Raw genomic sequence first — 115343 nt, 5'->3', positions numbered from 1 at the left:
CTGCACCAGAACAACGATCACCGCCGGCTTGCCGGCCGGGGTAAGTTCGTAGGATTCCGACAGGCTGTAGGAGGTCGGGCAGTTTCTTGAGCCCGGCACGGTCTTGTCCTCGTGCAGGATCTTGAACGGCTTGCCGTCCTGGCCTTGCAGCGTCAGCCGGAAGCCGAGTGCCTTGCCAGATGTGTCGCGCTGCTCCGTCGTTGCGAAACTCGCCGAACAATCGCTCGTGCTGGCTGCCAGGATCTCGTCGAGCTGGATGGTCGAAACGCCCGTTTCGCCATGGAGCGGCGACAGCCATTTCTGCGACACCTGTTCGAGGCGGGAGATGTCGTTGTAGGCAACCATTTCACCCGGAAAGGTGAATTTGTCGGACGCTGTCTGCTCGGCTGGGGATGTGATTGCATAATGGGCGAGAATGGGCGCCGCCTGAGCGGCGGCCTGCGCCCTCGCCTGCTCCAGCGTCAGTGTTGCCTCCTCCGTCTCATCGACGACGAGGATCGGCTTACCGCCAACGAACCGATCCGTACGGGTATCGATGATGTCGATCTCAGACCAGCCGGAGTCCGAGGCGCCGGCGTCGAGCGTTCCATATTGCTCGAAGGCGAAATAAGCGCCATCCGGCGAAAAGCCGATGATGTGCCGTGCCGCGGCATCGCCGGCTTCAGCGGTTCCGGTGGACATAGCAAGTACGGCGCCCATGACCGACGATAGCGAAAAGCGCCCGATGATCCGAACAGCAGCAGACATCACCACCCCAGTCCCGTCTCGCAGTTCATAGCTGCTTGCCCCCAAGCGCCAGGTCGATGCCGTCGTCACAATGGCGTGGATTTGCGGCCAAGGGTAGAGCGCGCTATCTGGAAGGAAGAAAAACATTTCCCGGGGAGGTATGGATGGCTTCACGCTATCACGAGGTCTATGAAGGCTGGAAACGCGATCCGGAACAATTCTGGGCGGATGCGGCCGGCGCCATCGACTGGTATTCGCCTTGGGACAAGGTGTTCGACGCCAATGCCGGTGTCTATGGCCGCTGGTTCACCGGCGCCACCTGCAACACCTGCTACAATGCCATCGACCGCCACGTCGCCGGCGGCCGCGCCGACCAGATCGCGCTGATCCATGACAGTGCGATTGCCGGAACCGTGAAAAAGTTCACTTATGCCGAGCTGAAGCGCGAGGTCGTCGCGCTGACTTCGGTGCTGAAGAACCGCAGCATCGGCAAGGGTGACCGCGTCATCATCTACATGCCGATGGTGGCCGAGGCGGCCATCGCCATGCTCGCCTGCGCCCGCATCGGCGCGGTGCATTCGGTGGTCTTCGGCGGCTTCGCCTCGCATGAGCTTGCCACCCGCATCGACGATGCCAGGCCGAAGCTGATCATTTCGGCATCCTGTGGCCTGGAGCCAGGCCGCGTCGTTGCCTACAAGCCGTTGCTCGACAAGGCGATCGAGATCTCCCGCCACAAGCCGGACGCCTGCCTGATCCTGCAGCGCGACCAGTTGCGCTGCGAGTTGAAGGAGCATTTCGACATCGACTACGCCGATGCCGTCGCCCGCGAACGGGCAGCGGGCGCCAATGTCGATTGCGTTCCGGTGCTTGCCACCGATCCGCTCTACATCATCTACACATCGGGCACGACCGGTCAGCCCAAGGGCATCGTGCGCGACAATGGCGGCCATATGGTCGCGCTGAAATGGACGATGGAAAACGAGTTCGGCGTCAAGCCGGGCGAGGTGTTCTGGGCGGCATCCGATGTCGGCTGGGTGGTCGGCCATTCCTACATCGTCTACGGACCGCTGCTGCATGGCTGCACCAGCATCCTGTTCGAGGGCAAGCCTGTCGGCACGCCCGATGCCGGCACCTACTGGCGGGTGATAGCGGAGCATGGCGTGGTCGCGCTGTTCACCGCGCCGACCGCATTCCGCGCCATCAAGGGGCAGGACCCGAAGGGCGAGTTCATTGCCAAACACGACCTCTCGAAGTTCCGCACGCTGTTTCTTGCCGGCGAGCGCGCCGACCCGGAAACCATCAAATGGGCGGAGCAGAAGCTGAATGTGCCTGTGGTCGACCATTGGTGGCAGACAGAGACCGGCTCGCCGATGACGATCAATCCCGCCGGCCTTGGCCTGCTGCCGGTGAAATACGGCTCGCCCGGCGTGCCGATGCCCGGCTACGACATCCGCGTTCTCGACGATGCCGGCCATGAGGTGCAGCGCGGCACGCTGGGCAATGTGGTGATCAAACTGCCGCTGCCGGCCGGCTGCCTGCCAACGCTGTGGAATGCCGATCAACGGTTCCGCCAGGCCTATCTCGACGAGTTCCCCGGCTTCTACAAGACGGCGGATGCCGGCATGGTCGACGAGGACGGCTATCTCTACGTCATGGCCCGCACCGATGACATCATCAACGTCGCCGGCCACCGGCTGTCGACCGGCGCCATGGAAGAGGTGCTTTCGGCCCATCCCGATGTCGCCGAATGCGCGGTCATCGGCATTGCCGACGCCATGAAGGGCCAGGTTCCGCTGGGCTTCGTGGTGCTGAATGCGGGTGTGACCCGCGATATCGGCTCCATCGAGAACGAGGTGGTCGGCCTGGTGCGCGAACGCATCGGCCCGGTCGCCGCCTTCAAGACGGTGGTGACGATCAAGCGCCTGCCCAAGACGCGATCTGGCAAGATCCTGCGCGGCACCATGCAGAAGATCGCCGACAAGGAGGAATGGGCCATGCCGGCAACCATCGACGATCCGGTCATCCTCGACGAGATCACTGCGGCGCTGAAGGAACGTGGGATCGGCCTTTGAGCCACTGAAGGTGGGCCGCGGACGACCTTTTCGATCGGCAAGCAATACTTTTATTGTGCGACGCAGCAATGCACCCTAAAGTCGTTCGCGGGGGGCCATCGACAAAGGTCGCATGGCTCAGCAGAAGATTACATTTGGCGGCGTCGACATCCTGCGCTTTCTCGCCGCCGTCATGGTCATGGTCTACCACTATGGCTTCTGGGTGTGGGCGTATCCTGACGGTGTTTCGGCGCGCGCCACGGGCGGCGTTCCCCCGCAGCCGGCAATAGGCGCCTGGGTCGAATCTGGCTGGGTCGGCGTCCAGATCTTCTTCGTCATCAGCGGCTTCGTCATCGCCTTCAGCGCCGAAAGGTCGACACCCCTGCGGTTTTTCGAAGCCAGGGTGAAACGGCTGGCGCCGGCCGTGTGGATCTGTGCGCCGGTCACTGCGGCGGTGCTTTTGATCGTCGGCCTCAGCTGGCCGACCGATGCCGTCGTCAGGCTCGTCCGCACCGGCCTGTTCGCCCCTTACGCGCCATGGGTGGACAGCGTCTACTGGACGCTCGGCATCGAGATCGCCTTCTATGCCGTCGTCTGGACCTTGCTGCGGCTCGGCCGCTTCCATCTAATGGAAATTGTGGCCCTCGCCATCGGCCTGGTCAGCGCGCTGTTCTGGTGCCTCTACTACCCGCTCGACTGGGCCGACCTTGCCGAAACACGCACGCTCGACCTGCTTCTGGTGCATCACGGCGTGTTCTTCGCCACCGGCGTCATGCTGTGGCTGATGCGCTTCAAGGCGGTGACAGCCGCCCGCCTAGCCTTCTGCGCCCTGTTCCTGGCCGGTGGCGTGCTGCAGATCGCCAGTTCGGTCGACGTTCATGTCCTGAAGGTCGGGCGGGATATGCCCTTCGCCCCGCCGATCCTCATCTTCCTCATAGGCATTGCGCTGATGGCGTGGTCGCTGCGGCTCGACCTCTCCTGGAGCGGCTGGCGCCGGATCGGGCTGATGACCTATCCGCTCTACCTGCTGCACGATGTCGTCGGCGCGGCCCTGCTCGGCATCCTGGTCCGCGCCGGTCTGCCGCATCTGTTCTCGATGGCGGTCGTCGGCGCGACGATGATCGCGGCAAGCTGGCTAGTGGCGACCGAGGCCGAACCACGCATCCGGCTGCTGCTCGACCATACCGTTTTCCGTTATCGGCTTAAGGCAGCCTGACGACGGTCCGGCAGACCGGCCCAGCCGCCGACCTAAAGCATGTCGCGCCTGAGCGGATTCAGGCCCACTCCAGGCCTTTGTTCCACGGATCGCTCTCCCAAAACGGAGCTCACTTCCGAGCGACATGCATTGGCGGTGCCGACCCGGCGCAGCTACATTTTCCACGATTGCGGAATTCTTCGTTTCGGGCATGATAACAGGCACTTATGCCTTCGGCATGAGAGCTTGCCTCGAGACGCCCGGCACGTGACCCTGTTCCAGCGAAAACCCCGCATCGCGGCGCGTCCGCGCCTCGATATCGATATGCAGGACGCTGTCGTCTATGCGATCGGCGACGTGCATGGCTGCTACAAGGAACTCCGCGCGCTAGAGCAGAAGATCCTGCTCGATTCGCTGCGCTTCCAGAGCCGCAAGATCATCGTCATGCTTGGCGACTACATCGACCGGGGGTTTCAGTCGGCGCGGGTGCTCGATCACCTCCTGGCGCCGCCGCCGAAAGGATTTCAGCGCATTTGTCTTGCGGGCAACCACGAAGTGGCAATGCTGAACTATCTCGACGGAAATCTGTCCCGCGAACCCTGGCTGGCGACGGGCGGCCTGCAAACCCTGTTTTCCTATGGCATCGATCCGGCGCGCCTCACCAGCCTCTACGGGAGCAGCGCGCAGATCGACCGGCGCATAAGGGAGATCATTCCGGACGATCACGTCAGCTTCCTGCGCGGGCTGCCGATCATGGTCCGTTCGCGGAAGTTCGTGTTTGTCCACGCCGGCATCAGGCCCGGCGTCGACCTTGCGGCGCAAACCGACCATGACCTGATCAACATCCGTTCGGACTTCTTCGAGGCAACGCACCTGCTCGACCGCTGGGTGGTGCACGGGCATACGCCGGTGGATGTCCCGAAGCTCGAAGGGCGCCGGCTCGGCATCGACACGGCCGCCTTCCAGAGCGGACGCCTGACCGCCGTCAGGATCGCCGACAAGCAAGGCAGGCTGATCTTCTCCTGACGCGCAACGATATTCAGGTGTGCTGGCCTGAAGATCGATACACTTCAGAGTGGACCCACTCGCGCAACGGTCGACGTCAGACCGGCGCCTTGCCGCGCACTTCCGACTTTTCCAGATAGTAGCTCGAATATTTATCGAAGAATTTTTCCGAACCGCCGAACGAGCCGTATTTGGCCAGTTTCTTCAAATCGACCTTGTTCAGCACCGCGCCGACGATCTTGTTGGCGACATAGGGTTCGGATTCCAGCATCGACCTGACCATCGCGCGCGGGGTGCGCCCCCACTCGGTGACCAGTACAAAACCGTCGACCAATGGCGCGAAGGCCTTGGCGTCGACCACCGGTCCGAGCGGCGGCAGATCGACGACGATGTATTCGAACGTCTCCTTGGCGTTCTCGATGAAGCGCCGCATGCCGGCCGAGGAGAGAAGTTCGCTGGTATGCGAGAAGTGACCGCGCAGCACCGCCGGGATGATCGCCAGCTTCGTCTGCCTGTCGATCTTGCCGACGGACTGCCAGGTCTGGCCGCCGACCACCGCTTCCATCAAGCCCTGCTCGGTTTCCATGCCAAGGCCTCGGCTGAGGCCGGGATTGCGCAAGTCGCCGTCGATCAGCAGCGTCTTGGAGCCATTGGCGGCAAGCAAGCCGGCGAGATTTGCCGCGACCGTCGACTTGCCCTCGCCGGGAAGCACCGAGATGATGCCGATGACGCGGCTGCCTTGCCCTTCCATCACGACATCGAAGGCGATCTTGGCGCTGCGCAGCGTTTCGGAGAACATCGAGGCTGGAGAATCGATGCTGACCCGCATGCGCGCCCGCTTTTCGGCTGAAGACAGCGATTGGGTGGTCTTGGCGTCCACCTGGGTCTCGCCCGGCTTTTCTTCCTTGCCGAGCTTGCCGCCGATCGTCGGCAGGTAGCCGAGGAATTTCAGGTTGACGCGGTCGCGCACGTCCTCGCCGGTCCTGAAGAAGCGTTCGTTGAACTCGTTCAGGCCACCAAAGCCGGCGCCCATCAGCAGGCCAAGCACCAGCGAAAGTCCGAGCACGACGATGGTGCGCGGGCTTGAGGCCGTCATCGGCATCGACGCGTCGGAGATGATGCGGATCTTGCCGACCGGAAAGGACTGCTGCTGCGCGGCTTCCTCGTAACGACCCAGGAATGTCTGATAGAGCGTGGTGAGCGCCGTCGCCTGCTGATCGAGTTCACGCAGCTTGACTTGCGTCTGGTTGTCGACGGAACTCTTGCCTTGCGCGGCCGCGACGTTGGCCCTGAGCGCGGTCTCGCGTGCCTGCGCCACCTCATATTCGTTGCGATAGCTTTCGGTCAGCTGCTTCAGCTCGCCGAAAATCTGCGTCGATATGTCGGCCTTCTCCTTGGAGAGAGCCACCGCCTGCGGGTGCTCGGGGCCGAAATTCGCCTCGACGTCCTGCAGCCGCTTGGCCACCGTGAGGTAGCGGGTCTTGAGCGCCGATATGACCGAGCTGCTTGGCTGGTCGCTCGATATGGCGGCATCCTTGAAAGCGTTTTCGGAGCCGCTGTCGACGATGGCCTTGTACTGCTGGTAGCGGGCGCTGGCGCGTGCGGTGTCGGCCTGCGCCACGATAAGCTGGGCGTTGAGGTCGGAAAGCTGCTTGTCGCTCATCAGCTGGCCATCGCTGTTGGCGGCCAGCCCATGTTCGGCCCTGAATTTCTCAACCGCGAGCGAAGCTGCCTGCGAGCTCTGGCGCAACTCCGTCAACCGGCCCTGCAGCCAGACCGCAGCCCGCTCGGTGGCATCGAAGCTGGCATCGAGCTGATCGGCGAGATAGGCATCGGCATAGGCCTTGGTGATGGCGTTTGCCAAGGCCGGATCCGTCGCCTGATAGCCGAGCGCGATGACGTAGCTTCGGCCGACGCGTTCCGCCCGGATCTCGTTCTGCAGCTTGAGGATCGCGTAGTCGCGGCGCGACGTGGCGATCAGCGCATCGCGGGCGGCCGGGTCGAGCTTGCTGAAGTCAGCGCCACCCGGCATGGAAGAGCTGGGGCGGACATACTGGATCAGGCCGCGGATGAGGCCTATGCCTTGGGCAAGCGCCGACTGGGGCGGATTCATGAACGTGTCGTTCTGGTCGAGCTTCAGCTTGTCGACGACCACGGCGGCAAGCCGCGTCGAGGTCAGGATCTCGATCTGGCTCAGGATGGCGGAATCGGTCTGCATGGTTGTCGACGTCGCCGAAATGTCGTCGACGATTTTGTTCAAGCCCTCGTCGATCAGCACGCTGGCGATCGACTGATATTTGGGCGGCGTTGTCTGCAAATAGAGCAGGCCCAGGAAGAGACCGATGACGGCACACACGGCAACCACCTTGGCCTGCCGTGCGGCCATGCCAAGCAGCCGCTCGATATCGATGAAGTCTTCGCCGTCTCCTGCGTCCGAATTCGGCAATGGCATCCTCTTGTCGAGAGGAAAGTTGGCATAATTCATCTTCGGTCCAATTCTAGAGCCGGTCCTATTCCGATTGATCGCAATTGGCTCTATCTTACTGTTTCAACATGATCTTTTCCGGAAACCGGAACCCACTTTCAGGGATCATGCCTTGGCTTGCAGGCGCCTCGAAGATCGGGAGCATCGCCAGAGCAATGCAAGCGTCGTGCCAGACGGAGAGAACCTGCCGGCCCCTCTTCGCCGGCCATCTGACGATACTCCCGAAAGATGGGCATTATGCGGCTTCTTCCTGGCGTTCATGCGACCGGACGAACTCCTGAAGCATCTCGAAAACCGGACCCTTCATGTCGTCGCGCGCCAGCGCGAAGGCGATGTTGGCCTGGATGAACCCTTCCTTGGAACCACAGTCGAACATGCGGCCGAGGAAAGGCTGGGCGAAGAACGGCTGATCCTTCGACAGACGAACCATGGCATCCGTCAGTTGAATCTCGTTGCCGGCGCCGCGCTGCTGATTGCCCAGGAGCGCGAAAATCTCCGGCTGCAGGATGTAGCGGCCGTTGATGTAGAAGTTCGAAGGCGCATTGGCCGGCGCCGGCTTCTCGACCATGGCCGTCACCTCGAAACCGCCGCCGATCTCGGCGCCACGGCCAACGATGCCATATTTGTTGGTCTCGCTGGGTTCGCAACGCTCGACGGCGATTACGTTGCCGCCCGTGCGCTCATAAAGCTCGACGGTTTCGGCGAGGCATCCGCGACCGCCGAAGGACACCATGTCCGGCAGCAGCAAGGCGAAGGGCTCGTTGCCGATAACCTCGCGCGCGCACCAGACGGCATGGCCGAGGCCTTGCGGGGATTGCTGGCGGATGAAGCTGGTGGCGCCGGCCACAGGCAGCATGCTTTCGAGCGCCTCCAGCTGGGTCTTCTTGCCGGTCTGCTCCAGGGTGCCGATCAATTCCGGATGCAGGTCGAAATAGTCCTCGATCACCGCCTTGTTGCGACCGGTCACGAAGACGATGTGTTCGATGCCCGCCTCGAAGGCCTCGTCCACCGCATATTGGACGACGGGCCTGTCGACGACGGGAAGCATTTCCTTCGGCATCGACTTGGTCGCCGGCAGGAACCGCGTTCCAAGCCCCGCCACCGGTATCACGGCCTTCCTGATTTTCTTCATCGCAAATTCCTTCTGAGGAGATCGACTTCAATCCGTTCACAGGCCACGAAAATTCCCTCCATGTGCCTGCATCTTCACCTCCCCGCCCCGACGGCAAATTGTGCCGCCATTCTTCGCAACCGCACGGCGATCGGCATGCCCATATGCCTGACCGCCGCCGGGTCGCTGAGCGCAGTCCGGATCGCCTTGAGCGGGGACCGCGCCTTGATGTGCTGTACCAGTGACAGAAACGATGCCGCCTTGCGCAGGCTGCGGCCACGCCGCGCGAACGCGGCCTGCGCGGCCTCATCCATCCGATGGGTTTGAGCGAACACGGCATCCGCCCTGCGCATGGCTTCGACGTGGTGAAGCTCGAGCACGCGCGAAATGGAGGCGCTGCGAATATGGTAGGCATAGCCGATATCGGGCTCGACGACGCATTTTCCGCCCTTGGCCAGGGCGGCGGCAAAGAGGATGTAGTCTTCGCCGATCCTCAGCTTCTCGTCATAGCGAAGCCGGTTTTCGTTCAGGAACTCGCGCTGGAAGATCGGCTTGAGGTAGCCGAGGTTGAACTTGGATTCGAAGACGACGTTGCCGGCGATGTAGGTGGCCAGCGAAATCTCGCGCAAGCCTTCCAGATATTGCCGCGGAAACATCGCGTCCTCGATAACGCCGTCCTCGCGAACGACCTGCAGATTGTCGACGGCGATCTGGGCATCCGCGCTTTCGGCACGCGCGATCATCTTGGCGAGCCGGCCGGGAAAGACCGCGTCGTCGGAATCGAGAACCGCGATCCATCTGCCGCGGGCGGCATCGAGGCCGGCATTCCTGGCGCCGCCCGGGCCGCGATTGCTTGGCAGGGCGATGACACGGACGATATTCCCGGGATAGGCCCGCGCAACATCGAGCGTCGCATCGCGCGACTTGTCGTCGACGACGATGATTTCGACGCTGACACCCTTCTGGGCGATGGCGCTGGCGATCGCCCGATCAAGGGTCGTCTCGGCATTGTAGGCGGCAATAACGAAGGAAACATCGGGGATAGATCTGACGTCAGGCTGCACGCTTGCCTCCCTCCTGTGGCGAAGGCTGGCCATAGAGGCGGATTTCGCGGATGCCGACGAGGCCGCTGACGACACCAACATGCATAATGCCGCGCAGCACGCTGCGGTTCCTGCGTACCGGACTGACGACGACCGGAAGTGCCGAGGCGAAGCAATAGATGGCCTTTGCCGAGGCCAGGCCGACCTGCTTGGCCAGGCCGATTCCGCTGGCGCTGCTGCCCAGGAGATGGCCATGCGTCTGGCCGACGCGGAAGCGGCGGCGGCCAAGCCAATCGAATGCCGCCCTGGAGCGCGGCACCACCTCGTCGACCCACGCCTCGGGCGAGAAGGCGATGCGGCCGCCTGCCTTGTGCATCTGGTCGAAGAATTCGGTGTCCTCGCCGCCGGTCTGGCCACGCGCCAGGCTGAAGCGGCGGCCGCGCAGGCTGTCCGAGCCCATCCGCAGCAGAACGTTGCAGGTGTAGCCGGTCTGGATCTCGCCGCGCACCCAGACGGGCAAGGTCGAATGGAAATCGCCGCGCCGCATCCAGTCCGGCGCGTCCGGGCGATAGCGCGCCCTGACCGGGCCGAGCACGGCGGCGGCACCGCTTTGCTGCGCCATCGCGACCAGTTCGGCAAGCCATGGCGTCGTGGCCGTCTCGTCGTCGTCGATGAAGGCGACGAAATCCGCGGTGCTCGCATCGAGGCAGGCGTTGCGGGCGATCGAGATGTTGCGCGCCGGGGCGTGCTGATAGTGGATCGGCACCGTCAATTCCCGCGACAGCGCCGCCACCAGGTCACGGGCCGATGGGGTGTCGTCATTGTCGGCGACGACGATGCGGACATCGAATCCCGCCGGCATCTCCATGGCGTCGAGCGAGCGCAGCGTGTCGGCCAGTTCCGGCCGGCGGAACGTGCAGACGCCGATGTCGATGCTGCGGTCCTTTGCCGACACCGCCATCAGGCCACTCCTCGTCGCGAGCCGAGGCCGAGAAGCTGCAGCCAGAAGCCGACCGACCAGCCAAGATGCATGACCATGGCCGAGACACCGGCCAGCGCAACGTCGGCCTTGCGCTGGCGGATAGCCGTCACCAGCCCGTAGCCCAGGCAAACCGACGCCCACAGCAGCAGCGGCATCGCCGCCAGCCAGTGCACGAAGGAGAAGGCCGCCAGCAGCACCACCGGGAACACCAGCAGCGGCACCATCTGCCTCACCTTCGGGATGACGCGATGCTTCAGTACATTCTTGGCACGCCCGCGACCGTAGCCGAGATACTGGAAATAGAGGCCTGAGAGCGAGGCACGCGGGTAGTAGACCATCTGCGTCTTGCCGCTCATCCAGATCTTGTAGCCGGCCTTGCGCAGGCGATAATCGAGCTCGGCGTCCTCGTTGTGGCTGAACGTTTCGTCATAGCCGCCGACGGCGCCGAACGCCGATATCCGCATCAGTGCATGATGGCCGTGATCGATCCACTGTCCCTGCGAAAGATGCCTGTGCTTCGAGCCGCCGGTGCCGAGCTTGGAGTTCTGCGCCGCGGCCGCCGCCTTCTGCACGGCACCGCTGCCGCTGGTGAGCATCGAAACGACAACCGAATCCGCTGATGTAGCCAGGGCTTCCTCGACCAGCCAGTCGCAATAATCGTCGGGATAACCGCCATGCGCATCGATGCGGATGAGATAGTCGGCACCATCGCCGAAAGTACCGACGGCGAGATTGATCGCCGCGCTCTGGATACGCCGCTTGTTGTGGAGCAGGATAACCCGCGGGTCCCTGGCAATGACGTCGTTTACGATGGAAAGCGTGCCGTCGGTGCTGCCGCCGTCGGCGACGATGATCCGGGCGCCAAGCCGGGCGGCCGCGGGCCGCAATTGATCGAGCAGCGCACCGATATGGGCGGCTTCGTTCAGGCATGGGATGACGATCAGGCTGGATGAGGGTTTTTCCGTCTGCGTCATCAACCTCTGTCCATCTTGCCTTTGTCCATCCCCTGCCATCCTATGCCAATGCCTCGGCGGCAAACGAACCGGGCACGGCCGTCAGGCTGCGCAGCCGCTCGACAAGCGCACGGCAATCGCTGCGATCGTAGCTCCAGGTCCTCGGGTTGCGCGCCAGAACACGCCCCTTCAGCCTGGCGAAGCGATGCTCCTCCATCTTGCCTAGCGCGGCTTCGAGCGCTTCGGGCGACGCTTGCGGCAACAGCACGCCGATATCCTGCTGCTTGAGGAACCGCCCGGTCTCGGTATTGCCCATCGAGATCGGCACCGCGCCGAAACGGCAACCCTCATAGAGCCGGTTGGGCAGAAGCCATTCGGAGTTCTGCCCCGCTTCGAAGAAATCGATCGCCCAGGAAAAATGGACATCGTTGTAGATCGCCGCCATGTCTTCCGGATTGCGGTAGGGCCCGAGAAACGACAGCCATGGCTCGGCCTCGACAAAGCCGTGAAAGTCAGGGAATTCCGACAAAGCCGGACGGCCGCGCAGCACGATCTCGAAGCGGCCCTCCGTGCGGCGGGAGAAATCAGCCAGCAGCTCGAGCGAGCGGCGGCAGCGCAGCGCGCCGAACCAGCCGATCCGCCATGGCGGGCCGACCGGGCTCTCTTCAGCCTCCGGAGCGCCGGGCACAATCGTCGCGGCCTCGAAATATTTGTTTTCGACCAGCTCGATGGGTGCCGCGACCTGGCCGAACGGCTTGAAGTAATTGGCGATGAAAGCAGGCGAACTGGTCACCAGCAGCTTCACATCCCTGGCCAGAAATCGTTCGGTGGCACGCAGCGCCTTGCCCAGGACATCGTTGCGCAGCACAAGCCGATGAATGTCGAGGCACTCGTATACGATCGGAACCGATGCACCGAAGGCTGACCTGGCGCGGCGGGCAAGCGCCAGCATTTCCAGGTTGCGCGCGACGATGACATCCGGCTTTGGCATTCCGCCCAGCTTCGAGCCTATCGAAACGGCTGCTTTGGCTACGGCCGCGAGGCGTTGGCCGAATCGCCCGTCACGCGTCCCGCCGAGGTCGATCGGGCGCAGTCCCTCGATATCCGCAATCGGATTCGCGGTGCGACGGAAGCCGGCCAAGGTGACCTGGGCCCCACCTGCCCTGAGCATCGTGATCCGCCGGCGCACCGCCGGGTCGGAAACGTCGTGCACTAGGTACAAGACATGCAGCATAAAAACTCGACCGCTGTTGGCCCACCCAAGGGAATGCTAGTACAGCTCTTGCTGCATCGCAACATTTTTGCTGCACCAATCCACGTTTTCTGTTGCACTGCAAAATTATTGCCGTAGTTTGTGGTCGGCGGCGGTCGTGGATTTTCGGGCTCGAAAATCCACGTAAAAAATCAGGAATCCTGAATTTGGAAGCCAATGCATTCGATCCGCCAGAAGGCTCCTTGCGCAAATCGGTTGGGCGCGGCGCGGTTGTCACGGCCATGGCGCAATCGGTGCGGGTCGCGACACAGATTCTGTCGGTTGTCGTGCTGTCGCGGTTGTTGTCGCCACAGGATTTCGGTGTCGTGGCGATGTGCGCGCCGGTGCTTGCCTTTATCGCACTGTTCCAGGATTTCGGCCTGACCCAGGCAACGATCCAGAAATCAGGCATCCGGCATGAGGAGGTGAACTACCTCTTCTGGATCAATGTCGCCGTCAGCGCGATCCTGGCTTGCGTGCTTGCGGGTGCGGCGCCGCTGGTTGCTGCCTTCTACGGCGAGCCGCGCGTGACAGGTCTGGTGGCTGCGTTCGGGCTGCAGATCATGGCCTATGGGCTTGGCGCCCAGCATCTGGCGCTCTTGACGCGCCGTATGCAGTTCGGCCGGCTGGCCGTCATCGACGTCGCCAGCGCCATCGCCGGGCTTGCCGTGTCGATCGCCTGGACCTTCATCGATCGCTCCTATTGGGCCCTGTTTGCCGGCACGCTGACCGGTGCCGTGCTGCCGACGCTCTGCTACTGGGCGAGTTCGCGCTGGCGTCCGGGCCTGCCGCGCAAGGTCGCCGGCATCGGCGAGCTGATCAATTTCGGCGCCGGCATCACCGGCTTCAACTTCGCCAATTTCTTTGCCCGCAACCTCGACAACGTGCTGATCGGCAAATATTGGGGCGAGGCGCAGCTCGGCCTCTATGACCGCGCCTACAAGCTGCTTCTGTTTCCGCTGAGCCAGATCACCAATCCCTTGTCGAAGGTGATGGTTCCAGCACTTTCCAGGCTGAAGGACGAGCCGGATCGCTACCGCAGCGCCTATCTGCGCGTGATGCCGCTGATCCTGCTGGTGGCGCTTCCCGGTGTCGCCTTCGCCACCGCGATGTCGGATGTGCTGATCCCCTTCGTGCTCGGCGAGCAATGGCGCGCAAGCGCCTCGATTTTCCTGGCGCTCGGCTTTGCCGGGCTGCTGCAGCCGCTCAACAATCCGGCGGGGTGGCTTTTCGTCAGCCAGGGCCGCTCCGGCGATTTCATGCGCTGGGGCATCATAACGGCCGTGACGTCGGTGCTGGCTTTCATGCTCGGCCTGCCCTATGGCGCGCTGGGCGTGGCGATCGCCTATGCGATCAGCGAATATCTGCGGACGCCTTTCCTATGGCTCTATGTCGGCAAGAGCGGACCGCTGCAGGCGCATCATGTGCTGCGCGCGGCAACGCCGTTCGTGCTTGGCGCCCATCTGGCGCTGGCCGCGATCTGGTTCGTCAAGCCACTGCTGCCGCAGCAGCATGTCGTCGCCCTGGCCAGCAGCGCCGTGTTCGCCTACCTCATCACAATCATCATCGCACTGGCATTCGCCTCCGGCCGCGAAGCCTTGCGCGAGGCACTCAGGATGCTGCCGGCAAGGCTGCCTGCGGCAGCGCCGCGCGAAGCGCAATAATTTGGGCGTCTTCGACTGCTACGGACATCTCCTCCAGGACCAGGTCTGAACCATGCACTACCGATCGATCTCCGATATGAACGACGCCATCGTCAGGGGCCTGCACCGGCTGCCGCGCGACATCGACCTGGTCGTCGGTGTGCCGAGAAGCGGCGTTTTGGCAGCGACGCTGGTCAGCCTTGCCGCGAACATCCCGATGACCGATCTCGACAGCTTCCTGGCTGGGCGAATCTACACATCAGGCGTCACCAAGCGCCGGGCCGCTCTCGACCGCAAGGTTTCCGAGATGCGCAAGGTGCTGGTGATCGACGACAGCGTCGCCGGCGGCAATGCCATGCGCGACGCACGCGCCCGCATCCAGGCTGCGGGCATCGAGGCGGACTTCACCTTTGCCGCCGTGTTCGGCCTTGAGCCCCTGCACCAGGAAACCGACCTCGTCTTCGAGGTCGTGCCGCATCCGCGCATGTTCCAGTGGAACTTCATGCATCACAAATTCCTGGCGCAATGCTGCGTCGACATTGACGGCGTGCTGTGCCTCGACCCGACAGAGGCGGAAAACGACGACGGCCCGGCCTATGAGAAATTCCTCAGCGAAGCGCGGCCGCTCCATGTCGCGACCCACAGGATCGGCTGGCTGGTCACCAGCCGGCTGGAGAAATACCGCGCGCTCACCGAGGCATGGCTCGCCAAGCATGAGATCAAATACGACCAGCTGATCATGCTCGATCTGCCGAGCAAGGCGGAACGGCAACGACTCGGCGCGCATGGCAGTTTCAAGGCCGATTTCTACCGCAAGTCCGATGCCATCCTGTTCATCGAGAGCGAGCACGAACAGGCGCTGAAGATCACCGAACTGTCAGGCAAGCCGGTGCTGTGCGTCGAAACGCATATGGTCAGCTTCCCCGACGCGCTGTCGCTGTCGGCACTTGGCCAGGCGGCCCGCAACCTGCCGGCAAGGCTGCGGCAGATCAAGTCGCAAGAGGGCCGCAAGAGCGCCGCCAAGACCATTGCCCGCGCACTGCTTGGCGCCCGCGGCTACGAGACGCTGAAAAGCCGGGTCAAGCGTCCGGCCTGACCTGCTCAGGCGGCGTCGTCAGGCCGCCTGTCGCGCGCGCTGCTGCATGACCCTGTCCAGTATCGAGAAGAAGGTGATGAACTGGCGATCGGGATCGAGTTCCGGGCGCCCGGCGAAGCTGCGAGCGAGACCGGAAAGCCGGTCATATTCCTGGTTGTCGTTCCACAGCCGCCTGACGGCCGCGACCCAATCGGCCAGCGGAGCATCGTAATCCAGCACCACGCCACCGGAGCCGACAGCCTCGGGCAGACCGCCGCGCCGCGAACCGATAACGGGGATTCCGCTGCAATGGGCCTCCGAAGCGACACGGCCCCACGCCTCTTCCCACTTGCTGGGAGCAAGCAGGATCTTCGTGCGACCATAGACCGTCTTCATGTCGCTGGTGCGGCTCTCCAGGACGACATTGCCCAAGGGAGCGATCGTCTGTTCGATCCGCGCCCGGTGATCGTCGTCGAGCTTCCAGCTTTCGACGAACAGGAATGGAATTTCGCGGCAGGCGCCGGCAATCCGCACCGCGAGCTCAAATCCCTTTTCCTCATAGGGGTTGATCAGCGTGACGAACTGGCCCGTCGTCGGCGTCGAGTAATGCGCCGGGTTGATGGTTGGCGGGATCACTGCTGCCTCGATGCCGAATTCTTTTTTGTAGGTTCGCGCGGTGAAATCCGAATTGGCAATGTAAAGCGCCGAATGCAATTCGCGCAGATCGCCGCCCAGTTCATGGAACTCGACATTGCGGAGATAAACGACCAGAGGCACGCCCTCCGCCTGCAGCGCCTTGCCGATCGGAACCGATTTGTGACACTGGACCACGGCGACATCGGGCTTCAGCCTGTCGACGGCATAACCCGCCGCTTCCCAGGGAAACCAGGCCCGCACCACCGGATAGCCGGGATAGCTGTCGACAACCGCCGGCTGCCGCAACAGCTTCATCTTGGCGCGCGCCTTGAAGCCGAAGACACCGTCACCGAACAGGGCGGCGAGCACAGCGGCTTCATGACCGTGCTCGATCAGCTGTTCGGCCAGATGATGCGTGCTCGACTGAACGCCGCCACTGAACTCGGGCGGGTAGCCGTTGCCGCCTGCAAAGAGAACTTTCATGATCGGGCTCCTTGTCGCATCTCGTATTCCTTGCTCGGAGACAACAGGCAAAGGCCGCCGCCTCGCTTTCGACGTCAGGCAAGTTTCGGCGGCTCCAGATTGGCGAAGGGATTGGTACAGGATTGCCAGCCGGTAAACCGGATCGGGTCGTTGGGCGAACTGCGCCAGGCGTAGTCCGTCAGCATATGGAATTCGGCGACGACCCAGCGGTCGAAATGCAGCAGATCTTCCCGCTTCCGCCGGGGCAGCAAGCGACGCGCGGCGCCCAGTTTGAGCTCCTCCACCAGGGTGACGGCGTCACTCAGTTTTTCGCTTGGGAAATTCCATGGATTCCTGTCGCGGAACGCCAGCACGAACTGCTGCAGATGCTCGATGCGGATGTTCAACTTGCCAAGATATTTTTCCAGCGTGACGCGCACCAGATCCTCGTCCGAGAAGGAGGAAACGGTGGCGTAGGCGACCCCCGTCGAAACCACTCCGCCAGCCAAGACGGCCAGGGCCGAGCGTCTGGAAATCTCGATCATGCGATACCTCCTTTCACGCGATCCGGCTCGCCGCCCGCAAGGACAGCGCTGCCGCGGTCAGGCTCGGGTTGGCGCAGGAGCAGCTCGGATAGGTGCTGGTGCCGACGACGACCAGGTTTCTGAGCTGATGGTGGATCATGCCGCTGTCGACCACAGAATCGGCCGGGCCGGTGCCCATCCTCAGCGTGCCCTGGACGTGCGATTCGGTCGGCCGAATGCCGCGGTCGAAGAGCTTTTCGACCGGCAGCGGCGAAATAGACCAGAGCCGCCGCATGCTCCGATCGGTGAGGACCATCATAGAGGCCGAAATTCAGGCCTGTTGTGATGGTGCTGCCGTCGAAATTGTCGACACCGTCGAGATAGACCTCGAAATTCCAGCCGTAGGATTCATGCAGGCCGCTGCCGACAAATTCGCCGCCCAGGCCGGATCGCAGCATGATCGCCGCACTCTGGATGGCATTGGCGCCGAGAATGAAGAGATCGCCGCTGACCTGGTATTCCTTGCCGTCATGGCTGAACGTGACCGAACGGACAGCACCGCCGACGTGATCGAGCCGGCGCACTTCCGCACCGAGGCAGACCGAGATGTCGGGATGCTCGAAGACGTGCATCAACCCGTTGTTGACGGTGAATTTGGCGTCGACCGGGCACAGCCAGCAACGCAGATTGGCACAGCACGAGCTGCGCTGCGCGGTCGGCACGCGAGCCCGCGCGGTTGGCATGACGAAGTGCTGGTCGGGCTGCGCCGCCTTCATCATCCTGTCCGGTGTCGACATGCGATGCGGCGGTTGCGGAAACGGCTTCGAGCGGGGCAGCATCGCCGCCATGTCGGGGTCGCCGGAGATCGACATGATGTCTTCCGCGTCGCAGTAGAACGGCTCGACGTCGTCATAACTGATCGGCCAGTCATTGCCGATGCCGTAGGTGCTTTTCAGCCGGAAATCATTGGGATGAAATCTTGGCGTCTGCGCGAACCAGCAGTTCGTCCCGCCACCCAGTCCGATCGTGTAGTTCCACGGCTTGTCGGAATTGGTCTTGTAGGTCGTCTCGTCTTCGATGTCGGTGTTGACGTTCTGTTCGAGCTGCCATTCATGGGTGTTGTGGCGTCCCCACTCCAGCACCAGAATGCGCGCCTTTCGGCGCCTGGCGAACTCATGCAGGAAGAAGGCCGAACCGAAGCCGGAACCGATCGCGACGAGATCGAAATGATCCTTGGTGATTTGCTCCGGCTTTACGTCCAGCACCATCAGCTACAACTCCACACAGAAATACGCGCTCAACCCCAGCGTCCGCAGGCCGTGTGCGGACCGGTCTTGCATCCGTCTGCCAGGGCCCGGTCTCATGCCGCCATTCTGCCGATCGAGTGATATTCGATGCCATGGCGGGCGATGACCTTGGGGTCATAGAGGTTGCGGCCGTCGAAGATGACCGGCGTGGTCAGCGCGTCCTTCACCGCGTCGAAGGACGGCGCGCGAAAGCTCTTCCATTCTGTGGCGATCAGCAACGCATCGGCGCCGCGCAGCGCCGCCTCCTTGGTGCCGCACAGAAGCAGGTCGTCGCGCAGCCCGTAGATGGCCTGGCATTCCTGCATCGCCTCGGGATCATAGGCCTGCACATTGGCGCCGGCCTTCCAGAGCGCCTCCATCAGGACGCGCGCCGGCGCCTCACGCATGTCGTCGGTGTTGGGCTTGAAGGCCAGACCCCAGAGCGCAAAGGTCCTGCCTTTGAGGTTGCCCTTGAAATAGCGGTCCACCTTGTCGAAGAGAACCGATTTCTGTGCGTTGTTGCGCTCCTCAACGGCGCGCAGCAGCTTGGCGTCGAACTTGACGCCTTCGGCGGTCTTGATCAGCGCCCGCACATCCTTCGGGAAGCACGAGCCGCCATAGCCGAGGCCCGGATAGATGAAATGGTAGCCGATGCGCGGATCGCTGCCGATGCCCTTGCGGACCTCCTCGATGTCGGCGCCGAGTTGTTCGGCCAGATTGGCCATCTCGTTCATGAAGCTGATCTTGGTCGCCAGCATGCAGTTGGCGGCATATTTGGTGAATTCTGCGCTGCGCACGTCCATCACGATCATCTTCTCGTGATTGCGATTGAACGGCGCGTAGAGTTCGCGCATCACAGCTTCGGTGTCCTCGCTGTCGGTGCCGACGATGATGCGGTCCGGCTTCATGCAGTCGGCGACCGCGGACCCTTCCTTGAGGAATTCCGGATTTGAAGCGACATCGAAAGCCAGGTCCTCGCGGCCTCTTTTCTTCAGCGTGTCGGCGATCCTGGCCTTCACCTTTTCGCAGGTGCCGACCGGCACCGTCGACTTGCCGACGACGATCTTGGGTTTGTCCATTTCGCGGCCGATGGTCTCGGCGACTGCCAGCACATATTTGAGGTCGGCCGAGCCGTCCTCGCCCGGCGGCGTGCCGACCGCGATCATCTGGATCTCGCCGTGCCTGACAGCGGCGGCGGCATCCGTTGTGAACTTGATGCGGCCGGCGGCATGGTTCTCCTTAACGAGGTTTTCCAAACCGGGTTCGAAAATGGGAACCAGGCCCTGGTTGAGCCGCTCGACCTTGGCGGCGTCGATGTCGACGCACACCACCTGGTGCCCGACTTCGGCAAGCACCGCCGCCTGCACGAGGCCGACATAGCCAATTCCAAACACCGTCAAATTCATTCGGTTTCATTCCCATGCAAGGCAGCGGACCGTTTTCGGCCCCGCCGGTTCAAATCGACTTTCCCAACTACTTTACACTGCATGCCAGCGATTCCGGAAATTGACAGGGTTCGCCGAGCGCCGTGAAGGCGACCCGCTCGACCTGCAGGGAAAGCTTGCGGCCCGGATCCGCGAACGCTCCCATCCAGCCCTTCATCGTATCGCTACCCCAAAAGCTGAAGAATATCTTCTGTGCATGGCTGGGCAGCTTCGCCGGGTCGGTAATCGTGTTCACCAGTTGGCCGTTGACGTACCATCGCAAGCTGTCCTTCTGCCAGACGAAGGCGTAGTCGTTGAAGGCCTTCTCCGTGCCGCCCGGTACGTCGACCAGTTTCTCGTTCTTGCCCTTGCCCGCGATATAGGCGTTGACCTGCACCTTGGAGGTGTCCTTGGTCAGGACCTCGAAGTCGATCTCGTCCCAGGGCTGCTTGTCGCTTGGACCGATATAGGTGAAGAACGCGGCGTTGAGGCCGGAGCCGGTATCGGTCTTCAGCCGTGCCTCATAGGTGCCATAGCCGAAGCGCTGCTTGGTCTGGATCTCGCCGCAGACGTAGTCGCGATCCTTCAGCGTCTGCTTTTCGAAGCCGAGCGACAGCACACCATTCGACAGTTCGACCATATTTTTCGACCAGGTGCAATTCTGATGGCTGCCGTTGTTCCAGCCGTCGGAAACATACCAGCGCGTGCGGTCGAAGCTTTTGAAATCATCGACAAAGGACGGCGATGTCGGAATGTCCTGGGCATGGGAAGGGGTTGCCAGGAAACCGCCAAGAGCAGCCAGCAGCAACGCACCGAGCGACCCCAGCCGCCGGGCGGCTTGTCCGGTCCGATATGCGAGAGGCGGTGCGTCAATTGCCGTCGTAGGTTTCGGATTCCAATTCATACCAAACTCACCTTTGCGCTGTGTGTCCCCAACCCAAAGTCGACGTTCGAACCGCTCCTGCACGGGCCAACCTTGACCTTCCTTGTGACCCTCTCGATTGCTTCTGCTTCCCGCCTTGCATCAAATCTGTTGCAACAGTTCCGAGCCTTCACGTTCAATCTCTGCCGGCGCCTGCCGGCCAGGCGAATTCCGCCGCGGCGGCCGAGGAGGCATCCTCGTCAAAGACCGTATCCAGCGAATGACGGAGCTCTTTCATCATGCCGTCCTGGCGCGACAGCGCCGCGATGCGGCGCTCGCAATTCAGGATCGACTGTGTCAGTGCGCTGACTTCCGAAGACCGCTTGTCGGAAGCAGAGCCGTTTTCCATCGCTTCGACCAGAAAGGCGGCGTTGGTCGACGTCGTCCGGTAGCGATTCTCAAGCCCGGTTCTCTCGGCCTCGATCTCGGCCGCAATCTGCTCGAACAGCTTTGCCAGACGATCGAGACGTGAAACATCGGCCTGACGGTCGCGGGCCGGATCCCTTGATCTGAAACCGAATATCGAGGCCATGAACTCAGGTTCCCGTCATCGCCGGCTTGTGGGCCGGGCTTCTGGCCGATCCCCGCAGCCGGGGCTCAAAAACTCGTGTTGCGTTGTCGTGCTCCTTTTGAGGGAGAGACATCAGACCAATCCGATCGGGGGCCAAGTTCGGCTGGTCGTCCACTATGCTGCACCGCAACATAGACTGCCATCGTCGGAGCCGCGAGGCAACCACCCAATTCGTAAACTCATAAATCCGGCCGAAATGGTTTGCGTGATGACATGCCGCGAGTGGACAAATCGCTGCATCGGGACCGCTCTCAGCGTTCCTTGCCCGTGCTGGTTCCGGCCATCAGAAAGCGCAGCGGCGGCACAGGCTTTTGGCTGGACACAAGGCCGACACGACGAAACAGCGCCTCGAGCTTGTCGGAAGCCACGCCCTGGACGATGGGGACGAGGTTGGACAGGCTGGCGAAGGCGTAAGCCGCAGCCGAGCCCAGCCCCCGCTCGGCCTTGACGTCAAGGAAATTACGCAGCCGATATTTGTCGCGCACGTGCCGTTCATGCCGCCGCAGCACCGCCTTCGAGCCTTCCGGCAGGCTGTCGATCGCCAGCAGCGCCAGATCCGCATCGGCCAGACGCTTCAGGTCCTGGGTCTTGTGGCGGCCGCTCAGGGAATCGGCGCGGACGATGGCGCCGTAGCCGCAGGAGCGAATGACCTTGAACCGCGCCCCGCATGCGACCGCGCGGGCGTAGAGTTCATAGTCCTCGCCCAGCCGCAGGCTCTCGTCGTAGCTCAACCCATGGCGGTCGAGGAAGGCACGGCTGATCACCGGCTTCAAAAAGCCCAGTTCGCCCCTCTGCACGCGGCGCCTGGAGATGTTGCCTTCGACGAAACGCTCGAAATCGAGGAATTCCGGATCGGCGGCAAATTGCGGCGCGACGATTTTCGTCGCGTCGCCTGTCGCATCATCCCTGATCAGCATGATGTTGTCGGCGGCGAAATCCCAATCGGCGCCGGCAAACAAGTTGCGAAACCGGCCTTCGAGGAAGAAATCGTCGGCATCGAGAATGCTGATGAACGGCGATTTCGAGCCGGCGATGGCTGCGTTGCGGGCAAAGGAGGGGCCGCGATTGACATCGAGGCGCATCACGGAGAGCCGCCCGCTGCCATCATCGGCGGATCGTGCGACACCGGCGGTGTCGTCGGTGGAGGCATCGTCGACGACCACGACCTCCGCCACTTCCGGTTCGCGCAATGCGGATGCGATGGCGACGGCGATTGTCGCTGCGGCGTTTTTTGCCGCGATGATCACGCAGACCTCGGATTTCGTCATCGACATGGATTTGCCTCTCGTACAGGTAATATCGATTTGCCCTCGCCCCGTACTCGTTCGATGCACTACAGAATTGCCATCAGCATCCAACTTACCTTCAGCGACTCGCCGGCCGCTCGAAGATGCGGCGGCTGATATCGGCGGACGCCGCCCAGCCTGCTTCGGCCAGATAGCGGACCGGAGCGCGGCCGCACAGTTCCCAAAGCACCGTTCGCCGCTGCGGCCACCGCAGCGACGGCAGCCACGGCGCGATGACCATGCTGAGCAGATCCTCATTGCCGATGCGCGGCAGGATCCTGGTCGCGCGCTGCGACAGCAGCGTGCCGGCACCGCCGAGTAGCACGTCGGCGGCGCGCAGGCCAAGCAGCAGCGTGTCGTCCAGACCTTGCGCGGTAGCGGCATCGAGCAAACGCTGCTGATCCGCCTCGTCGAGGCGGCCGGCGCTGGCGCCGATATCACAGACGTATCCGGCGCAGGGTTCCCGGTTGAAAAGTGCCTTGGCGACGCTGATGCAGGACAAAAGCAATGTATCGGCCACCGAGGTGAACGGCACCGTCGCACCGGCGATTTCGACCTGTCGCTTGCGCCGCAGGAACCCGTCCGCGTCGCGCGGGCTTGGCGAGCCGGGCTGCTGGAGGCGGTAGTGGAGATCGACGGTGGACGACCTCGGCCCGTCGTCCCGGGTCATGTGCTGTTCGCCGAGGAAGCGGACCCACCAGACGGAGCTCGACTTGCCTGATACCTCATAGCCGATCTTGCGAAGCGCATCACGCGCCCTGAAAAATCCGAGCGGCGAAACCAGGATGTCGACATCGCCCGAGGGCTTCATAAAATGGTCGTCGTAGAGAAGTTGCTGCTGGAACGGACCCTTCAGAAAAACGAAATCGATCTCGCTGGCGCGCAGCACGTCCTGGATCGCCATCGAATCCATGATGCAGGACGCGTTCATCGAAACCGTTTTCCTGCGGTAGGTGTCGAGCCATTGGAAAAGCTTAGTTGGCCTCTGAAGCGCGGGTGCGCGCGAAAGCGCCTTGAGGACAAAGACGGCGACCTTGTTCAGCCTGGCAATCTCGGCAATTTTTTCACCGTCAAGATGGCGCATCGAAACGTCGCCCGCGCCCGGGCCGGCGAAAAACAATCGCAGGCAAGCCTGCACATAGGCCACCTCGCCGGCACAGCCGGCGGCGCGCAATCGTTCGTATGAGCCATCCGGCAAGGCCATTTAGCGCACAGTCTCCCAAGAAAGCGTTTCGCGCCGACACTTATGCTGCAAGTGCGAAGCAAGCATCACCAAAAACCTCGATGCCGTAAAGCCTTTCCTTCTGCGGTGCGAATTTTTGCCACCAAAGCGTCTATCGAGGTGGCATCGGAAAGCAATGAAAACCGCGGTTGAAATGTCCCTTGCCACGTCGGCTTAGGCAATCTCCGGACGATTTCTCAAATGGAAATTCTTTTCATTAGAGAGGCCTAAACATAGGCACAACGCAAACGGCTTATGCAAGCAAAATCAAATGCTTAAAGAATCAGCACAGGCGCGATCGTCGTGCACAAGGAATCGGCTAAAAAATGACAAGTTTTAGGCATGCCGCTCATGTGACGACGCCAGCAACCGTAATTGATTAACAGAAAGTAAAACAGTCTTGACTCATAAATGCTGCCGTGCAGCTATTGCATTGCAGCATAAAAGTGCTGACGGCACTCGACAGGCCGTTTCCAGTCCTAAATCGGAGAGTAAAATGGAACAGAATGTTGAAAAGCATGAATATGAAACGCCAAGCCTGACGGTCCATGGTTCGATTGAGACCATCACCCAGGGCGGCGGCGGCAGCACGGCGATCGACGCATCGTTCCCCGCGCATACGCCGATTGGCGACCTGACGTTCTCCTGAGACTTACAGCCGATTCCAGAGTGACATGTTGGGACTCTGGATTCAAAAGCAGACGTAAGAGGGGTCGGGGGGCCAGCCTCCCGATTTCTCCTGCGCCACCTGGAGATGTCGCAGCGTTTTGTCAGCGAGGTTTGGGGATGAACGGGGAGCTATCCGACCGTGATCTGGGCGACCACGATAGCGTGTGCGCGACCAAGGATGCCGTGGCTTGCGAGTTCGGAGATGGCTTGGCGCTGCTCAATCTCAAATCCAATGTCTACTACAGCCTGAATGGCGTCGGCGCCTTCATCTGGGATTTGATCCAGGAACCCCGGTCGATCGGCGATATCCGCAGCGCCGTGCTTGCGCGCTACAATGTCGACCCGGCGCGCTGCCAGGCCGATGTCGACGCATTGCTGAAGGGCCTGGCCGATAATGGGCTTGCGAGACGGCATCATGAGGCACTTGTCTAAGCCGGTCCAGCACAAGTCCCTGGTTTCACGGGCCCTGGTTTCACGGGCCCTGGTTTCGCGGGCCTTGTCTTCGCGGGCCACGGCTTTACGGCAGGAACCGGCGAGAGAAACAAACGTCAAGCAGACGAAGCGCGGGGGAAGCCGGCGCGGGCTGGTCAGGATTTTCTCCCTGAGTGGCTCGGAAATGATCTTCCTTGGCTATTGCCTGCTGGTGGTGGCGACAGTTCGGCTGGGGCTGACGCTGTTGTTCTACAATCGTGTACGCAGCCTGGTGACGCGCCTCGACGCGCGGCAGTGCGCCTCAATGGGCGAACTGCGGCGTGTCGCCTGGGGCGTTGCCGCCGCGGCCCGTTTCGTCCCTTACGCCACGTGCCTGACCCAGGCGCTCTCCGGCCAGTATATTCTCGCCCGCCAAGGCAATGAATCGACGATACGCATCGGCATCGAACGTGGCACAGGCGAGCAGTTGAAAGCACATGCCTGGCTGGTCAGCGACAACCATATCGTGCTTGGCGGATCGATCGACGGCTTCGCCCATCTCGTCGACCACGGCAGCCGATGAGCGGCGTCGCCGGAATCCTGTTGCGCGGAGCAAACGCACCGGCGGTCGCGGCGGCCGACATTCAGCAAATGCTGGCGCGCATGCGCCATCGTGGTCCTGACGGCAGTTCTTGGTGGCTGGACACCAGCATCGCCCTTGGCCACGCCTGGCTCAACACATCGGATGAAGTCGGTCCGGGCCCTTTGACGATGGCTGGGGGCCGGCTCGCCATCACCGCCGATTGCCGGCTGGACAACCGTGACGAGTTGCTGGCCAGGCTCGGTATCCGCGACCAGTCGGTAGCCGACGCGATCGTGCTGATGCGGGCCTACCTGCGCTGGGGCGAAGCCTGCCCGGAGCATCTGCAAGGCGATTTCGCCTTCGCCATCTGGGATGACGAGCGGCAATCGCTGTTTTGCGCGCGCGATCATTTTGGCGTCAAGCCGTTCTACTACCACGCGGCGGACCGGCGCTTTGCCTTTGCGTCGGAGATCGGTCCGATCCTGGGCGTCGAGGGTATCCGCGCACGTGTCAGCGAGCGCCAGATCTCCGGCTTCCTGGCCGGGCTTCCCGACGACCCGCAGTCGACCCCCTACAGCGATATATTCAGCCTGCCGGCCCGGCACAGCCTAACCGTCACCGCGCAACAAGTGATGCTGCGCCGATACTGGCAGATCGAGCCGTCGGCGCGGCCCTTGCGGTCGGATGCATCGGAGGAATTCGCCCATCTGTTCTCGCAATCGGTGCGCAACCGCATGCGAGGGACCTCGGCAGTCGGAGCAATGCTGAGCGGCGGCCTCGATTCCTCGTCTATCGCCTGTGTCGCCGGCCTGCAGAATGCCGCCGCGCGCAAGCCTCGGCTGCCAACGTTCTCGCTGATTTTCGAGAAGGGCTCGCCGATGGACGAGCGGCCCTTCATCGATGCCGTTCTCGACCAGCAGAAGGTCGACGCGACGCTGATCCCGGTCGGCAACTATGCCCCATTCGCCGAATTCGAGCGCGTGCTGGAAGAACAGGAAGGAACGTTCCTGGCGCCGGGCCTGACGCTCACCCGCGGCATCTACCGGACTGCCGGCGCCAAGGGCATCAAGGTGCTGCTGGACGGCCACGGCGGCGACGAGGTCGTTTCACAAGGCCACGGCCACCTGCACGAGCTTGCGAATGGCGGCCGATGGATGGATCTGTGGCGCGAGGTCCGCAGCGCCTCCAACACCTATGGCGACAGCACGCTTGGCCTTTATCTCCAGTTCCTGACCCTCTACGGGCCGGCCTGGCGCATCGCCAGGGTGAGGCATATGGCCAACCGTGCCCTGAACAAGATTCGCAAGCCCGCGCAAGTGTCGCGCGCACGAAGCTGGCGCGACCTGATCAATCCGGACCTGGCCAAGCGCACCGAGCTTGTCGACCGGTTTCACCGGGCCGGCTACATGCCGCCTGGCGTCCAGGCCAGCGATGCCTTGAGCCATCGCTGGATCCTGTCGAACGGCTATGTCCCGCATGCTTTCGAGGTTCTCGACAAAGCCGCCGCCAATTTCGGGGTCGAGCCGCGCTACCCCTTCTGGGACAAGCCGCTGGTCGAGTTCTGCCTGGCGCTGCCGGGCGAGGAGAAGCTGAGCCACGGTTTTGGCCGCTATGTGCTGCGCCGCGCCATGCAAGGCGTATTGCCGGAGGCGGTGCAGTGGCGGCGCGACAAGATCGACTTCACTGCCAATCTCGTCAATGGCATGCTGCGCAACCATCGCGACCTCCTGGAACAGCTGCTGGTCTCGGATGCGAACCGCATCGCGCCTTACGTCAATCTGCCGCAAGTGAGTGCTGCCTATGCGCGGCTGCTGCGCCAGCCCGATCAGGCAGCCCCCCTGGATGTCCAGTATGTCTGGCGCTCGGCCTCGCTGTCGCTCTGGCTGCGGCAGCTCCAGCATGGCGGGAGCCCCGCATGATGCCGCGCAACGAGCCGCTCGCTCTATGCAATGATGATGCCTTTTCGCATGGCCGGGCCAAGCGAGAACGCCGCTTCTACCGGGCCTACGGCCTGACCATCGCGTCGGAGGTGACGTTGCCCGAACTGCAGCCGGCGGCGCCGGGGGCGGCGGATGTCGTGATTGCCATCGGCGCGATCGACCTGCCAAAGCCCTCGCCCGAAGCCGCGACCGACTTTCGCTTCGAGCCGGACCGGCAATATCTGGCGTGGCATGCCGTGGGCGCGTTCCTGATCACCGATTCCAGCCGTATCGACATCGAACCGGCATCCGGCGTCGACGACGCGCTGCTCGCGTTTCCGCTGCTTGGTCCGGTCATGGCGCTGCTCTTGCACCGGCGCGGCCTGCTTGTCCTGCATGCCAGTGCCATCGCCGCCGCCGGCACGAGCGCCATCTTCATGGGTGACAAGGGAGCCGGCAAGTCGACGACCGCAAGTGCGATGATCCGGGCCGGGCATCGACTGCTTACCGATGACGTGGTGGCGCTGGACCTCGCCAATCCGAGTGAGCCAATGACCGTTCCGGGCTTTCCGCAGATCAAGCTGGCGGCCGACGCCGCGGCGGCGATCTCGCTTGGGGAAGCGGAAGTGCGGCCGCAAGTGCATCCGGCGATCGACAAGATGCAGCATCGCCTGAACGGTGGCTTTTCGGGCGACGAGGTGCCGGCGACCAGGATCTATATCCTCGAGCGCGGCGAAAGGGCTGACATCACGCCCTTGCCCGCCATTGCCGCCCTGCCGGCCATCATCAAATTCTCCTATGTGACGCGCTTCGGCCGCGCGGCCCTGCCCGGCGACTTCGCGACGGCGCATCTTCGGCAATGTTCATGGATTGCCAACCATATCGGCGTGTACCGGCTGGAAGTCCCGACGGGCCTGGACAGGATCGGCGAAGCCGTGGAACTGATCGAAAAGGATCTGTCGGCTGGCAGCCGGCCGTTGTGAGCGCAACCATGTCGAAGCCCCCAATCCTTCGCCTGTCGCTGTTTCGAGAAATTGCCGCCTTCGGCGCCACCATTGCCCGGATCGGCGGCCGGCGAACGTGGACGGCGCTGTTCTTCCTCATCCTCGGTAGCCTGACCGAGGGCATTTCGATCCTGCTGCTCGTCCCGCTGCTGCATCTGGTCGGACGTGCCGACCAGGATTTCGCTGTTCGGCTGCCCAATGATGATTTCGTGCGCTGGCTGGTGCCTGATGGCACGCTGCAACTGACGACCGTGCTTTGCGCGCTGGTCGGGCTTGTTGCGGCGCAGGCGGCGTTCAATCGCTTCAAGTCGGTCTACATGGCCAAATTGCTGTTCGATTTCATCAATCGCGTTCGCATGAACCTGTTCGAAAGCATCGGCAAGGCGCGCTGGGGCGTTTTTACACGCATGCGCAGTTCCGACCTCGATCATGCCCTGACCGGCGACATCGACCGCGTCCAGGGCGCGGCTTTCTCACTGCTGATGCTGGTGCAGATCGCCGTTCTTCTGGCCGGCTATCTCCTGGTTTCCGTGTTTATCTCGCCGGTCATGACGCTGTTTGCCGTGGTCATCGGCATCCTGATGTTCGTGGCGCTGCGGCCCTTCCGGGCACGGGCCACTGCCTTCGGCCGTGTGCTGACCGCCAATCGCCAGGACCAGTACCGGACAGTCTCGGAATTTCTCGGCGGCATCAAGGTGGCCAAGAGCCTGAACGTCGAGGACAGCTATTTCGCGCAGCTGCGGTCGACGCTTGAGAGGATGAAGGCCGACAACATCGACTATGTGCGCAACAGCACCATCGGCACTGCTGTATTCCAGGTGGCGAGCGTCGTGGGCCTGAGCCTGTTCATCTATGTGGCTTTGGTCCGCTTCAACCTGTCGCTGGCCGAGATCATCGTCCTGCTCCTGGTCTTCATGCGTATCGCGCCGCGCTTCATGGACATGCAGACGCAGGCCCAGCAAGTGCTGATCAACCTGCCCGCCTTTACGGCAATGCGCAGCCTGCAGGCACGTTTCGACGCCGAACGCGAACCCGGCCATACCGAGTTCGCAGACGCCGGGACACTCTCCCTCAATACGGGATTGAATATTCGCGGCGTGTCCTTCGCCTACGGAGATACTGTCGACAAGGCGGTGGTGAGCGGCATCACCTTCGGCCTGCCGGCCGGCAAGGTTACCGCCCTGATCGGCCCGTCCGGATCGGGCAAGAGCACGATCGCCGACATGTTGCTTGGCCTGCTGGAGCCCACCACCGGCAAGATGCTTGTCGATGGCGTCGAGATCGATGCCAGCAATCGCCGTCGCTGGCGCGACCAGGTGGCCTACGTGCCGCAGGACGTGTTCCTCCTGCACGACACGATCGCGGCTAACCTGCGCCTCGCCGCGCCCCGGGCCAGCGATGGCGATCTGTGGGCAGCGCTGCGTCAGGCGCACGCCGGCGAGTTTGTCGAACGGCTCGACCTCAGGCTCGATACGGTGGTCGGCGATCGCGGCGTGCGGCTCTCGGGCGGCGAACGCCAGCGCATCGCGCTCGCGCGCGCGCTGCTGCGCAAGCCGTCGCTGCTCATCCTCGACGAGGCGACCAGCGCGCTCGACTGGCAGAACCAGTCGCTGATCGCCAGGTCAATCGATGGATTACGCGGTACGATGACGATCCTGACCATCGCGCACCGGCCGTCGATGATCGCCTTCGCCGACTGGGTGGTGGCGATGGAAAACGGCCGTATCGTCGAGGTCGGCCAATATCAGCGGCTGAAGGAAAAAACCGGCAGCCGGTTGTCGAGGATGCTGTTGGGGGAACAGTCGGAGAGCGAACCCGCTGATGTGGCGTGAGCCGGCGGCCAGGACGCGTCGCGCCGAGACGGATTCACGCGGCGCTTTGGTCCCTTTGTCTCGAAGCATGTCGTTGCCGCCAAACCGGCCACGTTTGAGCAGTCTGCATCAATGCAGGCCGCGCCTGGCACCGCCCAGCTTCTCGCTTTCGGCGACCTCGGGTGCGTTCAGTTTGCGCTCGGCGTCACGAGCTATGTCGGCAGGCGTCGGCGCGCTCCTGGCGATCATGGTGTAGATGAGCACGAAATAGCCGGCCTGAATGGTCACGGCGCAGATGATGACACGCACCAATATCGTGCCTATCGGCGCACCGCCCAGCCAGGACCAGCCGACGACGATCGCCAGAGCGAAAATCATCCCGAGGATGAATTTTGGAAGTGCCATACCCAACAGCCCATAAACCGGCTCGGGTATTATCGCGATTGCCCCACCCGAGCGCCGTCCCTTGTCATGTGGGCTTGTTAAGGTCGCCCACTCTCGACCGGTTGCTTCCGGCCTTTTCCACCTGTCGTCACCGTGACAGGTATAATTTGCAATTCTATTAAGGCGAGCAATAGGCGGCAAGGGCAACTTCGGTTATTTTTGATCGAGCTTTTGCGATCGACTCTGCCATGTTGCAATGCACGCAACGGGAGCTAGGCCGATATCCTCTCGTCGATATTTTTCAGTAAAATTGCCAATATTAAGTAGTATTTTATATGGTTTTGACCAAGCATCAGGGTATGATAAAGCACTAGTTTGTACCTCGCCTTGGCAAATAGGTAGGTCCGCCTAAAAACCGCCCCACAAAGGCCTCTATTTTTTCGGCTGTGCCCATTTATTGTCACAAATGTGCTAAATATGCCGAAATTTGTGCATGGCAAGCTTATTATTTAGTCATTTCATGACGTGACTATTTCAACGGGGTGGTAAATTGTGTGTTGCGCTGCAACATTTTTTTGGTATCGTGTGGTGAACCATTCGTTCAACGCATGGAGTTTACGGCATGAGGGACGTTGCCAAGTCAGCCACCGCGAGCTTTTCGCAGGCTGACATCGATTTTCCGCCGCCGATCGGCGGCCTGCTCAAACGCAGCTTCGATATCACCGGTTCACTGATTGGCTTGATCGCCCTCAGCCCGCTATTTGTCATGATAGCGCTGCTCGTCAAGTTTTCCGACGGCGGCTCGATTTTCTACGGCCACAGGCGAATCGGGCGGGGCGGACGGATTTTTCCGTGCCTGAAGTTCCGCACCATGGTTCCGGACGGCGACAAGGTGCTGGCAGCCTATCTCGCCACCAACCCGGACGCCAACGCGGAATGGATCGCGACCCGCAAGCTGAAGAACGACCCGCGCGTCACCCGCGTTGGAGCAGTGCTGAGGAAACTCAGCCTCGATGAGTTGCCGCAGATCATCAACATCCTGCAGGGCGATATGAGCCTTGTCGGTCCGCGTCCGGTTGTGCGCGACGAGCTGGAGATCTATGGCACATCCGCCGTCTACTATCTGAAATCGCGTCCGGGCCTGACCGGCCTGTGGCAGGTCAGCGGCCGCAACGATGTGTCCTATGACAGCCGCGTCGCCTTCGACCGTCACTATGTCGAGAACTGGTCGCTGTTCGAGGACGTTCGCATCATCATCAAGACCGTCCCGGCCGTCTGGATGTCGCGCGGTTCTTACTGACCGGCCGGTGGCCAATGCCAGACATTGGCGTCGGCCATTCGACGCAAGCTCATCGGGCGATGGGGCTATAGCGGATCGGAACGTTGAGTTGAAAACAGATTTGTTCGAGACCTTTCGCAGCGGCCCGGATTCCGGCCGGCTGCGGCGGGCGCGTTTGCTGGCCACATGCCTTGCCATGGCCCTCGTCGTCCCGCACATCGCCGCCGCCGGCGACTATCGCCTCGGCTCGCAGGACAAGCTCACCATCCGCGTCGCCGAATGGCAGACCGTGGAAGGCACATTCCGTGACTGGTCGGCGGTGAATGGCGAGTACACGGTCGGTCCATCCGGCACGCTGTCGGTGCCGTTCGCCGGCGAACTGCCGGCCTCCGGCAAGACCACGTCCGAAATCGCAACGGCGATCGGCGAGGCTTTGCAGAAAAAACTCGCTTTGTCAGACAGACCGGAAGCCTCGGTCGAGATGGCGCAGTTCCGGCCATTCTACATTTCGGGCGAAGTCCAGAACCCCGGCCAGTTTCCTTATGTGCCCGACCTGACGGTGTTGAAGGCCATCAGCGTCGCCGGAGGCATCCGGCGAAACGCCGACTACGGCCCCCAGCTCGGCAAGGACCTGGTCACCGCCAAGGGCATGTTCGACATCTCCGACGACCAGCGCATCCGACTGATCGTCAGGCGCGCCCGCATCGATGCGGATATGGCCGGAAAGGCGAGTTTCGACGTGCCGAAGGAGGTCGAGGGCGATCCGAGACTGCCAGCCATCGTGGCGGACGAGATGACGATCCTGACAGCGGACCAAAAGGCGCTGAAGCTGAAGCTTGAAGCGCTCGACGATCTCAAAGGGGTTTTGGAATCCGAGATCGAATCGCTGCAGAAGAAGATCGTCAACCAGCAGCAGCAGGTCGACTTGGCGCAGCAGCAGCTCGCCAGCATCGGCCCGCTGGCGCAGAAAGGCCTGATCGCCAACGCCCGACTGCTGGATTCGCGCCAGTCGGTTGCCGACCTGCAGGGCAAGATCCTGGACTACGAAACCGCCATCCTCACCGCCAAGCAGGCGATCAGCAAGGCGAAGCAGGATGCTATCGATGCCCAGAACACCTTGAGTTCAAGTCTCGCCACTGACCGGCAGCAGACCGAAGCCGACCTGAACGAGGCCGCGTTGAAGGTGAACATGCAGAAAGGCCTGATAGCCCAGGCCAGCGATCCCGCGATGGCGGCCGCTATGACAAATGATCAGCAGCCGACCCTGCTCTATTCACTGGTGCGCAATGTCGACGGCAAGACCACCGAAATAGCCGCCAAGGAAGAAACCCCGGTGCTGCCCGGCGATGTGATCAAGATCAAGCTGGCGCCGCTGGCCAGCCAGTAGACCGACTTCCAACACGATCCAGTGTTTCGAGCCAGAGCCTCACCCGACAAACCGGGATGAGGCTCTGGCTCAGTTGTTTGAACCCCTGCGGAAACTATAATAGCCGTCTCGGGATCGAGGCTTCCCGTCCGAGCACATGCTTGCTCAAAAAGGAAGACCGCCCCCTTCAGCCCGCGAGATGATAATTTATGAGGGACCGGCGCCCGCCGGATGGCCGGCATACCGAGGCCAGTCAGTCTCGCCCCCGGCCGCGTCAGCCGGCTCCAGAGCCGGCGACCGCCGCCTGCGGGTAACAGGCAGCCGCGCCAGCTTGAAGAAGCTGAAATACATCAGGAAAGAACCCATGATGTAGGGGTTGAGTATCTCGACCTCGACGAAGGAGCGGATCAGCAGCAGGACCATCACGCCGAAAAGGATCACCGAGTCCGCCTGCCATGCCTTGAAGATCACCGCCGAGACGTGGCCGTAGAGCGTGCGCAGCATGATCAGCGACACCAGCGTCGCTCCGACGAAGCCGAGTTCGACGAGGGCCTCGATATAGGTGTTGTGGAAGTGGAAGCCGGTGCGGGTGGTGATGTAGAATTCGTTCCACAGCCGCTCGGCTTCAGCGAAACCCTGCACCCAATAGGCGGCATAGCCGACGCCGAGAATCGGCGATTTCTGGACCGTGTTCCAGCCTTGCTCCCACAGATAGGTTCGCCCGGTGAGCGTCGAATCCTTGCCGAAGAGGCCGAGGACGAAGTCCATCAACCCGAGATTCAAGGCGACGAAGGCCGTCACGACCAGCAGGCCGGCGCCGATCAGGAAGATGACCCGGCGATAGCGTCGTGACAGAAGTTTGCTCATCGCAAGAAGCGCCACCAGCGCCAGAACCGCGGGTATCGAGGCCATCGAGGTGGCGGAATGCGAGGCGACCAGGACATAGGCCGACAGCAGCACGACGGGCACCGCCAGGATGAAGCTCAGCCGGCCGCGCCTGTAGAACGCAAGGAAGACGACGCAGAAATAGATGCCGAGCGAGCCGACAAAGCCGATCTGGTTCTTGGAGGCGAAGGCGCCGACGAAGTTGACGGTGCCGTCGAGGACATCCTCGGAATAGTTCCCGACCTTCAGCGAATAGATGAGGACGACAAATATCCCGATCAGCGCCCCTATGGTCAGCGTGCGCACGCTGACGGTGCGCGCAGCTACGTAGGCGCAGGCAATATGGGAAAAATACTGGACCGACGTCCTTGCGGTGACGCCGGGAGCCTGCGACCAGAAAACCGAGAAGCAGACATAGGCAGCAAACAGCAGCGGCAGCCAGGCGCTGGACAGATGCCTCACAAACCGCCGGTAGTCGACCAGGATGAGCGGGAGCCAGACCGCATAGTAGGCCAGGATCAATATCTGGCCGAAGATGACCGAATAAGAAAACGCCCAGATCGAAACGGCTACGGCAAAGGCGCCATAGACCGAATTCTTCTCGGGATCGATCAGCAGGGACTTTGGAATCTTCATCTCAGAGTCCCGCCGACACGACCCAGGGCCGGCAAGCCATGAGCCGGCCGGAATCTTCGCAGACATGGGCGTGCAATAAACGGCGTCTCCATTGTGCAGTGCAATATAACCTATTGCGCCCGGCGCTCAATGGCAAATCCGGTCACCTTGTCTTACAGCGAGGCATCTGCGGAGAGATCAGCCGGTTGCGTGTCCGAGACGCTACCAAAGCGCTCCGCCGGTGATCTGGATGTTTTCCATGGTGATGCCCTTGGCGAGATCCGAGCACAGGAAGACGGCCAGAGCGGCAATCTCCTGCGGCTGCAGCAGGCGCTGCTGCGGGTTGCCCCTGGCGATCTCGGCCATCGCTTCCTCTGGCGTGCGCCCCTTGCCTTCGCGCTCGACGACCTGCGCCACATTGCGGCGCATCAGTTCGGTCTCGACCCAGGTCGGGCTGATCATAACGCAGGTGACGCCATGCGCCGCCCCTTCCAGCGCCACGCAGCGGGTGAGACCCAGCAGGCCGGCCTTGGACGCGCAGTAGGCCGGGTTGTCCTTCCACCCGACCAAGGCGGCCGTCGAGCCAATGTTGACGATGCGGCCCCAGCCGCGCTCGATCATACCCGGCAGCACGGCACGCGTGACGCGGAAGGCGCCGGTCAGGTTGGTGTCGACGATCTTGTCCCAAAGCGCGTCGGAATGGCCGCAGACCGGCTGCTCGGCGGTGGTGCCGGCGGCGTTGACCAGAATGTCGGCGGGGCCGATGGCCGTCTCGGCGTCACCCGCGAAACGGTTGGTGACGTCGCTGTCGCGAACGTCAAGGTGTGCGGCGTGAACTTTCGTTCCATGAGCGGCAAGGGCCGAGCGCACGCGCTCGATCTCGTCGGCGGCCGGATAGTAGGCGGCATCGGATCTGTCGGCGCCGGCAGGCGCGATGTAGGAGCCGACGGCGACATTGGCCCCAGCCTCGGCCAAAGCCGTGGCAATGGCGAAGCCCATGCCCGAGAAACCGCCGGTCACGATGGCGCTACGGCCGGAAAGGTTGTTCATGGCGCACGGTCTCCGCTTCGTTTGGGCAGGCAATCAGTCCTGACCGGATTTGGCAATCACAGCGGCGCAGCCTCCATCGACGAGCGTTCAGGACCCCTGAAGCGGTCTGCCCAGCCATTCGCGATAAAAGCCTTCGAGGTCAGGTTCGAAATCATGCACGATGGGATAACCGGGTGCCGCCGCCTCGACCTCATGCAGCGTCCCGCACTCCGGGCAGATGAACTCCCGGATTTCCATCCATTCGGGATCAGGGAGATCGCTGCTGGGATAGATCTCGCGCAAAGCCTCCTCGGTGTTGCGCACGTTAATCACGGCGTTGAGCTTCCAGTTCTTCCGATAGTCGCCGAAGGAGTGGCCGCATTCGCAGCGGGTAATGCGCTCATCGCCACTCTGGCAGATGAACAGATGGTCCGAGACCGGCAGCAGGATCGGGTCCTTCCAGGCGACACGATCCTGATAGACGGCAACCATCTTGAAGAAACGGTCGTCATCCTTGTAGGCACTCATGATGCGCCTTGTCTGCGGCCAGGGCAGCTTGCCGGCGGCCAGATCGCCCAGAACTTCCTTGCTGTATGAGGTCATGGCTTGGCTCCCGGCGTGAAGATCGATTTGGCGTCGACGTTCCAGAAATCGCTGAATTCCTTGGTGAAGCGCGACGACAGCTTGATCGCGCTGGCGTACATTTTCTTCACTTCGGGCGCGAAGTCGGCCTTTCCGACGCGGCCACGCTCCTTGGCGATCCAATCCGTCACCGGGATCGCCTTAGCCAGGCGCTCTTTGCGCATGGCGGCGCGGCGTTCGACCGTGGCGTCGATATCGGCGACGGGATAACCGTCTTCATCGTCCTTCAGCACAATTCCGAAAACCTGGTCCGCCGCTTCACGGGTGAGAAAGCCGTTCTCGACATCCCATGCCGTCTTTATCGGATCGCGCTCCAGCACGTCGCCATAGCCGCCGCCGCCATTGTAGGAATGGCTGAAGATGTCGCCGGATTTGTGCGGCGAGGTGATGTAGGGGCCTTCGACCACGACATGGTCGCCGCCGATGTTCTTCTCGTAGTCGGAGACGTCAGGGTCGATGCCGGGCGAATGCGCCAGCGGTTCGCCCTTTGCCGCCAGTTCGTGAATGTCTGAGTTGCGCACCGCGCGATGCTTCTGGCAGGTCGGCGCCGGATAACCACCGCACATGCCGCCATTGTCGAACACGCGCGAGGAGTGCTCGGAGGTGTGGAGCCGCAGATGTGAGGTCTTGTTGATCAGCCAGGTCGAGACGAAGGAACAGCCACCGCGATATTTGCCGGCGCCGCCGGAATTCGGCACGATCGAACGGCCGATATAGACCATCGGCATCGACTGTTCCCAGACCTCGATGTTGCCCATGTCGGATTCCGGGTTCCAGCCGACATAGGCGGTGTCGAGACCGTCCTTGATGGCGAGCGCCCCGGACCCGGCGGCAGCGCACTCGAAATGCGCCATGCCGAACGGCGTGCCGTATTGGCTTTCGCCGCCCATCTCGATCATCGGGCTGTTGACCTGGCCGACAAAGGCCTCCTCGACGAAGCCGCGCGCGACAAAACTGCGCGACAAAAGCCGCTGGAAAACGCCGTAGGCCGGCAGCAGCAGCGCCCAAGAGGTGGCGGTGGCCACCATCTCGTTGTCGGGGTTGGTCCAGGTGCCGTGCGGCAGTTTCAGTTCGGTCGCCATCCAGGCACCGTCATTGACCAGGCCTTCGAAATTCATGTGCTGGGTCAGCGTCACGAACATGCCGCCATCCATGCCGGCCGGCGTGCAGTTCATCGAATGGTAGCCCCAGGGCTGCGTGCCCTCGAAGTCCATGGTGATCTTGCCGTCTGACGTGATCTCCATCTCGATCGGGATGTTGTAGAGCCAGTCGGGATCGCCGAGCAGCTGGAAGCCGGGCTTTCCCGCCGTGACATGGCCGTAGAACGTGTGGCCGCGGTAGATGCCGGGCACGGTGAGCTGGCGGGTGCGGGCGAGCTGGGCGCGGCGACCTTCCTCGATGAATTCCTTCGACACCTTCATCCAGTAGTCCAGACCGATCTCCGAGATGAGCTGCTTGACGCTTTCGCGCATGTCGATGCAGGAGGCGACCTTGGCCTTCTCGTCGAGCACCCAGTAGATCGGCATGCGCAGATTGCGCTCGCAGCGTATGACGTAGTCGCGCCGGATCTCGTCATTCTCGCCGATCTTCTCGGCGCAGACGAACAGGCCTTCGGTGAAGCGCTCCTGCGCCAGGCAGACATCGCCGCCCGGCGTGATGCCGCCGGCTTCCAGTTCGTGGCAGACGGCACCGGCCCAGCCGACCAGCGTGCCTTCATGGAAGATCGGCACCACATCCATGACATCAGGCACCTGCACGGTGCCGATGAAGGCGTCGTTGTTGGCGAAGATATCGCCTTCACGGATTTTCGGGTTTTCCTCGTAATTGTTCTTGATCATCCATTTGATGAAGCGGCTCATCGTATGGACATGCACCATGATGCCGTTGGAGAGCGCGATGGCGTCGCCTTCGGGCGTATAGATGGCGACCACCATCTCGCCGACTTCGCGCACGCCGGGCGAGGCCGAGATGCGGCGGGCCATTTCGCGAGCCGAGACGCAATAGGCGCGCAGCTTGGTGTGCAGCGTCTCGAACTTCAGCGGATCCTGGTTGCGCAGCGTGAGTTCCGTGATGCCGTCATAGCAGCCGGTCTCTTCCATCAGCCGCTCGGAATCGAGCAGTCTTTCGCGAAGGCGCAGGGCCGAAGCAGGTTTGTCCAACATGGCGGTGCCCTCTCAAGCGTGGGTGTAGTGCAGCAGCGTCCATTCATCGACATGGACGCGGTCCTGCGGATGAACGACGAGCGTGGTGGCGGGGTGTTCGATGATGGCCGGACCGATGACTTCGTGACCGGGCTGCAGCAGGTCCATCTCGTAGAGATTGGCCTTGTGCCAGCGTCCGCCGATATAGGCCTCGCGCACGCCCTTGTGCGCGGAAGCCGGATCCGATTTGCCGAGCGGACGCTTGAGCAGCACCGGTTTGACCTTGTCGGCGGTGGCGATCAGCCCGAGTTCGGTGATGGTGAAGCCGGCCTCGCCATAGCGCGACACGCGATGATTGACCTTGGCGTAGACCGCCTCGAACTCGTCGATAACCCTGCGCATGTCGTCGGCCGAGTTGACCTCAGCCAGCGGCGCCATGACTTCGACATCCTCGAGCTGGCCGGTGTAGCGCATCATCAGGAACGGCACGGTCCTGATCTTCTCGCGCGCATGGCCGTCGGCGATCATCTCGTCGACCGCGGCCTTGGTCAGGTCGTTCCAGACCGTGGTGACCTTGACGCCGAAGGCGGCCAGCGTCGCCTCATCGGCGCGTGACGGGATGTCGTGCTGCGTCGACACCGAATGCCGGCGCATGAAATCAGCCGTGGTGCAGCCGAAGGCGGAGAAGGCGGCCGCAAACTGGAAGGTGATGATGTCCTTGAAGCCGATGCCCCTGGAACAGCCGGCCAGGTGCAGCGGACCGGAGCCGCCATAGGACAGCAGCGTGAACTCGGAGGGATGGATGCCCTGGCCCGAAATGACGCGGCGCAGCGCGTTGTTGGCGTCGGCCTCCAGCATGTCGATCATGCCCTCTGCCGCCTCCTCAACACCGACACCGAGCACGTTGGCGCATTTTTCCTCGAAGGCACGGCGGGCCTTTTCGACCTGCAGCACGACCTTGCCGCCGAGGAAATAGTGCGGGTTGAGCCGGCCGAGAATCGCATCGCAATCGGCAATCGTCGGTTCGGTGCCGCCCCTGGCGAAGCAAATCGGACCTGGATCGGAGCCCGCGCTTTCCGGCCCGAGCGAAACTTTCTTGGTCAGCGGGTCGACCTTGAGGATCATGCCGGCGCCGGCACCGATCGTATCGAGGTGCAGCGTCGGCACGTTGAGCTTGAAACGATCCATCAGCGGCTCGTTCTCGATCCGCGTCTGGCCGCGCGTGATGACGCCCATGTCGAAGGAGGTGCCGCCCATGTCCGAGCAGATCAGCGAATCATTGCCGATCAGCTTGCCGACATAGGCAGCACCGAGGATGCCGCCGATCGGGCCGGAGATCATGGTTTCATGCAGGCGCGGATGGTTGATCGAGGTCAGGCCGCCGAAGGAGAGCAGCGTCTGCACGCCATATTTGAAGCCGTATTTCTTCGAGACGTCCTCGATACCCCTAAGCTGCTTGCGGCCGCGCGAGGTCGCGTAGGCCTCGATCAGGACCGAGTTCAGCCGCGACTGCTCGCGGATGACCGGGCGGACCTCGTGGCTGGTGTAGACGATGATGTCGGCGCCGGCCTTGTCGACCTCTTCGCGGCAGATTTCCGCGATGCGCTTCTCGTGCACCGGATTGACGTGCGAGAAGATGGTCATGATGCAGATCGCTTCGACCTTGTCGGCGATCAATTCTTTTGCGGCTGCAGAAACCTCGTGCTCATAGAGCGGCAGCACGACGTCGCCGAACTGGTCGATGCGCTCGGTGACGCCATGGGTGCGGCGGCGCGGCACCAGCGGATCGGGATGATGGTGGGTGACCGCATGCAGCCGGTCGGCATAGGAATAGTCGGCCCAGGCCTGCAGACCGCGGCCCATCAGGATCATGTCCTCGAGGCCCTTGGTGGTAATCAGGCCGAGCCGGCGACCGGTGCGCGACAACAGCGTGTTCAGCATGCCGGTGCCGGAATAGAGCACGACGTTGACGCCTGAAAACAATGATTCCAGCGAGATGCCCCAGGCATCCGCCGCGTCCTCGGCCGAGGCCAGAAAACCCTCGGCTTCGTTCTTCGGCGTGGTCGCCGACTTGCCGATCTTGAAGTGGCCGTCCTGATCGACAAGGATCGTGTCGGTCATGGTGCCGCCGGCGTCGATGCCAATCACGATTGGGTTGCCGACGATGGGGGCGGTGAGATTGGGTTGGGTCACGGTCGCCTCGGGATCTGGTCTAGGTTGACGCTAGGCTAGATTCGATGGGCGGCTTCGCGCCATATGCCTAAAGACACAATGACGGTTGGGCTGACATCGCCGAGAAAAGGGCATGCGCATGGGCAATATCTGGGCGCCGCTCGCCAAAGCGATCGCCGCCATCGGCACGGACAGGCATGTCGACTGCCTGATCGACCTGATCGGCGCCGACATCGACCACGACCTCGTCACGGTGACGCGCTATTCGGCGACGCAGACACCCGAATTCATCAAGCACCGGCGCTTCTCGGATGAGATGGTCCGGCGCTATCTCCACAATTACTACGTGTTCGACCCGTTCTATGCCTCGTGGCGGCGCGAGCGCAGGCTGGGCATCATGCCGCTGAAACGGCTCGCCGACGACGAGGCCAAGCGCGGCCAGTACATTGCCGGCTTCCTGGCGCAGTCGGAGATCTGCGACGAGGTCGGCATCATGCTGGCGGATGGCGGCGACTGGTGCCTCGGCATCTTCCTCGACCGCTCGACCACGTCGTTCAAGGAGAGCGAGATCGCTTTGCTGGACGAGCGGTTGCCTGTATTCGAGGCGCTGCATGCGCTCGACATCAAGGCGCACGGAACCAAGTTCTCCCGCACGTCGGCGCCGACAGGCCCCGGCGCCTCGCCCCGGCAGGAGCCGACGATCCCGGCCAGTCTGTGGCCGGAGCTGTCGCTGCGCGAGCGGGAATTGGTTCAGCTAATCCTCGCCGGCCACCCGACAGCCAACATCGCCGAGCGCCTCGGCATCACCGTCGGCACGGTCAAGAACCATCGCCGGCGCATCTACGAGAAGCTCGACATCACCACGGAGCGGGAATTGTTTTTGCAGTTTTTTCAGCATCAGGCCGATCGCTAGCCGCTCGCTTACCCAGCCGATCCGCCAGCCGAATGCCTGATTTGCAGAGCCGCTCCCTCCGTGAATTGGTGCAGGGGGCTTGTCGCCGGAATGGCTCGAAAACTGGCTTCAAAATTCCTCTTGCGGAACGCCGCCGTCCCGGCTTAGTCTCGGCTTCGCAAAGAAAATGAAATTTAATTCCATTGTGCAATGCCCGCAAGCCAGTGCAGTGCCCAGGAAAAATGCCCACTGCAATCGACTGAGAAAATATTTGATATATCATCTACCAGAACGGAAATAGCTGACATGGTCCAGCAGACATCGATCCAGCCATCGGCGCCCTGGTTGCGGCTCGACGTCGACAATTCGGACTGGAACGACGCCGAGGTTTCGAGCCTGGTGCGCTGGTATCAGCAGATGCTGCTCATCCGCCGTTTCGAGGAAAAAGTGCTCGATCTCGCCAATGCCGGGCTGGTGCATGGTCCGGCGCATGCCAGCATCGGACAAGAGGCGACGGCGGTCGGCGCCATGTCCGTGCTCGGTACGGGCGACCGCATCAACGGCACCCACCGCGCCCATCACCAGGTCTTGGCCAAGCTTGTCAACGCGCAGACGCCCGGCGGATTCGACCCGTTGCATGACGCTTTCAACCCGGACATGCAGGGCTCGGTGCGCGGCTTGATGGCCGAGATCATGGGCCTCAAGTCAGGCTATTGCGGCGGCCGTGGCGGCTCGATGCATATGCGCGACGATGCCTCCGGCATCCCTGGCACCAGCGCGATCATTGGCGGCAACCTGCCGCATGCGGCCGGCTATGCGCTGGCCGACAAGCTGCTCGGTACCGGCAACATCTCGGTCGCCTTTTTCGGCGACGGCACGATGATGGCGGGGCCGGCCTATGAGGCGATGAACATCGCCGCGCTCTACCGGCTGCCGGTGATCTTTTTCGCCGAAAACAATCTCTATGCCGTCTCGACGCACATCAACGAACAGACGCGCGAGACGCGGCTGGCCTCGCGCGGACCTATGCTCGGCTTTCGCGGCATCGAATGCGACGGCATGGATGTGGTGGCGGTCCACCATGCCATGCGCGAGGCGCGCCGGGTGATCGAGGAAGACGGCGGCCCGGTGCTGGTCGAGGCGCTTTGCTACCGCTTCCTGCATCAGAGCGGCGCGCGCCCGGGTAGCGAATTCGGCTACCGCACGCGGGCCGAGGAAGACGCCTGGAAAGCGCGCGATCCGCTGGTCACGATGGCGGCTCGCCTGAAGACGATGGGCATTTTGAACGCTTCCGACCTCGGCACACTCGACCAGCGCGTCATGGAGGTGGTCAACACCGCTGCCGATTCGCTCACCGAAATGAGTGGCAACGCGCTGCGCATTCCCGACCATCTGTGGCCGGACCCAGGCGGCGTCGACAACCAGATACGCGGTGATCTTTCCGAACTGAAGGGCGAGCGTTTCCTCGAGATCGAGGATATGCCGCCAGCCGACACCAGGCCGGTCAAGTTCATGGTTGCCGCGTCCGAGGTGATTGCGCGCGCCATGGAAAAGGATTCGCGCATCATTATCATGGGCGAGGATGTGCACCGGCTGCGCGGCGGCGTTTCGGGCGCCACAAAGGGTGCGCTGGAACGCTGGCCGGAGCGTGTACTGGCAATGCCCATCGCCGAGAACGGTTTTGTCGGCGTGGCGCTGGGTGCAGCGCTTTGCGGCCTGCGGCCGATCGTCGAGATCATGTTCGGCGATTTCTGCCTGGTTGCCGCCGACCAGCTGTTCAACGCGGTCAGCAAGGTGCGCCACATGTTCGGCGGCGGCTTCCCGGTGCCGATCGTGGTCCGGGTCCGCGTCTCGCCGCACACCGGCTACGGCTCGCAGCATTCGGGCGATCCGTCCGGCCTGTTCGCGCTGTTTCCCGGCTGGCGCATCGTCGCCCCGACGACGCCCTTCGACTATATCGGCCTGATGAATTCGGCGCTGAAATGCGACGATCCGGTCGTCGTCATCGAGCATGTCGAACTGTTCCCGAGCGAAGGGCCTGTGCCTGCGGATGACCGCGATTATTGCGTGCGACTCGGCAAGGCGAAAACCGTCAGGCCGGGCAGTGCCTGCACCTTGCTCACCAGTGCCAGCATGGTCGCCGTCGCCAAGCAGGTGGTCGAGGAGACCGGCGTCGATGCCGAGATCATCGACCTGCGCAGCCTCGACCCGACCGGGCTCGACTGGCCGATGGTGGAGGCCTCGATCCGCAAGACCAACCGGGTGGCCGTCGTCGAGCAGGTGCAGCGTGGACTGTCGCTTGGCGGACGGCTGACACAAGAGATTCAGGATCGCGTGTTCGACTATCTCGATCACGAGATCCTGCATGTGACGGGAAGCCTCTCGGCTCCCGTCGTATCGGCCCCGCTCAACCGCGCCGCACTGGGCGGCGCTGATAAGCTCAAGGCCGCGCTTCAATCCCTCATTGCCGTGGGTGGATAGAGCAACGCATTGCCACAAAGATCTGACAAGAAAATGGGAGAATGAAATGGACATGACGATCCTACCAAGAGCCAAGACCAGGGCGACGATGCTGGCGGCCGTGCTGCTGGCCACCAGCGCCTTCTGGGCGCCTGCCACCTTCGCGCAGGACAGCAAGCCGCTGGTCATCGCGCGTAACATCGACCTCAATTCGCTCGATCCGCACCGCGCCTTCTGCGACACCTGCCAGATCTACAATTCCAGCGTCTACGAATCGCTGCTGACGCTGGACAAGGACAACAAGCTGATCCCGCTGCTCGCCTCGAAGTGGGAAGGCAATGCCGACCAGAGCAGCTTCACCTTCACGCTCGACCCGGCCGCCAAATTCTCGGACGGTTCGCCTGTCGAAGCCAAGGACGTCAAATGGTCCTGGGAGCGGCTGAAGAACCTCAAGGGCAGCGCCTCGTTCCTGATGGACAATGTCGCCTCGATCGAGACTCCGGACGCGCATACGGTCGTCGTCAAGATGGTCGCGCCGAGCTCCGAATTCCTCAACATCGCGGCGGCGCCCTACGCAGCGGTCGTCAACAGCAAGGTTGCTTCCGAAGCCGGCGCCAAGGCCGATGCGGACGCCTCGACGACAGACAATGCCGAGGCCTGGTTCCTGGCCCATTCGGCCGGCAGCGCGCCGTTCGTGCTGAAATCCTATGAGCCCAATTCGGAACTGCGGCTGGCGCGCAACGACAAGTACTGGCGCACGGCGCCGGCGCTGAGCGAAGTCGTCATACGCCAGACCAAGGATGCGGTGGCGCAGGCGCAGATGCTGCAGAGCGGCACCGCCGATATCGCCATGCAGATCGACCCGGACACGGCCAAGACGATGACCGGCAGCGACGTCAAGATCGAGACCGTGCCGTCCTACAACTTCATCTATGTGGCGCTGTCGCCCGGCGCCAAGGCCAACAAGGTGCCGCTGACGCCCGAAGTGCGCGAGGCCATTTCGCTCGGTCTCGACCGTCCTGCTATCCTCGACTTCACCATCGGCTCCGAGGGTCAGCTGATCAGCGCGCCGATCCCGCTCGGCTTCCCCGGCGGTTCGGGCTTCGAGGCGCAGCCCTATGACGTTGCCAAGGCAAAGGAACTTCTGGCCAAGGCCGGACACGCCGACGGCTTCGAGATGGAGGCGGCGTTCCCCGGCATGAACGTCTACGGCGTCGATCTCTCGCTCTTGATGCAGAAGGTCCAGCAGGATCTGGCCAAGATCAACATCAAGCTCGACCTGCAGCCGATCCCCTTCGCCAATTGGCGCGAGCGCGTCAATGGCGACGGCATCCCGATGACGGCGGTGTTCTACGCGCCGGACTATTACGGCACCTCGCAATACATCGACTATTTCGCCATGACGAAGGGCAGCCCTTGGTCGCGCCGTGCCGGCGCGGAGCGCGACCCGTCGGTGCTCAACCCGAAGGAAGCGGATATCTACAAGGCAGCCCTTGCGGCAAGCGGCGACGAGGCCGCCAAGCTGTGGCACCAGGCCGGCGAGGAGATGATCAAGGACAGGATCATCCTGCCGCTGATCAGCCCGAACCTGATCCTGGCCTACAAGTCGGACGTCAAGGGCGTGCGCTACAGCGCCTGCTGCAACCTGCCGCTGGCAGAACTCAGCCACTGAGCAAAACAATACGGGGAGGCGACAGTCGCCTCCCTGTTCTCCATCCCGGAAGGCCAGCAAATCCTGTTCTTCCAACATCACATTCAATATATGATATATCAATGAGCGGAGACCTCGTCATGCCTTCCCTGATCAACTCCAAGGACCAGTTGCTGCGCGAGCGTGCGGCCTCGGTGATTCCGGGCGGCATGTGGGGACACATGGCGACGCGCTATCTCGGCTCCGCCTATCCACAATTCTTCGAACGCGCCGACGGCTGCCGGGTCTGGGACGTCGACGGGCACGAATACATCGACCTGATGTGCAGTTGGGGGCCCAACATTCTCGGCCACCATCATCAGGCGGTCGAAGAGGCGGCCGAGCGGCAGCGTCGCCTCGGCGATGCGATGAACGGCCCCGGCGAGGTGCTGGTCGAACTGGCGGAACTGCTGGTCAAGACGGTCGCGCATGCCGACTGGGCAATGCTGCAGAAGAACGGCACCGACGCCACCACGGCCTGCGTGACGATCGCGCGCGCCGGCACCGGCCGACGCAAGGTGCTGGTCGCGCGCGGCTCCTACCACGGTGCCGTGCCGTGGTGCACGCCATCGCTGGCCGGCGTCACCGCCGAGGACCGCGCCCATCTGATCCATTTCGACTACAATGACGTCGCCAGCCTCGAAGCGGCCGTCGAGCAGGCCGGCAACGATCTCGCTGCTGTCGTCGTCACTGCCTTCCGGCACGACATCGCCCGCGACCAGGAACTGCCGACCGCCGCCTTCGCCAAACGGGCGCGCGAACTCACCACCGCTGCCGATGCGGCATTGATCGTCGACGATGTGCGCGCCGGCTTCCGCATCGACCTCGCCGGTAGCTGGGAGCCGCTCGGCGTACGGCCGGACCTGTCCGCCTTCTCGAAGGCGATCGCCAATGGCTATCCGCTGGCCGCCATCACAGGCACCGACCGGTTTCGCGAAGCCGCGACAAAGGTCTATGTGACGGGTTCTTTCTGGTACGGCGCCGTCGCAATGGCCGCGGCGATCGCCACCATCAGCACGCTGCGCGATACCGACGCCGTCACCCACATGACACAGGCCGGCGACAGGCTGCGCTCAGGCCTCGATGCTGCAGCGAAGAAGCATGGTCTTTCGCTGCGACAGACAGGTCCGGTGTCGATGCCGATGGTGCTGTTCGACGGCGATACCGAATTCAAGCTGGCCAACGCCTTCTGCTCGGCCGCCTTGCGCGAAGGCGCCTATTTCCATCCCCGGCACAACATGTTCCTGAGTGCTGCGCACACCGCAAAAGATATAGATCTCGCCCTGCAGGCTGCCGATGCGGGCATGGCCGCCGCGGCGCAGGTGGCGTGACCGGCGCCAATGCGGTGGAAAGGAACAAACTGTTCAGCCGGTGGCCGACACCAGTCGGCCGTTCTGCGCAGCGCGGCGCAGTTCCTCCGGCGTGACCGCGCCGTCGTTCAGCCGTTCGAGAACCTTGACCAGCAGGCGGCCGCCTTCGATCATGTCCTGCTGAATGCCCTTGCGCACACCGTTCTCGTCGCGCGCCCGCAGCGCTTCAAGAATGTCGAGATGCCGGTGGCGGCCGTCATAGGTCGGCCGGGCGTGCGGGTACTGGTAGTTCACCAGCGGTCCGTTGCGCAGCCAGATTCCCTCAATGATGGCCAGCAGCTCCGGCATTTGCGCCGCCTGGTAGATGGAGTGATGGAATTCCCAATTGTCGCGGACGGCTTCGAACCAGCGGCCATTGTCCTCGTTGGCAATGAGTTTCTCATGCACCGCCGCCAGACGGTCGATCTCGCGCGGCTCGATGCGCGTCGTTGCCGCGGCACCCGCCATGCCTTCGAGATGCAGCCTGATGCTGCGCAGTTCCAGATACTGAGCCAGCGACAGCTGGGCGACGGTGATCGAACGGCCGGCCTCCATCTCCAGGCCTTTTTCGCGCACCAACTGCATCAGCGCCTCGCGCACCGGCGTCTCGGACACCTGAAGGCTGGCGGCAAGGTCGCGGATCTTGAAGCGATGGCCCGGCCAGAAACGGCCTTCCATCATGGCACGGCGAAGCTCCTCATAGACACGCGTCGTCAGATTGTCGCGCGCGATCGGCGCGATAGAAGCAGTCACATCCGCTCTCCGTTCTTGCAACAGCGCAGGCGTCGCCTGCGTCGCGTGGCTTGTGTATATGATACCACGAATGGCCTGACCACCGACATGAGACAAGCCGCCCCGAAACCGGCAGACATGAGACGGGCCGCATGACCGCGTCGATGCCTTCCTTGCTGTTCGGCGCCATTGCCGACGATCTGACCGGCGGCACCGAGCTGGCGTCGATGCTGGTCGCGCGCGGCATTCCGACGGGATGCACGGTCGGGCTGGACGCGCCGATCCCATCAGGCAATCTTGCCCATGTGATCCTGCTGAAGACCCGCGTCATCGCAGCCAGCGATGCGGTGCGCCAGGTGCTGGAGGCCGCGGACCGGCTGGTCGAAGCTGGCGCGCGGCAGATCTTCTTCAAATATTGCGCCACCTTCGATTCGACGCCCGCGGGCAATATCGGTCCTTGCGCCGAAGCGCTGCTCGAGCGCCTTGGCGGCGGCGTCACACTGTTCGCCCCCGCGCTGTGTGAGACTGGGCGCACCGTCTATCAGGGGCATATGTTCGGCGGTCCCCAGCTGCTTGCTGAGTCGCCCAAGCGCTTCGATCCGCTGACGCCGATGACCGATTCCAATCTGGTTCGCGTGCTGCAGGCGCAGAGCAGGGGCAAGGTCGGGCTGGTGCCCTATCTCGTCGTCGATGCCGGCGCTGGAGCCATCCGAAGCGCTATACGAGCACACAGCGCGCGTGGCGAGACGCTGCTGGTCACCGACACCATCCGCGAGCGCGATCTGGCGGCGATCGCGGAAGCCACCTTCGACCTGCCGCTGATGACCGGTAATTCCTCAGTCGCCGCGCATCTGCCACCGGCCTGGCTCACGCATGGGCTGCTGGATTCAGGCGATCTCGTTGCCGCCAGCCTGCCGGCCGTCGAAGGGCCGGCAGCGGTGCTGGCCGGCAGCGTCGCCGACCGCACCATCGAACAGCTCGAGCGTTTTGCGCAAGACAATCCACTGCTGACGATTGACCTTGCCAGCGCCTTTGCCGGCGCCGATGTCATGGCCGAAGCGCGTACCTTCGCCCAACGGCATTTGCCCGGCGCGATGATCGCCATCGCTACGACAGCGCCGCAAGCGACCGTCGAAGCGCTGCAGCAGGCGCACGGCCGCGATATGGTGGCGGCAAGGGCGGAAGAGATCCTGGCCGGGATTGCCCAGATTCTGGTGCGCGAACTCGGCGTCCGCCGGCTCGTCGTCGCCGGCGGCGAGACCGCCGGTTCGGTTGTGAAGGCGCTCGGCATCGACCGGATCGCCATGGGCGCCTATGAGGGCCCCGGACTGTCGCGCGCCATCGCTCACCTCCCCGGCCGGCCTTCCGATCCGCTGGCGCTGATGCTGAAATCGGGAAAGCTCGGCGGCCCGGATATTTTCGCCGACGTCCTGCAAGACATGACACGGCCGAGCACTATTGCGCCGGCGATCGACACATGGCCACCGGCAAGGAGAGCATCGTGATGGAACTCGAAATCGAACGCACGAGCCTGATCACCGCGACGCAGACGCTGGACGCCAGCGGGATGAATGTCGGCACCACCGGAAACATCAGCGTTCGCACGACAGGCGGCATGCTGATCACGCCGACGGGAATAGCCACAAGCGCCTTGCGGCCGGAGCAGATGGTGGGGATGCAGCTCGATGGATCCTGGGACGCCGCGTTCCGGCCGTCGAGCGAATGGGAGATGCACGCCGAAATCTACAAGGCGTTTCCCGAGGCCGGCGCCGTCGTGCATGCCCATCCCGACCATTGCGTGGCGCTGTCGTGCCTGCGTGAACCGCTGCCACTGTTCCACTACATGGTGGCGGGCTTCGGCGGCGATGATGTGCGCTGCTCGGACTATGCGCTTTTCGCGTCAAGCGAACTGGCCAAGGTTGCCGTCGTCGCGCTCAAGGACCGCACGGCTTGCCTGCTCGCCAATCATGGCATGATCGCCTTCGGCGGCGATCTCGACACGGCGCTCATCCGCACCATCAAGTTGGAAACCCTGGCGCGGCAGTACCTTTTGGCGCGCAGCGCCGGCACGCCGGTGCTCATCGAGGGCAGCGAGATCCCCGCCATTCGCGGGCGCTACAAGAATTACGGCCAGCAGAAGTAGCCGGCCGAGCAATTCCAGAAAAGGTGAAGCGGTTTCCCGGGAAAAGCGCATAGCGCTTTCTCCAGGGGATTGCGCCAAAACAAGGAACGGCTCTTCGCCCTCTTGAAGAACCATTCAGTCGACCTGCAAATGCGAGACGAAGGCCCGTCAGGCTCGATGAAGATCAGGCGGGGATCGGTTCGGCGGCCGGCGTATAGACGCCGATGGCGCCGGTGCCGATCAGCTGCTCGATGATCTCGGCGCTATAGCCGAGCACGTCGGCCAGCACGGCAGCTGTGTCCTGGCCCAGCATCGGCGGCGCGGTGAAGTCCGCGGTCAGCTGCGCGGCAAGTCCCTGCGCCGGGCGCACCATGGCGACGGAGCCGAGATGCGGATGCGGCAAGGTCTGGACGAGGCCACGCTCGCGCACATTGGAACTGTCGAAGACTTCCGGTATCGATTTTACCGTGCCGGCCGGCACGCTGGCGGCGGCACAGGTGGCCATCCAGTGGTCACGTGGCTTGGTCTTGAAGACGGCGGCTAGTTGCGGGATCAGCGCCTCACGGTTGGTGGCGCGCGCCCCTGCTTTGATGAAGCGCGCATCCCCAGCCAGATGTGGCAGATCAACGACCTTCTCGCACAGCGCCGCGAACTGGCGGTCATTGCCGACCGCCAGCGCAAAGCTGCCATCGGAGGCTTCGAATATCTGATAGGGAACGACCGTCGGATGGGCATTGCCGTAGCGGGCGACCTCTTGGCCGGTGTTAAGGTAACCGCTGCCGACATTGATCAGCAGGCTGAGCGCGCAGTCGATCAGCGACAGGTCGAGGAACTGGCCCTTGCCGGTCGTCGCGCGCTCGTAAAGCGCCGCCAGGATCGACTGCGTGGCGACCATGCCGCAGACGATATCGGTGATGGCGACGCCGACACGCATCGGTTCGCCATTGCTCTCGCCGGTGATGGCCATCAGGCCGCTTTCGGCCTGCATGACGAAATCATAGCCGGGCCGTCCGGCATCGGGTCCGGTCTGGCCGTAACCGGAGATCGAACAGTAGATCAGGCGCGGGTTTGACGCGCTCAGCTCCTTGAACCCGACGCCGAGGCGGTCGGCGGTGCCGGAGCGGAAATTCTCGACGACGATGTCGGCCTTGGCCGCCAGCTCGCGCACGATGGCCAGCCCCTGCGGGCTTTTCATGTCGAGCGCGATGCTCTGCTTGCCGCGATTGGCGCAGAGATAGTAGGTCGAGACACCCTTGTAGCTCGGCACCGACCACGCCCTGGTGTCGTCGCCGCCGTCGATGTTCTCGATCTTCCAGATCTCGGCGCCGAGATCGGCAAGGCTCATCGTTGCCCACGGCCCGGCCAGCACACGCGAGAGATCGAGAACCTTGATGCCTTCGAGCGGCAAGCGCGCGGGTTCTGCCGTACCGGCATTCGCGGAATGGTCCTCAGTCACGATCAAAATTCCTTCGGGTGAATTCGGCAAGCCACTCAGACAGCCCTGAAAGTGTTGACCGGCTCCGGGAAATGGCAGGCGACGCGATGCGAACCACCGGCCGGATCGAGCGGCGGTTCGACGGCAGCGCAGATCGCCTGCGCCTTGAAGCAGCGCGTGCGGAAGCGGCAGCCGGATGGCGGGTTGAGCGGGCTCGGCACATCGCCGCTCAGCACGATGCGCTCGCGCTTGCGCTCCTTCTCGGGATTGGCGAGCGGCACCGCCGACAGCAGCGCCTGGGTGTAGGGATGCAGCGCCCTCGAATAGAGTTCGGCCGCCGGCGCGATCTCGACGATCTTGCCGAGATACATCACCGCCACCTGATGCGAGATGTGGCGCACGACGGACAGATCATGCGCGATGAACAGATAGGAGGTGCCGAAGGATTGCTGGATGTCCTTGAGCAAATTGAGCACGCCGGCCTGCACCGAAACGTCGAGGGCCGAAACCGGCTCGTCGAGGATCACCACTTGCGGATTGAGTGCCAGCGCGCGGGCGATGACGACACGCTGGCGCTGGCCGCCGGACAGTTCGTGCGGATAGCGCTTGCCATGCTCGGGATTGAGCCGCACCAGTTCGAGCAATTCGGCGACGCGCGCGCGGCGGTCGGCCGCCGACATGTCGCTCATGCGCAGCGGCTCGGCGATGTTGTCGGCAATGCGCATGCGCGGATGCAGCGACCCGTAGGGATCCTGGAAGACGAGCTGGATGTAGCGCCGCATCAGGCGCATGTCTTCGTGATTGAGCGCGAGCAGGTTCTGGCCACGGAACCAGCTTTCGCCGCTGGTCGGCTCGATCAGCCGCATCAGGCAGCGCCCGAGGGTCGACTTGCCGCAACCGGATTCACCGACCAGACCCAGCGTTTCGCCTGGTGCTACGTCGAACGAGACATCGGCGACCGCACGGACATGGGCAACGGCACGGTCGAAGACGAGGCCGCCGCGAACCGGAAAGTCCTTGACGAGATGGCGAACAGAAAGCGCAGCCGCCGGTTTGGTTTCCGCCTGGAGTTGCTCCGCTGCGCTCATGAGGCCACGTCTCCACTGTCCAGGCTCGCCGCCGCCAGCACAGCACTGTGGAAGGGCGGCAAGGTCGTCGCGAAATGACAGGCCGAGAACCGGCCGCCGACATCGTGCAAAGGCGGGTCCTCGGTCCGGCAGCGTGCCGCGGCATAAATGCAGCGCGGATGGAAGGCGCAGCCGCCCGGCAAGCGCCCAAGTGCGGGCGGCGAACCGTCGATCGAGAACAGCCGCTCGCGGCTTTCCTCGAGGTTGGGGATCGAGGCGATCAGGCCACGCGTGTAAGGATGGCGCGGATCGGCGAACAGCTCGGATACGCCTGCCTGTTCGACGACACGGCCGGAATAGACGACCGCGACGCGGTCGGCATGGCCGGCGACGACGCCGAGATCATGGGTGATCAGCACCAGGCCGAGGCCGAGCCGTTCCTGCAGCGAGCGCAGCACGGCCAGGATCTGTGCCTGCACCGTGACATCGAGCGCCGTGGTCGGTTCGTCGGCAATCAACAGGTCAGGATCGTTGGCGACGGCCATGGCGATAACCGCGCGTTGGCGCATGCCGCCGGAGAATTCATGCGGATACTGGTTGACCCGGCGCTCCGGCTGCGGGATCGCCACCAGATGGAGCAATTCGACCGCGCGCGCCATCGCCTGTTTGCGTGTCACGCGCTGATGCAGCCTGACCGCCTCGGCAATCTGGGCGCCGACGGTCATCACCGGATTGAGCGAGGACAGCGGGTCCTGAAAAATCATGGCGATGCGCGCGCCCCTGATCTTGCGCATCTCGCGCGCCGGTTTGCCGACCAGTTCGTCGCCGTTGAAGCGGACCGAGCCGGTGACCACCGCGTTCTTTGACGTGAGGCCGAGCGCGGCGAGCATGCCGACGGACTTGCCCGAGCCGGACTCACCGACAATGCCGACCACTTCGCCCTTGGCGACGTCGAGGTCGATCCCGCGAACCGCTTCGAACTGACTGCCGGCCTTGCGGAACCCGACCCGCAGACCGCGTATGGACAGCAGCGGCTCGCGCTCGCCCACCTTGTCGACTGCGCCCGGTGGCGCTGAGGAAATCTGTGCGCTCATCGCCTAGTCCGACCTTGGATCGAGAATGTCGCGCAAGCCGTCGCCTATGAAGTTAAAGCCGAGCACGATGGTGAGGATGGCGACGCCGGGACCGAAGGCGATCCACCATTGATAGAAATGAACGGCGCCATCGGAGATCATCGAGCCCCATTCGGGTGTCGGCGGCGTGGCGCCGAGGCCGATGAAGCTGAGCGACGCGGCAAGCAGCACGACCTGGCCGAGATCCATGGTTGCGCTGATCAGCACCGGGGTCCAGCAAAGCGGCAATATGTGCGTGAACAGCACGCGCCGCGGCCTGGCGCCGGCGGCGATTGCCGCCTCGACATGCTCGCGCTCCTTCACCTCCAATACCTGCGCCCGCATCAGCCGGGCGTAGACGGGCCACCAGACGAGCACCATGGCTATGGCGGCATTGCCGAGGCCTGGTCCGAGCGACGCCGCGACGGCCATGGCCAGCAGCATCGGCGGAAAGGACAGAGTGACGTCGACAAGCCGCATGATCGCCGCGCCGGTCAATCCGCCGACGAAGCCGGAAATGGCGCCGAGCAGCGAGCCTATGATCACTGCAGAGACGACGACCAGAACCGCGATCGGCAGCGAATGCGCGGCCCCGTGCAGAGTGCGGGCCAGCACATCGCGGCCGAGTGCGTCGGTACCCAGCCAATGCGCCCAGCTTGGCGCCTGAAGCCGGCGTGCGACCATTTCGAGCGGATCGAACTGCACGACCAGGTTGGCGAATACGGTCATGAACAGCCAGAACAGGATGACGACCGTGCCGATGACCAATGGCGCGGTCAGCCATTCGGGAACCGTCGAGGAGCGGGACTTGGTGACGACGACCGCCATCAGCTCAACCTCACGCGCGGATTGGCCACGACATAGAGTATGTCGGTGATAAGGTTGGTGACCAGGAAGGCAAGGCCGCCGACGATGGTGACGCCGATGATCGCCGGGAAGTCGAGCGCACGCGCTGCCTCCACGGCATAGGATCCCATGCCCGGCCAGGAGAAGATGGTTTCGGTCAGCACCGCGCCGGTGATCAGATAGGCGAAGGAATAGCCGATGACGGTCAGGGTCGGCACCATGGTGTTGCGCAGCGCATGGACGATGACGACGCGGAACTCGCTCGCCCCCTTGGCGCGCGCGGTGAGCACGAACTCGCGGCTCATCACATCAAGCATGTTGGCGCGCACCAGCCGCGATATGGTGCCCGAAACCGTCCAGCCGAGGACGAAGGCCGGCAGAAGCAGGTGCCAGAGCGCGTCCTTGAAGACGGTCCAGTCGCCAGCCAGAAGCGAATCGATGGTCAGGAAGCCGGTGATGCCGGGCGGCAATGCCAAGCGGGCATCGACCCTGCCCGGCCCCGGCAGCCAGTTCAGCATGACGGAGAAGATGAACAACAGGCCGAGCCCCGACCAGAACACCGGCAGCGAAGAGCCGAACAAGGCGAACAGCCGCGCGCCATGGTCGATCAGGCTGTTGCGGAAATAGGCGGCCAGCACACCAAGCACGATGCCGAGCGTGGTGCCGAAGATCATCGCGGCGAAAACCAGTTCGAGCGTTGCCGGCAAGCGGTAGAGAATGTCGGTGCCGACATTGCGCTTGGTGATGAACGAGGTGCCAAGATCGCCGCTCAGCAGATTACCAAGATATATCATATAGCGTTCCGGCAAAGGACGATCGAGACCCCAACGCGTCTTGGCGGCGGCCACCACTTCGGGGTTGCTCATCTGCTGTTCGGCGACAATCGCGGTCAGCGGATCCCCCTTGGTCACCGTAGTGATCAGGAAGGCGATGGTGACGATGCCGAGCACCAGAAACGGCATTGCGATAAGCCGGCGCAAAATATAGCGAGACACGTGGCTACCTTCACAAGGAGGGGCTTCGTAAGATGGCACAAGGCGCTGGGACATGCCATCGACGGAAACATATTGACAGCCCGCGAAAGCCGCTGTCAATATAAATGGAATTTAATTTCATTTTTGATCGACAGTGCCGACGTCACCGGCCCGACAGGCGGACGACGACGCCAGAAAGACCTCAGCGTGCGCAAGCGAGCCACCAGGGACGAGACGGAGCTTGAAGGCGAAGGCGCACAGCTTTCGTCGTCGCTGGTGCGCGGGCTCGGCATCCTGCGCGCCTTCCGGCCGGGCGACGCCTCGCTCGGCAACCAGGACATCATTGCCCGCACCGGCCTGCCCAAAGCCACGGTGTCGCGCATCACCTATACGCTGAGCGCGCTCGGCTACCTCCTGTACGACAAGGATCTCGGCCGCTACAGCCTGGGGTCGGCTACCGTGGCGCTCGGCTATTCGGCGCTCAGTTCAAGCGCCGTCGTGCACGTCGCCCGGCCGCTGATGCAGCCGCTGGCCGATTTGACGGGGGCGGCGGTGGCGCTCGGCACGCGCGACAGCCTCAACATGGTGTATCTCGCCAATTGCCGGTCGGAGAGCCTTGTCACGCTGCGGCTCAACCCGGGCTCCTATCTGCCGATCTGGAAGACATCGATGGGGCTGGCCTATGCGGCGGCCCTTTCACCCGAGGAGCGCGTCAGACTTGTACGGGCTTTGCAGGAGGCGGAGCCGGACAAGGCAGCGATGATCGCGGCGGCGATCGACGATGCGATCGCCCAATATGCACGCCAGGGCTATGTGACGTCGTTCGGCGCCTGGCACAGCTACATCCATGCAGTCGGCGTGCCGTTCCGCCCGCGTGACGGCTCGCCGCTGGTTGCCATCACCTGCGGCGGCATCGGCGAGATCATCACCGAGGACCGCGCGCATGCCGAGATCGGACCGGCGCTGGTGGCGATGGTGAAAGCACTGGGCGACCAGCTCGAGGGAATTCCCGTGTAATCCCGGCACGGGATTGGCCCAGACGATCGGGCTGCATGCCGGCTTGAACTTGCCTGGTGGTGGCAGCACAGTCGCCGCCGATGGCATGGCGCTCGCGTTGTCAGTCCATCGGGTTCGGGTGACGGGGGGAGATCGGATGCCGATGAATTTTGCAGGACGGTTCAGCGACCGGGTGGCGGTCATCACCGGTGGCGCATCGGGCATTGGTCTGGCGGTGGCGCAGAGGATTGTCGAAGAAGGCGGACGGGTTTCGGTCTGGGATCGCGATCCCGCCCAGATCGAACAGGCCAAGGCCGTCATCCCCAGTCTTCACGGCATCGCTATCGACGTTGCCGATGCCGCAGGCGTGGAGCGCGCTGCCCGGTCAACGCTCGAAGCGCTTGGCGGTGTCGATATCCTGGTCACCAGCGCGGCGATCACCGGGCCGAACATGACGACCTGGAACTATTCGGCGGAAGATTGGCAGAAGGTCATCGACATCAACATCAACGGCGTCTTCTACTGCAACAAGGCGCTCGTGCCGCACATGCTCGAGCGCAACTATGGCCGCATCGTCAACATCGCCTCGATCGCCGGCAAGGAAGGCAATCCCAACGCCTCCGCCTACAGCACGTCCAAGGCCGCGGTAATCGGCCTGACCAAGTCGCTCGGCAAGGAACTGGCCAAGACCGGGGTGACGGTCAATTGCGTCACGCCGGCGGCCGTGCGCACCGCGATCTTCAAGCAGATGAGCCAGGAGCACATCGACTTCATGCTGTCCAAGATACCGATGGCGCGCTTTGGCGAGGTCGACGAGGTGGCGGCGCTGATCTGCTGGATCGCCTCGGAAGAGTGTTCGTTCACGACGGCCGCCGTGTTCGACGTTTCCGGCGGCCGCGCCACCTACTGAGGCAGAACGAATCTCAATTCCACGTGACGGTGCAACGGATGGAGCATGCGGGCGTATAGTTGGACGCCTCGAATCGACAAGTCGCGACAAGGTAGCGGGAACCATGACACGGAATGCAGCCGTCAGGCGGGAGTTTGCTACTTTTGCTTAGAGCCGAATCTGCCGCACTGTCCGACGATGAGCTTCTGGACCGCTATCAGCGCGCCGCCTTCGATTACTTCCTCGATAACGTGAACCCCGAAAACGGACTGGTCGCCGACACATCGCGGCCAAATTCGCCGGCCAGCATCGCTGTCGTCGGCTTCGCGCTGTCCAGCTATCCGATCGGCGTCGAGCGCGGTTGGATGACGCGCGATGCCGCCGCGAAGCTGACGCTGGCCGCGCTGCGTTTCTTCTCGACCAGCCGGCAAGGCAATAGCGACGACGTCACCGGCCATAAGGGTTTTTACTACCACTTCCTCGATATGCGGACCGGCCTGCGCGTCTGGCGCTGCGAACTGTCGATGGTGGATACGGCGTTGCTGATATCAGGCATGCTGGTGGCGAGCGCTTATTTCTCCGGTGACGATGACGAGGAAGCCGAAATCCGCCAACTGGCCGAGGCGCTCTACCGGCGCGTCGACTGGCGGTGGGCACAAGGTTCAAGCCCGACCCTGCGGCAAGGCTGGAAGCCAAAGAGCGGCTTTCTGCACTATGGCTGGGAGGGCTACAACGAAGCGACGATCCTCTACGTGCTGTCGATGGCCTCGCCTGACAGTCCAACCTCGGATAACAGCTACGAGGGCTGGACGGCGACCTATCAGTGGGAAAACATCTACGGCTACGACGTGCTGTATGGCGGCCCATTGTTCATGCACCAGTTCTCGCATGCCTGGATCGATTTCGCCGGCATCCGCGACGCCTTCATGCGCGAGAAGAACTCGGACTATTTCGAAAACAGCCGCCGCTCGACCTATCTGCATCGCGACTATGCGCGCCACAACCCTTACGGCTATGACGGCTATGAAGAGAACCTTTGGGGACTTTCGGCGGGCGACGGGCCGGGCGGCTTCCGCACCAGCGTGGAGCGACAGCGCCGGCGGTTTTCCGGCTATGCCGCGCGCGGCGCTCCGTTCGGGCCCGATGACGGGACGATCGCCCCTTGGTCCTATCCGGCATCACTGCCTTTCGCGCCGGAGATCTGCCTGGCGGCGCTGCGCCATCTCGGTGATCGCTACCCCGAGGTGATCGACAATTTCCGGCTGCCGAGCGGCTTCAATCCGACATTGGCGAACCGGCGTAAATTCGGGAGGCACGGCTGGGTGTCGGAAGGCCACTATGGGCTGGATCAGGGTATCGTGGTGATGATGATCGAGAACCATCGGTCAGGGCTGATCTGGAAGCTGATGCGGTCCAATCAGCATATCCGTCGCGGCCTGCACAAGGCCGGATTCAATGGCGGCTGGCTGTCTCAGCCGGCAAGCCCGGCGTCAGGTGGCGGCAATGTCGCGTGACCGGACCAGGATCACCGCCTTCCCCGTCGACAGCAACGACATCAGTCTGGTCGCGAGCGCCCATCCGCCGCACTGGAAGAACCCGCAGCCGGACGGTCCCTACAACCTCGTCGTCATCGGTGCCGGGCCGGCTGGGCTGACTGCCGCCTACGAAGCGGCCGGCCTCGGCGCAAAGGTCGCGCTCATCGAGCGCAATCTGATCGGCGGAACTTGCGTCAATGTCGGTTGCATCCCGTCCAAGTCGATCATCCGCACCGCAAGGCTTTATGCCGACATGCGCGATGCCGAGAATTTCGGCGGCGACATGCCGGACCGTCTTCACGTCGACTTTCCGCGCGCCATGACGCGGATGCGGCAGATCCGGCAGCGGATCAGCCGCGCGGATGCCGCCGATAGGCTTGTTTCCGAAGGCATCGACCTTTATTTCGGCGAAGCGCTGTTTTCCGGACCGGACGCTGTCACGGTCGCCGGACAAACCTTGCGTTTCAGGAAGGCGCTGATCGCGACAGGCGCGCGCCCGAGGCTGCCGACGATTCCAGGCCTTGCCGAGGCCGGCTATCTCAGCAACGAGACCATGTTCGAGCTCACGGAGTGCCCGAAGCGGCTTCTGGTCATTGGCGGCGGACCGCTCGGCTGCGAGGCGGCGCAGGCCTTCTGCCTGCTCGGTGCCAAGGTCATCCTGGCGCAACGGGAACCGATGTTCCTGCCCGGCGAGGAACGCGACGCCGCCCAGATCCTTTCGGACGCGCTGGCGCGCGAAGGTGTCGAGGTTCGCCTCAACACCGAGGTGGTAGCGGTGCGAACGGAAGGCGGCAAGAAGCTCGCCGATCTGGTGTGCGACGACATCACGACAACGATTTCCGTCGACGAGATCATCACCGGCATCGGCCGATCGCCCAATGTCGACGGCCTCGACCTGGAAAACGCCGGGGTGGCATACGATGCCGACGGTATCAAGGTGGACGATTATCTCCGCACCACAAATCCGCACATCTATGCGGCGGGCGATGTCTGCCTCGCCTACAAATTCACCCACACCGCCGAGGCCACAGCTCGCATGGTCGTGCGCAATGCCCTGTTTCTCGGACGCAGGAAACTGAGCGAGCTGGTCATTCCGTGGTGCACCTACACCGATCCGGAGATCGCCCATGTCGGCCTCTATCCGGCGGAGGCGCGCCAGAACGGCATCCCGGTCAAGACTTATACGGTGCTGATGCACGATGTCGCCCGGGCGGTCATGGACGGCGAGGAGGAGGGTTTCGTCAAAATCCACGTCAGGGAAGGGTCCGACCGCATCCTGGGCGCCACGGTCGTCGCCAGCCATGCCGGTGAGATGATCAATGCGGTGTCGCTGGCCATCAAATCGGGCATGGGATTGCGTGCGCTGGCCGACGTCATCCATCCCTTCCCGACGCAGGCGCTAGGCATAAAGATGGCCGGCGACGCCTATCGGCGGACAAGGCTCACCTCATCATGGAAGCATCTGGCTGGCCGCTGGTTGGCGTGGTCCAGGCGATGGTGACATTCCGGCAGCCTGCCGCAGCTGGTGCATGGGACATTCGGCGACGATGCGGCGCTTGACGAAAGCCTCGTCGACCATATCGGATATCCGCCAAACGTCGGTGCCATCCAGAGGTTAGCCGGCTCTATATTTCCGCGGATCCTGCGGGCCCTGCCGACCGCGACTCCAATTTCGTGGCTGCCCTGTCAGGATGCGTGCAGAAGTTCTTGCCGAATGGGCTCGAGATAGGTTTGCGGATGCAAGCGTCTCCAAACATGGTCGCGCTCGGTCAGATGCTTAACCTGCTCTATCCAGCGCCTTGGCGCATCGGGGTCCCTGACCTCATGCCAGTCGTCGACGATAATGACCGGCAGACCCTGATAGAGCGGGTCGAGCGGCGAGGTCTTGGTGACGACGATGCAGCCGAGATAGAACAGCTCCCATGTCCTATGGCAGTCCAGGCCGTTGCCTTCGGTGGACAGCACAAGCGGGTATTGCGAGTACAGTTGCCAGATCGAGCGCTGCGAGACGCGTTTCGCCAGGAAATCGACATGCGGACATCCGCGCAGGGCATCAAGCAGTTCCCGGCGCTGTCTCGAGCCATTGCTGATGCTGAAATCAGAGAACAGTCTGGGCGGGCGGCGGTCCACATGATCCTGCCGGGCGCGTATGATTTCCAGTTGCTTCACAAGCCCTTCCGGCGTGGCGAAGGACCGAGGCGTGTGAAGATCGAGCCCGATCGGGAAAGGCTTGACCCTGGGGTGAGTGCCGTCACAATTCTGGCTGTACCAGGAGACCAGGAAGGGGTTGGCGAGAAGCTGGTCGACGGTGTCCTTCGCCAGATCAGACGGCACCGAAGCATCGCCATCGGTCGTCAGCAGCGTGAACGGTGCCGTGATCGTCGGCAACACGATCCTGACGAACGTGTCGAGATCACAGGTTTGCGCATCCCTGGACAAGGTGCTCAGACGCAGCCAGACGATGCCATGTGCGCCGCTGTAATGCTGGCGGAAAAATGCCTCGCTCTGTGTCGATGCGGTTGACGCGTTGCGATACCAGCGCGGCCCGGCGAAATCGCAGAAATGTCCGATGCCCTGCGACCACAGCACGGGCGGAACGCCAAGAAATCTCAGCGCCCTGGAATAGACGGCTCTTTTGACTGCCCTTCGCAACCTGCCCATGGGCAACTCCTAGCGCGGATGCCAATACCGTTGCAACGTGCTGCCCGACATATTCGCCTTGAGCGGAACAAAGGCCAAAAGTTTCCCCGCAATACCCCCTCCGGCTCCGGAGAACCCAACTTACGACAGGCGCAGCCGCCGGCGAGGCTCGATCTACAGACTTGATTATGACAAAGGTCGAAGGGCTTGCGGTCGGCGCAAGGCCGCACGTCTCAATCGTGCAATTCCCGCGATATCGGCGGCCCCACCGAAAAGCCGGAGAATGTGACCTCGAAGCCCTCGCGTTGCGGCGAACAGCACATCATGCCGACATCGACCGTCCTGGAGATCGGAAAGTAGGCAAGCCGCACAGGCTTCCAGTGGCCGTCGGAAGCATCGAGATACTGGACACGGATCGTTTCGGCGTGACGGGTCAGCCGGATCCTGACGCCGCCCGGACCGGCATGAATGGCGACCAGCGACCAGTCTGACGTGTCGTTGGTGACCACGACGGAGAAATAGGCAAGGCCGTCGGTGTACTCGATACCGGCCTTGATCCAATGGGTTTCGCTGAGCCGGACCATCAGCCCCGCCTGATCATAAAGCACCTCGTAGTCGCCTTTGACGGTGACCTCGGCGGTGAAATCGCCTTCGACGGGCCGGTGCAGGAAGTGGCCATTGTCGCGCCAGAAACCGTAGAAGGTCTCGCGCCAGAAATCGGTCTCCTTGCCGGTGCGCACACGAACGCTGTCGCCGTCGATAGAATGGTGCGGCGGCGGGTTAAGCCAGGTCAGGTCCTGCACTGTCATCCTTCGCGCCGCTCCAATCCAGATGTGCATGGCGGGGTTGCCGGCGTGGTCAGACGTGACCGAGCAGCCCGGCTGATCGGTCGACGGCCGATCAGCCTGCGAATGTATAGGCCGTCTTCACCGTGGTGTAGAACTCCGCCGCATAGTGGCCCTGCTCGCGCGGCCCATAGCTCGAACCCTTGCGGCCGCCGAAGGGAACATGGAAATCGACACCCGCCGTCGGCAGGTTGACCATCACCATGCCGGCCTCCGAATTGCGCTTGAAGTGCGTGGCATGCTTGAGGCTCGAGGTGCAGATGCCGGAGGTCAAGCCGAAGGGCGTGTCGTTGGCAACGGAAAGCGCCTCGTCATAGTCCTTGACGCGAATGACGCTGGCGACAGGCCCGAAAATCTCCTCGCGCGAACTGCGCATGGCGTTGGTCGCCTCGGTCAGCAACGCCGGCTGCAGGTAGAAGCCCGGCGTCTTGCGGTCGAGCCGCTCGCCACCGAAGGCGAGCGTGGCACCTTCCCTGACACCGATGGCGATATAGTCCTCGTCTTGCTTCAGCTGCGTCGCGTCGACGACAGGACCGATCTGGGTCTGCGCGTCGAGCGCATCGCCGATGACCAGTTTGCTCATGCGATCCTTGAGGGCGTCGACGAAGCGGTCGTGAATGCCGTCAGCCACAATCAGCCTGGACGAGGCGGTGCAGCGCTGGCCGGTCGAGAAGAAGGCACCATTGAGCGCGCAATCGACGGCGATCGCGAGGTCGGCATCGTCGAGCACGACCAGCGGGTTCTTGCCGCCCATTTCAAGCTGGAACTTGCGCATGTGTTCGATGCTTGCCGCAGCGACGCGCTTGCCGGTGCCGACCGAGCCGGTGAAGCTGATGGCGTTGACATCGGGACTGTCGAGCATCGCCTGACCGACGACCGAGCCCTTGCCCATGACGAGATTGAGCACGCCCTTCGGCAGGCCGGCGCGATGCAGGATGTCGACGATGGTCCAGGCGCTCTCGGGAACCAGTTCCGCCGGCTTGAAGACGACGGTGTTGCCGTGTGTCAGCGCCGGGGCGATCTTCCAGGCCGGAATAGCGATCGGAAAATTCCACGGCGTGATGATGCCGACCACGCCGACCGCCTCGCGCGTCATCTCGACGCCGACGCCCGGCCGCACGCTCGGCACGACCTCTCCGGTCAAACGCAACGTTTCGCCGGCAAAGAAGTCGAATATCTGGGCGGCGCGAATTGTTTCGCCGATGCCTTCGGCCAGCGTCTTGCCTTCCTCTCGCGCCAGGTTGCGGCCGATCTCGTCCTTGCGCGCCAGAATCTCGTCGGAGGCCTTTTTCAACACCGCGTGACGCGCCAGCGGACCGGAGCGGGACCAAGCCGGGAACGCTGCCTTGGCCGCGGCGATCGCCTGCTGGGCCTGTTCGACACCCGCCGAGGCATAGTCGCCGACGACGTCGCCGGTATCCGAGGGGTTGATGTTGCGCGAACCGGCATCGCCGACCCACTCGCCATCGATGAGGTTCTTTCGAAACAGCGTCATATCGTGTGTTCCTGCTTGTTGGCCGCGCGGGCATCTGTCTGAACTGGTATTTGCCAGACAATTGCCTCGCGGGAAAGCAAACAGTGAACCGCCAGCCGCGACAAAAATCCCCGTGCCTGCGCCGCGCGGATGGCGGGCGACGACGATTCCCCATCGAGCCTCGATGCAGCCAACCTCCATCGTGCATCAATCGGCTTGGGCCGATTCATCCTGTACAATTATGTCCATAGCCTTGATTTGCCTGAGGCAGCATGTCATGCGTCGTGTCGATGGCAGCTCTCGAAACGACGATTCAGCGCGCCGGCGCCACCGGCAACATCAAGGCCACTCGCGAAGACTGGCTGAAGCTTGCGCTTGAAACGTTGATCTCTGACGGAGTCGAACGCGTCCGCGTGCTGACGCTTGGCCAGAAGCTCGATGTGTCGCGCTCCAGCTTCTACTGGTATTTCAAGAGCCGGCAGGATCTGCTCGATCAGTTGCTGGACTACTGGCGGCAGACGAATACCAAATTCATCGTGGAACGCGCCAGGCGGCCTTCCGCCACCGTCATACGTGGGGTGATGAGCATTTTCGAATGCTGGGTGGACGAAAGGCTGTTCGACCCCCAGCTGGATTTCGCGATCAGGGCCTGGGCCCGTCGCTCGCCCGCCATCAGGCGCGCGTTAGACGAGGCCGACGAGGAGCGTGTCAACGCCATACGCGACATGTTCATGCGTCACGGCTACGACGAGGAGGATGCCTTCGTGCGGGCCCGCGTGCTGTATTTCATGCAGATCGGCTATTACTCGCTTGAGCTCAACGAGCCGATGAGCAGCCGCCTCCCTCACGTCGCCGGTTATCTGCGCAGCTTCACCGGCCAGGAGCCTCCGGCGGAGGATGTCGAGGACTTCTCGCGCTATGTCGAGAAGACGCTTTCGCGCAACCGATAGTACGGCCCGCCCGGTCGCCGCGGCCTGACGATTTCGCTTCGCGCATCGGCCCAATAGCAAGCACGGTTGCTGCCGACAGCAGCAGAGGAGCCCTCTGCCGTATGGGCGCAGAGCGGCGTCACGGGCGCTCATTCCGCTGCTCGCCAAGCTCTAGACACATATGTACAATACCGATAGGGTACGCCACACTGGCTGGGTGGAGTGCGACAGGATGAAATCCCAATATCGGGTGATCGTCATCGGCGGCGGAGTGGTTGGAGCCTCGGTGCTCTATCACCTGGCGAAGTTCGGCTGGAGCGACGTCGCGCTGATCGAACGCGAGGTGCTGACCGCAGGGTCGAGTTGGCATGCGGCCGGCGGGTTCCATGCGCTGAACGCCGATCCCAATATCGCCGCCCTGCAGGCCTACACGATCGACCTGCTCTCCGAGGTCGAGAAGGAATCGGGCCAGAGCATCGGCATGCACATGACCGGCGGTATTTCGGTCGCCTCCGCGCCGGAGCGCTGGGAATGGCTCAAGGCTTCCTACCGCATCTTCCAGACCATGGGCATCGACGATGTCCACCTGGTCGGAGTCGATGAGATCAAGCAGCGCTGCCCGATCCTCAACACCGACGGCATGCTGGGTGGACTCTATGCTGCGCGCGAAGGCCATATCGATCCCTCGGGCGTCGTGCACGCCTATGCCAAGGCAGCCAGGCTGCGCGGCGCCGATATCATCGAGCACAACCGCGTGCTGGCACTCAACCGCCGCGCGGACGGCGGCTGGGACGTAGTCACCGAGAAGGGCACGGTCATTGCCGAACACGTCGTCAATGCCGGCGGGCTGTGGGCCAAGCAGGTCGGCCGGATGGCCGGCATCGACCTGCCGGTGTCGCCGATGGAGCACCATTATCTCGTCACCGAGGCGCTGCCCGAAATCCAGGCGCTGGAAAAGGAATTGCCGCTGATCGTCGATCTCGAAGGCTTCACCTACATGCGCCAGGAACAGAAGGGCCTGCTGCTCGGCATCTACGAGATCAACCACAAGCACTGGAACATGGATGGGGCGCCGTGGGATTACGGCATTGAACTGATCCAGGAAGACACCGACCGCATCGCCGACGAGTTGGCCCTCGGCTTCAGCCGATACCCCTGCCTGGAGAATGCCGGCATCAAGCGCTGGGTGAACGGCGCCTTCACCTTCTCGCCGGACGGCAATCCGCTGGTCGGCCCGGTGCGCGGGGTTCCCAACTACTGGGTGGCGTGCGGCGTCATGGCCGGTTTCCTGCAAGGCGGCGGGGTCGGCAAGTCGCTTGCCGAATGGATGATCCATGGCGAGCCGGAAGCCGATGTCTACGGCATGGACATCGCCCGCTATGGCGATTTCGCCTCCAACCGCGAATACATCAGGCAGACCACCGGGCAGTTCTATTCGCGCCGCTTTGTCATGAGCTATCCCAACGAGCAGTTGCCGGCGGGGCGGCCCTTGAAGACAGCCGGCGCGCATGACGCGATGGATGCCGCCGGCGCGCGCTGGGGCAACTCATGGGGCATGGAAGTGCCGCTCTATTTCGCGCCGCATGGCTTCGTCGAGACACCGACGCTGAAGCGCTCCAACGCCTTCGACATCGTCGCACAGGAATGCCGCAAGGTGCGCGAGGGCGTCGGTCTGCTCGATATCACTGCCTTCTCGCGCTACGAAATCGCCGGGCCGCAGGCGGAAGCTTGGCTCGACCGGCTGCTTGCCTGTGCGCTGCCCAAGCCGGGTCGCGCCAAGCTCGCGCCTATGCTCGGCGAAAACGGCAAGCTCAAGGGCGACCTCACCGTCTTCAACTGGGGCGATGGCTCCTGGTGGATCATGGGATCCTACTATCTGCGCCAGTGGCATATGCGCTGGTTCGAGCAGCATATGAGCGACGGCGTCACCGTCCGCGACATTTCAGACGCGGTCGTCGGTTTCTCGCTGGCTGGTCCCAATGCGCGAATGTTGCTTGAGCGCCTCACACATCAGGACGTTTCGCACGAGGCCTTTGGCTTTCTAGCCTGCAAGACATTGGATGTCGGGCTGGTGCGGGCCAAGGTCGGGCGGCTCTCGGTCATCGGCGAACTCGGCTACGAGATCCATTGCCAGGCCAATGAGCACGCGGGCCTGCGCCGCGCTCTGCTGACGGCAGGCAAGTATCTGGGCGTCACCGAATACGGCTTCGGCGCGGTCAATTCGCTGCGGCTCGAAAAGAGCTTTGGTATCTGGTCGCGCGAGTTCACGCAGGACTATACGCCCGATGAGACCGGGATGGACCGCTGGATCGCTTTCGACAAGGGCGATTTCATCGGCCGCGAGGCGGCCCGGAAGGAGCTGAAGGCTTCATCGAGGCGCACGCTGGTGACGCTCGAAATCGACGCGGCGGACGCCGATGCCAGCGGTTACGAGCCGGTCTGGTATAGAGGCAAGCTTGCTGGCTTCGTCACCTCGGGCGGCTACGGCCATACGGTCGGCAAGAGCCTCGCCATGGCGCTGGTCGAGCGCGAGGTGGCTGATATCGATACGCAGTTGACAACCCACATCGTCGGCGTCGAAAGAGGTGCGCGCGTCATCGCCTCGTCGCCATACGATCCACTGGGCAAGGCGATGCGGGCATGACCGATCGAACCGGTGACGTCGGTGCGGAAGACCATGCGATGATCCACGTTTCTTTCCGAACATCAGGCCTGTCCGGCACGTCATGACCACACGCTATTCCGCCTTTTCGCTGTTCAAGGAGGGCCTGGCCGGCCAAACCGGCTGGCAACCGGCGTGGCGCTCGCCCAAGCCGAAACTGTCCTATGATGTGATCGTCATCGGTGGCGGCGGCCATGGGCTGGCAACGGCCTATTACCTGGCCAAGAACCACAACATCACCAGCGTAGCGGTGCTGGAAAAAGGCTGGATCGGCGGCGGCAACACCGGCCGCAACACCACCGTGGTGCGCTCCAACTACTATTATCCGGAGAGCGTCGAGCTATACGGGCTGGCGCACCGGCTCTATGAGGGATTGTCGAAAGAGCTCAACTACAACGTCATGCTGTCGCAACGCGGCATGGTCAATCTCTGCCACTCGACCGGCGAGATGGAGATCGGCGCCCGCACCGTCAACGCCATGCAGATCAACGGCATCGATGCAGAGCTGTTTTCGCCTGACGATGTGCGCCGGGTGGCGCCGATCTACAATTTTTCACCGGACGCACGCTTCCCGGTGTTCGGCGGTATCTGGCAAGGCAGGGCCGGAACGGCACGCCATGATGCGGTCGCCTGGGGCTATGCGCGGGCCGCAAGCCGACTCGGCGTCGACATCATCCAGAACTGCGAGATCACCGATTTCATCATCGAGGGCGGCCGCTGCCGTGGCGTCCAGACCTCGCGTGGCGCGATCCGTGCCGAGCGTATCGGCATGGCGGTGGCCGGGCATTCTTCGGTGCTGGCGGCCAAGGCCGGCTTCCGCCTGCCGATCAATTCCTATGCGCTGCAGGCCTGCGTGTCCGAACCGGTCAAGCCGATCCTCGACACGGTGGTGCTGTCGCCCGGCTGCGGCGTCTATGTCAGCCAGTCGGACAAGGGCGAGATCGTCATCGGCGGCGGGCTCGACCGCATCCCCTCCTACGTGCAGCGCGGCAATCTGCCGACGCTGGAGGGGGTGATTGCCGGCCTGCTGGAGATGTTCCCGATCTTCGGCCAGCTCAAGCTGATGCGGCAATGGGCTGGGATCGTCGATGTCGTGCCGGACTCCTCGCCGATCATCGGCCCCTCGCCGCTGCCCGGCCTGTTCCTCAATTGCGGCTGGGGCACGGGCGGCTTCAAGGCCATTCCCGCAGGCGGCACGCTGCTGGCGAACCTGCTGGCGACTGGCGAACACAACCACATCAGCCGTCCATTCGACCTTGATCGCTTCGCCAGCGGGCGGCTGATCGACGAAGCGGCCGGCTCCGGCATCGCGCACTGATGCATGTCGCCCAAAAGTGCGCAGCGGTTTTGGGAGAACGACATGCATAAAGACGAAGATTGAGGATCCTATGCAGCTCTTTCCTTGCCCATTCTGTGGTCCGCGCGACGAAACCGAATTCCACTATGGCGGCGATGCCGGCAACATCAGGCCGGATGGCGCCGATGTGCCGATCGATCGCTGGGCAAACTATCTCTATCTGCGCACCAATCCGAAAGGAGCGGCGCGCGAGATCTGGGTTCACATGAACTGCGGCGAGTTCTTCGTCATGGTGCGCGACACCGTCACCCACAAGGTGCTGTCCTCGGCCGCACTCGGCGGGGAGCACGTCGCGTGACCGCCTCACGTCTTGCCACCGGCGGCAGCGCCATCGACCGCTCGCGCCCGATCCGCTTCAGCTTCGACGGAACCATCGTGCAAGGCTTTGCCGGTGACACCATCGCCTCGGCGCTGCTGGCGGGTGACGTCGCGGTCGTCGGCCGCAGCTTCAAATACCACCGGCCGCGCGGCATATGGGGCGCCGGCGTCGAGGAGCCAAATGCGCTGGTCGATCTCGGCGGCACGCGGGCAACGCCGAACACCCGCGCCACGACCGAGCCGGCGCGGGACGGACTGGTGGCGAAAAGCGTCAACGCCACGCCCAGCGCGCTGGCCGACCGCAACGCCTTCCTCGACCGTTTCGCGCGCTTCATTCCAGCGGCGTTCTACTACAAGACCTTCATGTGGCCGGACTGGCACAGGTTCGAGCCGCGCATCCGCGCCATGGCGGGATTGGGCACAGTCGACGCCGACTGGACCTCGCCCGGCAAGGCTGACCAGATCAACCATCATTGCGATGTGCTGGTTGTAGGCGCGGGACCGGCCGGGCTGGCGGCGGCAGGGCTGGCGTCCGGTGCTGGCCTGACCGTCGCACTGGTCGACGACCAGCAGAGTCCCGGCGGATCGCTCGGCCATCGTGCCGCGGAGATCGACGGCAAGCCGGCGGCCGTATGGGTCAAGGAGACGATTGCCGAGCTTGCCGCTGGCGGTCACCTCATCCTGCCTTCGACCACCGCCTTCGGCATTTACGACCACAATCTGGTCGGGCTGAACCAACGTCATCTCGACGGCCGGCCGGATACGCTGTGGCGGGTCAGGCCGCGCCAGATCGTGCTGGCGACCGGCGCCATCGAACGGCCGCTGCCTTTCGCCAACAACGATCTGCCGGGCATCATGTCGGCGGATGCGGCGTTCGCCTATCTCCGGCGCCACGCTGTGCTGGTCGGCCGCCGCATCATCGTCGCCACCAACAATGACAGCGCCTATGAGGTGGCGGGGGCGCTTGCCGAGGTCGGCGCCGAAGTCAGGCTTGTCGATATCCGGCGTGACGGCACGCCTGCCGCGCCGGCCAATGTGCGCCTGATCAAAGGCCGTGCGCTGGCTTCCGCCAGCGGCAAGCTGCGCGTCGACGGCGTGACGCTCGACGACGGCACGAGGTTCGATGCCGATTGCGTTGTGGTCTCGGGCGGCTGGACGCCGACCATTCATCTCTTCGGCCAGGCCAAGGGCAAGCTCGCCTGGAGCGATGCGCGCGCGGCCTTCCTGCCGGGCGAACCGGTCGGCGGTATCGCCGTGGTCGGCGCCGCAGCCGGCGCGGTCTCCTTATCGGAGGTGTTTGCCGGCGTGGAAAAGGCATTCGCCGGCAAGGAGAACGCGGCAACACCACGCAGCACCGGGCCGGAGGCGACGGACGGCATTCTCCCGGCCTGGCCGATGCCGGGCTCGAAAGGTCGCATCTGGATCGACTACCAGAACGACGTGACGGTGAAGGACGTCGAGCTGGCCGCACGCGAAAACTTCGTCTCGGTCGAACATCTGAAGCGCTACACCACGCTCGGCATGGCGACCGACCAGGGCAAGACCTCCAACCTGCCCGGGCTGGCGCTGATGGCAGGGATTGCCGGCCGCACGGTGCCGGAGGTCGGCACCACCACCTACCGGCCGCCGTTCACGCCGGTGCCGCTGGCAAGCTTTGCCGGCGCGCGCGTCGGTGAATTGATGGCGCCGGTACGGCGACTGCCGCTCGAAAACGTCCATCGCGCCAGCGGCGCTGTTTTCCAGGAATATGGCGGCTGGCTGCGGCCTGCCCACTATGGCGGCAACGCGGACGCGGAACGTTCGATCGCGGACGAGGCGCGACGTGCGCGCCAGTCGGTCGCGCTGTTCGATGGTTCGACGCTCGGCAAGATCGAGGTGATCGGGCCGCAGGCGACGGCGTTCGTCGATTTCCTCTACTACAACACCATGTCAACACTGAAACCGGGCCGCTGCCGCTATGGCTTCATGCTGTCTGAGAACGGCGTGGTCTTCGACGACGGCGTGCTGGTGCGGCTGGACGAGCATCGCTTCATCGTGTCGTGCTCGTCCTCGCATGTCGCCGCCGTCCATGCGCGGCTGGAGGAATGGCGCCAGGACCGTTTTGGCCGCAGCGCCGTTTACATCCACAACGCCACACCGGACATGGCGACACTGACCGTTTCGGGGCCAAATGCCCGCAAGCTGCTGGAAAAGCTGCATCTTGGCCTCTCGCTCGACGATGCCGACCTGCCGCATATGGCGATCGGTCATGGCACTTATGCCGGCGACGAAGTCCGCATCGCCCGCGTCAGTTTCACCGGCGACAGGAGCTACGAGATTTCGATCCGGGCCGACCACGCCGAGCCGCTATGGGCGCATCTGCGCGAGGCCGGCCAGGCGCTCGACGCCATCGTCATCGGCCTGGAGGCGCTGATGATCCTGCGTGCCGAAAAGGGTTTTATCGTCATCGGCAAGGACACCGACGGCACCACATTGCCGCATGATCTCGGCGTCCACGGTCCGCGGGCCAAACGCAAGACCGAGTTCGTCGGCCGCCGCTCATTGTTCACCGAGGAGGCGTCGCGTGACAATCGCATGCAGCTTGTCGGGCTGGCAGTGCCGCAAGGCGAAGCACCGCTGCCGACCGGCGCGCATGGCATCAAACGGATCGACGGCAGATTGCACAGCCAGGGCTTTGTCACCTCGAGCTACCAGAGCCCGACGCTTGGCCGCCCGGTTGCGCTTGGGCTGATAGAGCGCGGCGCGACGCGGCACGGCGAGACGATCGACATCCAGCATCTCGGCAAGATCAGCAAGGCGACGATTACCGCCCCTTGCGTCTTCGACCCGGCAGGAGACCGGCTGCATGCGTGATCTCGCGGAAAAATGGTCCGTTGCACCGGATTGGCAATCGGCGGTGATCAAGGTGCCCGGCCTTGTGGTACGCGCGGTCTGCGGCCTCAACCAGTTGCTGGTCAGCGGCGACCTCGACGCGTGGGCGCGGGCTTCGAGCGCCGACGGGAACGGAGTCGGAGCCTTTGGCACCGCACAAGGTGACCGCTATGCGGCGCGGCTGGCGCGCGACCGGTTGCTCGTCGTCTCGAACAGCGTCCTCGCCATCGCCTCGGGCTGGCACACAGACGGGTTCGCGGTGACGGCGATCAGCGCCGGGCTGCAAATGTTCGAGGCCGAGGGCACGGCGCTCGATGCTTTCATCGCGCGTGGAACGACGCTCGATCCCAGCCAAGCGAGCGCCAGTGCAGCGCTCTCATTCGCAGGCATCAGCGCCGTCGTCTATCGCCATGACGCCAAGCTGCGCATCCATGTCGATCGCGGTCTTGCCGCCTATCTCTGGACATGGATGGAAATTGCCGCCGGCAACATCGCCGCAGGATCAGCGAAGTAGCCGGTTACGGCTGGTCAGAGTGTGAACGACCAGAACAGGCAGGCCAGCGTCGCGGCGGCAAAGACGACGAAGAACAGGCTGCGCAGCAGCACGTTGCGGCGCAGCTCGTTCATGACAAAGTGACAACCGACGATCGCCGCGGCAAACAGGAACCGCCAGTTCAGCAATGTCCACACGGCGCTGCCCTGCCCGAACGCCCATCTGGCGACCAGACAGCCGACGATGGTCGCAAACAGTGCGATCACGGTCCAGAAAAGGGCATCGGCGGCATGGGTCAGGACGATACCGGCCGCCCTTATCGGCAGGATCATCATCAGCATCGCGCTGAAGAAATAGACGGCGGCAATCGGGATGAACACGCCGGCGTCGGCAATGCCGTCAAGGCGCCTGACGCCGATCGCGCCATAGGGATAGCCGTGCCTGGCGACAGCCAGGCTCAACGCCATGAGCAAGGCGGTCAGCACGGCGACCAATGCGAAGGATGTGAGGGCTTTGCTCATGACGTTCCTGTCCCAGACGAATCAGACAGGAACGGTTTTAGCGGTCGGTCGTAAATTGCGCGTAAGCGGGGGCGCTGCCCTCACGGATTTCGTTCAGTTCAATCTGGCTGACGACAGGCTATTCAGCGGCGATCCGGCCTGCCGAACGATTGGCCAGCACAAAGCCGACCTCGTCGACCGCCTGCGCCGCACGCTTAAGGATCGCCTCGGAGCGCAGCACGCCGTCGGTGAAATCCTTGTCGGTGGCGTAGACGGCGGTGGGCAGCGCAAAGGCCTCGAAGAAGCCGAACAGCGGCCGCAGCTGATGCTCGACGATCAAGGCATGGCGCTCGCCACCGCCGGTCGCCGTCAGCACGATGGGCTTTCCCCGCAATGCCGCCGGATCGATCAGATCGAAGAAATGCTTGAACAGGCCGGTATAGCTGCCCTTGTAGGTCGGCGAGCCCACGACAAGCACGTCGGCGGCGAGGATTTGTTCCAGGATCGCGTGCGCCTGGCCGTCGAGATCGCGGGCCCATTTCGCCGTTCCCAGCGACGGCCCGAGATCCTCGATATCATAGGTGCTCGCCGATAGGCCGTGGCTGGCGGCGATGTCCCTGGCGACCAGATCGACGAAGGCGCGCGTCTTTGACGGCCTGGTGATGTTGCCGGAAAAGCCGACGACTGTTGGATTTGACATGGCAGTGGGCCTCTTGGATGGTCGAAAGTTTGACGTGGCGGGCCGCCCGCCCGCCGGTGGAAAATCAGCTCCAGGCGTGCAGCGGCGGATTTTCGCCGTTGAGGAAATATTTGCCGAGGATCGAGTACTTCCAGCGCACCGGATCGTGCAGCGTGTGCGTGCGAGCGTTGCGCCAATGCCGGTCGAGATTGTGCTCGGCCAGGGTTGAGCGGGTCCCTGCCAGTTCGAACAGCTTGTTGGTGGCGGCGATGGCGATCTCTGTCGACAGGATTTTTGCCTCGGCAGTGACGATCTGGGCGTGCGCCACCGTCTCGGCTGTCGGCTCGGCCACTGCCCGGTCGATTGCATGACCGGCCTTTTCGAGCAGCGCCTGCGCCGCGTGCAGGCGCAGCGTCAGGTCGCCGATGGCCTGAATGGTGTAGGGATCGTCCCAGGCGTTGTCGACGCCGCTGTCGATCCAGGCGCGGCTTTTGGTCCTGACGAAATCGACCGTCTCGTCGATCGCCGCCTGGGCGATGCCGGTGTCCACGGCCACCTGGATGATCTGGAAGATGGCGCCGTCGGCGGTCGGTTTGTCGTAGCCCTTGTAGCCGGGTACCAGATGCGTCTTCGGCACCTTGACGTTGTCGATGATGACGGTGCCGGACAGGGTCGTGCGCTGGCCGAAGCTCGACCAGTCGTCGATGACGGTCAGGCCGGGTGCGCCGCGGTCGGCGATCGCATACCAGGCGCGGCCCTCGTCATCGAGCGCCACGATCGGCACCAGATGGGCGAGCAGCGCGCCGGACGAATAGAATTTCCGGCCGTTGACGACCACATGATCGCCGGCATCGGTGAAGCGGGTCTCAAAATCGGCGGCGCGCTTGGAGCCGAACTCGGAAAAGGCGTTGCCGAACCGGGTGCCCTTCAGCGCTTCGGCGAACAGCAGCTTCTGCTGGTCCGCGTCGGAGACGGTGCGGATGGCAGCGACGACGCCGAGATGGTTCTGCGCAACCTGGCCGATCGAGGAATCCGCCGCCGAGATGATCTCGATCACCTTCGCCAGCGTCGCATAGGACACCTCCGGCCCACCGAATGCCTTGGGTACATTGATCGACCACAGGCCGCTTTGCGAAAAGGCATCGAGTTCGGCGACCGGCCAGATCCGTTCACGGTCGCGCCGGGAGGAGTCCTTGACGAATTCGGCGGCGAGCGCATGGGCAACCGCAATCGCCTCGGCGTCGTCCTTGATGATGTGCGCCGGGGCGGTCGGCCTTGCGACTGGCGGCACGGCGGCGGAAGCCTTGTCGGTCTTGACGGTCGAAACGGTCATTTCACTGCTCCTTGGGATTTCGATTCAGGCAACGGCGTGGAGATGGGCGGGTTTGGTGGCGGGTGACGCCTGTTGCCCGGGGTTCGATTGACCGAGATAGAAGGCCCTGATGTCCTCGCGCTGGCGAAGCTCGGGGGCCGCGCCGGCGAGAACGGAAACGCCGTTCTCCAGCACCGTGGCATGATCGGCATATCGCAGCGCCACTGCGGAGTTCTGCTCGGCGACCAGGATGGATAGGCCAGTCTCGCGGTTGAGTTTTTTCAAGCTCTGGAAGATGTCCTGGACGATGATTGGCGCGAGCCCCATCGACGGTTCGTCCAGGACGAGCAGCCGCGGCCGCGACATCAGCGCCCTGCCGATGGCGGTCATCTGCTGTTCGCCGCCGGAGGTCAGGCCGGACAATGTCCGGCGTTTTTCCCGAAGCCTCGGGAAATAGCCGTAGATCCGTTCGAGATCCCCGTTGATCTCGGCGCGGCTGCCGCTGCGGCCGATGCCGCCGGCGATCAGATTCTCCTCGACGGTGAGGCTTTTGAAGCAGTGGCGGCCTTCCAGCACCTGAACCAGCCCGGCGCGCACCAGATCACCCGGTTTGCGGCGCGAGACATCCGAGCCGTCATAGCGGATGGTGCCGGCATTGACCTGGCCGCGTTCGGCCGGCAGCAGGTTGGAGACGGCCTTCAGCGTCGTGGTCTTGCCGGCACCATTGGCACCGAGCAATGCCAGTATCTGGCCGCGCCTGAGCTCGAAACTGACACCATGCAGCGCCGTGATGGCGTGGTTGTAGGTGGCATGGACCGTGTCCACAGCAAGAATGACGTCATCGTTCGGCATAGGCTGTTCTTTCGCGGTTCGAAAACCGAACAGGTCGGGCGCCACGGAAACTTGGTCCGCGACGCCCGGCACTGACTGATCAGTTGGTGGTCACAGCATTGGCATCGTCGGCGGTGCGCAGCTTGATGCCCTTCTCGGCGGCGTAGGCCTCGGCGGACTTCTCGATGATTGGCCGCAGAAGCGCCCAGTCCGGCGCGATCCAGTCGGAGACGACGTTCCACTTCTTGCCGTCCCACTGCTGGAAGGTCACGTAGCCTTCGCCTTCATGGTTGTCCCAGCTGACATTGATCGAGTGGAACAGGTCCTTGGCGCCGAGCGCCTCGACCTTGGCCGGATCAAGCTTGAGATGCTCGAAGCCCCAGCGGACCTCGTCGCCGGTCAGCGTGCGGTGGCCGAACTTCTCCTGCGCGACCCGGATCGCCTCGACATTGAGGATGCCGTTGACGATGCCGAGATTGTGGTAGACCGAGCCGATGCGCGCCTTGTCTTCAAGGTTACCCTTGCCGGCGCCGTAGACCGTCTTCACGATCTCCTGAACCACCGGGTAGGAGTTGCCGGAAGCCTGCGTGGTGATGGCGGTGTAACCCTTGGCGGCGTCGCCGGCAGGGATGACATCCTCTTCAGAATTCGACCAGACATTGCCGACGATGTGATCGACGGGATAGCCGACCTTGACCGCCGTCTTCAGCGCCACCGGGTTCATCACACCCCAGCCGCGCAGGACGACGAAATCCGGCTTGGCGCGGCGGATGGTCAGCCACTGCGACTGCTGCTCGTTGCCGGGATGCGGCACCTCGATCTGCTGCACGGTGAAGCCGTATTTCTGCGCCAGCAGCTCATAGATCGGGATGGTCTCCTTGCCGTAGGGCGAGCCGTGATAGAGCACGACGATCTTCTTTCCCTTCAGCTTGTCGATGCCGCCTTCCTTGGAGGCGATGTAGTTCACGATGCCTGATGTCTCGCTGTAGGGATTGAGCAGCAGCGGGAAGACGTAGGGGAAGACACGCCCGTCGGTGGAATCGGTGCGGCCGTGGTTGACGGTGATCAGCGGCACCTTGTCGGCGGTGATGCGGTCAATCATGGCATAGGCGATGCCGACCGAGAGCGGGTTCCAGGCGGCGGCGCCGGCATGGCTCTTCTGCCGCTCGTAGCATTCGACGCCGCGCTCGACCTCGTACTGGGTCTCGCATTCGTCCCAGGTCAGCTTGACGCCGTTGACGCCGCCGTCGCGGATGTTGATGAGGTTGAGATAGTCGATGAAGCCGCCGAAGAAGCCGGTGCCGCCGGCCGCGTAAGGCCCGACGCGATAGCTTTGCAGCGGGAAATATTGTTCGTCGGCGTGCGCGGCGGGCAAGGCCACCGACACGATCATCGCCGCGGACAACGCCGCCGCCTTGATTGTGCTGAGGAAAGTCATGGTCGAGGTACTCCCGGTATGGGCCGTCTTGTTCGGCCCCTTGTTCATTTTCGGATGCGTCAGCTCAGGTCGACTGCCAGGCGAACAGGAGCCGTCTTCGGACCCTGTCCCACAGCGCCACCAGCCCGTCGGGTTCAAGGATCAGAAACAGGATGATGAGCGCGCCCAGAACGATGCGCTGGCTCATATCGAGCACGCCCGAATCGAAGAGATCGCCGAGCAGGAAGCCGCCGAGACGCGACAGAGCGAGTGGAAAGACCACGATGAGGGCGGCGCCGAAAAACGCGCCGCGGATCGAAGCCAGGCCGCCGATGATGATGATGAACAGTATCTGGAACGACCGGTCGAGATCGAAGCCGTCCGGCTCGACGGTCCTCAGGTAGGCGAAGGCCCAGATGACGCCTGCGACGCCGATGATGAAGGACGAGATGGCGAAGGCCAGCAGCTTGGTCTTCAGCACCGGGATGCCGATGATGCGGGCGGCGGTTTCATTGTCGCGGATGGCGATGAAGTTGCGCCCGGTCTGCGACGAGACCAGCCGATGGGCGAGGAAGGTCAGGACGGTGACGATTGTCAGCGCGAAGAGATAGCGACCGATGGCGCTATCGAGCGCGAAACCTGAGATCGACAGTCTCGGCGCGTCGATGACGCCTGACGCCGAGTTGTTGGAGAACCAGCTGAACTTGGTCAGCGCCCATTGCACGAAGAACTGCGCGGCAAGCGTCGATACTGCGAGATAAAAACCCCTCAGCCGCAGGCTGGGCAGGCCGAAAACGATGCCGATCGCGGCGGCGACGATGCCGGCCAGGAAGATGCTGCCGATCAGCGGCAGGCCCTCGACGCGCAGGTTGAAATTATAGGCGGCGAAGGCGCCCGCCGCCATGAAGGCGGCACTGCCCAGCGAGACCTGGCCGGCATAGCCGGTGAGAATGTTCAAGCCCACGCCGGCGAGGCTGAGCGCCAGGAACGGCAGCAGGATGGCCTCTAACAGATAGCTTGAGCCGATCAGCGGCACGACACCATAGGCGAAGGCGAGCAGCAGGACCGGTACGACCCATTTCGGCAGCACCGGCGCGGCGACGAAATCGCTTGTTATCGCGGTCATCGTTCAGATCCTCTCAACGAGCTTCTGGCCGAACAGGCCGGAAGGGCGGATCAGCAGGAAGACGAGCGCGACGACATAGGCAAACCAGCTCTCGATGCCGCCGCCGAAATAATCGCCGATATAGACCTCGGCGAGCTTCTCACTGGCGCCGATCAGAAGCCCGCCGACGATGGCGCCGAGGATGGAATCGAAGCCGCCGAGCACCAGCACCGGCAGCGCCTTGAGCACCACCAGCGACAGCGAGAACTGCACGCCGAGGCGTGCGCCCCAGAGCAGTCCCGCCACCAGGGCGACAAGGCCGGCGGCAGCCCACACGGTGGCCCAGATCAGCGGCAGCCTGAGGCCGACCGCGAGGGCCGCGAACTGGTCGTCGGCAACGGCGCGGAAGGAGAGGCCGATGCGGGTGTAGCGGAAGAACAGCGACAGCAGGAGGACCATGCCGGCGGCAACCACCGCGGCAAAAATGTCGAACTGGCTGATCAGCACGCCGCCGATTTCCAGCGGCACGTCCTCGATGCCGAGATCGAGGCCATGGACCTGCGTGCCCCAGATCAGCTGGGCGGCGCCCTCGATGATGTAGGACAGGCCGAGCGTCGCCATGAACAGTGTGATCGGCGGCTTGTTGGTCAGTGGCCGCAGCACCGTGCGCTCGATGGCGACACCCATCGCCACCATGATGGCGAAGGTGACCGCCAGCGCCAGCGCGAACGGAATACCGCGCTCGACGAGGCTGACGAAGGTGAGTGCCGCAAACAGCAGCATCGCGCCTTGCGCGAAATTGAGCACGCCCGAGGTCTTGTAGATGAGCACGAAGCCGATCGCGACAAGCGAATACATGACGCCTGAGAGCAGGCCGCCGACGAGCACTTCGATGAAGAATTGGTAGTCGAAATCGGCGATCATATGCCTGCCCCGTCCTCATTGTCCGAGGCGACGCCGAGATAGGCATCGATGACGCGTTGGTCGTTCCTGACTTCATCGGGCGTGGCGTCGGCGATCTTGCGGCCGTAGTCGAGAACGGCGATGCGATCGGACAGACCCATGACGACGCCGACATCGTGCTCGATCAACACCGCGGTGGTGGCGAAACGATCGCGCGCGGCACGGACGAAAGACGCCATCTCGCTCTTTTCGCTCGCTGTCATGCCGGCCATCGGCTCGTCGAGCAAAAGCAGGCGCGGCTCGGCCACCAGCGCGCGGGCCAGTTCGACACGCTTCTGCAGCCCGTAAGGCAAGGTGCCGACAAGACGGTCGCGAATGGCGGTGAGATGGAGGAATTCAAGGATCTGTTCGGCACGGCTGCGTGAATCGCGCTGCTCGCCACGCGAGCGGCCGATGCCGAGCACCTGGCCGGCAAAGTTGGAGCGAACCTTGTAGGCAAGGCCAGAGGCGACATTGTCGAGGACGCTTAGGCCCTTGAACAGTGCGAGATTCTGGAAGGTTCTGGCGACGCCGAGATGGGCCAGCCGCTGCGTCGGGACCTGGGCATAGGAGGTACCGTCGAGCTGGACATGGCCGCGATCCGGCCGGTAGACGCCGCTGATGACGTTGATCAGCGAACTCTTGCCGGCGCCGTTCGGGCCGATGATGGCACGGATCTCGCCTTGGCGGACCGATAGGTCGATATCGGCCAGTGCCACGACGCCGCCAAAGGACAGGCTGATGCCCTGAAGCGAAAGCAACGCTGAGGCATCGCCGGCAACGGCCCCTGCCGACTTGGCGACATCTTCGAACGACTGCTCCGGCCGTGGACCTGACGGCAGGCCGCGCGCAAAGACCTCCGGTGCATAGGCGGAAGCCTCCATCACTCCGAGCGTATAACTGGGCAACGGCATTCCAATCGTCCTCGATTAGGCGCGCAAAGACCTATTGCCGCCCGACGGATCAGCGCGCCGGGCAAGCTCCATGTGTGCAGGCCGGCGCGTGTCCGGCGTGCCTATGGGGTGACTATTCCGCCGCCAGCGACGCCGCCGCCTCGGCGTCTTCCAGTTCGCGAACGAGCGGGATGACATGCTTGCCGAAATACTCGACCTCTTCCTGGAAGTGCAGGAAACCGAGCAGGATGAGATCCGCACCCGCGCGCTTCAGGTCGACGACGCGTTGAGCGACCTGCCTGGGGGTGCCGATCAGGTTCGAGCGGAAACCGTCATTGTACTGGACCAGATCGTCGAAGGACGATTTCGCCCAATTGCCCTCACCTTCCGGCGAGGCCTTGCCGGCATTCTTGACCTCATGGCCAAAAGCATTGACCGCGTCGGGATTGGCCTCGGCGATGATTTCGGCGAGCACCGCCCTGGCCTCGTCCTCGGTCTCGCGAACGACCGCGAAGGCGTTGACGCCAACTTTGACGGAATGGTTATTGGCCTTCGCCTTGACTCTGATATCATCGACCTGCTTGGCGATCTCGGCCGGCGTGTTGCCGTTGGTGAAGTACCAGTCCGAGACGCGCGATGCCATGTCGCGCGCGGCGCGCGACGAGCCGCCCTGGAAGATTTCGGGTACTTGCGGCGGTTTCGGCTTCAGAGAATACTCATTGAAGCGGTAGAAATCGCCACGGAAGGTGAAGCTGTCTTCAGTCCATATTCCGCGCAGCGCACGGATGAATTCCTCCGAGCGGCGATAGCGCTCGTCATGATCGAGCCAATGCTCGCCGATGGCATGGAACTCGCCACGGAACCAGCCGGAGACGAGGTTGATCGCGACGCGGCCGTTGGTCAGGTAGCTGATGGTGGCGATCTGCTTGGCCGCCAGCGCCGGGTTCCATGGTCCTGGCAGGATCGCCGCGATGACCTTGAGCGTCGTGGTCGCCGCCAGCAGATCATGGCTGAACGCCACCGATTCATGCTGTTCGTCGGCGCCGTAGCCGGCGGTGAAACGTATCTGGCTGAGCGCGTAATCGAAGCCGGCCTTCTCGGCGATCTGCGCCAGCTTGCGATTGTACTCGGCAGAATGGTTGGTGCGCTGCTCGATGTTGGAAATCACCAGGCCGCCCGAAACATTCGGCACCCAGTAGGCGAATTTGATCGGATCGGCTTCTGCATGTGCCATGAACTGTCTCCCATTCAGGCCGTGTCGTTGATCGCTCCGGTCGCGCCGGCTCCGATATTTATTATGTTTATAGAATATATATACAAAGAAGGATTTCCCCTTTTTGGGGCGCTCTTGAGACGGAAATACCAATTTTCGCTGCCGACCCGGCCCGCAGGCGTCAGCTCACGCGTGGACGGTGCGCGGCATTGACGCCAATGGCCTGCGCTGACGGCAGGGTTACCAGCAGCCTGGCAATTTCAACCGCGACCGCCTGGGCATGGCGGGCGACTTCCGGCAGACCCATGAGCTCGCCGAAAGTCCCTCGTGCCAGCGGGCCGGCGACCAGGAGTGTCGCGACCGCCGCGCCGTCCCGGCCGATCGCGCGGCTGTCGAGACCTGTCTCGATGCCAAGCCCATATTGGTCCGTCCTGATCAAGCCGGCTTCCGCCAGCGAGCTTAGCGCCGGGTTCAGCTGCAGCGCCTGCCCATGGGCCGGACCGGTGGTGTTGATGACGGCAGCGAAGCGCATCGTCTCGATCCGGGTCTGCCCGCGCCGTTGAAAGCTGACAGCCAGGCTGCCGTCCTCGTCGTTCGACGCGACAAGCCTGGCGGCAATGGTGTCGACTGTACCGGCGGCATGACGCCGGTCGAGCACGGCGGCGACCTGCGGCGCGATCCTGAAACGATGCACGTCCCAGAACACGCGCAGCTGGCGCACCAGCCTTGCCCGCTCCGGCGGCGCAAGTGCAGCCCACAGCACCGGCCCCTGGAGGCGCAGCTGATCGAAGACCGACTGCCAGTTGACATTGGCGGCGCGCGCGGCCGCCAGCGTCGCGCGAATGGTCTTGAGCATGCCGAGCGCCGTCGTGGCCGGCGCGGATGCAAAGTCGCCAAAAGGCTCGCCCCTGATATCCGGGTGGCCGCGCGAGCGCAGGCCGCGGCGCGACAGCGCGAGGATACGGCCGCGATGGCCACGGCGGTCGAGTTCGGCGACCATGTCGGCCGAGGTCAACCCGGAGCCGACGATCAGCACCGACGCCTCCGGCCCGATCCCTGAAAGCGCGGCGGAAGCGTACGGATCGGCGACGAAACCTGGCGCTTCCGTCAGCGAGGCCAGCGCGTTGGGAATTCCGGGCCGCGGATGCGTCGCTGCCAGGACGAGGATATCGGCGACGACCGGTCCGGCAGAGGTGTGCACGGTCCAGCCCGCGCCACTGGCATCGCGTGTCACGCGTGTGGCGGAACCTTCGACATGATGGACAAGGCCGGAACCGAGATACGGCGCCAGATGCTCGGCGACGTAGCGGCCGAACACGCGACGGCGCGGAAAAGCGTCGCCGTTCTTCCAGATGGCATCCGGGTCGTGTTCGAGTTCTCCGCTGCCGGCCAACCAGCGTGCAAAATGCTGCGGATCATCGGGAGCCATGCTCATCCTGACTGCGGGGACATTGACCCGGTGCGACGGTTCCTCGCTGGAATAGGCCAGGCCGCCGCCGAGCGCTGGTCGCGGCTCGATGACGGAAATCGACAGGCGCTCCGATTGAGGTGCCCGCGCCAGATGCCAGGCCACCGCCGCGCCGGAAAAGCCGCCGCCAAGGATGGCGACGCGCAACCGGCGGGCCGGAGGGAGCGCGTTCACGAGGCGCTGGCGAGCGATTTCGGCCGGTGGTCGCCGGCGATGGTCTCGCCGAACGGACCGGTGTTGACGGACGAGCCAGCGGCTTTGACCGGATGGTCGGTCGGCAGTTTCGGCAGCACCAGTTCGCCGAAGCGATAGGCTTCTTCCAGATGCGGATAGCCGGACAGGATAAAGGTATCGATGCCGAGGCGCCGGTACTCGTCGATACGCTCGGCGATCGTGTCGGGGTCGCCGACAAGGGCAGTACCGGCACCGCCGCGCACCAGGCCGACGCCGGCCCACAAATTGGGCGCGATCTCGAGCTTGGCACGATCGCCGCCATGCAATGCGCTCATCCGCGCCTGCCCGACCGAATCCATGCGCGCAAAGACCTTTTGGGCCGAGGCAATCGTCGCGTCGTCGAGGCGGCTGATCAGCCTGTCGGCAGCGGCCCAGGCCTCCTCGGTGGTTTCGCGGGCGATGACATGCAGCCTAATGCCGAAGGAGAGCTTGCGGCCGGCCTTCTGCGCCAGTTCACGCACGCCGTCCAGCTTGCGGTCGACATCGGCAGGCGGCTCGCCCCAGGTCAAATATTTGTCGATCTCCTGCGCCGCCACCGTCGACCCGGCATCGGACGAACCGCCGAAATACAGCGGCGGGTAAGGCGTCTGCACCGGCGGAAACAGCAGCCTTCCGTCCTCGATGTGGAAATGCTTGCCGTCATGCTCGACCGTCTCGCCGCTCAGCACCCGCTTGTATATGCGCAGGAACTCCTGCGTCACCTCATAGCGTTCGGCATGCGACAGGAAAATGCCGTCGCCCTTGTTCTCCAGCGGATCGCCGCCGGTGACGACGTTGATCAGCAGGCGGCCATTTGAGATGCGGTCCAGCGTCGCAGTCATGCGCGCGGCCAGCGTCGGCGACTGCAAACCGGGCCGCACGGCGACAAGGAAACGCAAGCGTTCGGTCATCGGCACAAGAGCCGATGCGATCACCCAGGAATCCTCGCACGAGCGGCCGGTCGGCAACAGCACGCCATAGTAGCCGAGCGTGTCGGCCGCCTTCGCCACTTGCGTCAGATAGGGCAGATCGACCGATCTGCCGCCCTCGGCCGTGCCGAGATAGCGGCTGTCGCCATGCGTCGGCAGAAACCAGAGCACCTTGATACGGTCTGGAATGTGCTTGCTCATGGCCTGTCTCCCGTCGCCTGACGGAGGCGGCCGGAGATGCCTGCTTTGGTTGACGGCGAGCGCAAAAAGGTAGGCATGGCGTGGTCCTGTCCGGGTGGAAACCAGATCGCCAGTGCAGATTGCTTATTCCATAAACTCTGTAGAGTTAGTTTATTCCAATTCCGTTGCCGCTATTAGAATTTCTCTCCCCAAGAAATCGGCGGCGAGGCCGACCCGAGTGCAGCGGGCCGGCCTTCCTGCATCAGAACGCTGGTTCGACCGCGTTGACGTTGTCCTTGGTGACAACTGTCAGCGGGATCGGCAGCCGGTCCTTGACCTCCTTGCCCTCGATGATCTCGGCCATCGTGTTGATCGCCAGGCGGCCATCCTCGACGGGCGACTGGACGATGGTCGAGTACATCTCATTGGTGCGGATCGATTCGAACGCATCCTTCTGGCCATTGATGCCGACGATCGGCGGTGCGGCCTTGGAGGGGTTCGCCTCTTTCCATGCGTCGATGAAGCCGCGGGCCATCGTGTCGTCATTGGCGTAGACACCGCTGATCTGGTCGCCGAAGCGTGTGATCAGATCGCGGCTCACCACCAGCGCCTTTTGCTGGTCGAAGTCGGCGTTGACCGTGTCGAGCACGTTGATCTCGGCATTGGTTTCCTTGAGACGGTCGGTAAATCCGCTGACGCGGCCGATCGTGGTGCCGTTGCCGGCCTGGCCGGCGATGATGACGACGGAGCCCTTGCCGCCCAGCGCCTTGCTCAGCGAGTCCGCCGCCAGCTTGCCTTCCTCATAGACATCAGGCCCGGTGAACGACTTGATGAACGGCTTGGCATCGTCGCTCATCGGCGAATTGATGAGGATCGCCGGAATGTTCGCCTGCTGCGCGCGCGCCAGCCCCGGTATGTATGCCTGCGGGTCGAGCGGCCACAGGATGATGCCATCGACCTTGCGCGCAACGCAGGTGTTGAGCTGCTCGGTGCCTTTCTGGACATCAAAATCCTGGCTGAGGCTCAGGATCTCGATGCCGAGTTCCGCAGCGCGCGCCTGAAGCGCCTTGTTGGCCGGCGTCGCGTAGGCATGCGAATCCGCTGCCGTCACGTAGCAGACCGTCTTGGCGCTGGCCCAGCCCGTCGATGCCAGCACAGCCGCCATGGCGGCGACGTGAAGCATGCTTTTCTTGCCAATCATGTGTTTCCTCCCAATCATGTGGTTCCTCCTTGAGTGATTGGATTGTCGCGAACGAGCGCCGGGCGCGTGCCCGGAGCCCTCCCCTTGGTGGTAACGGCCCGATCGAGCACGACGAGCAGGATCAGGATAAGCCCGGACACGACCTGCTGGACGTATGCGGGAACGGACTGGAACTCCATCGCGATGGTCAGCGAGCCGATCGTCAGCACGCCGCCGAGCGTGCCGAGCGCGGATCCCTTGCCGCCTTCGAGACGAGTCCCGCCGACAACGACCGCGGCAATGACGGCGACCGTCAGTTCCGAGCCGAAGACAGGCGAGCCGGTGTTGGTGACGAGGCTCTGGAGAACCCCCGCCAGGCCGGCAAGCGTGCCGGCAAAGACAAAGCCGAGAAAGACGATACGGTCCGAGGCGATACCGCTTTCCTTGGCAGCCGCCGGGTTGGACCCCACCGCAAAGACGTTGCGCCCAGGTATGGTGCGCGTCAGCCAGAAATGCAGCAGCACGATCAGGGCGATGAACAGCACGCTGCGGAGGGTGAAGACATCGAGATAGATCTTGGCCAGCGCCAGGGAGAGCATGATGTCGGTTCCGGTCACCGGCTGGCTGTTGGTGATCCAGTGCGCGAGTGAGCGGAAGATCAGCATCGTCGCGAGCGTCAGCACGAGCGAATTCACCTTCAGGCCGACGACCAGCATGCCGTTGATGGCGCCTGCCAGGGTACCGACCAGGATGCCGGCGATCGCGGCGGGCAGGATGCCGATCTCTCGCTGCAGGATGACCGATACGATGCCGGCCAGGGCAAACACGGCGCCACCGGAGAGGTCGATCTGGCCCGATATCAAAAGCACCGTCAAGCCGACCGCGATCAGGCCGATCGTCGCCGCCCGGTCGAGACCGAGGCCGAGCGTCGATGCCGAGAGGTAGCCGGGGACCAACAGCGCGGAAATGACGAGCGTCAGGCCGAGAATGATGACGACGCGATGCTGCGAGACAAGCGAAAGAAAACGCATCACGCCACGCCCCGCTTGCGCAGCGCCGCATCCATGCCGACGGCACCGACGATCAGGATGCCGAGCACGAAACCCTGGATTGGCGTGCGCACACCGTCGAGCACCATGACGTTGGTCAGCAGTTGCACGAAGATGAGGCCGGCAATGGCCCGCGGCACCGATCCGAAGCCGCCGACGATCGACACGCCGCCGACCACCACCGCCGTGATGGCGCTGAATTCGTAGCCGCCGCCGATGAGCGGCCGCGCGCTCTGCAGCGTCAGCCCGAGCAGGCCGCCGCTGATGCCGGAAGCCAGTGCGGTGATCACGAAGGCGCCAGCCTTCACGGCCCGCACCGGAACCGCACTAGCCTCGGCGGCGCTGTAATTGCCGCCGGTGGCGAGCGTCCATCTGCCCCAGAAGGAGCGGGACAGGACGAAATGGCCGACAAGGGCGATGACCAGGAAGATCAACACCACGACCGGAATGCCGAACAGCCGGCCCTTGGCGAATTCGGCTGAGGCGGGATTGCTGCCATAGACGATGACCCCGCCGACAGCCGCCTGGACGATGCCCAGTCCGATCGTGCCAACGCCGAGCGTGGCAATGATGGGATTGATGCCGACATATCCGACCAGGCCCCCGTTGAGCAGGCCTATGAGGCCCGCGAGACCCACCGCCAGCAGGAACGCCGGCAGCGGCCCGATCATCGGCTGCAGCCCGAGCGACAGGATGGCGCCACAGGCGATGGTGGCCGGCACCGACAGGTCGGCCAGGCCGCCGACCACGAGCACGAAGGTCATGCCGACGACGACGATGCCAACGATAGACATCGAGGTCAGGACGTTGAGCAAATTGCCTGACGTGAAGAAGGCGGGGCTGACGAGGGAGCCGTAGAGCATCACGACGACGATGGCGAAGGCGAGCCCCGCCTTCGACAGGACATCGACAAGCCTGCTGCCACGCGTAAAGCGGTCTTTGCGGTTCACGCCACCGATCTCCATGGCCGCTTCGCTCAAGCCATCTCCTCCCCGGTGGCCAGCGCCATGATGCGCTCCTCGCTCAATTCGCTGCGCAAGAGAGGCTCGGAGGCATAGCCATCGCGCATCACCACCACGCGGTCGCAGACTCCGAGGATTTCGGGCAGTTCCGACGAGATCATCACGACCGCCATGCCGCCGGCGACGAGTTGGCCGATGATGTGGTGGATCTCGGCCTTGGCGCCGACGTCGACGCCCCGCGTCGGCTCGTCGAGGATCAAGGCCGAAGGTTTGGCGGCAAGCCATTTGGCGATGACCGCCTTCTGCTGGTTGCCGCCCGACAGAAGGCTGATGCGCCGTTCGCCGTCGGGCGGTGAAATCGAAAACTGCTTGACCGAATCCCGGGCAAGCGCGCGATCGGCGCTGCGGCTGATGCGTCCGAAACGGGTCAGGCGGCGCAGGATGGGCAGGCTGATGTTTTCCCGGACCGACATTCCAGGCACGACGCCATCGCCCTTGCGATCTTCCGGAACATAGGCAATGCCTGCCCTGACCGCCTGGGATGGCGAGTTGATCGAGACCTCGCGTCCGTTGACGCTGACCGTGCCCTCGACAAGCCGCGACAGGCCGAAGATTGCGCGGGCAACCTCGGTGCGGCCAGCGCCCACCAAGCCGGTCAAGCCCAGTATCTCGCCGGCGCGCACTTCGAAGCTGACATCGCGGAAGCGCTGTCCGTCGCTGATATGCTCCACGCGCAACACGGACTTGCCGATCGCGGCCGGACTTTTCGGGAAGACATTGCTAACTTCGCGACCGACCATCAGCCTGATCATATCGGCAGCCTTTATGCCCTTGATCGGACGCGTCTCGATCATTGAGCCATCGCGCAGCACCGTCACCTCATCGGCGATTTCGAGCACCTCCTTCAGCCGATGGCTGATGTAGACGATGGCGATGCCGTCATCGCGCATCTTGCGCAGGATCCGGAACAGCGCCGCCGTCTCATGCTCGCTGAGGCTGGATGTCGGCTCGTCCAGCACGATGATCCTCAGCTGCGCCGCATAGGCCTTGGCGATCTCGACGAGCTGCTGCTGGCTGATAGAAAGGTTGCCGAGCCGTTCACGCGGATTAATGGCCGCTCCGAGCTCGTCGAGGACGGCAGCCGCCGCCCTGACCATCTCGCGCTTGCGCAGAAAGGTCCATTTGCCGGGCATGCGGCCGAGATAGACGTTCTCGGCGACGGTCAGGTCGGGGACAAGATTGATTTCCTGGTGCACCATGCGGATGCCGAGCGCCTGGGCGTCGGCGGGCCGGCGCATGCGCACCTCGGCGTCACCGACTTTGATCGTGCCGCTGGTGGGCGCGTAGGATCCGTTGAGGATCTTCATGAGCGTCGATTTGCCGGCGCCGTTCTCACCCACGACCGCATGAACGGTGCCGAATTTCACGGCAAAATTGACGTTGGACAGAGCCTTCACGCCTGGAAAGTTCTTGCTGATGCCTCGCATATCCAAGGCGCAATCGGCGGCGACGGTCATATCTGGCTAGGTTCCTCCTGGCGGCCGGCCGGTGCGCTACATCGGCCTTCGATATGTTAGTATAATAGCACTGCAAACGCAGTTCGGGCCTCTTCGAACAAGCTTGAATGGCCTGCGCTGTTGAAGATCCAAGCCTCAGTCCCGGACTGAATTTTCCATCGTTCATCCTCACTATTGCACTAATATAACAGTTCTGGCAAGCTGGATTCCGGCGGGTCGTCATGACGTCGTGCGTCCCCGACCCCCGACGCTTGTATTGGATGCGTTCCAATTGACATTCTAGTATTATCTGGCCATTTCTGGTGAACGAAGACACGGATTTGCAATGGACCTGGATCCTTCGACGCTCAATCGGGCTCTTCCGCTCCGCGATCAGATCTACCACAAGATCCGCAACCTGATCGTCGTCGGGCAGTTGAAGCCGGGAGAGGTCATCAACGAGGTCGCCATCGCGGAGGCCCTGGGGGTGTCTCGCACCCCCGTTCGCGAAGCGGTCAAGCGCATCAGCGACGAGGGCCTGGTCAAGATCCTGGCGCAGACCGGCACCTATGTTGCTCCGATCAGCCGGGCCGACCTGGAAGAAGCCTATGTCATCCGGCGGGCACTGGAGATGGAAAGCGCCCGACGCGCGGCCGCCAAGTTCACAGCGGCAGCCAGCGAATTGCTGGAAGACAACATGGCGGCGCACCGGCTTGCCATATCCCGCGGCAGATATGCCACCGCGATACAACTCGACGATGTCTTCCACCGCACCATAGCCGAGATCTGCGGCCTGCCGATGATCTGGAGAGCCGTCGACATCTCGAAGGCACAGATGGATCGCGGGCGCTATCTCGCTATCCCAAGACCGGGTTATGGCGAACAGACGATCGAGCAGCACGAGGCCATTTTCGACGCGCTGAAGCGCCACGACGCCGAGGGTGCGGCACGGGCCATGGAACATCATCTCGAGACGTCGTTCCGCAACACGCTCGAAGTCGCCGCCGACCTTCTCGGCTGAAGCCCCGCGAGCAACCAGCATGCAAAGAATGGGACTTTGTATCGGCGTGAAAGCCGAGGCGATCGCGGACTATAAGCGCGTCCACGCCGCCGTCTGGCCCGAAGTGCTCGACGTCATCAGCCGCGCCAACATCCGCAACTATTCGATCTTCCTGCGCGAACCGGAGAACCTTCTGTTCGCCTGCTGGGAGTATCACGGCAGCGACTTCGCCAAGGATGCAGCGCGGATGAGCGAGTCGCCGGCCATGCGCAAATGGTGGGAACGGTGCGACCCCATGCAGACGCCGCTGCCGACGCGCGCCGACGGCGAATGGTGGGCGGCCATGGAAGAGGTCTTCCATCTCGATTGACCAGAACGTTGTCGGGCAGTCGCTTTCTCTCCCGGATATGCCCCAACGACGTGGCGACCGGTCCGTCTTTCACGACGACCTCATGCAGTCTCCGGCCTTGACCTCTGACATTCTATTATATTAGTATTCCAAATCATTTCTTGTCTCTCGACCTCCTGTCGCGGGGAACTTTTTCAGAGTTTGGGTCATGGCGCGGTTCATCAAGCTTTCGGGGGCCGACAACATTCTTCTGGCGGTCGATCCGTTGAAGATCGGCGAAAAAGCCGGTGACGTGGCTGCCAGGGCACGCATACCGCGCGGGCACAAAATGGCCTTGCGCGACATCGGCTCGGACGAGCCGATCGTGAAATACGGCCAGACCATCGGTTTTGCGCGGGAACCAATCGTCGCCGGCGACTGGGTTCACGAGCACAATGTGTATCTGCGAAATTTCGAACGCGACTACGTCTTCGGCACGAATACCAGGCAAACCGAGATCGTTGCCGAGGCCGAGCGCGCTACTTTCATGGGTTACCGCCGGCCGAGCGGCAAGGTGGGCACGCGCAACTTCATTGCCGTCCTGACCTCGGTGAACTGCTCTGCCAGCGTCGCCCGGTTCATCACCGACGAGGTCAACCGGTCTGGCATCCTGCGCGACTATCCCAATGTCGACGGGATCATCGCACTCGTCCACGGCACTGGCTGCGGCATCGACACCAAGGGTCCCGCTTACGACCTGTTGAAAAGGACGCAATGGGGCTTTGCCACGAACCCCAATATCGGCGGCGTGCTGATGGTCGGACTCGGCTGCGAAGCGTTCCAGATCCCACGCTGGATGCAGTCGTACAACATCGAGGAGAGCACGATTTTCCGCACGATGACCATCCAGGAAACCGGCGGTACGCGAAAGACGGTCGAGGCTGGCGTGAAGGCGATCGTCGACATGCTGCCTACGGTGAACGCCGCCGAAAGGACGCCGCAACCAGCCTCCGAACTGGTGCTTGCGCTGCAATGCGGCGGATCGGACGGTTACTCCGGCATCAGCGCCAATCCGGCACTAGGTGCTGCGGTGGACCTGCTTGTCGGGCAAGGCGGTACGGCGGTGCTCTCGGAGACGCCCGAGATCTATGGCGCCGAACATCTCCTCGCCTTGCGCGCCGAGAGCCGCGCGGTGGGCGAAAAGCTGATCGAACGCATCCGCTGGTGGGAGGATTATACCGCCAGGCACGACATGGAGATGAACAACAACCCTTCGCCCGGCAACAAGCTGGGTGGGTTGACGACCATCCTGGAGAAATCGCTCGGCGCTTCCGCCAAGGGCGGCACCACCAATCTGCGGGCGGTGCTGGAATATGCCGAGCCGATCAACGAGCGCGGCCTCGTCTTCATGGATACGCCCGGCTACGACCCGGTCTCGGCCACCGGGCAGGTCGCCGGCGGCGCCAACATATTGTGCTTCACCACCGGCCGCGGTTCGGCCTTCGGCTGCAAGCCGACGCCCTCGATCAAGCTTGCCTCCAACACCTTCATCTTCGAGCAGATGCGCGAGGACATGGATATCAATTGCGGAGACATACTGGACGGCGTCTCGCTGGCCGAGAAGGGCGAGGAGATCTTTGCCGAGATCCTGCGCGTCGCTTCCGGCGGGCGCACCAGGTCGGAAGCGCTCGGCTATGGCGACAACGAGTTCGTGCCATGGAGCCTTGGCGCGACCATGTAGCGATCGCCGGCCTGCACAGGCCGGCCTTTATCCCGGAAGTAGCTCAAACGGAAAGAACCGCTCGACATGAACAGGATCGATCTTGACGGCCAGCACGCTGTGGTCACCGGTGGCGCCCAAGGCCTCGGCTTTGCGATGGCCAGGCGTTTCGTCGCTTCCGGCGCGACGGTCAGCTTGTGGGATCTCGATGAGGCCCGCCTCGAAACCGCCAAGAAGGAACTCGGCAACGCTGCCACGACAGAGATCGTGGACGTCGCCGATTGGACGTCGGTGGACGCGGCGCGCGCCAGGACCGAAGATCTGGCCGGCAAGATTTCCATTCTGGTCAATTCCGCCGGAATTGCCGGCCCTGCCGCCCCGCTCGACGTCTACGACATCGAGACGTGGAAGAAGGTCATCGACGTCAACGTAAACGGTACGTTCTACGTCAATCGCGCCGTGGTTCCCGGAATGAAGGAGCGCAATTACGGACGGATCGTCAACATCGCTTCGGTCGCCGGCAAGGAGGGCAACCCCAACGCCTCCGCCTATTCAGCCTCGAAGGCGGCGGTCATCGGCTTGACCAAGTCGCTCGGCAAGGAACTGGCGCAGTACGACATCGCCGTGAACTGCATCTCGCCGGCCACGGCACAGACGCGCATCCTCGAACAGCTGACGCCGGAGCACATCGAATATATGCGCTCGCGCATTCCGCGCGGCCGCCTGCTGGAGGTCGACGAAGCCGCGGCGATGGTCGCCTGGCTCGTCTCCAAGGAGAACAGTTTCACGACCGCCTCCACGTTCGACCTGTCGGGTGGGCGGACGACCTATTGAAGGGCAGTTGCCGTTCAGCCAGGTAACCGACCGGGGCCAGCCGCAAAGCGCGCCACCATCGCCACGCCGGTCTCGTTGGGCCGCATCGCCGGAGCCCGGTCGTGTATCGGGATGCCGGCACGGGCGCCGAACAACCGCTTGCCGTAGCAGATCAGGTTCTCGATGCCCTGCATGACGAAGACCGCTGCCGGCAGCATTCTTGCATACTCGGCCTCGGCCGTCGCTTCGTCACCGATCCGAAACGCATTGTAGGCGCGCACGGCGAGGTCGATGCCATCAGGCGCCAGGATCATGCCGCGGCAACCGATGCGGAAATTGTCGATCAGTTCAAGGCCGCCGCGTCCGTTGAAAACGGGTATCCGGCCTTCGGTGCGTTCGATCAATCCGGCAATGTCGGTGACAGGGCCTTCGCCCTTGATCAGCCTTATGTTGGGATGAAGCGTGACAAGTTCGCGGATCTCGTCCGATGACAGGCCGCGCCCGAAAAACGCCGGCGCGTTCTGGATCGCCACCGGCAGGTCGGTTGCCTCGGCGACGCGGCCGAAGAACCTGGTGTATTCCAGCGCACCATAGGATCCGACCGGCGGCGGCTGCAGGATCACCCAATCCGCTCCCACGCTTTCAGCATGGCGCAGCTGTGCCACCTGCTCAGCCACCGAAGCGCCGAAGATGGTGAAGGCAAGCGGCACTTTTCCAGCCGTATCTTCCGCCGTCCAGTCCATGATCGTCCGGCGCTCGGCCTCGGTCAGCTTGGCGACTTCCGTCGCCAGGCCGAGCGCCGCCATGCCGTGCACGCCCGTCGCCAGGCAGATCTCGACCTGCCGACGCATCGCCGCGCGGTCCAGTTGTTCGTTCGCGTCAAAGAGCGCGTAGAGAATGGCGTGAATGCCGTGGAAATCGTCAGGCCGGAAATTGGGCATGCTGGTCGGCCTCAATGGCTTTCGCGTGGAATGGCGTGGCCACGGCATCCGACGAGAAAGTCGAGATCGGCGCCGCGGTCCGCCTGCAGGACACGGTCGACGTAGAGGCCCTGATAGCCGCCGCGCATCGCCGGGACGGGCGGTAGCCAGGATTCACGACGCCGCGCCAACTCCTGTGCCGACACGTCGAGATGCAGCTTCCTTGCTTCGACGTCGAGCTCGATGAAGTCCCCGCTCCTGACCAGCGCCAGCGGGCCGCCGATGGCGGCTTCGGGTGCGGCATGCAGCACGACGGTGCCGAAGGCGGTGCCGGACATGCGGGCATCGGAGATGCGGATCATGTCGCGGACACCCTGCTTCAACAGCTTCCGGGGCAGCGCCATGTTGCCGACCTCGGCCATCCCCGGATAGCCCTTGGGGCCGCAATTCTTCAGCACCATGATCGACGCTTCGTCGACGTCGAGCGCGGGATCGTCGACGCGCGCCTTGTAGTCGTCGATGTCCTCGAAGACGACGGCGCGGCCGCGATGCTTCATCAGGGCCGGTGACGCGGCTGACGGCTTGATGATGGCGCCGTCGGGCGCCAGATTGCCACGCAGCACCGCGATACCGCCATTGGGAGTAAGCGCCTTGTCGCGCGGGCGGATCACCTCGGGATTGTAGTTTTCAGCGTCACGGATGTTGTCGCGCACGGTCTTGCCGGTGACGGTCAGCACGTCGAGATCGAGCAGATCGCCGATCTCCTTGATGACCGCCGGAATGCCGCCTGCGTAGCAGAAGTCCTCCATCAGGAAGCGGCCTGACGGCATCAGGTCGAGGATGGTCGGTACATCGCGGCCATACCGATCCCAATCGTCCAGTGTCAGTTCGGTGCCGACGCGGCCGGCAATCGCCAGCAGATGCACGACCGCATTGGTCGAGCCGCCGATGGCACCATTGACACGGATGGCGTTGGCGAAAGCTTCTTTCTTGAGGATGGCGGACGGGCGGAGATTCTCATTGACCATCTCGACGATGCGCCGCCCCGTCATGCGGGCGATGCGGCTGCGGCGCGCGTCGACCGCCGGATAGGCAGCGTTGCCCGGCAGCGCCAGGCCGAGCGCTTCGACCATTGAGGCCATGGTCGAGGCCGTGCCCATGGTCATGCAATGACCCGGCGAGCGTGACATGGCACTCTCGGCATTAGCGAAATCCTGCTCGCTCATCACGCCGGCGCGGACATCCTCGGAGAATTTCCAGACATCGGTGCCGGAACCTATCTCGCGGCCCTGGAAACGGCCATTGAGCATCGGCCCGCCGGAAATGACGATCGACGGCAGGTCGCAGGAGGCCGCGCCCATGACCAGCGACGGGGTGGTCTTGTCGCAGCCTGCCATCAGCACGACACCGTCCATCGGATTGCCGCGGATCGCTTCCTCGACATCCATCGAGGCGAGATTGCGGAACAGCATCGCCGTCGGGCGCAGATTGGATTCGCCGCAGGAGAAGACCGGGAATTCCAGCGGCAGGCCGCCGGCTTCCAGCACGCCCGCCTTGATGTGCTCGATCAGGCCACGGAAATGCACGTGGCAAGGCGTGAATTCGGAGAAGGTGTTGCAGATGCCGATCACCGGGCGGCCGTCGAAGGCATCGTCGGGCAGGCCGTTGTTCTTCATCCAGCTGCGGTGAATGAAGGCGTCCTTGCCCTGCCCGCCGAACCAGTGCTGCGATCGTCTCTTGGTCATGGTTTTCCCGGAATTCAGGCTGGATGCTGGAGCTGGCTCAGCCCACCATCTACGACGAGCGTGGCCGCATTCATGAACGGGCACTCGTCGGAAATCATGAACACCGCAGCCAGCGCAATCTCGCGCGCCGTGGCGATGCGGCCGCCAGGATGTAGCGCCATGGTGTTGGCGCGTGCTGTGGCCGGATCGGCAAAGCTGTTCCAGTAGTCGATCGCCTTCTGGGTTTCGACATAGCCGGGCGCCAGCGCGTTCACGCGCACGCCTTGCACCGCATATTCGAGCGCCAGCGATTTGGTCAGGCCGAGCAGCGCGTGCTTGGCGACCGGATAGGGAAAGGTGTGTGGGATGATGGTGAAGCTGTGCGTCGAGGCGATGTTGAGGATGGCGCCGCCGCCGCTCGCGATCATGCCCGGCAACACCGCCTTGCTGCAATTCCAGGCGCCCTTGACGTTGACGTCGAAGTTGCGGTTCCATTCCTCCTCGGTCGCCTCGAGCGGCGTCGAGAACACATTGACCCCGGCATTGTTGATCAGCGCGTTGATGGGGCCGATCTCGGCGGCCGCTTGGCTGACGACAGCGGCAATCGCGGCACCGTCGCTGATGTCGGCTGCCGCATGCCCGACATGGCCGCGCGGCACGGCGAGGCCCGCGACGGTCTTGTCCAGCAGTGCGCCGTCGCGGTCGACCAGGAACAGTCTTGCGCCTTCGGCAAGGCAGGCCTCGGCGATCGCCAGCCCGATGCCTTGCGCGGCGCCGGTCAGGAAGATGCGTTTGCCGGAAAGGCGCTCAGCCATGGTTGTCGCTCCAGTCGAAGACGGTCATTGCGAATCTTGCTCTGAGAACCTCGCCGGGGGAAAGTACCTTGATCCCCATTGGGTCGGCATCGAAATGCTTCAACGCATTTGGGGTATGGCTCATCGGCTCCAGGCAGAAGAAGCTTCGGTCCGTGTCCGGCGCAAAGAGCATGTAGCGGTCGAGCTCCGCGTCCGCCTCGATGTCGATCCCCAGACAATGCTCCGGCCAGATGATGCGCGCGATGCCGCTCCACCCTTCGAAGCCATTGTTCAGCCAACGGTCGGGCAAATGGCGCGGCGTTGAGAAATCGACATCGTCGGCAATGGCGCTCCTGGACGCTGGAAGGTGCCCGTCGCGCTCTGTCCACCAGGTTTCGGCCGGCGCAAACAAGGTCGTCCGCGGCGTGCGCGGAAAGAATGGATGGAAACCGAGGCCGAATGGCAGTGGAATGACGCCGGTATTTTCGACGGCAAGCCGGAGTTCCAGCCGCGCGCCGGCGAGCCGGAACGACTGTCGCGCATGGTAGACATAGGGCGAGTCGACGCGGCGCGGATGATCGAAGGCCAAATCGAGGCGGTCGACGCGATGCTCCTCGACCTTCCAGTTCGCCTGCCAGCCGTCACCGTGAATATAGAAAGGATCAGTCGTGTTGGGCGCCAGCGTAAAGTTTTGACCGCCGCAGGAAAACGCATTGCCCTCGACGCGATTGCCGATCGGCACCATCGGAAAGCAAGCGCAGTGCACAACGTCGAACTCGGCCTCGCCTTGGTAGGGACGCAGGAATGGCACCCCGTCGGCCGTATGGCCGTTGACGATTGCGCTGCCAGAGGGGCTGATCTCGACGCACAGCCGATTGCTTTCCAGTAGTATTCCAGCCGACATGCCCTGCCCCGACTCAACGCCGGCCCAAAGCCGACGAGCGCAGATTGTCGAGCAGCACGGCCAGGAGCAAAATAACGCCGCGCACGATGTACTGGTAAAAGGCCGGGATGTTGAGCAGGTTCATGGCGTTCTCGGCGATGCCCATGATCAGCACGCCGACGATGACGCCCGACATGGTGGCGCGGCCGCCGGCAAGCGAGACGCCGCCGAGCACGCAGGCCGAGATGACCGAGAGTTCCAGTCCGACCGCCGCGTTGGGCTGGCCCGAGGTGATGCGCGACGCCAGCAGGATGCCGGCGATGCCGCAGACGACGCCTTGCAGCGCAAAAATCCAGATGCGCGTCCGGTCGACATTGACGCCGGCAAGGCGCGAAGCCTCCGGATTGCCGCCGATGGCCAATGTGTTCTTGCCGAAGACGGTGCGGTTGAGGACGAAGCCGAAGATGCAAAACAGGATGGCGAGCACCCAGACCGGCGTCGGAATGCCGAGCAGTTTGGACAGCGCGAGCTGGTAGAAATCCGGGCTGTTGATGCCGACGGCGCGGCCGTCGGACGCAATCAGCGCAAACCCGCGCACGATCTGCATGGTGGCCAGCGTCGTGATCAGCGCGTTGATGCGGAATTTGGCGATGACGATGCCGTTGATGAAGCCGACGAAGGCGCCGCTGGCAATTGCCGCCAAGAGGCCAAGCAGGATCGAGCCGGTGTAATTCGACGCCATCACAGCGACCATGCCGGCAAAGGCGACGATGGAGCCGACCGACAGGTCGAAGTCGCGTGCGGCAAGGCAGAACATCATGGTGCAGGCGACGATACCGACGGTGACCACCGACTGCAGCAGGCCGAGCATGTTGCGGTCGGTGAGGAAATTCGGCACCAGAGCCGAGACCAGCGCGAAGGCGACGACAAAGATGACGACGAGGCCCTGTTCGCCGAGCAGGATTTTTTTCAACTGGTCGGTCATGCCAAAAGTCCTCAAGATGCGATCGCGTCGGGGGTTTTCTGATCGGGGAGAGCGGCGGCCAGGATCGCCCTTTCGGCGAACTGGTCGCGGGTGAGCTCGGCGCTGACGCGGCCGCCGCACATCACCAGAATGCGATCGCAGATGCCCATCACCTCCGGCAGTTCGGACGAGACGACAACGATCGCCATGCCGTCCTGCGCAAGCTGGTAGAGCAGTTCATAGATTTCCGATTTGGCACCGACGTCGATGCCGCGCGTCGGCTCGTCGACAATGAGAACCCGCACCCCTTGTTCGGACAGCCAGCGGCCAAGAATGACCTTCTGCTGGTTGCCGCCGGAGAGGTTGATGATGTCCTGCTTGCGCGACGGCGTGCGCACCTTGAGCTTCTTGATGAAGGTTTCGGCGGTGGCGATCTCGCTGGCGCGGTTCAAAACACCGAAGCGCGTGTGATGGCGCCGCGACGAGATGTTGATGTTCTCCTCGACCGAGCGGCCCTGGATGATGCCGTCATGCTTGCGATCCTCCGAACACAGCACGATGCCGGCCCGGATCGTACCACGCGGATCGGTGGCAGGGACCAGCTTGCCGTCGACGGTGATGGTGCCGCCCGAGCGCGGATCGGCGCCATAGACCAGCCGCATCAGTTCCGAGCGCCCGGCGCCGATCAGGCCGAAGAAGCCGACGATCTCACCTGCCTTCGCCTCGAAACTGGCCGGCGTCTCCAGTTTGGGGCCGCTGAGAGCGTCGACCTTCAGGCGGACATCGCCCGTTTTTCGTGCGCGAAAACCCCAGATGTCGGAGATTTCGCGGCCGACCATTTCGGCGACGACCTGGTCGCGGGTGACACTTTTCAGCGACGCATGGTGCGCCGCCAGCTTGCCGTCGCGCAGCACGGTCAGGCTGTCGCAGAGCCGGAACACTTCGTCGAGCCTGTGCGAGACGTAGATGATGACCTTGCCCTCGCCGCGCAGGCGGTCGATCAGGGCAAACAGGATTTCGCTTTCGCGCGAGGACAGCGACGAGGTCGGTTCGTCCAGCGCGATAACGCGTGCGTCGAGCATGATCGCCTTGGCGATCTCGACCATCTGGCGTTCGCCGATGGACAGCGTCTTGACCTTGCGGCGCATGTCGATGTCGATGCCGGCCGATTTCAGCTTGGCGCCGACGTCGTCCAGCATCCGGCGGCCGGCGATGATGCCGGCGTTGGCAGGGAAACGACCGAGGCTGAGATTTTCGGCAACGGTGAGTTCAGGAACCAGCTGCAGTTCCTGATGAATGACGATGACGCCATTGTCGAAGGCATCCCGGGTCGACGTATAGGCCTGAACCCTGCCGTCGATGCGGATCTCGCCCTGATCGGCATGCTGGTCGCCGGACAGTATCTTGATCAGGGTGGATTTGCCGGCGCCGTTCTCGCCCATCAGGCCGTGCACGGCGCCTTTGTCGACGCCGAACGAGATGTCCGACAGCGCCTTGACGCCCGGATAGGTCTTGGTGATGTGCGAGAAGTCGAGAAAGGACACGGGCAGCGATCCTCTTGTGGAATGGCAAACAGGCGGCGGGATGAGCCGCCGCCTGTTTGTACAGGGAGGATTATTCGATGCCGAGGCCCTGGCGGACCTTCTGGTAGTCGTCGCGCTTGGCGAGTGCACCGGAAGTCAGGATCAGCTTCTCCGGCTCCTTGTTGCTGGCAACCCAGTCATACATGTTGAGCGCCGTTTCGTAGCCATGACGCTTCGGCGAGATGATCACGGTGCCGACGAAGCCGGTGGCCGTCGGCTTCTTGAACTCGTTGATCGCCGAATCCGCGCCGCCAATGCCAACGCCGATCACGCTATCAGCGGGGATGCCGACGCTTTCGGAAGCACGCACCGCACCCAGCACCGCTTCGTCGTTGAGGCCGAAAGAAACCCACTTCTTGATCTCGGCATGGGCGTTGAGCACGACGGTCGCCGCATTGAGGGCAGCTTCCGTATCAGTCTTGGCCTGAGGGGCGTCAAAAATGTTCTCGGCCTTGAAGCCGTTTGCCTTGAGCACCGAGATGGCGCCTTCGACGCGGTCGACGGCGGTCGGCAGTTGGTCATAGGAGACGCGGATGGCGCCGACCTCGTCGGCCTTCCAGCCGCGCGCCTTCATCTCGTCGACGATCGCCTGGCCGACCGCCTCGCCGATCTTGGTTGCCGAGATGCCCATATGCGGCACGTCTTCCAGCGCCTTGCCGTCGGCGCCGACCAGGCGGTCATCGACAGTCATCAGCTTGAGATTGTTGGCGGCGGCCTTGGCGACGATGCCGGGGCCGAGCTTCACGTCGGGCGTGCAGACGATGAAACCCTGCGCGCCCTGGGCGCCGAGATTGTCGATGGCCGACATCAGCTTCTCACCGTCTTCGGCGCCGATCTTGACCAGGGTAAAGCCCTTTTCCTTGGCGGCCTGGTCAGCGAACTTCCATTCGTCCTGGAACCACGGCTCCTCGGGCTGTTTGACGATGAAGCCGATCTTGGTGTCCTGAGCATATGCAGCGATGGTCGTGACGGACAGCACGGCAAGCGCGCCCGCGACGAGCGCGGTCTTCAAAAGTCGCATGATTACCTCCCAGCGATAGACCGGGCGCTCAGCCCGGATGCCGGAGTCTCTAATCGCTTTTATCATACTCGTCAATTGATCTGGTATGATAATTAATGTACATGCTCTGACCAGCGATCGCTGGCGCAATTGATCCGCATCCGTTAAGGCCGGACCGATTGTGCGAAACCAGCGGTTCGCCGCCTTGGAGGAGGGCTGAGGTGACCGGGACTTTGAAGAAACCGCAAGGCGACACAACCACTCGCCGCCCGCGCGTCATGCCCGACGTGACCAAGGCGATTGCCTCGGACATCTTTTCCGGGCGCTATCCGGCCGGCTCCTCACTGCCGACCGAAAACGAGCTCGGCGTCGAATACAGCGTCAGCCGCACCGTCATCCGTGAGGCCCTGAAAGTGTTGGCGGCAAAAGGGCTGGTGCTGTCGCGGCCACGCGTCGGCACGATCGTCTGCAACGAGGACGACTGGAACATCATCGACCCGCAGGTGCTGGCCTGGCACGCGCCGCATGCACTGGACGACAAGCTCTTCGACGCCATTCTTGAGACTCGCCGGGCCATCGAGCCGCTGGTTGCCGAACTCGCCGCCACGCGCGCGACGCTGCAGGAGATCGCCGATCTCGAAGCCACCTGGCGCGGCATGGCCGGCGCCGGCGAGGATCTCGCCGCCTTCTCGCGCAGCGACATCGCTTTCCACCAGATCGTCTATGCCGCGAGCCACAACCCGATCTTTCGCCAGATCGGTAATCTCATCGACACCGGGCTGAAATTTTCGCTGGAGGCGACGGCGGTGATTTCGCTCGACCGGCGCATGGAGGCCGTGGCGGCGCACCGCGAGGTGGTCGAGGCGCTGCGTATGCGCAATGCCGATGCCGCGCGTGGGGCGGCAAACAAGATCCTCGACCTCGCGGCGCGCGACCTCGTCAGCGCCAAGAAACTCAAAAGCAACTGAGACTGCGCATGAAAATCATCTCGCTCACCACCTACATCGTTCCGCCGCGCTGGCTGTTCCTGAAGATCGAAACCGATGCCGGCGTCACCGGCTGGGGCGAGCCGGTCGTCGAAGGCCGGGCGCTGACCGTCGAGGCGGCGGTCAAGGAGCTTGGCGATTATCTCATCGGCAAGGATCCCCGGCTGATCGAGGATCACTGGACGGTGATGCACCGCGGCGGTTTCTACCGCGGCGGCCCGATCCTGATGAGCGCCATTGCCGGGATCGACCAGGCACTGTGGGACATCAAGGGCAAGGCGCTCGGCGTGCCCGTGCACGAACTGCTCGGCGGCAAGCTGCGCGACTCGATCAAGCTCTATTCCTGGATCGGCGGCGACCGCCCGGCGGAGGTCGCGGCCGGCGCCAGGGAAATGGTTGCGCGCGGTTTCCTGGCGCTCAAGATGAACGGTACCGAAGAACTGCAGATCGTCGACAGCCATGACAAGATCGACGCCGCTGTCGAACGCGTCGCCATGGTGCGCGAGGCCGTCGGGCCCAACATCGGCATCGCTGTCGATTTTCATGGCCGCGTGCACCGGCCGATGGCGCGTGCGCTCGTCAAGGAACTCGAACCCTATAGGCTGATGTTCATCGAAGAGCCGGTGCTCAGCGAAAACCGCGAGGCGCTGAAGGAGATCGCCGCGCTTGGCTCGACACCGATCGCGCTCGGCGAGCGGCTCTATAGCCGCTGGGACTTCAAGTCCGTGTTCGAGGAAGGCGTCGTCGACATCATCCAGCCCGACCTGTCGCATGCCGGCGGCATCACAGAATGCCGCAAGATCGCGGCGATGGCGGAAGCCTATGATGTCGCGGTCGCGCCGCATTGCCCGCTCGGGCCGATCGCGCTTGCCGCGTGCCTGCAGCTCGACGCGGTCAGCTACAACTGCTTCATCCAGGAGCAGAGCCTCGGCATCCACTACAACGCCGCCAACGACCTGCTCGACTATGCCGCCAACAAGGATGTCTTCCGCTACGAGGATGGTTATGTCGCCATTCCCGACGGCCCGGGCCTGGGTGTCGAGATCGACGAGGATTATGTCAAGGAACGCGCCAGGGAAGGCCACCGCTGGCGCAACCCGATCTGGCGCCACAAGGACGGTTCCTTCGCCGAGTGGTGATCCGGGCTGGCTTTCAGACTCCAAGCACTCCAGGAATAGTGAAGACTTTGTCCGGCGAGCAGTTCTCGAGAAATGGCTCGTTCGTTCCGTTTGATCGAGGGGCTTTCAGCGGCATTGCCTGAATTGACCATCAAACGCAGATGACCGCAGTGCGGCACATTCATCGGCTGCGAATTGCAGAGGGACTGTTTGGTGGAGCCAATCGGGATCGAACCGACGACCTCTTGAATGCCATTCAAGCGCTCTCCCAACTGAGCTATGGCCCCACTTCCGGCAGTCAACCGGCGCCGTTTCCGGCGAAGAGATCCGGCGCGGGTTGGAGACCGCGCCGTTAGTGCAGGCGGCTTCTAACCCCGCCCTTCTCAGATATCAAGCCTTCGAGAGTCGCTTTTTCTTCACAGACCTCGAAAGCCCGCAAACGCCCGCTTTCAAGGCCGATCAGACCTCGTCGTCGTCGTCGCCAACGCCGATCATGTCGGCAACGTCGTCATCTTCTTCCTCTTCGTCGGCGAGGAAGGTGTCGTCCTCGTCGTCGCCGAGATCGACGTCGTCCTCATCGTCGCCAAGATCCGGCAGGTCGTCGCCCTTGACGTCCTCATCGGCCTCTTCGAGCGAGACGACCTCAACGCCTTCTTCTTCCTCGGCGTCCACTTCCTTCTCGGCCACTTCCTCTTCCTCCTCGAGAGCGGCAATCTTGCCTTCCTCGAAATAGGAACGCGGATAGGTCTTGCCGGTGTAGGGCGAGACGATCGGGTCCTTGTTCAGGTCGTAGAATTTTCGGCCCGTCTCCGGGTCGATACGTTTTGTGCCAAGTTCGGTTTTTGCCACGGCAAGCCTCGTCAATAAAAGAGTGGTCCCCTTAACCACAGTTTGCAGCGCTGTCAAAGCGAAAAGCCGGCGTCACAAAACCATGCATTGAAAGGCCTCGCGTGAAGTGACGACCATGGGGATGACCATTTCGGCCCACCGTGGTACGAGACCGCCGCAACAAATGAAAAGCGCCGGCCCGCCGGCATTCCGTCCAGGGAAATTCCATGTCTCACGCCGCCGCCCCCAAGCCGGCCACCGCCCGCCAATCCCCAGCCCTTTCCGGCATCGCGCGCGTGCCGGGCGACAAGTCGATCTCGCACCGTTCCTTCATGTTCGGCGGCCTCGCCTCCGGCGAGACCCGCATCACCGGCCTGCTCGAAGGCGAGGACGTGATGCGCACGGGCGCGGCCATGAAGGCAATGGGCGCGCATATCGAGAAGAACGGCGACGAGTGGGTGATCCGCGGCACCGGCAACGGCGCGCTGCTGCAGCCGGAAGGCCCGCTCGATTTCGGCAATGCCGGCACCGGCTCGCGGCTGACCATGGGCCTTGTCGGCACCTATGACATGGAGACGACCTTCATCGGCGATGCCTCGCTGTCGGGCCGGCCGATGGGCCGTGTGCTGGAACCCTTGCGCCAGATGGGCGTGCAGGTGCTGAAGGCGACGCCGGGCGACCGCATGCCGATCACACTGCATGGACCCAAGCATGCCGCACCGATCACCTATCGCGTGCCGATGGCCTCGGCGCAGGTGAAGTCCGCAGTGCTGCTCGCCGGCCTCAACACGCCCGGCATCACCACGGTGATCGAGCCGGTGATGACACGCGACCACACCGAAAAGATGCTGAAGGGGTTTGGCGCCAATCTGTCGGTCGAAACCGACGAGCGTGGCGTGCGCCACATTTTCATCGAAGGCCAGGGCAAGCTGACCGGCCAGACCATCGCCGTGCCGGGCGACCCGTCCTCGGCCGGTTTCCCGCTGGTGGCCGCCCTGATCGTGCCGGGTTCGGACATCACGATCGAAAACGTACTGATGAACCCGACCCGCACCGGCCTGCTTTTGACGCTGCAGGAGATGGGCGGCAACATCGACATCCTCAACCCGCGCAATGCCGGCGGCGAGGATGTCGCCGACCTGCGGGTACGTTACTCCGAGCTCAAGGGCGTCATCGTGCCGCCCGAGCGGGCGCCGTCGATGATCGACGAGTATCCGGTGCTGGCGGTCGCTGCGAGCTTCGCCGAGGGCGAAACGCTGATGCAGGGGCTGGAGGAGTTGCGGGTGAAGGAATCCGACCGGCTGTCGGCCGTCGCCAACGGGCTGACGCTCAACGGCGTCGACTGCACCGAGGGCGAAGCTTCGCTTGCCGTGCGCGGCAAACCGGGCGGCAAAGGCCTTGGCGGCCATCCCAATGGCAAGGACACCACCGTGCAGACCCACCTCGATCACCGCATCGCCATGAGCTTTCTGGTCATGGGGCTGGCGACGGAAAAGCCGGTGACCATTGACGACGCCGCCATGATCGCGACCAGCTTTCCGGAGTTCATGGGGCTGATGACGGCGCTGGGCGCGGAGATCGGGTGACGGTCGTGGCAACCAATAGCCTTGGTACGTTGGCAGGCCAGCGCCCAACCCTTTCGGCGGTCTGCCAATGACACACGTCTTCACCATCGCCATCGACGGCCCCGCCGGCGCCGGCAAGGGCACCCTCGCCCGCCGGCTGGCCGACCACTACCGCCTCAACCTGCTCGACACCGGCCTCACCTACCGTGCCGTGGCCTATGCGCTCATCCAGCACGCGCTGCCGCTCGACAATGTCTCGGCGGCTGAAACCGCTGCCCGCCAGGTCGATTTGGCAAAGCTCGACCGGACGGTCTTGTCGGCGCATGCGGTCGGCGAGGCGGCCTCCAAGGTCGCGGTGTACCCGACCGTGCGGCGCATCCTCGTCGAAAAGCAGCGCGACTTCGCCAAGACGCCGCCGGGTGCGGTGCTCGATGGGCGCGACATCGGCACCGTGGTGTGCCCCGACGCCGACATCAAACTCTATGTGACGGCGAGCGCCGAGGTGCGGGCACAGCGCCGGCTGGCCGAGATCGAGAGCATCGGCGGGACCGCCGATTTCACCGAGATCCTCGCCGATATCATGCGCCGCGACGAGCGCGACATGGGCCGTGCCGACTCACCTTTGAAGCCGGCCGCCGACGCGCACTTGCTTGATACCAGCGAAATGGCTATAGAAGCCGCGTTTCTTGCAGCCATGGCGATCATCGATGACGTCTTGGCCAAGAGAGACTAGGCCTGATCCGGGTTTTTCCCTCGTCTTTCCGTTGTCGGAGGCGAAGAAAATACCCATATCGGGCACGAACCAGCCTGCCAGCATTCTTCATGCGCCGGAATTGCCGCTTAAAGAGCGGCCCAGGGCTTTTGTAGCCCGGAACGCCGGCAGGCCAACGCAACGCTAACCCACGGCGCCCGTCCCGCTTCCAGATGCGGGGCACTCCAGGAGAAACAATGTCAGCTGCAAATCCCACTCGCGATGATTTCGCGAGCCTGCTCGAAGAATCATTCACCACCGGTCACTCCGGCGAAGGCCAGGTCGTCAAGGGCACGATCACGGCGATCGAAAAGGACATGGCCATCATCGACGTCGGCCTCAAGGTCGAAGGCCGCGTGCCGCTGAAGGAATTCGGCGTCAAGGGCAAGGACACTACCCTCAAGGTTGGTGACACCGTCGAGGTCTATGTCGAGCGCATTGAAAACGCGCTTGGCGAAGCAATGCTTTCCCGTGAGAAGGCCCGTCGCGAAGAGAGCTGGGTCCGCCTCGAAGAGAAGTTCACCAAGGGTGAGCGCGTCGAAGGTGTTATCTTCAACCAGGTCAAGGGCGGCTTCACGGTCGACCTCGACGGCGCCGTGGCCTTCCTGCCGCGCAGCCAGGTCGATATCCGCCCGATCCGCGACGTCTCCCCGCTGATGCACAACCCGCAGCCCTTCGAGATCCTCAAGATGGATCGCCGCCGCGGCAACATCGTGGTGTCTCGCCGTACCGTGCTCGAAGAGAGCCGCGCCGAACAGCGTTCGGAAATCGTGCAGAACCTCGAAGAAGGCCAGGTTGTCGAAGGCGTCGTCAAGAACATCACCGATTACGGTGCGTTCGTCGACCTCGGCGGCATCGACGGCCTGCTGCATGTCACCGACATGGCATGGCGCCGCGTCAACCATCCGACCGAAATCCTCAACATCGGTCAGACGGTCAAGGTGCAGATCATCCGCATCAACCAGGAAACCCACCGTATCTCGCTCGGCATGAAGCAGCTCGAGAGCGATCCGTGGTCCGAGATCGGCACCAAGTTCCCGATCGGCAAGAAGATCAAGGGCACCGTCACCAACATCACCGACTACGGCGCGTTCGTCGAGCTGGAGCCGGGCATCGAGGGTCTCATCCACGTTTCGGAAATGTCGTGGACGAAGAAGAACGTGCATCCCGGCAAGATCCTGTCGACGACCCAGGAAGTCGACGTGGTGGTGCTCGAAGTCGATCCGGCCAAGCGCCGCATCTCGCTCGGCCTCAAGCAGACGCTCGAGAATCCGTGGCAGGCTTTCGCCTCTAGCCATCCGGTCGGCAGCCAGGTCGAGGGCGAGGTCAAGAACAAGACCGAGTTCGGCCTGTTCATCGGCCTCGAAGGCGACGTGGACGGCATGGTGCACCTTTCCGACCTCGACTGGACCCGTCCGGGCGAGCAGGTCATCGAAGAGTACAATCGCGGCGACATGGTCAAGGCGCAGGTGCTCGACGTCGACATCGACAAGGAGCGCATCTCGCTCGGCATCAAGCAGCTGGCCAAGGATACGGTCGGCGAAGCGGCGACTTCAGGCGAACTGCGCAAGAACGCGGTCGTTACCTGCGAAGTCATCGGCGTCAAGGATGGCGGTCTGGAAGTGCGGCTGGTCGACAGCGGCATCGAAACCTTCATCAAGCGCTCCGACCTGAGCCGTGACCGCGACGAGCAGCGCCCCGAGCGCTTCACCGTCGGCCAGAAAGTCGATGCCCGCGTCATCGCCTTCGACAAGAAGACCCGCAAGCTGCAGGTCTCGATCAAGGCGCTGGAAATCGCCGAAGAGAAGGAAGCGGTCGCTCAGTACGGCTCGACCGACTCCGGCGCTTCGCTGGGCGACATCCTGGGTGCCGCGCTGAAGAAGCAGGGCAGCTAAGTCTTCGCACCGCGAAGCCTTCGCACAGGCTCCAAAACAAAACCCCGCCGGAGCGATCCGGCGGGGTTTTTCTTTGACCTAGGTAAAGGTTGGAAAGTTACGCCCTGCCGTAAAGCGGCACCAGCGTGCCGCTCATCGCCTGATTGGCCGGCGAGGCGAGATAGGCGATGGCCTCGGCGGCGGCTTCGAGGCTGACCCATCTTGTGACATCGGCATCCGGCATATCGGCGCGGTTTGCCGGCGTATCTAGCGTCGACGGCGCCACGGCATTGACCAGGATGCCCTTGTGCTTCAGCTCTTCGGCCATCGCCACCGTCATGGCTGCCACCGCCGCCTTGCTGGCGGCGTAAGCGACCATGCCGGCGCCGCGCCGCGGATCGAGCCCGGCGCGCGCGGTGACGTTGACGATGCGGCCCGCCGTGTCCGACGACAGCATCGAGCGGATCGCGGCGCGGCAGCACAGGAAGGCGGTGCGCGCATTGGTGTCCATCATCTCGGCAAAGGACGCCGACTCGATCTTTTCAACAGGCGCCGAGGTGAAGCCGCCAGCCAGATGGATCGAGCCCCAAAGGCCCGGAACCTGGCTATAGAACGCTTCGACCTTCGCGGTATCCGAGAGATCGACGTTGTGCACCAGCTGGACACGGTCATGCGAGGTAAAGGGGAAATGCGTAGGGGCGGCGGCATGAGCATTGGGCACATGGCAGATCGCGCCGTCGCTCAGCAGTTTGCCGACAACCGCACCGCCGAGCGCACCGGTCCCACCAGTCACGACGATATGCTTGCCTTCAAGTGTTTCCGTCATCTTGGACGCTCCTGTCATTTTTTTGTCGTTAGGTCGTTTCTGTGCCGCCGACGCGAAGCGTCGCGCCTTTTGCGCCATCACTCAATTGACATCTCGACATGGCAGTTGTCGCGTCTTTGCATGCGTCCGACACTTCAGCCGTGGCCCGCCAAGACGGGAAACCCGCGCTTCAGTCAACTGTGATTTCGATGACGCGCGGCAGTCCGGTGGCCCGGGCGCGCTTCAGCGCGTCCGCGAGAGCGTCGATATCGGCAAGCCGTTCGGCGCCGATGCCATAAGCCTCGGCCAGCTTGCAGAAATCCGGCGGCGCCGGCGATACGCCAACCGGCTCGACGCCGACATCGAGCATCGAGGTTTCGATCTCGCGGTAGCCTCTGTTGTTCCAGACGACGAAGATGACCGGTACCCGCGCGTCGAGCGCGGCGCCCAGTTCCGGCAGCGTGAACTGGAAACCGCCGTCACCCGTGAGGCAGACGACCGGCGCATCGGGTATCGCAAGGGCCGCGCCAATTGCAGCCGGCGGGCCGTAGCCAAGCGCGCCGAAGCCGGTGGCGGCATTGAACCAACCGCCTGGCCGATCATGGTCGTAATAGAGGTTGGCCGCATAGATCGGCTGCGTCGAATCGCCGACGATGAGCGCGCCCGGCAAAGCGTCGCGGATCATCTCGACGGCGCGCACCTGCCCCTGCAGTGTCGGATTGAGCTCGGCAAAGGCTGCTTTGCGTGTAGTAGCGGCGCGCGACGAACCGCCCTCGCTTGCCCGGACATGGCGGGTTTCCAGAAGTAGTGTTTCGAGCGCCTCGGCGCAATCGGCCTGGATCGAAACCGTCGCCGGGCGGCGGGCAAGCTGGTCCGCTCCGATATCGATGCGGATCAGGTTGGCGGGCAGGACGAAGCCGCCATCGCTGTAGCCGTCATAGTCGGTCGGGCCGAACTCGGTGCCGGCGGCAATGACCAGGTCGGCGTCGGCCATCAGCGCCCGTACTGTCTTCAGGCTGGGACTGGCCGGCACGCAAAGCGGATGACCATGCAGCAGGCCGCGCGCATTGGTGGTCTGGACGACCGGCGCCCCCAGCCGTTCGGCCAGACGCCGCAGTGGCGCTTCGGCGCGTTTGGCGCCGCCGCCGACCAGGATCAGCGGGCGGCGCGCGGCACTGATGAGTTTTGCCGCGTTGGCAATTGCGACACCTTCCGGCAAGGGCGGCGTCACATTGCTCAGCATGGCAGCGATGCCATCCGCCGGCTTGACCATGACGTCGGTCGGGATCTCGATATGTACCGGGCCGGGCCGGGCCGATGAAAACAGGGCGAAGGCCTGCGCCAGCGCGCCGGGCAATTCGCCAGCCTCGGTAACGCGCTGCGAAAACAGCGCCACCTTCTCCATCATGCCGCGCTGATCCGGCAATTCGTGCAGATGGCCCAGCCCCTTGCCCAGCGTCGGCGTGGCGTTGACGCCTGAGATCACCAGCATCGGCACCGAATCGGCGCGTGCCTGCCCCATGGCGGTGATGGTGTTGGTCAGCCCCGGTCCGGTGATGACGAAGGCGACGCCCGGCCTGCCGCTGGCGCGCGCATAGCCATCGGCCATGAAGCCGGCGCCCTGTTCGTGACGCGGCGTGACGTGGCGGATCTTGGAGCGCGCTAGCCCGCGGTAGAGTTCTACCGTGTGGACGCCGGGAATCCCGAAGACCGTGTCGACGCCATGGGCTTCGAGCAGCGAAATGAGCGCTTCGCCGAGTGTCGTCATTGGTTTTCCTCCCCTTCCGGCGCGAGGCCTAGTTCGGCCTCGACGGCCTTGATGCCGATCGCCGCCAATTCGCCGGGCGAGAACATCTCGCCGGCCAGGCAGCCTTCGATCCAGAGTCCGTCGATGATCGCATTAATCGCGATGGCATGGTGGCGCAATTGGCTTGCGTCCGATTTGCGCCGTTCGGCGGCGAGCACCTCGGCCACAACCGCTTCCACCTCATTGCGAAAACCAAGGTAGCCTTCGCGGTGGGCGTGGGCCAGGGTCGGATCCGCTCTGGCGCGGCCGATGAAGGTTGCCCAGAGCGAAAACACCCGCGCGTCGATAATCGGCGCATTGAGGTTGGCGGTGACGAAAGCCGCAAGGCGCTGGCGAGGCGAGGCATTCTCCATGACCAAAGCCGCTTTCGCCTGCTCGGTCATGCGGCCCATCAGCGCTGCATAGGCTTCCTGCAGCAATTCTTCCTTGCCGGGAAAATAGTGCCGGATCAGCCCGGCGGTGACGCCGGCACGCAATGCGATGGTGCGCAAGGTGGCGCCCTGCAGGCCATGTTCCGCCACGCTGTCCAGAGTGGCCTCGATCAGATCCTGCCGCCGCCGCTCCTCGCCCTCGCGACGGAACCTGCGGCGGGATGGCATATTCATTGGCGCAGGATCGGTCGCGTCAGGCATGTCGGCCCGCCCTCGCAGGCGATGCAGAGCGCATCCGCCTCGAAGATTTCGACCGTGCAGCCGGCGGCTTCCATCGCGGCTTTGGTCTTTGGAAAGCCCGCGACGGCAATGATCTTGTGTGGGCTGGTCGGCAGCACGTTCAGGCTAAGGCCGTTGGAAGCCGCGAACTCTTCGGCGTCGCCTTCGACCAGCCGGATGTTACGCGCCTTCAGCATCTGATAGAATGGGGCCGGCAAAAGCGGTGAATGGACCAATGCGAGGTCGTCGGCCAGCGGGCTGATCACCGACATCAGATGCAGGCACGCTTCTTCGCCTTGCCACAGCGGAAGATCAAAGCCGTAGACGGAAACGCCCAGCGGCGTCAGCAGGTTGGAAACCTGCTGGATGCCTTCCTGGTTGGAGCGGACACCGCGCCCGATCACCAGCGTACGGGCATCGAGCCATACGCAATCACCGCCTTCGACCTGGCCAGGAACCTCGACGCGGCCCAGGATTGGAATGCCCAGCCTTCGGTAGGTTTCCTCATGCAGCGAGGGCTCCCTGGCGCGCAACGGCTTGCCCATGGACAGAATCAGCGCGCCGCGATCGGTCATCAGCGACGGGTCGTGCGTGAACACCGAGTCCGAAAGTCCATCCGCCGTGTCCTCGATCCATTCGATTTCGGCACCGGAAGCCGCCACCAGTTCAGCAAGGAGCGCGTGCTGCGATGCCGCTTTCGCCGGATTGAATCCCGGGCCATAGTGCCAGGCAACCCTGTCGGCATTGCGCATGGCGTTGGCCGCCGACCGCATCAGCACGCGGCGCAGCGGCGCCGCCATGGACTGTGATCCGAAAGCGCTCATCGAAGTCCTTTTTCGCTGAAAAAAATCGAGAAAATTTCATGGAAGGCTATTTATACACTTGCACAACAAGCTCGCAAGTGCCGTAATATGCAGGATTGACGGGCTCTCTCCGTTGGGTCCATGCTGAAGTCTGGAGCGGGGCAGTACAGCGTATATGTTGATTAGCCGGATACACGTTCGACGAACCGCAGCCGACCCGATAGAGGTCACCCGGTGAGCGTGGTGGAAGCTGCCGCAGTCCGATCCGGCAAGGCGCAGGACGGCGCCGCCGAAGCCATCCATGTCGAGAACCTGCACAAGAAGTTCGGTGAGCTGCATGTGCTGAAGGGCGTCTCGCTGTCAGCGCGCGACGGCGAGGTCATCGCCATCATCGGTGGCTCGGGCTCCGGCAAGTCGACCCTGCTGCGCTGCATCAACTGCCTGGAAAACCCGACCAGCGGCATCATTCGCGTCAATGGCGAGGAGATCAAGCTCAAGGCCGACAGCCACGGCCACACCATTCCGGCCGACCGCAAGCAGATCGAGCGCATCCGCTCCAAGCTCGGCATGGTGTTCCAAAACTTCAACCTGTGGAGCCACATGACGCTGATCGAAAACGTCATCGAGGTTCCGGTGCATGTGCTTGGCGTCAAGCGCGATGTGGCGATCGGCGAGGCCGAGAAGCTGCTCGCCCGTGTCGGTCTGGCTGAAAAGCGCGACGTCTATCCGGCCTATCTGTCGGGCGGCCAGCAGCAGCGCGCCGCGATCGCCCGGGCGCTGGCCATCAATCCGCGCGTCATGCTGTTCGACGAGCCCACCTCCGCGCTCGATCCCGAACTGGTCGGCGAGGTGCTGAAGGTGATCGGCGACCTGGCGCGCGAAGGCCGCACCATGGTGCTGGTCACCCACGAGATGAAGTTCGCCCGCGAGGTCGCGACCCATGTCGTCTACCTCTACAACGGGCTGGTCGAGGAAGAAGGGCCGCCGGAGCAGATCTTCGGCGCACCGAAATCCGAAAGGCTGAAGCAGTTCATCCGCAACATCGGCTAGGCAAGCCGGGACGGAAGAAAACCGGGAACCAACAACAAACTGGGAGTCATGAAATGAAGACCGTTCTGAAGACATTTGCCGCAGCGCTGCTGCTCGGCGTCGCCGCCATGGGCGTGGCCAAGGCCGATCCGGTCAAGATCGGCGTCGCCGCCGAGCCTTATCCGCCCTTCACCTCGCCCGATGCTTCGGGCAAATGGATCGGCTGGGAGATCGACTTCATCGACGCCGTCTGCGCCGAGGAGAAGCTCGATTGCGTCATCACCCCGGTTGCCTGGGACGGCATCATCCCGGCTCTGACGACCAAGAAGATCGACCTCATCGTCTCCTCGATGTCGATCACCGCCGAACGCGCGAAGACGATCGATTTCTCGGACAAGTACTATAACACGCCGACCGCGATCATCGGCCCGAAGGACCAGAAATTCGGCTCCGCTCCGGACGACCTCAAGGGCAAGATCGTCGGCGTGCAAGTGTCGACGGTGCACGCTGTCTACGCCAAGAAGCACTTTGGCAGCACAGCCTCCGAGATCAAGGAATACCAGACCCAGGACGAGGCCAACAACGATCTGGCCGCCGGCCGTCTCGACGCGGTGCAGGCCGATTCCATCGCGCTTGGCGAATTCCTCAAATCCGACCAGGGCAAAGCCTGCTGCGACCTGAAGGGCATGGTCGCTCCCGATGACGAAGTGCTCGGACCGGGCGTCGGCGCCGGCGTGCGCAAGGAAGACACCGAACTGAAGGGCAAAATCAACGCCGGCATCAAGGCGATCCGCGCCAACGGCAAATATGACGAGATCTCGAAGAAATACTTCGATTTCGACATTTACGGCGGCGGCGGCGCGCAGTCGAACTGACGATCCTCGTATGAGCTGTGGGGTGTGGCGTCGCGCCATGCCCCACCTGCTCGATCTTTCCCAGGCATGTTTGCCGCCGACGCAACCGTCGGCGGTTAGTCAGCACTTCGGGGGCGACGCTGATCGACGCACTTCTTTCGGCCTCCGCGGCCGGCATCACCGAGCTTCTCTCGCCCTACCCGCCAGGCTGGGGCGGGGCGCTTCTGGTTGGGCTGCTGCATTCGATCGAGATCGCGCTGGGCGCCACGTGCCTCGGCCTTCTGATCGGCACCGGCGGCGCCTATGGCAAGCTTTATGGCGGGCCGGTGGTGCGCGATCTCCTGGCGGTTTACACCACCATCGTGCGCGCCGTGCCCGAACTGGTGCTGATCCTGCTGCTCTATTACGCCGGCACCGACCTGATCAATCAGGCGCTGACGGCCATGGGTTATCAGCGCGTCGACGTGAGCGGCCTTGCCGCCGGCATCGCCGTGCTCGGCTTCGTCCAGGGCGCCTATTCGACAGAGGTGATACGCGGCGCGATCCTGGCCATTCCGCAGGGCCAGATCGAAGCCGCCCGCGCCTATGGAATGTCTCCGGGCCTGATGTTGCGGCGCATCACCTTGCCGTCAATGCTGCCCTTCGCTATTCCGGGCCTCGCCAATCTCTGGCTGATCGCCACCAAGGACACAGCGCTATTGGCTGTTGTCGGCTTCTATGAGCTGGCGCTGGCAACGCGGCAGGCAGCGGGCGTCACCAAGGCCTATTTCACCTTCTTTTTCGCGGCGGGCGTGCTCTATCTGCTTTTGTCGCTGTTCTCCAACCTTGTCATCGGCCGTGTCGAGACCTGGTCGCGGCGCGGCATGCCTTCGCTCAAGGAGGCGCGCTGATGGCCAACGAGGCGACCATCATCGACGTCGTCGCGCGAACGTCGCTGTGGCTGCAGCCGCACCGCATCGTGCTGATCCTGATCGCACTCGGCCTGGTTCTGTCGGCCGCCTTTTTCATGCGCTGGGACTGGCTGCCGCAATATTATGAAATGGGCTTGATCGGCCTCTGGCGCTCGCTGTGGATCCTGGCCGTCACCTGCGTGCTGGGCTTCCTGCTGGCCGTCCCGCTTGGCCTGGCGCAGGCTGCCGGCTCGTTCTGGTTCGCCGCACCCGCCAAGGTGTTCTGCACGGTGATCCGGGGCACGCCGCTGCTGATCCAGCTCTGGCTGCTCTATTACGGCCTGGGTTCGCTGTTCCCGCAATATCCGTGGATCCGCGAATCCTGGATGTGGCCATATCTGCGGCAAGCCTGGCCCTATGGCGTGCTGGCGCTGACCCTGTCGTTCGCCGGTTATGAGGGCGAGGTGATGCGCGGCGCCTTCGCCGGCGTGCCCAAGGGGCAACTCGAAGCCGCCCGCGCCTTCGGCATGAGCCGCTGGAAGGCGTTCCGGCGGATCTGGCTGCCGCAAGCCATCTACCGGGCGCTGCCGACGCTGACCGGCGAGACCGTGCTGCAATTGAAGTCGACGCCGCTGGTGGCGACGATCAGCGTCATCGACATCTTCGCCGTTTCGTCCAAAGTACGGCAGGACACCTACCTCACCTACGAGCCCTTGCTGCTGCTGGCGCTGATCTACATGACGATAACCGGCATTCTGGTCTTCGCCTTCAGCAGGATAGAGGCCAGGATCCCGAACAAGATTGGTTAGAGGGGAGTAGGGGAGTAGGGGAGT

At 63.3% G+C, this 115343-nt stretch carries 100 protein-coding genes and 1 tRNA gene (1 of these 101 running past the window's edge); 43 read left to right on the top strand and 58 right to left on the bottom strand.

Annotated features, from left to right (window positions below; genetic code table 11):
• On the bottom strand, positions 1-747 hold the 5' portion of the coding sequence (locus tag LB559_RS07755; protein WP_224673703.1) for a DUF2259 domain-containing protein. It extends 66 nt beyond the left edge of the window; only the first 747 of its 813 coding nucleotides appear in the window; the start codon lies at positions 745-747; its stop codon lies beyond the left edge, outside the window.
• 143 nt (positions 748-890) lie between these two features.
• On the opposite strand from LB559_RS07755, the gene LB559_RS07750 reads away from it, so the two are divergent.
• From LB559_RS07750 to LB559_RS07740, 3 genes are all read left to right on the top strand, one after another.
• Entirely contained in the window at positions 891-2798 is a 1908-nt protein-coding gene (locus tag LB559_RS07750) for a propionyl-CoA synthetase (RefSeq protein WP_127368594.1), read from the top strand.
• Positions 2799-2910: 112 nt separating this feature from the next.
• Entirely contained in the window at positions 2911-3993 is a 1083-nt protein-coding gene (locus tag LB559_RS07745; protein WP_224673701.1) for an acyltransferase family protein, read from the top strand.
• Positions 3994-4239: 246 nt separating this feature from the next.
• Complete coding sequence (locus tag LB559_RS07740) at positions 4240-4998, top strand: metallophosphoesterase family protein (RefSeq protein WP_013528097.1); 759 nt, start codon at positions 4240-4242, stop codon at positions 4996-4998.
• A gap of 76 nt (positions 4999-5074) precedes the next feature.
• Here the strand turns inward: LB559_RS07740 and LB559_RS07735 are convergent, their stop codons facing one another.
• The 6 genes from LB559_RS07735 to LB559_RS07710 all read right to left on the bottom strand — a co-directional run bounded on the left by LB559_RS07735 (position 5075) and on the right by LB559_RS07710 (position 12785).
• Positions 5075-7462: a polysaccharide biosynthesis tyrosine autokinase gene (locus LB559_RS07735; protein ID WP_024501825.1), complete on the bottom strand. Its 2388-nt coding sequence runs from the start codon at positions 7460-7462 to the stop codon at positions 5075-5077.
• 235 nt (positions 7463-7697) lie between these two features.
• Positions 7698-8594: a UTP--glucose-1-phosphate uridylyltransferase gene (locus LB559_RS07730; protein ID WP_013528099.1), complete on the bottom strand. Its 897-nt coding sequence runs from the start codon at positions 8592-8594 to the stop codon at positions 7698-7700.
• A 74-nt stretch (positions 8595-8668) separates the two neighbouring features.
• The gene (locus LB559_RS07725) at positions 8669-9637 is read right to left on the bottom strand and encodes a glycosyltransferase family 2 protein (protein WP_224673699.1); all 969 of its coding nucleotides are present in this window, start codon (positions 9635-9637) and stop codon (positions 8669-8671) included.
• The gene (locus LB559_RS07720; RefSeq protein ID WP_224673698.1) at positions 9627-10577 is read right to left on the bottom strand and encodes a glycosyltransferase; all 951 of its coding nucleotides are present in this window, start codon (positions 10575-10577) and stop codon (positions 9627-9629) included. The genes LB559_RS07725 and LB559_RS07720 overlap by 11 nt, the downstream gene beginning before the upstream one ends.
• Positions 10577-11572: a glycosyltransferase family 2 protein gene (locus tag LB559_RS07715; RefSeq protein ID WP_127367192.1), complete on the bottom strand. Its 996-nt coding sequence runs from the start codon at positions 11570-11572 to the stop codon at positions 10577-10579. Before LB559_RS07715 ends, LB559_RS07720 begins: the two co-directional genes overlap by 1 nt.
• Positions 11573-11612: 40 nt before the next feature.
• Positions 11613-12785, bottom strand: coding sequence for a glycosyltransferase (locus tag LB559_RS07710; RefSeq protein WP_127367193.1), 1173 nt, complete (start codon positions 12783-12785; stop codon positions 11613-11615).
• Between the two features lie 185 nt (positions 12786-12970).
• On the opposite strand from LB559_RS07710, the gene LB559_RS07705 reads away from it, so the two are divergent.
• Positions 12971-14467 carry a lipopolysaccharide biosynthesis protein gene (locus LB559_RS07705; protein WP_127370854.1) on the top strand — a complete coding sequence of 499 codons (1497 nt, stop codon included), beginning with the start codon at positions 12971-12973 and terminating at the stop codon, positions 14465-14467.
• A 52-nt stretch (positions 14468-14519) separates the two neighbouring features.
• Positions 14520-15542, top strand: coding sequence for a phosphoribosyltransferase family protein (locus LB559_RS07700; protein ID WP_224673696.1), 1023 nt, complete (start codon positions 14520-14522; stop codon positions 15540-15542).
• An 18-nt stretch (positions 15543-15560) separates the two neighbouring features.
• Here the strand turns inward: LB559_RS07700 and LB559_RS07695 are convergent, their stop codons facing one another.
• The 3 genes from LB559_RS07695 to LB559_RS33100 form a co-directional block, all read right to left on the bottom strand.
• Positions 15561-16640: a glycosyltransferase gene (locus LB559_RS07695; RefSeq protein WP_127367771.1), complete on the bottom strand. Its 1080-nt coding sequence runs from the start codon at positions 16638-16640 to the stop codon at positions 15561-15563.
• A 74-nt stretch (positions 16641-16714) separates the two neighbouring features.
• On the bottom strand, positions 16715-17164 hold the full coding sequence (locus LB559_RS07690; protein WP_013528107.1) for a hypothetical protein: 450 nt from the start codon (positions 17162-17164) through the stop codon (positions 16715-16717).
• Positions 17165-17177: 13 nt separating this feature from the next.
• Positions 17178-17438: a GMC oxidoreductase gene (locus LB559_RS33100; protein ID WP_224673694.1), complete on the bottom strand. Its 261-nt coding sequence runs from the start codon at positions 17436-17438 to the stop codon at positions 17178-17180.
• On the opposite strand from LB559_RS33100, the gene LB559_RS07680 reads away from it, so the two are divergent.
• Positions 17437-18531, top strand: coding sequence for a hypothetical protein (locus tag LB559_RS07680; RefSeq protein ID WP_224673693.1), 1095 nt, complete (start codon positions 17437-17439; stop codon positions 18529-18531). The genes LB559_RS33100 and LB559_RS07680 overlap by 2 nt on opposite strands.
• Here LB559_RS07680 and LB559_RS07675 read toward each other — a convergent pair.
• The 5 genes from LB559_RS07675 to LB559_RS07655 all read right to left on the bottom strand — a co-directional run bounded on the left by LB559_RS07675 (position 18504) and on the right by LB559_RS07655 (position 23836).
• Positions 18504-19835 carry a UDP-glucose dehydrogenase family protein gene (locus tag LB559_RS07675; protein ID WP_013528109.1) on the bottom strand — a complete coding sequence of 444 codons (1332 nt, stop codon included), beginning with the start codon at positions 19833-19835 and terminating at the stop codon, positions 18504-18506. The two genes, LB559_RS07680 and LB559_RS07675, sit on opposite strands and share 28 nt — an antisense overlap.
• A 67-nt stretch (positions 19836-19902) precedes the next feature.
• Positions 19903-20757 carry a family 16 glycosylhydrolase gene (locus LB559_RS07670; RefSeq protein ID WP_024501832.1) on the bottom strand — a complete coding sequence of 285 codons (855 nt, stop codon included), beginning with the start codon at positions 20755-20757 and terminating at the stop codon, positions 19903-19905.
• A 154-nt stretch (positions 20758-20911) separates the two neighbouring features.
• The gene (locus LB559_RS07665) at positions 20912-21307 is read right to left on the bottom strand and encodes a hypothetical protein (protein WP_013528111.1); all 396 of its coding nucleotides are present in this window, start codon (positions 21305-21307) and stop codon (positions 20912-20914) included.
• A gap of 290 nt (positions 21308-21597) precedes the next feature.
• Complete coding sequence (locus LB559_RS07660; protein WP_013528112.1) at positions 21598-22620, bottom strand: glycosyltransferase family 2 protein; 1023 nt, start codon at positions 22618-22620, stop codon at positions 21598-21600.
• Between the two features lie 91 nt (positions 22621-22711).
• Positions 22712-23836 carry a nucleotidyltransferase family protein gene (locus LB559_RS07655; RefSeq protein WP_013528113.1) on the bottom strand — a complete coding sequence of 375 codons (1125 nt, stop codon included), beginning with the start codon at positions 23834-23836 and terminating at the stop codon, positions 22712-22714.
• Between the two features lie 514 nt (positions 23837-24350).
• Between LB559_RS07655 and LB559_RS07650 the strand changes: the two genes are divergently transcribed.
• The 6 genes from LB559_RS07650 to LB559_RS07625 all read left to right on the top strand — a co-directional run bounded on the left by LB559_RS07650 (position 24351) and on the right by LB559_RS07625 (position 30272).
• A complete protein-coding gene (locus LB559_RS07650; protein WP_010913078.1) occupies positions 24351-24503 on the top strand; it encodes a lasso peptide in 153 nt (50 codons plus the stop codon).
• Between the two features lie 137 nt (positions 24504-24640).
• On the top strand, positions 24641-24955 hold the full coding sequence (locus LB559_RS07645; RefSeq protein WP_013528114.1) for a PqqD family protein: 315 nt from the start codon (positions 24641-24643) through the stop codon (positions 24953-24955).
• Positions 24956-25139: 184 nt separating this feature from the next.
• A complete protein-coding gene (locus tag LB559_RS07640; protein WP_224673692.1) occupies positions 25140-25517 on the top strand; it encodes a lasso peptide biosynthesis B2 protein in 378 nt (125 codons plus the stop codon).
• A complete protein-coding gene (locus LB559_RS07635) occupies positions 25514-27436 on the top strand; it encodes a lasso peptide isopeptide bond-forming cyclase (protein ID WP_224673690.1) in 1923 nt (640 codons plus the stop codon). The genes LB559_RS07640 and LB559_RS07635 overlap by 4 nt, the downstream gene beginning before the upstream one ends.
• A complete protein-coding gene (locus LB559_RS07630) occupies positions 27433-28419 on the top strand; it encodes a serine kinase (RefSeq protein ID WP_224673689.1) in 987 nt (328 codons plus the stop codon). The genes LB559_RS07635 and LB559_RS07630 overlap by 4 nt, the downstream gene beginning before the upstream one ends.
• 8 nt (positions 28420-28427) lie before the next feature.
• On the top strand, positions 28428-30272 hold the full coding sequence (locus tag LB559_RS07625; protein ID WP_224673688.1) for an ABC transporter ATP-binding protein: 1845 nt from the start codon (positions 28428-28430) through the stop codon (positions 30270-30272).
• Positions 30273-30380: 108 nt separating this feature from the next.
• Here LB559_RS07625 and LB559_RS07620 read toward each other — a convergent pair whose 3' ends face one another.
• Complete coding sequence (locus tag LB559_RS07620; protein ID WP_224673687.1) at positions 30381-30656, bottom strand: exopolysaccharide production repressor exox; 276 nt, start codon at positions 30654-30656, stop codon at positions 30381-30383.
• Between the two features lie 601 nt (positions 30657-31257).
• Between LB559_RS07620 and LB559_RS07615 the strand changes: the two genes are divergently transcribed.
• Both LB559_RS07615 and LB559_RS07610 read left to right on the top strand, forming a co-directional pair.
• Positions 31258-31935 carry a sugar transferase gene (locus LB559_RS07615; RefSeq protein WP_013528120.1) on the top strand — a complete coding sequence of 226 codons (678 nt, stop codon included), beginning with the start codon at positions 31258-31260 and terminating at the stop codon, positions 31933-31935.
• Positions 31936-32035: 100 nt separating this feature from the next.
• Positions 32036-33301, top strand: coding sequence for a polysaccharide biosynthesis/export family protein (locus LB559_RS07610; protein WP_164753485.1), 1266 nt, complete (start codon positions 32036-32038; stop codon positions 33299-33301).
• A gap of 186 nt (positions 33302-33487) precedes the next feature.
• Here the strand turns inward: LB559_RS07610 and LB559_RS07605 are convergent, their stop codons facing one another.
• From LB559_RS07605 to LB559_RS07585, 5 genes are all read right to left on the bottom strand, one after another.
• Positions 33488-34801: an O-antigen ligase family protein gene (locus tag LB559_RS07605; protein ID WP_127367914.1), complete on the bottom strand. Its 1314-nt coding sequence runs from the start codon at positions 34799-34801 to the stop codon at positions 33488-33490.
• 201 nt (positions 34802-35002) lie between these two features.
• Positions 35003-35830, bottom strand: coding sequence for an SDR family NAD(P)-dependent oxidoreductase (locus tag LB559_RS07600; protein ID WP_224673685.1), 828 nt, complete (start codon positions 35828-35830; stop codon positions 35003-35005).
• A gap of 87 nt (positions 35831-35917) precedes the next feature.
• Positions 35918-36412 carry an acetone carboxylase subunit gamma gene (locus tag LB559_RS07595; RefSeq protein ID WP_224673684.1) on the bottom strand — a complete coding sequence of 165 codons (495 nt, stop codon included), beginning with the start codon at positions 36410-36412 and terminating at the stop codon, positions 35918-35920.
• Positions 36409-38613: a hydantoinase B/oxoprolinase family protein gene (locus LB559_RS07590; protein ID WP_013528125.1), complete on the bottom strand. Its 2205-nt coding sequence runs from the start codon at positions 38611-38613 to the stop codon at positions 36409-36411. Before LB559_RS07590 ends, LB559_RS07595 begins: the two co-directional genes overlap by 4 nt.
• Before the next feature lie 12 nt (positions 38614-38625).
• Positions 38626-40785, bottom strand: coding sequence for a hydantoinase/oxoprolinase family protein (locus tag LB559_RS07585; RefSeq protein ID WP_224673683.1), 2160 nt, complete (start codon positions 40783-40785; stop codon positions 38626-38628).
• 112 nt (positions 40786-40897) lie between these two features.
• Here LB559_RS07585 and LB559_RS07580 point away from each other — a divergent pair, with 112 nt between their 5' ends.
• The 4 genes from LB559_RS07580 to LB559_RS07565 all read left to right on the top strand — a co-directional run bounded on the left by LB559_RS07580 (position 40898) and on the right by LB559_RS07565 (position 47137).
• Positions 40898-41677 (top strand): helix-turn-helix transcriptional regulator, encoded by a 780-nt coding sequence (locus tag LB559_RS07580; RefSeq protein ID WP_224673682.1) that lies wholly within the window; start codon positions 40898-40900, stop codon positions 41675-41677.
• Positions 41678-41962: 285 nt separating this feature from the next.
• A complete protein-coding gene (locus LB559_RS07575) occupies positions 41963-44137 on the top strand; it encodes a thiamine pyrophosphate-dependent enzyme (protein WP_224673681.1) in 2175 nt (724 codons plus the stop codon).
• 88 nt (positions 44138-44225) lie between these two features.
• Positions 44226-45788 (top strand): ABC transporter substrate-binding protein, encoded by a 1563-nt coding sequence (locus LB559_RS07570; RefSeq protein ID WP_164747171.1) that lies wholly within the window; start codon positions 44226-44228, stop codon positions 45786-45788.
• A gap of 119 nt (positions 45789-45907) precedes the next feature.
• A complete protein-coding gene (locus LB559_RS07565; RefSeq protein WP_013528130.1) occupies positions 45908-47137 on the top strand; it encodes an aminotransferase class III-fold pyridoxal phosphate-dependent enzyme in 1230 nt (409 codons plus the stop codon).
• A 33-nt stretch (positions 47138-47170) separates the two neighbouring features.
• Here LB559_RS07565 and LB559_RS07560 read toward each other — a convergent pair whose 3' ends face one another.
• Positions 47171-47908 carry a GntR family transcriptional regulator gene (locus tag LB559_RS07560; RefSeq protein ID WP_013528131.1) on the bottom strand — a complete coding sequence of 246 codons (738 nt, stop codon included), beginning with the start codon at positions 47906-47908 and terminating at the stop codon, positions 47171-47173.
• A 131-nt stretch (positions 47909-48039) separates the two neighbouring features.
• On the opposite strand from LB559_RS07560, the gene otnK reads away from it, so the two are divergent.
• Both otnK and LB559_RS07550 read left to right on the top strand, forming a co-directional pair.
• The gene (gene otnK / locus LB559_RS07555) at positions 48040-49392 is read left to right on the top strand and encodes a 3-oxo-tetronate kinase (RefSeq protein ID WP_224673679.1); all 1353 of its coding nucleotides are present in this window, start codon (positions 48040-48042) and stop codon (positions 49390-49392) included.
• On the top strand, positions 49392-50030 hold the full coding sequence (locus tag LB559_RS07550) for a class II aldolase/adducin family protein (RefSeq protein WP_084015593.1): 639 nt from the start codon (positions 49392-49394) through the stop codon (positions 50028-50030). Before otnK ends, LB559_RS07550 begins: the two co-directional genes overlap by 1 nt.
• Before the next feature lie 163 nt (positions 50031-50193).
• Here LB559_RS07550 and LB559_RS07545 read toward each other — a convergent pair whose 3' ends face one another.
• From LB559_RS07545 to LB559_RS07525, 5 genes are read right to left on the bottom strand one after another with little or no spacing between them, the layout of a single operon-like run.
• Positions 50194-51465 (bottom strand): CaiB/BaiF CoA transferase family protein, encoded by a 1272-nt coding sequence (locus tag LB559_RS07545; RefSeq protein ID WP_224673678.1) that lies wholly within the window; start codon positions 51463-51465, stop codon positions 50194-50196.
• 35 nt (positions 51466-51500) lie between these two features.
• Positions 51501-52532, bottom strand: a complete 1032-nt coding sequence (locus tag LB559_RS07540; RefSeq protein ID WP_027164250.1) for an ABC transporter ATP-binding protein — start codon at positions 52530-52532, stop codon at positions 51501-51503.
• Entirely contained in the window at positions 52529-53605 is a 1077-nt protein-coding gene (locus LB559_RS07535) for an ABC transporter ATP-binding protein (RefSeq protein ID WP_224673677.1), read from the bottom strand. Before LB559_RS07535 ends, LB559_RS07540 begins: the two co-directional genes overlap by 4 nt.
• 3 nt (positions 53606-53608) lie before the next feature.
• A complete protein-coding gene (locus tag LB559_RS07530) occupies positions 53609-54451 on the bottom strand; it encodes an ABC transporter permease (RefSeq protein WP_013528137.1) in 843 nt (280 codons plus the stop codon).
• Positions 54451-55464, bottom strand: a complete 1014-nt coding sequence (locus LB559_RS07525) for an ABC transporter permease (protein ID WP_027164248.1) — start codon at positions 55462-55464, stop codon at positions 54451-54453. The genes LB559_RS07530 and LB559_RS07525 overlap by 1 nt, the downstream gene beginning before the upstream one ends.
• Before the next feature lie 123 nt (positions 55465-55587).
• Here LB559_RS07525 and LB559_RS07520 point away from each other — a divergent pair, with 123 nt between their 5' ends.
• The 4 genes from LB559_RS07520 to LB559_RS07505 all read left to right on the top strand — a co-directional run bounded on the left by LB559_RS07520 (position 55588) and on the right by LB559_RS07505 (position 60364).
• A complete protein-coding gene (locus LB559_RS07520) occupies positions 55588-56460 on the top strand; it encodes an IclR family transcriptional regulator (RefSeq protein ID WP_224673676.1) in 873 nt (290 codons plus the stop codon).
• A gap of 136 nt (positions 56461-56596) precedes the next feature.
• On the top strand, positions 56597-57349 hold the full coding sequence (locus LB559_RS07515) for an SDR family NAD(P)-dependent oxidoreductase (RefSeq protein ID WP_013528140.1): 753 nt from the start codon (positions 56597-56599) through the stop codon (positions 57347-57349).
• Positions 57350-57492: 143 nt separating this feature from the next.
• Positions 57493-58842 carry a glucoamylase family protein gene (locus tag LB559_RS07510; protein WP_013528141.1) on the top strand — a complete coding sequence of 450 codons (1350 nt, stop codon included), beginning with the start codon at positions 57493-57495 and terminating at the stop codon, positions 58840-58842.
• A complete protein-coding gene (locus LB559_RS07505; protein ID WP_224673675.1) occupies positions 58832-60364 on the top strand; it encodes a mercuric reductase in 1533 nt (510 codons plus the stop codon). The genes LB559_RS07510 and LB559_RS07505 overlap by 11 nt, the downstream gene beginning before the upstream one ends.
• A 185-nt stretch (positions 60365-60549) precedes the next feature.
• Here the strand turns inward: LB559_RS07505 and LB559_RS07500 are convergent, their stop codons facing one another.
• The 3 genes from LB559_RS07500 to LB559_RS07490 all read right to left on the bottom strand — a co-directional run bounded on the left by LB559_RS07500 (position 60550) and on the right by LB559_RS07490 (position 63843).
• Positions 60550-61524 carry a hypothetical protein gene (locus tag LB559_RS07500; RefSeq protein ID WP_224673674.1) on the bottom strand — a complete coding sequence of 325 codons (975 nt, stop codon included), beginning with the start codon at positions 61522-61524 and terminating at the stop codon, positions 60550-60552.
• Positions 61525-61736: 212 nt separating this feature from the next.
• Complete coding sequence (locus LB559_RS07495; RefSeq protein ID WP_063170443.1) at positions 61737-62312, bottom strand: DUF1349 domain-containing protein; 576 nt, start codon at positions 62310-62312, stop codon at positions 61737-61739.
• A 91-nt stretch (positions 62313-62403) separates the two neighbouring features.
• Positions 62404-63843 (bottom strand): aldehyde dehydrogenase family protein, encoded by a 1440-nt coding sequence (locus tag LB559_RS07490; RefSeq protein ID WP_013528145.1) that lies wholly within the window; start codon positions 63841-63843, stop codon positions 62404-62406.
• 269 nt (positions 63844-64112) lie between these two features.
• Here LB559_RS07490 and LB559_RS07485 point away from each other — a divergent pair, with 269 nt between their 5' ends.
• The 6 genes from LB559_RS07485 to LB559_RS07460 all read left to right on the top strand — a co-directional run bounded on the left by LB559_RS07485 (position 64113) and on the right by LB559_RS07460 (position 72473).
• The gene (locus tag LB559_RS07485) at positions 64113-64772 is read left to right on the top strand and encodes a TetR/AcrR family transcriptional regulator (protein ID WP_024501867.1); all 660 of its coding nucleotides are present in this window, start codon (positions 64113-64115) and stop codon (positions 64770-64772) included.
• A 211-nt stretch (positions 64773-64983) separates the two neighbouring features.
• Positions 64984-67395 carry an FAD-dependent oxidoreductase gene (locus tag LB559_RS07480; RefSeq protein WP_224673673.1) on the top strand — a complete coding sequence of 804 codons (2412 nt, stop codon included), beginning with the start codon at positions 64984-64986 and terminating at the stop codon, positions 67393-67395.
• A gap of 82 nt (positions 67396-67477) precedes the next feature.
• The gene (locus LB559_RS07475) at positions 67478-68731 is read left to right on the top strand and encodes a sarcosine oxidase subunit beta family protein (protein ID WP_224673672.1); all 1254 of its coding nucleotides are present in this window, start codon (positions 67478-67480) and stop codon (positions 68729-68731) included.
• Between the two features lie 70 nt (positions 68732-68801).
• Complete coding sequence (locus LB559_RS07470) at positions 68802-69068, top strand: sarcosine oxidase subunit delta (protein ID WP_224673671.1); 267 nt, start codon at positions 68802-68804, stop codon at positions 69066-69068.
• Positions 69065-71941, top strand: a complete 2877-nt coding sequence (locus tag LB559_RS07465; protein WP_224673670.1) for a sarcosine oxidase subunit alpha family protein — start codon at positions 69065-69067, stop codon at positions 71939-71941. Before LB559_RS07470 ends, LB559_RS07465 begins: the two co-directional genes overlap by 4 nt.
• Positions 71934-72473 (top strand): hypothetical protein, encoded by a 540-nt coding sequence (locus LB559_RS07460; RefSeq protein ID WP_224673669.1) that lies wholly within the window; start codon positions 71934-71936, stop codon positions 72471-72473. The genes LB559_RS07465 and LB559_RS07460 overlap by 8 nt, the downstream gene beginning before the upstream one ends.
• 14 nt (positions 72474-72487) lie before the next feature.
• Here the strand turns inward: LB559_RS07460 and LB559_RS07455 are convergent, their stop codons facing one another.
• From LB559_RS07455 to LB559_RS07385, 15 genes are all read right to left on the bottom strand, one after another.
• Positions 72488-72973 carry a hypothetical protein gene (locus LB559_RS07455; protein ID WP_013528152.1) on the bottom strand — a complete coding sequence of 162 codons (486 nt, stop codon included), beginning with the start codon at positions 72971-72973 and terminating at the stop codon, positions 72488-72490.
• Between the two features lie 118 nt (positions 72974-73091).
• Positions 73092-73652, bottom strand: a complete 561-nt coding sequence (gene msuE, locus LB559_RS07450; RefSeq protein WP_027164238.1) for an FMN reductase — start codon at positions 73650-73652, stop codon at positions 73092-73094.
• A 64-nt stretch (positions 73653-73716) separates the two neighbouring features.
• Positions 73717-74964, bottom strand: coding sequence for an SfnB family sulfur acquisition oxidoreductase (locus LB559_RS07445; protein ID WP_063171069.1), 1248 nt, complete (start codon positions 74962-74964; stop codon positions 73717-73719).
• 24 nt (positions 74965-74988) lie between these two features.
• Entirely contained in the window at positions 74989-75795 is an 807-nt protein-coding gene (locus LB559_RS07440; protein WP_024501876.1) for an ABC transporter ATP-binding protein, read from the bottom strand.
• Positions 75796-75874: 79 nt separating this feature from the next.
• On the bottom strand, positions 75875-77212 hold the full coding sequence (locus tag LB559_RS07435; protein WP_224618396.1) for an ABC transporter substrate-binding protein: 1338 nt from the start codon (positions 77210-77212) through the stop codon (positions 75875-75877).
• Positions 77213-77276: 64 nt separating this feature from the next.
• Positions 77277-78317 carry a branched-chain amino acid ABC transporter permease gene (locus LB559_RS07430; protein ID WP_224673668.1) on the bottom strand — a complete coding sequence of 347 codons (1041 nt, stop codon included), beginning with the start codon at positions 78315-78317 and terminating at the stop codon, positions 77277-77279.
• A gap of 3 nt (positions 78318-78320) precedes the next feature.
• Complete coding sequence (locus LB559_RS07425) at positions 78321-79220, bottom strand: branched-chain amino acid ABC transporter permease (protein WP_032898718.1); 900 nt, start codon at positions 79218-79220, stop codon at positions 78321-78323.
• Positions 79217-80152, bottom strand: coding sequence for an ABC transporter ATP-binding protein (locus tag LB559_RS07420; RefSeq protein WP_127370903.1), 936 nt, complete (start codon positions 80150-80152; stop codon positions 79217-79219). Before LB559_RS07420 ends, LB559_RS07425 begins: the two co-directional genes overlap by 4 nt.
• Before the next feature lie 112 nt (positions 80153-80264).
• Positions 80265-81365, bottom strand: a complete 1101-nt coding sequence (gene sfnG / locus LB559_RS07415; protein ID WP_013528160.1) for a dimethylsulfone monooxygenase SfnG — start codon at positions 81363-81365, stop codon at positions 80265-80267.
• 160 nt (positions 81366-81525) lie between these two features.
• Entirely contained in the window at positions 81526-82986 is a 1461-nt protein-coding gene (locus LB559_RS07410; RefSeq protein ID WP_224673667.1) for an FAD/NAD(P)-binding protein, read from the bottom strand.
• Positions 82983-84155: an FMNH2-dependent alkanesulfonate monooxygenase gene (gene ssuD, locus LB559_RS07405; protein ID WP_224673666.1), complete on the bottom strand. Its 1173-nt coding sequence runs from the start codon at positions 84153-84155 to the stop codon at positions 82983-82985. Before ssuD ends, LB559_RS07410 begins: the two co-directional genes overlap by 4 nt.
• Positions 84156-84396: 241 nt before the next feature.
• Positions 84397-85335 (bottom strand): sugar ABC transporter substrate-binding protein, encoded by a 939-nt coding sequence (locus tag LB559_RS07400; RefSeq protein ID WP_013528163.1) that lies wholly within the window; start codon positions 85333-85335, stop codon positions 84397-84399.
• 14 nt (positions 85336-85349) lie between these two features.
• On the bottom strand, positions 85350-86345 hold the full coding sequence (locus LB559_RS07395; protein WP_063169855.1) for an ABC transporter permease: 996 nt from the start codon (positions 86343-86345) through the stop codon (positions 85350-85352).
• The gene (locus LB559_RS07390) at positions 86345-87343 is read right to left on the bottom strand and encodes an ABC transporter permease (RefSeq protein ID WP_224673665.1); all 999 of its coding nucleotides are present in this window, start codon (positions 87341-87343) and stop codon (positions 86345-86347) included. Before LB559_RS07390 ends, LB559_RS07395 begins: the two co-directional genes overlap by 1 nt.
• Positions 87340-88842 carry a sugar ABC transporter ATP-binding protein gene (locus LB559_RS07385; RefSeq protein ID WP_224673664.1) on the bottom strand — a complete coding sequence of 501 codons (1503 nt, stop codon included), beginning with the start codon at positions 88840-88842 and terminating at the stop codon, positions 87340-87342. The genes LB559_RS07390 and LB559_RS07385 overlap by 4 nt, the downstream gene beginning before the upstream one ends.
• 325 nt (positions 88843-89167) lie before the next feature.
• Between LB559_RS07385 and LB559_RS07380 the strand changes: the two genes are divergently transcribed.
• The 4 genes from LB559_RS07380 to LB559_RS07365 all read left to right on the top strand — a co-directional run bounded on the left by LB559_RS07380 (position 89168) and on the right by LB559_RS07365 (position 92703).
• On the top strand, positions 89168-89842 hold the full coding sequence (locus LB559_RS07380) for a GntR family transcriptional regulator (RefSeq protein ID WP_013528167.1): 675 nt from the start codon (positions 89168-89170) through the stop codon (positions 89840-89842).
• A gap of 19 nt (positions 89843-89861) precedes the next feature.
• A complete protein-coding gene (locus LB559_RS07375) occupies positions 89862-90191 on the top strand; it encodes an L-rhamnose mutarotase (protein ID WP_027164227.1) in 330 nt (109 codons plus the stop codon).
• Positions 90192-90378: 187 nt separating this feature from the next.
• Positions 90379-91890: a UxaA family hydrolase gene (locus tag LB559_RS07370; protein ID WP_224673663.1), complete on the top strand. Its 1512-nt coding sequence runs from the start codon at positions 90379-90381 to the stop codon at positions 91888-91890.
• A gap of 66 nt (positions 91891-91956) precedes the next feature.
• Positions 91957-92703, top strand: a complete 747-nt coding sequence (locus tag LB559_RS07365; RefSeq protein ID WP_013528170.1) for an SDR family NAD(P)-dependent oxidoreductase — start codon at positions 91957-91959, stop codon at positions 92701-92703.
• A 14-nt stretch (positions 92704-92717) separates the two neighbouring features.
• On the opposite strand, the gene LB559_RS07360 is transcribed toward LB559_RS07365, so the two are convergent.
• From LB559_RS07360 to LB559_RS07330, 7 genes are all read right to left on the bottom strand, one after another.
• Positions 92718-93623, bottom strand: a complete 906-nt coding sequence (locus LB559_RS07360; RefSeq protein WP_224673662.1) for a dihydrodipicolinate synthase family protein — start codon at positions 93621-93623, stop codon at positions 92718-92720.
• Between the two features lie 11 nt (positions 93624-93634).
• Complete coding sequence (locus tag LB559_RS07355; protein ID WP_224673661.1) at positions 93635-95347, bottom strand: IlvD/Edd family dehydratase; 1713 nt, start codon at positions 95345-95347, stop codon at positions 93635-93637.
• Positions 95348-95361: 14 nt separating this feature from the next.
• On the bottom strand, positions 95362-96141 hold the full coding sequence (locus tag LB559_RS07350; RefSeq protein ID WP_127367573.1) for an SDR family oxidoreductase: 780 nt from the start codon (positions 96139-96141) through the stop codon (positions 95362-95364).
• The gene (locus tag LB559_RS07345) at positions 96134-97024 is read right to left on the bottom strand and encodes an aldose 1-epimerase (RefSeq protein WP_064992917.1); all 891 of its coding nucleotides are present in this window, start codon (positions 97022-97024) and stop codon (positions 96134-96136) included. The genes LB559_RS07350 and LB559_RS07345 overlap by 8 nt, the downstream gene beginning before the upstream one ends.
• A gap of 13 nt (positions 97025-97037) precedes the next feature.
• The gene (gene araH, locus LB559_RS07340; RefSeq protein WP_063171058.1) at positions 97038-97988 is read right to left on the bottom strand and encodes an L-arabinose ABC transporter permease AraH; all 951 of its coding nucleotides are present in this window, start codon (positions 97986-97988) and stop codon (positions 97038-97040) included.
• Between the two features lie 11 nt (positions 97989-97999).
• Complete coding sequence (gene araG / locus LB559_RS07335; RefSeq protein ID WP_224673660.1) at positions 98000-99511, bottom strand: L-arabinose ABC transporter ATP-binding protein AraG; 1512 nt, start codon at positions 99509-99511, stop codon at positions 98000-98002.
• A gap of 70 nt (positions 99512-99581) precedes the next feature.
• On the bottom strand, positions 99582-100571 hold the full coding sequence (locus LB559_RS07330) for an arabinose ABC transporter substrate-binding protein (protein ID WP_024501894.1): 990 nt from the start codon (positions 100569-100571) through the stop codon (positions 99582-99584).
• Between the two features lie 257 nt (positions 100572-100828).
• On the opposite strand from LB559_RS07330, the gene LB559_RS07325 reads away from it, so the two are divergent.
• Together LB559_RS07325 and dgoD are read left to right on the top strand one after the other, a co-directional pair.
• Positions 100829-101518 carry a FadR/GntR family transcriptional regulator gene (locus tag LB559_RS07325; RefSeq protein ID WP_050596413.1) on the top strand — a complete coding sequence of 230 codons (690 nt, stop codon included), beginning with the start codon at positions 100829-100831 and terminating at the stop codon, positions 101516-101518.
• A gap of 8 nt (positions 101519-101526) precedes the next feature.
• Complete coding sequence (gene dgoD, locus LB559_RS07320; RefSeq protein ID WP_063171056.1) at positions 101527-102675, top strand: galactonate dehydratase; 1149 nt, start codon at positions 101527-101529, stop codon at positions 102673-102675.
• A gap of 190 nt (positions 102676-102865) precedes the next feature.
• On the opposite strand, the gene LB559_RS07315 is transcribed toward dgoD, so the two are convergent.
• Together LB559_RS07315 and LB559_RS07310 are read right to left on the bottom strand one after the other, a co-directional pair.
• Positions 102866-102941, bottom strand: a tRNA-Ala gene (locus LB559_RS07315).
• Between the two features lie 172 nt (positions 102942-103113).
• Positions 103114-103503, bottom strand: coding sequence for a TIGR02300 family protein (locus LB559_RS07310; RefSeq protein ID WP_013528180.1), 390 nt, complete (start codon positions 103501-103503; stop codon positions 103114-103116).
• Between the two features lie 206 nt (positions 103504-103709).
• Between LB559_RS07310 and aroA the strand changes: the two genes are divergently transcribed.
• The 3 genes from aroA (at position 103710) to rpsA (ending at position 107693) form a co-directional block, all read left to right on the top strand.
• A complete protein-coding gene (aroA, locus tag LB559_RS07305; RefSeq protein ID WP_013528181.1) occupies positions 103710-105068 on the top strand; it encodes a 3-phosphoshikimate 1-carboxyvinyltransferase in 1359 nt (452 codons plus the stop codon).
• 67 nt (positions 105069-105135) lie between these two features.
• On the top strand, positions 105136-105780 hold the full coding sequence (cmk, locus tag LB559_RS07300) for a (d)CMP kinase (RefSeq protein WP_013528182.1): 645 nt from the start codon (positions 105136-105138) through the stop codon (positions 105778-105780).
• A 215-nt stretch (positions 105781-105995) separates the two neighbouring features.
• A complete protein-coding gene (gene rpsA, locus LB559_RS07295) occupies positions 105996-107693 on the top strand; it encodes a 30S ribosomal protein S1 (protein ID WP_013528183.1) in 1698 nt (565 codons plus the stop codon).
• A gap of 97 nt (positions 107694-107790) precedes the next feature.
• Here the strand turns inward: rpsA and LB559_RS07290 are convergent, their stop codons facing one another.
• The 4 genes from LB559_RS07290 to LB559_RS07275 all read right to left on the bottom strand — a co-directional run bounded on the left by LB559_RS07290 (position 107791) and on the right by LB559_RS07275 (position 111758).
• The gene (locus LB559_RS07290; RefSeq protein WP_224673659.1) at positions 107791-108498 is read right to left on the bottom strand and encodes an SDR family NAD(P)-dependent oxidoreductase; all 708 of its coding nucleotides are present in this window, start codon (positions 108496-108498) and stop codon (positions 107791-107793) included.
• A gap of 169 nt (positions 108499-108667) precedes the next feature.
• A complete protein-coding gene (locus LB559_RS07285; RefSeq protein ID WP_224673658.1) occupies positions 108668-110245 on the bottom strand; it encodes a 5-guanidino-2-oxopentanoate decarboxylase in 1578 nt (525 codons plus the stop codon).
• A complete protein-coding gene (locus LB559_RS07280; protein ID WP_032809890.1) occupies positions 110242-110889 on the bottom strand; it encodes a TetR family transcriptional regulator C-terminal domain-containing protein in 648 nt (215 codons plus the stop codon). The genes LB559_RS07285 and LB559_RS07280 overlap by 4 nt, the downstream gene beginning before the upstream one ends.
• Entirely contained in the window at positions 110886-111758 is an 873-nt protein-coding gene (locus LB559_RS07275) for a dimethylarginine dimethylaminohydrolase family protein (RefSeq protein WP_063171053.1), read from the bottom strand. Before LB559_RS07275 ends, LB559_RS07280 begins: the two co-directional genes overlap by 4 nt.
• A gap of 213 nt (positions 111759-111971) precedes the next feature.
• On the opposite strand from LB559_RS07275, the gene LB559_RS07270 reads away from it, so the two are divergent.
• The 4 genes from LB559_RS07270 to LB559_RS07255 all read left to right on the top strand — a co-directional run bounded on the left by LB559_RS07270 (position 111972) and on the right by LB559_RS07255 (position 115319).
• On the top strand, positions 111972-112787 hold the full coding sequence (locus LB559_RS07270; RefSeq protein ID WP_013528188.1) for an ABC transporter ATP-binding protein: 816 nt from the start codon (positions 111972-111974) through the stop codon (positions 112785-112787).
• Between the two features lie 53 nt (positions 112788-112840).
• Positions 112841-113641 (top strand): transporter substrate-binding domain-containing protein, encoded by an 801-nt coding sequence (locus tag LB559_RS07265; RefSeq protein ID WP_224618378.1) that lies wholly within the window; start codon positions 112841-112843, stop codon positions 113639-113641.
• A 155-nt stretch (positions 113642-113796) separates the two neighbouring features.
• A complete protein-coding gene (locus LB559_RS07260) occupies positions 113797-114510 on the top strand; it encodes an ABC transporter permease (protein ID WP_196815384.1) in 714 nt (237 codons plus the stop codon).
• Complete coding sequence (locus tag LB559_RS07255; RefSeq protein ID WP_013528191.1) at positions 114510-115319, top strand: ABC transporter permease; 810 nt, start codon at positions 114510-114512, stop codon at positions 115317-115319. Before LB559_RS07260 ends, LB559_RS07255 begins: the two co-directional genes overlap by 1 nt.
• Positions 115320-115343: the final 24 nt, after the last annotated feature.

This window comes from Mesorhizobium sp. BR1-1-3, assembly GCF_020165455.1.
Classification (GTDB): domain Bacteria; phylum Pseudomonadota; class Alphaproteobacteria; order Rhizobiales; family Rhizobiaceae; genus Mesorhizobium; species Mesorhizobium ciceri.
Note: the sequence above shows the minus strand (reverse complement) of the source record. Positions and strands in the feature narration are given on the sequence as shown.

Coding starts and splice junctions, on each gene's coding strand:
- LB559_RS07580 (WP_224673682.1), top strand. CDS start 40,898: ATGCGCATGGGCAATATCTGGGCGCCGCTCGCCAAAGCGATCGCCGCC.
- LB559_RS07365 (WP_013528170.1), top strand. CDS start 91,957: ATGAACAGGATCGATCTTGACGGCCAGCACGCTGTGGTCACCGGTGGC.
- LB559_RS07290 (WP_224673659.1), bottom strand. CDS start 108,498: ATGACGGAAACACTTGAAGGCAAGCATATCGTCGTGACTGGTGGGACC.
- LB559_RS33100 (WP_224673694.1), bottom strand. CDS start 17,438: ATGCGGCGGCTCTGGTCTATTTCGCCGCTGCCGGTCGAAAAGCTCTTC.
- dgoD (WP_063171056.1), top strand. CDS start 101,527: ATGAAAATCATCTCGCTCACCACCTACATCGTTCCGCCGCGCTGGCTG.
- LB559_RS07625 (WP_224673688.1), top strand. CDS start 28,428: ATGTCGAAGCCCCCAATCCTTCGCCTGTCGCTGTTTCGAGAAATTGCC.
- LB559_RS07550 (WP_084015593.1), top strand. CDS start 49,392: ATGGAACTCGAAATCGAACGCACGAGCCTGATCACCGCGACGCAGACG.
- LB559_RS07440 (WP_024501876.1), bottom strand. CDS start 75,795: ATGCCGAACGATGACGTCATTCTTGCTGTGGACACGGTCCATGCCACC.
- LB559_RS07570 (WP_164747171.1), top strand. CDS start 44,226: ATGCTGGCGGCCGTGCTGCTGGCCACCAGCGCCTTCTGGGCGCCTGCC.
- LB559_RS07670 (WP_024501832.1), bottom strand. CDS start 20,757: ATGAATTGGAATCCGAAACCTACGACGGCAATTGACGCACCGCCTCTC.
- LB559_RS07615 (WP_013528120.1), top strand. CDS start 31,258: ATGAGGGACGTTGCCAAGTCAGCCACCGCGAGCTTTTCGCAGGCTGAC.
- LB559_RS07425 (WP_032898718.1), bottom strand. CDS start 79,220: ATGATCGCCGATTTCGACTACCAATTCTTCATCGAAGTGCTCGTCGGC.
- LB559_RS07490 (WP_013528145.1), bottom strand. CDS start 63,843: ATGACGCTGTTTCGAAAGAACCTCATCGATGGCGAGTGGGTCGGCGAT.
- LB559_RS07640 (WP_224673692.1), top strand. CDS start 25,140: ATGATCTTCCTTGGCTATTGCCTGCTGGTGGTGGCGACAGTTCGGCTG.
- LB559_RS07595 (WP_224673684.1), bottom strand. CDS start 36,412: ATGACCTCATACAGCAAGGAAGTTCTGGGCGATCTGGCCGCCGGCAAG.
- rpsA (WP_013528183.1), top strand. CDS start 105,996: ATGTCAGCTGCAAATCCCACTCGCGATGATTTCGCGAGCCTGCTCGAA.
- LB559_RS07350 (WP_127367573.1), bottom strand. CDS start 96,141: ATGGCTGAGCGCCTTTCCGGCAAACGCATCTTCCTGACCGGCGCCGCG.
- sfnG (WP_013528160.1), bottom strand. CDS start 81,365: ATGGCACATGCAGAAGCCGATCCGATCAAATTCGCCTACTGGGTGCCG.
- araH (WP_063171058.1), bottom strand. CDS start 97,988: ATGACCGACCAGTTGAAAAAAATCCTGCTCGGCGAACAGGGCCTCGTC.
- LB559_RS07330 (WP_024501894.1), bottom strand. CDS start 100,571: ATGCGACTTTTGAAGACCGCGCTCGTCGCGGGCGCGCTTGCCGTGCTG.
- LB559_RS07695 (WP_127367771.1), bottom strand. CDS start 16,640: ATGAAAGTTCTCTTTGCAGGCGGCAACGGCTACCCGCCCGAGTTCAGT.
- LB559_RS07395 (WP_063169855.1), bottom strand. CDS start 86,345: ATGCGTTTTCTTTCGCTTGTCTCGCAGCATCGCGTCGTCATCATTCTC.
- LB559_RS07275 (WP_063171053.1), bottom strand. CDS start 111,758: ATGAGCGCTTTCGGATCACAGTCCATGGCGGCGCCGCTGCGCCGCGTG.
- LB559_RS07505 (WP_224673675.1), top strand. CDS start 58,832: ATGTCGCGTGACCGGACCAGGATCACCGCCTTCCCCGTCGACAGCAAC.
- LB559_RS07575 (WP_224673681.1), top strand. CDS start 41,963: ATGGTCCAGCAGACATCGATCCAGCCATCGGCGCCCTGGTTGCGGCTC.
- LB559_RS07605 (WP_127367914.1), bottom strand. CDS start 34,801: ATGAAGATTCCAAAGTCCCTGCTGATCGATCCCGAGAAGAATTCGGTC.
- LB559_RS07355 (WP_224673661.1), bottom strand. CDS start 95,347: ATGACCAAGAGACGATCGCAGCACTGGTTCGGCGGGCAGGGCAAGGAC.
- LB559_RS07370 (WP_224673663.1), top strand. CDS start 90,379: ATGGCGCGGTTCATCAAGCTTTCGGGGGCCGACAACATTCTTCTGGCG.
- LB559_RS07750 (WP_127368594.1), top strand. CDS start 891: ATGGCTTCACGCTATCACGAGGTCTATGAAGGCTGGAAACGCGATCCG.
- LB559_RS07455 (WP_013528152.1), bottom strand. CDS start 72,973: ATGAGCAAAGCCCTCACATCCTTCGCATTGGTCGCCGTGCTGACCGCC.
- aroA (WP_013528181.1), top strand. CDS start 103,710: ATGTCTCACGCCGCCGCCCCCAAGCCGGCCACCGCCCGCCAATCCCCA.
- LB559_RS07540 (WP_027164250.1), bottom strand. CDS start 52,532: ATGAGCGCAGCGGAGCAACTCCAGGCGGAAACCAAACCGGCGGCTGCG.
- LB559_RS07480 (WP_224673673.1), top strand. CDS start 64,984: ATGAAATCCCAATATCGGGTGATCGTCATCGGCGGCGGAGTGGTTGGA.
- LB559_RS07435 (WP_224618396.1), bottom strand. CDS start 77,212: ATGACTTTCCTCAGCACAATCAAGGCGGCGGCGTTGTCCGCGGCGATG.
- LB559_RS07645 (WP_013528114.1), top strand. CDS start 24,641: ATGAACGGGGAGCTATCCGACCGTGATCTGGGCGACCACGATAGCGTG.
- LB559_RS07325 (WP_050596413.1), top strand. CDS start 100,829: ATGCCCGACGTGACCAAGGCGATTGCCTCGGACATCTTTTCCGGGCGC.
- LB559_RS07720 (WP_224673698.1), bottom strand. CDS start 10,577: ATGGCGGTGTCGGCAAAGGACCGCAGCATCGACATCGGCGTCTGCACG.
- LB559_RS07280 (WP_032809890.1), bottom strand. CDS start 110,889: ATGAATATGCCATCCCGCCGCAGGTTCCGTCGCGAGGGCGAGGAGCGG.
- LB559_RS07460 (WP_224673669.1), top strand. CDS start 71,934: ATGCGTGATCTCGCGGAAAAATGGTCCGTTGCACCGGATTGGCAATCG.
- LB559_RS07470 (WP_224673671.1), top strand. CDS start 68,802: ATGCAGCTCTTTCCTTGCCCATTCTGTGGTCCGCGCGACGAAACCGAA.
- LB559_RS07630 (WP_224673689.1), top strand. CDS start 27,433: ATGATGCCGCGCAACGAGCCGCTCGCTCTATGCAATGATGATGCCTTT.
- cmk (WP_013528182.1), top strand. CDS start 105,136: ATGACACACGTCTTCACCATCGCCATCGACGGCCCCGCCGGCGCCGGC.
- LB559_RS07380 (WP_013528167.1), top strand. CDS start 89,168: ATGGACCTGGATCCTTCGACGCTCAATCGGGCTCTTCCGCTCCGCGAT.
- LB559_RS07745 (WP_224673701.1), top strand. CDS start 2,911: ATGGCTCAGCAGAAGATTACATTTGGCGGCGTCGACATCCTGCGCTTT.
- LB559_RS07700 (WP_224673696.1), top strand. CDS start 14,520: ATGCACTACCGATCGATCTCCGATATGAACGACGCCATCGTCAGGGGC.
- LB559_RS07635 (WP_224673690.1), top strand. CDS start 25,514: ATGAGCGGCGTCGCCGGAATCCTGTTGCGCGGAGCAAACGCACCGGCG.
- ssuD (WP_224673666.1), bottom strand. CDS start 84,155: ATGAGCAAGCACATTCCAGACCGTATCAAGGTGCTCTGGTTTCTGCCG.
- LB559_RS07650 (WP_010913078.1), top strand. CDS start 24,351: ATGGAACAGAATGTTGAAAAGCATGAATATGAAACGCCAAGCCTGACG.
- LB559_RS07690 (WP_013528107.1), bottom strand. CDS start 17,164: ATGATCGAGATTTCCAGACGCTCGGCCCTGGCCGTCTTGGCTGGCGGA.
- LB559_RS07535 (WP_224673677.1), bottom strand. CDS start 53,605: ATGAGCGCACAGATTTCCTCAGCGCCACCGGGCGCAGTCGACAAGGTG.
- LB559_RS07715 (WP_127367192.1), bottom strand. CDS start 11,572: ATGACGCAGACGGAAAAACCCTCATCCAGCCTGATCGTCATCCCATGC.
- LB559_RS07675 (WP_013528109.1), bottom strand. CDS start 19,835: ATGAATTTGACGGTGTTTGGAATTGGCTATGTCGGCCTCGTGCAGGCG.
- LB559_RS07530 (WP_013528137.1), bottom strand. CDS start 54,451: ATGGCGGTCGTCGTCACCAAGTCCCGCTCCTCGACGGTTCCCGAATGG.
- LB559_RS07730 (WP_013528099.1), bottom strand. CDS start 8,594: ATGAAGAAAATCAGGAAGGCCGTGATACCGGTGGCGGGGCTTGGAACG.
- LB559_RS07515 (WP_013528140.1), top strand. CDS start 56,597: ATGCCGATGAATTTTGCAGGACGGTTCAGCGACCGGGTGGCGGTCATC.
- LB559_RS07500 (WP_224673674.1), bottom strand. CDS start 61,524: ATGGGCAGGTTGCGAAGGGCAGTCAAAAGAGCCGTCTATTCCAGGGCG.
- LB559_RS07620 (WP_224673687.1), bottom strand. CDS start 30,656: ATGGCACTTCCAAAATTCATCCTCGGGATGATTTTCGCTCTGGCGATC.
- LB559_RS07285 (WP_224673658.1), bottom strand. CDS start 110,245: ATGACGACACTCGGCGAAGCGCTCATTTCGCTGCTCGAAGCCCATGGC.
- LB559_RS07360 (WP_224673662.1), bottom strand. CDS start 93,623: ATGCCCAATTTCCGGCCTGACGATTTCCACGGCATTCACGCCATTCTC.
- LB559_RS07735 (WP_024501825.1), bottom strand. CDS start 7,462: ATGAATTATGCCAACTTTCCTCTCGACAAGAGGATGCCATTGCCGAAT.
- LB559_RS07655 (WP_013528113.1), bottom strand. CDS start 23,836: ATGGCCTTGCCGGATGGCTCATACGAACGATTGCGCGCCGCCGGCTGT.
- LB559_RS07430 (WP_224673668.1), bottom strand. CDS start 78,317: ATGACCGCGATAACAAGCGATTTCGTCGCCGCGCCGGTGCTGCCGAAA.
- LB559_RS07255 (WP_013528191.1), top strand. CDS start 114,510: ATGGCCAACGAGGCGACCATCATCGACGTCGTCGCGCGAACGTCGCTG.
- LB559_RS07265 (WP_224618378.1), top strand. CDS start 112,841: ATGAAGACCGTTCTGAAGACATTTGCCGCAGCGCTGCTGCTCGGCGTC.
- LB559_RS07485 (WP_024501867.1), top strand. CDS start 64,113: ATGGCAGCTCTCGAAACGACGATTCAGCGCGCCGGCGCCACCGGCAAC.
- LB559_RS07385 (WP_224673664.1), bottom strand. CDS start 88,842: ATGACCGTCGCCGCCGATTGCGCCTTGGATATGCGAGGCATCAGCAAG.
- LB559_RS07420 (WP_127370903.1), bottom strand. CDS start 80,152: ATGCCGTTGCCCAGTTATACGCTCGGAGTGATGGAGGCTTCCGCCTAT.
- LB559_RS07345 (WP_064992917.1), bottom strand. CDS start 97,024: ATGTCGGCTGGAATACTACTGGAAAGCAATCGGCTGTGCGTCGAGATC.
- LB559_RS07590 (WP_013528125.1), bottom strand. CDS start 38,613: ATGTTGGACAAACCTGCTTCGGCCCTGCGCCTTCGCGAAAGACTGCTC.
- LB559_RS07475 (WP_224673672.1), top strand. CDS start 67,478: ATGACCACACGCTATTCCGCCTTTTCGCTGTTCAAGGAGGGCCTGGCC.
- LB559_RS07565 (WP_013528130.1), top strand. CDS start 45,908: ATGCCTTCCCTGATCAACTCCAAGGACCAGTTGCTGCGCGAGCGTGCG.
- LB559_RS07710 (WP_127367193.1), bottom strand. CDS start 12,785: ATGCTGCATGTCTTGTACCTAGTGCACGACGTTTCCGACCCGGCGGTG.
- LB559_RS07600 (WP_224673685.1), bottom strand. CDS start 35,830: ATGAACAACCTTTCCGGCCGTAGCGCCATCGTGACCGGCGGTTTCTCG.
- LB559_RS07665 (WP_013528111.1), bottom strand. CDS start 21,307: ATGGCCTCGATATTCGGTTTCAGATCAAGGGATCCGGCCCGCGACCGT.
- LB559_RS07680 (WP_224673693.1), top strand. CDS start 17,437: ATGCTCCGATCGGTGAGGACCATCATAGAGGCCGAAATTCAGGCCTGT.
- LB559_RS07660 (WP_013528112.1), bottom strand. CDS start 22,620: ATGTCGATGACGAAATCCGAGGTCTGCGTGATCATCGCGGCAAAAAAC.
- msuE (WP_027164238.1), bottom strand. CDS start 73,652: ATGTCAAATCCAACAGTCGTCGGCTTTTCCGGCAACATCACCAGGCCG.
- LB559_RS07495 (WP_063170443.1), bottom strand. CDS start 62,312: ATGACAGTGCAGGACCTGACCTGGCTTAACCCGCCGCCGCACCATTCT.
- LB559_RS07445 (WP_063171069.1), bottom strand. CDS start 74,964: ATGACCGTTTCGACCGTCAAGACCGACAAGGCTTCCGCCGCCGTGCCG.
- otnK (WP_224673679.1), top strand. CDS start 48,040: ATGACCGCGTCGATGCCTTCCTTGCTGTTCGGCGCCATTGCCGACGAT.
- LB559_RS07375 (WP_027164227.1), top strand. CDS start 89,862: ATGCAAAGAATGGGACTTTGTATCGGCGTGAAAGCCGAGGCGATCGCG.
- LB559_RS07400 (WP_013528163.1), bottom strand. CDS start 85,335: ATGATTGGCAAGAAAAGCATGCTTCACGTCGCCGCCATGGCGGCTGTG.